The organism is Streptomyces sp. NBC_00388 (assembly GCF_036061255.1).
Taxonomy (GTDB): domain Bacteria; phylum Actinomycetota; class Actinomycetes; order Streptomycetales; family Streptomycetaceae; genus Streptomyces.
This window is the reverse complement of record NZ_CP107948.1, coordinates 6,520,076-6,635,186: the sequence shown is the minus strand read 5'-3', so window position 1 is coordinate 6,635,186 and position 115,111 is coordinate 6,520,076. Positions and strand designations below refer to the sequence as shown.

At 71.4% G+C, this 115,111-nt stretch carries 95 protein-coding genes, 1 tRNA gene and 2 pseudogenes (1 of these 98 only partly in view); 51 read left to right on the top strand and 47 right to left on the bottom strand.

The genetic code is table 11. The features are described 5' to 3' along the window. The 7 genes and pseudogenes from OG917_RS29505 to OG917_RS29475 form a co-directional block, all read right to left on the bottom strand. On the bottom strand, positions 1–75 hold the 5' portion of the coding sequence (locus tag OG917_RS29505) for an amidohydrolase family protein (protein WP_328321342.1). It extends 765 nt beyond the left edge of the window; the window shows 75 of its 840 coding nt (coding positions 1–75); its start codon is at positions 73–75; its stop codon lies beyond the left edge, outside the window. A 6-nt stretch (positions 76–81) separates the two neighbouring features. Beyond that, positions 82–1,038, bottom strand: coding sequence for an aldo/keto reductase (locus tag OG917_RS29500; RefSeq protein WP_328322278.1), 957 nt, complete (start codon positions 1,036–1,038; stop codon positions 82–84). A gap of 19 nt (positions 1,039–1,057) precedes the next feature. Continuing rightward, positions 1,058–2,434 carry a wax ester/triacylglycerol synthase family O-acyltransferase gene (locus OG917_RS29495; protein ID WP_328321340.1) on the bottom strand — a complete coding sequence of 459 codons (1,377 nt, stop codon included), beginning with the start codon at positions 2,432–2,434 and terminating at the stop codon, positions 1,058–1,060. A 131-nt stretch (positions 2,435–2,565) separates the two neighbouring features. Continuing rightward, positions 2,566–4,654: pseudogene (locus OG917_RS29490) on the bottom strand (SpoIIE family protein phosphatase). A 538-nt stretch (positions 4,655–5,192) separates the two neighbouring features. Next, positions 5,193–7,196 (bottom strand): annotated as a pseudogene (locus tag OG917_RS29485) (alpha-L-fucosidase); the annotation flags it as partial. Positions 7,197–7,428: 232 nt separating this feature from the next. Next, positions 7,429–7,629: a hypothetical protein gene (locus OG917_RS29480; RefSeq protein WP_443059037.1), complete on the bottom strand. Its 201-nt coding sequence runs from the start codon at positions 7,627–7,629 to the stop codon at positions 7,429–7,431. Positions 7,630–7,926: 297 nt separating this feature from the next. After that, positions 7,927–9,381: an SDR family NAD(P)-dependent oxidoreductase gene (locus OG917_RS29475; RefSeq protein WP_328321337.1), complete on the bottom strand. Its 1,455-nt coding sequence runs from the start codon at positions 9,379–9,381 to the stop codon at positions 7,927–7,929. Positions 9,382–9,655: 274 nt separating this feature from the next. Between OG917_RS29475 and OG917_RS29470 the strand changes: the two genes are divergently transcribed. Then, entirely contained in the window at positions 9,656–10,075 is a 420-nt protein-coding gene (locus tag OG917_RS29470) for an SH3 domain-containing protein (protein WP_328321335.1), read from the top strand. Positions 10,076–10,125: 50 nt separating this feature from the next. On the opposite strand, the gene OG917_RS29465 is transcribed toward OG917_RS29470, so the two are convergent. Further along, positions 10,126–10,899 (bottom strand): AraC family transcriptional regulator, encoded by a 774-nt coding sequence (locus tag OG917_RS29465; protein ID WP_328321333.1) that lies wholly within the window; start codon positions 10,897–10,899, stop codon positions 10,126–10,128. 73 nt (positions 10,900–10,972) lie between these two features. Between OG917_RS29465 and OG917_RS29460 the strand changes: the two genes are divergently transcribed. Continuing rightward, entirely contained in the window at positions 10,973–12,217 is a 1,245-nt protein-coding gene (locus OG917_RS29460; RefSeq protein WP_328321331.1) for an MFS transporter, read from the top strand. Between the two features lie 8 nt (positions 12,218–12,225). On the opposite strand, the gene OG917_RS29455 is transcribed toward OG917_RS29460, so the two are convergent. The 3 genes from OG917_RS29455 to OG917_RS29445 form a co-directional block, all read right to left on the bottom strand. Then, the gene (locus OG917_RS29455; protein WP_328321329.1) at positions 12,226–14,559 is read right to left on the bottom strand and encodes a GH92 family glycosyl hydrolase; all 2,334 of its coding nucleotides are present in this window, start codon (positions 14,557–14,559) and stop codon (positions 12,226–12,228) included. A gap of 106 nt (positions 14,560–14,665) precedes the next feature. Beyond that, positions 14,666–17,824, bottom strand: coding sequence for a discoidin domain-containing protein (locus OG917_RS29450; RefSeq protein ID WP_443059036.1), 3,159 nt, complete (start codon positions 17,822–17,824; stop codon positions 14,666–14,668). Positions 17,825–17,955: 131 nt separating this feature from the next. After that, positions 17,956–20,526 (bottom strand): PA14 domain-containing protein, encoded by a 2,571-nt coding sequence (locus tag OG917_RS29445; RefSeq protein WP_443059110.1) that lies wholly within the window; start codon positions 20,524–20,526, stop codon positions 17,956–17,958. A 181-nt stretch (positions 20,527–20,707) separates the two neighbouring features. Here OG917_RS29445 and OG917_RS29440 point away from each other — a divergent pair, with 181 nt between their 5' ends. The 6 genes from OG917_RS29440 to OG917_RS29415 all read left to right on the top strand — a co-directional run bounded on the left by OG917_RS29440 (position 20,708) and on the right by OG917_RS29415 (position 27,656). Then, complete coding sequence (locus OG917_RS29440; protein WP_328321325.1) at positions 20,708–21,745, top strand: LacI family DNA-binding transcriptional regulator; 1,038 nt, start codon at positions 20,708–20,710, stop codon at positions 21,743–21,745. A 142-nt stretch (positions 21,746–21,887) separates the two neighbouring features. Continuing rightward, complete coding sequence (locus tag OG917_RS29435; protein ID WP_328321323.1) at positions 21,888–22,988, top strand: ABC transporter substrate-binding protein; 1,101 nt, start codon at positions 21,888–21,890, stop codon at positions 22,986–22,988. Between the two features lie 23 nt (positions 22,989–23,011). Beyond that, positions 23,012–24,523: a sugar ABC transporter ATP-binding protein gene (locus OG917_RS29430; protein ID WP_328322274.1), complete on the top strand. Its 1,512-nt coding sequence runs from the start codon at positions 23,012–23,014 to the stop codon at positions 24,521–24,523. After that, complete coding sequence (locus OG917_RS29425) at positions 24,516–25,478, top strand: ABC transporter permease (protein ID WP_328321321.1); 963 nt, start codon at positions 24,516–24,518, stop codon at positions 25,476–25,478. The genes OG917_RS29430 and OG917_RS29425 overlap by 8 nt, the downstream gene beginning before the upstream one ends. Next, the gene (locus OG917_RS29420; protein ID WP_443059035.1) at positions 25,475–26,494 is read left to right on the top strand and encodes an ABC transporter permease; all 1,020 of its coding nucleotides are present in this window, start codon (positions 25,475–25,477) and stop codon (positions 26,492–26,494) included. The genes OG917_RS29425 and OG917_RS29420 overlap by 4 nt, the downstream gene beginning before the upstream one ends. Before the next feature lie 184 nt (positions 26,495–26,678). Beyond that, complete coding sequence (locus OG917_RS29415) at positions 26,679–27,656, top strand: DMT family transporter (protein WP_328321319.1); 978 nt, start codon at positions 26,679–26,681, stop codon at positions 27,654–27,656. Here OG917_RS29415 and OG917_RS29410 read toward each other — a convergent pair. Then, entirely contained in the window at positions 27,626–28,915 is a 1,290-nt protein-coding gene (locus OG917_RS29410; protein ID WP_328321317.1) for a transglycosylase family protein, read from the bottom strand. The genes OG917_RS29415 and OG917_RS29410 overlap by 31 nt on opposite strands. Before the next feature lie 147 nt (positions 28,916–29,062). Here OG917_RS29410 and OG917_RS29405 point away from each other — a divergent pair, with 147 nt between their 5' ends. Next, positions 29,063–31,522 (top strand): glycoside hydrolase family 3 C-terminal domain-containing protein, encoded by a 2,460-nt coding sequence (locus tag OG917_RS29405; protein WP_328321315.1) that lies wholly within the window; start codon positions 29,063–29,065, stop codon positions 31,520–31,522. Positions 31,523–31,735: 213 nt separating this feature from the next. After that, a complete protein-coding gene (locus OG917_RS29400) occupies positions 31,736–32,515 on the top strand; it encodes an SAM-dependent methyltransferase (protein ID WP_328321313.1) in 780 nt (259 codons plus the stop codon). A 51-nt stretch (positions 32,516–32,566) separates the two neighbouring features. Here OG917_RS29400 and OG917_RS29395 read toward each other — a convergent pair whose 3' ends face one another. Further along, complete coding sequence (locus OG917_RS29395; protein WP_328321311.1) at positions 32,567–33,892, bottom strand: ROK family transcriptional regulator; 1,326 nt, start codon at positions 33,890–33,892, stop codon at positions 32,567–32,569. Between the two features lie 142 nt (positions 33,893–34,034). Here OG917_RS29395 and OG917_RS29390 point away from each other — a divergent pair, with 142 nt between their 5' ends. The 5 genes from OG917_RS29390 (at position 34,035) to gndA (ending at position 40,644) form a co-directional block, all read left to right on the top strand. Then, positions 34,035–35,360 carry an ABC transporter substrate-binding protein gene (locus tag OG917_RS29390; protein WP_328321309.1) on the top strand — a complete coding sequence of 442 codons (1,326 nt, stop codon included), beginning with the start codon at positions 34,035–34,037 and terminating at the stop codon, positions 35,358–35,360. Between the two features lie 13 nt (positions 35,361–35,373). Continuing rightward, on the top strand, positions 35,374–36,435 hold the full coding sequence (locus OG917_RS29385; RefSeq protein ID WP_328321307.1) for a carbohydrate ABC transporter permease: 1,062 nt from the start codon (positions 35,374–35,376) through the stop codon (positions 36,433–36,435). Then, entirely contained in the window at positions 36,428–37,330 is a 903-nt protein-coding gene (locus OG917_RS29380; protein ID WP_328321305.1) for a carbohydrate ABC transporter permease, read from the top strand. The genes OG917_RS29385 and OG917_RS29380 overlap by 8 nt, the downstream gene beginning before the upstream one ends. Before the next feature lie 152 nt (positions 37,331–37,482). Beyond that, positions 37,483–38,838 (top strand): GH1 family beta-glucosidase, encoded by a 1,356-nt coding sequence (locus OG917_RS29375; protein ID WP_328321303.1) that lies wholly within the window; start codon positions 37,483–37,485, stop codon positions 38,836–38,838. A 363-nt stretch (positions 38,839–39,201) separates the two neighbouring features. Beyond that, on the top strand, positions 39,202–40,644 hold the full coding sequence (gene gndA / locus OG917_RS29370; RefSeq protein ID WP_328321301.1) for an NADP-dependent phosphogluconate dehydrogenase: 1,443 nt from the start codon (positions 39,202–39,204) through the stop codon (positions 40,642–40,644). 601 nt (positions 40,645–41,245) lie between these two features. On the opposite strand, the gene panD is transcribed toward gndA, so the two are convergent. Together panD and OG917_RS29360 are read right to left on the bottom strand one after the other, a co-directional pair. Further along, positions 41,246–41,677 (bottom strand): aspartate 1-decarboxylase, encoded by a 432-nt coding sequence (gene panD / locus OG917_RS29365; protein WP_328321299.1) that lies wholly within the window; start codon positions 41,675–41,677, stop codon positions 41,246–41,248. Between the two features lie 184 nt (positions 41,678–41,861). Then, positions 41,862–42,713 carry a LysR substrate-binding domain-containing protein gene (locus OG917_RS29360; RefSeq protein ID WP_328321297.1) on the bottom strand — a complete coding sequence of 284 codons (852 nt, stop codon included), beginning with the start codon at positions 42,711–42,713 and terminating at the stop codon, positions 41,862–41,864. 80 nt (positions 42,714–42,793) lie between these two features. On the opposite strand from OG917_RS29360, the gene OG917_RS29355 reads away from it, so the two are divergent. The 3 genes from OG917_RS29355 (at position 42,794) to OG917_RS29345 (ending at position 46,348) form a co-directional block, all read left to right on the top strand. Next, entirely contained in the window at positions 42,794–43,156 is a 363-nt protein-coding gene (locus OG917_RS29355) for a DoxX family protein (RefSeq protein WP_328321295.1), read from the top strand. Positions 43,157–43,396: 240 nt separating this feature from the next. Further along, positions 43,397–45,496, top strand: coding sequence for an ABC transporter ATP-binding protein (locus OG917_RS29350; RefSeq protein ID WP_328321293.1), 2,100 nt, complete (start codon positions 43,397–43,399; stop codon positions 45,494–45,496). A 252-nt stretch (positions 45,497–45,748) separates the two neighbouring features. Continuing rightward, complete coding sequence (locus OG917_RS29345; RefSeq protein ID WP_328321291.1) at positions 45,749–46,348, top strand: NUDIX hydrolase; 600 nt, start codon at positions 45,749–45,751, stop codon at positions 46,346–46,348. Between the two features lie 46 nt (positions 46,349–46,394). Here OG917_RS29345 and OG917_RS29340 read toward each other — a convergent pair whose 3' ends face one another. Beyond that, complete coding sequence (locus tag OG917_RS29340; protein WP_328321289.1) at positions 46,395–47,339, bottom strand: alpha/beta hydrolase family protein; 945 nt, start codon at positions 47,337–47,339, stop codon at positions 46,395–46,397. 434 nt (positions 47,340–47,773) lie between these two features. Between OG917_RS29340 and OG917_RS29335 the strand changes: the two genes are divergently transcribed. Continuing rightward, the gene (locus OG917_RS29335) at positions 47,774–48,247 is read left to right on the top strand and encodes a carboxymuconolactone decarboxylase family protein (protein ID WP_328321287.1); all 474 of its coding nucleotides are present in this window, start codon (positions 47,774–47,776) and stop codon (positions 48,245–48,247) included. A 216-nt stretch (positions 48,248–48,463) separates the two neighbouring features. On the opposite strand, the gene OG917_RS29330 is transcribed toward OG917_RS29335, so the two are convergent. Further along, on the bottom strand, positions 48,464–48,655 hold the full coding sequence (locus OG917_RS29330; protein ID WP_328321283.1) for a DUF6381 family protein: 192 nt from the start codon (positions 48,653–48,655) through the stop codon (positions 48,464–48,466). A gap of 239 nt (positions 48,656–48,894) precedes the next feature. On the opposite strand from OG917_RS29330, the gene OG917_RS29325 reads away from it, so the two are divergent. The 3 genes from OG917_RS29325 to OG917_RS29315 all read left to right on the top strand — a co-directional run bounded on the left by OG917_RS29325 (position 48,895) and on the right by OG917_RS29315 (position 49,902). After that, the gene (locus OG917_RS29325) at positions 48,895–49,134 is read left to right on the top strand and encodes a DUF6296 family protein (RefSeq protein WP_328321281.1); all 240 of its coding nucleotides are present in this window, start codon (positions 48,895–48,897) and stop codon (positions 49,132–49,134) included. 69 nt (positions 49,135–49,203) lie between these two features. Further along, complete coding sequence (locus OG917_RS29320) at positions 49,204–49,461, top strand: type B 50S ribosomal protein L31 (protein ID WP_328321279.1); 258 nt, start codon at positions 49,204–49,206, stop codon at positions 49,459–49,461. 78 nt (positions 49,462–49,539) lie between these two features. After that, positions 49,540–49,902, top strand: coding sequence for a DUF488 domain-containing protein (locus OG917_RS29315; RefSeq protein WP_328321277.1), 363 nt, complete (start codon positions 49,540–49,542; stop codon positions 49,900–49,902). 127 nt (positions 49,903–50,029) lie between these two features. On the opposite strand, the gene OG917_RS29310 is transcribed toward OG917_RS29315, so the two are convergent. Then, a complete protein-coding gene (locus OG917_RS29310) occupies positions 50,030–50,581 on the bottom strand; it encodes a DoxX family protein (protein ID WP_328321275.1) in 552 nt (183 codons plus the stop codon). A 212-nt stretch (positions 50,582–50,793) separates the two neighbouring features. Between OG917_RS29310 and OG917_RS29305 the strand changes: the two genes are divergently transcribed. Continuing rightward, positions 50,794–51,465, top strand: a complete 672-nt coding sequence (locus OG917_RS29305; RefSeq protein ID WP_328321273.1) for an endonuclease V — start codon at positions 50,794–50,796, stop codon at positions 51,463–51,465. 74 nt (positions 51,466–51,539) lie between these two features. Here the strand turns inward: OG917_RS29305 and OG917_RS29300 are convergent, their stop codons facing one another. Genes OG917_RS29300 through OG917_RS29285 form a run of 4 tightly spaced genes read right to left on the bottom strand, consistent with a single transcriptional unit; the run spans position 51,540 to position 57,303 of the window. After that, positions 51,540–53,561 carry an ABC transporter ATP-binding protein gene (locus tag OG917_RS29300; protein WP_328321271.1) on the bottom strand — a complete coding sequence of 674 codons (2,022 nt, stop codon included), beginning with the start codon at positions 53,559–53,561 and terminating at the stop codon, positions 51,540–51,542. A gap of 48 nt (positions 53,562–53,609) precedes the next feature. Then, positions 53,610–54,509, bottom strand: coding sequence for an ABC transporter permease (locus tag OG917_RS29295; protein ID WP_328321269.1), 900 nt, complete (start codon positions 54,507–54,509; stop codon positions 53,610–53,612). Beyond that, positions 54,506–55,456, bottom strand: coding sequence for an ABC transporter permease (locus OG917_RS29290; protein ID WP_328321267.1), 951 nt, complete (start codon positions 55,454–55,456; stop codon positions 54,506–54,508). Before OG917_RS29290 ends, OG917_RS29295 begins: the two co-directional genes overlap by 4 nt. Beyond that, positions 55,453–57,303 carry a peptide ABC transporter substrate-binding protein gene (locus OG917_RS29285; protein ID WP_328321265.1) on the bottom strand — a complete coding sequence of 617 codons (1,851 nt, stop codon included), beginning with the start codon at positions 57,301–57,303 and terminating at the stop codon, positions 55,453–55,455. The genes OG917_RS29290 and OG917_RS29285 overlap by 4 nt, the downstream gene beginning before the upstream one ends. Positions 57,304–57,671: 368 nt before the next feature. On the opposite strand from OG917_RS29285, the gene OG917_RS29280 reads away from it, so the two are divergent. From OG917_RS29280 to OG917_RS29260, 5 genes are all read left to right on the top strand, one after another. After that, positions 57,672–58,817: an ROK family transcriptional regulator gene (locus tag OG917_RS29280; RefSeq protein ID WP_328321263.1), complete on the top strand. Its 1,146-nt coding sequence runs from the start codon at positions 57,672–57,674 to the stop codon at positions 58,815–58,817. Between the two features lie 83 nt (positions 58,818–58,900). Continuing rightward, positions 58,901–60,478, top strand: a complete 1,578-nt coding sequence (locus OG917_RS29275) for a M81 family metallopeptidase (RefSeq protein ID WP_328321262.1) — start codon at positions 58,901–58,903, stop codon at positions 60,476–60,478. A 142-nt stretch (positions 60,479–60,620) separates the two neighbouring features. Beyond that, complete coding sequence (locus OG917_RS29270) at positions 60,621–61,091, top strand: SRPBCC family protein (protein WP_328321260.1); 471 nt, start codon at positions 60,621–60,623, stop codon at positions 61,089–61,091. A gap of 29 nt (positions 61,092–61,120) precedes the next feature. Next, positions 61,121–61,606 (top strand): NAD(P)-dependent oxidoreductase, encoded by a 486-nt coding sequence (locus OG917_RS29265; protein WP_443059034.1) that lies wholly within the window; start codon positions 61,121–61,123, stop codon positions 61,604–61,606. Beyond that, positions 61,603–63,615 carry a DUF2264 domain-containing protein gene (locus OG917_RS29260; RefSeq protein WP_328321257.1) on the top strand — a complete coding sequence of 671 codons (2,013 nt, stop codon included), beginning with the start codon at positions 61,603–61,605 and terminating at the stop codon, positions 63,613–63,615. The genes OG917_RS29265 and OG917_RS29260 overlap by 4 nt, the downstream gene beginning before the upstream one ends. A gap of 181 nt (positions 63,616–63,796) precedes the next feature. On the opposite strand, the gene OG917_RS29255 is transcribed toward OG917_RS29260, so the two are convergent. Beyond that, positions 63,797–64,627 carry a helix-turn-helix transcriptional regulator gene (locus OG917_RS29255; protein WP_328321256.1) on the bottom strand — a complete coding sequence of 277 codons (831 nt, stop codon included), beginning with the start codon at positions 64,625–64,627 and terminating at the stop codon, positions 63,797–63,799. Positions 64,628–64,796: 169 nt separating this feature from the next. Here OG917_RS29255 and OG917_RS29250 point away from each other — a divergent pair, with 169 nt between their 5' ends. Then, positions 64,797–65,576: an SDR family NAD(P)-dependent oxidoreductase gene (locus OG917_RS29250; RefSeq protein ID WP_328321254.1), complete on the top strand. Its 780-nt coding sequence runs from the start codon at positions 64,797–64,799 to the stop codon at positions 65,574–65,576. Between the two features lie 131 nt (positions 65,577–65,707). Here the strand turns inward: OG917_RS29250 and OG917_RS29245 are convergent, their stop codons facing one another. Next, entirely contained in the window at positions 65,708–66,148 is a 441-nt protein-coding gene (locus OG917_RS29245) for a MarR family winged helix-turn-helix transcriptional regulator (RefSeq protein ID WP_328321252.1), read from the bottom strand. Between the two features lie 48 nt (positions 66,149–66,196). Between OG917_RS29245 and OG917_RS29240 the strand changes: the two genes are divergently transcribed. Together OG917_RS29240 and OG917_RS29235 are read left to right on the top strand one after the other, a co-directional pair. After that, positions 66,197–66,940 carry a dienelactone hydrolase family protein gene (locus tag OG917_RS29240; protein WP_328321251.1) on the top strand — a complete coding sequence of 248 codons (744 nt, stop codon included), beginning with the start codon at positions 66,197–66,199 and terminating at the stop codon, positions 66,938–66,940. A gap of 4 nt (positions 66,941–66,944) precedes the next feature. After that, entirely contained in the window at positions 66,945–67,211 is a 267-nt protein-coding gene (locus tag OG917_RS29235) for a DUF6295 family protein (protein WP_328321248.1), read from the top strand. A 102-nt stretch (positions 67,212–67,313) separates the two neighbouring features. On the opposite strand, the gene OG917_RS29230 is transcribed toward OG917_RS29235, so the two are convergent. The 4 genes from OG917_RS29230 to OG917_RS29215 all read right to left on the bottom strand — a co-directional run bounded on the left by OG917_RS29230 (position 67,314) and on the right by OG917_RS29215 (position 72,365). Continuing rightward, on the bottom strand, positions 67,314–67,796 hold the full coding sequence (locus tag OG917_RS29230; protein ID WP_328321246.1) for a VanZ family protein: 483 nt from the start codon (positions 67,794–67,796) through the stop codon (positions 67,314–67,316). Between the two features lie 117 nt (positions 67,797–67,913). Beyond that, the gene (locus OG917_RS29225) at positions 67,914–68,951 is read right to left on the bottom strand and encodes an enoyl-CoA hydratase/isomerase family protein (RefSeq protein ID WP_328321244.1); all 1,038 of its coding nucleotides are present in this window, start codon (positions 68,949–68,951) and stop codon (positions 67,914–67,916) included. A gap of 162 nt (positions 68,952–69,113) precedes the next feature. Further along, positions 69,114–70,772: an amidohydrolase gene (locus OG917_RS29220; protein WP_328321242.1), complete on the bottom strand. Its 1,659-nt coding sequence runs from the start codon at positions 70,770–70,772 to the stop codon at positions 69,114–69,116. 135 nt (positions 70,773–70,907) lie between these two features. Next, on the bottom strand, positions 70,908–72,365 hold the full coding sequence (locus OG917_RS29215) for a purine-cytosine permease family protein (RefSeq protein ID WP_328321240.1): 1,458 nt from the start codon (positions 72,363–72,365) through the stop codon (positions 70,908–70,910). A gap of 209 nt (positions 72,366–72,574) precedes the next feature. On the opposite strand from OG917_RS29215, the gene OG917_RS29210 reads away from it, so the two are divergent. After that, the gene (locus tag OG917_RS29210; RefSeq protein WP_443059109.1) at positions 72,575–73,165 is read left to right on the top strand and encodes a TetR/AcrR family transcriptional regulator; all 591 of its coding nucleotides are present in this window, start codon (positions 72,575–72,577) and stop codon (positions 73,163–73,165) included. Positions 73,166–73,196: 31 nt separating this feature from the next. Here the strand turns inward: OG917_RS29210 and OG917_RS29205 are convergent, their stop codons facing one another. The 3 genes from OG917_RS29205 to OG917_RS29195 all read right to left on the bottom strand — a co-directional run bounded on the left by OG917_RS29205 (position 73,197) and on the right by OG917_RS29195 (position 76,075). After that, a complete protein-coding gene (locus OG917_RS29205; protein ID WP_328321236.1) occupies positions 73,197–74,099 on the bottom strand; it encodes a DUF3048 domain-containing protein in 903 nt (300 codons plus the stop codon). Between the two features lie 240 nt (positions 74,100–74,339). Continuing rightward, on the bottom strand, positions 74,340–74,780 hold the full coding sequence (locus OG917_RS29200) for a subtilase-type protease inhibitor (RefSeq protein WP_328321234.1): 441 nt from the start codon (positions 74,778–74,780) through the stop codon (positions 74,340–74,342). Between the two features lie 338 nt (positions 74,781–75,118). Further along, complete coding sequence (locus tag OG917_RS29195) at positions 75,119–76,075, bottom strand: zinc-binding dehydrogenase (RefSeq protein ID WP_328321232.1); 957 nt, start codon at positions 76,073–76,075, stop codon at positions 75,119–75,121. Between the two features lie 360 nt (positions 76,076–76,435). Between OG917_RS29195 and OG917_RS29190 the strand changes: the two genes are divergently transcribed. After that, positions 76,436–77,350: a LysR family transcriptional regulator gene (locus OG917_RS29190; RefSeq protein WP_328321230.1), complete on the top strand. Its 915-nt coding sequence runs from the start codon at positions 76,436–76,438 to the stop codon at positions 77,348–77,350. Positions 77,351–77,479: 129 nt separating this feature from the next. On the opposite strand, the gene OG917_RS29185 is transcribed toward OG917_RS29190, so the two are convergent. Further along, positions 77,480–77,553, bottom strand: a tRNA-Pro gene (locus OG917_RS29185). A 113-nt stretch (positions 77,554–77,666) separates the two neighbouring features. Here OG917_RS29185 and OG917_RS29180 point away from each other — a divergent pair. The 5 genes from OG917_RS29180 to OG917_RS29160 all read left to right on the top strand — a co-directional run bounded on the left by OG917_RS29180 (position 77,667) and on the right by OG917_RS29160 (position 82,899). Beyond that, on the top strand, positions 77,667–78,170 hold the full coding sequence (locus OG917_RS29180; RefSeq protein ID WP_328321228.1) for a DUF309 domain-containing protein: 504 nt from the start codon (positions 77,667–77,669) through the stop codon (positions 78,168–78,170). 124 nt (positions 78,171–78,294) lie between these two features. Next, positions 78,295–79,059, top strand: a complete 765-nt coding sequence (gene cobF / locus OG917_RS29175; RefSeq protein WP_328321226.1) for a precorrin-6A synthase (deacetylating) — start codon at positions 78,295–78,297, stop codon at positions 79,057–79,059. 177 nt (positions 79,060–79,236) lie between these two features. Beyond that, on the top strand, positions 79,237–81,258 hold the full coding sequence (locus OG917_RS29170) for an NADPH-dependent 2,4-dienoyl-CoA reductase (RefSeq protein ID WP_328321224.1): 2,022 nt from the start codon (positions 79,237–79,239) through the stop codon (positions 81,256–81,258). A 53-nt stretch (positions 81,259–81,311) separates the two neighbouring features. Further along, positions 81,312–81,842, top strand: a complete 531-nt coding sequence (locus OG917_RS29165) for a PadR family transcriptional regulator (protein WP_328321222.1) — start codon at positions 81,312–81,314, stop codon at positions 81,840–81,842. Positions 81,843–81,978: 136 nt separating this feature from the next. Next, positions 81,979–82,899, top strand: a complete 921-nt coding sequence (locus OG917_RS29160; protein ID WP_328321220.1) for a DUF2510 domain-containing protein — start codon at positions 81,979–81,981, stop codon at positions 82,897–82,899. Positions 82,900–82,959: 60 nt separating this feature from the next. Here the strand turns inward: OG917_RS29160 and OG917_RS29155 are convergent, their stop codons facing one another. Then, a complete protein-coding gene (locus OG917_RS29155) occupies positions 82,960–83,274 on the bottom strand; it encodes a hypothetical protein (protein ID WP_328321218.1) in 315 nt (104 codons plus the stop codon). A 198-nt stretch (positions 83,275–83,472) separates the two neighbouring features. On the opposite strand from OG917_RS29155, the gene OG917_RS29150 reads away from it, so the two are divergent. The 3 genes from OG917_RS29150 to OG917_RS29140 all read left to right on the top strand — a co-directional run bounded on the left by OG917_RS29150 (position 83,473) and on the right by OG917_RS29140 (position 85,500). Then, the gene (locus OG917_RS29150; protein WP_328321216.1) at positions 83,473–83,991 is read left to right on the top strand and encodes a GNAT family N-acetyltransferase; all 519 of its coding nucleotides are present in this window, start codon (positions 83,473–83,475) and stop codon (positions 83,989–83,991) included. A gap of 178 nt (positions 83,992–84,169) precedes the next feature. Continuing rightward, positions 84,170–84,823 carry a GNAT family N-acetyltransferase gene (locus tag OG917_RS29145; RefSeq protein ID WP_328321214.1) on the top strand — a complete coding sequence of 218 codons (654 nt, stop codon included), beginning with the start codon at positions 84,170–84,172 and terminating at the stop codon, positions 84,821–84,823. Then, complete coding sequence (locus tag OG917_RS29140; RefSeq protein ID WP_328321212.1) at positions 84,820–85,500, top strand: GNAT family N-acetyltransferase; 681 nt, start codon at positions 84,820–84,822, stop codon at positions 85,498–85,500. Before OG917_RS29145 ends, OG917_RS29140 begins: the two co-directional genes overlap by 4 nt. Before the next feature lie 115 nt (positions 85,501–85,615). Here OG917_RS29140 and OG917_RS29135 read toward each other — a convergent pair whose 3' ends face one another. The 3 genes from OG917_RS29135 to OG917_RS29125 form a co-directional block, all read right to left on the bottom strand. Further along, positions 85,616–86,500, bottom strand: coding sequence for a sulfite exporter TauE/SafE family protein (locus tag OG917_RS29135; protein WP_328321210.1), 885 nt, complete (start codon positions 86,498–86,500; stop codon positions 85,616–85,618). Positions 86,501–86,610: 110 nt separating this feature from the next. Beyond that, on the bottom strand, positions 86,611–89,280 hold the full coding sequence (locus tag OG917_RS29130; RefSeq protein ID WP_328321208.1) for a glycoside hydrolase family 31 protein: 2,670 nt from the start codon (positions 89,278–89,280) through the stop codon (positions 86,611–86,613). A gap of 575 nt (positions 89,281–89,855) precedes the next feature. Further along, positions 89,856–91,463, bottom strand: a complete 1,608-nt coding sequence (locus OG917_RS29125; protein ID WP_328321206.1) for a glycoside hydrolase family 71 protein — start codon at positions 91,461–91,463, stop codon at positions 89,856–89,858. A 542-nt stretch (positions 91,464–92,005) separates the two neighbouring features. On the opposite strand from OG917_RS29125, the gene OG917_RS29120 reads away from it, so the two are divergent. Continuing rightward, positions 92,006–93,409 carry an exopolysaccharide biosynthesis polyprenyl glycosylphosphotransferase gene (locus tag OG917_RS29120; RefSeq protein WP_328321204.1) on the top strand — a complete coding sequence of 468 codons (1,404 nt, stop codon included), beginning with the start codon at positions 92,006–92,008 and terminating at the stop codon, positions 93,407–93,409. Positions 93,410–93,443: 34 nt separating this feature from the next. Here OG917_RS29120 and OG917_RS29115 read toward each other — a convergent pair whose 3' ends face one another. After that, positions 93,444–94,382: a GDP-L-fucose synthase family protein gene (locus OG917_RS29115; RefSeq protein WP_328321202.1), complete on the bottom strand. Its 939-nt coding sequence runs from the start codon at positions 94,380–94,382 to the stop codon at positions 93,444–93,446. 125 nt (positions 94,383–94,507) lie between these two features. Between OG917_RS29115 and gmd the strand changes: the two genes are divergently transcribed. The 3 genes from gmd (at position 94,508) to OG917_RS29100 (ending at position 99,043) form a co-directional block, all read left to right on the top strand. Then, complete coding sequence (gene gmd, locus OG917_RS29110) at positions 94,508–95,521, top strand: GDP-mannose 4,6-dehydratase (protein ID WP_328321200.1); 1,014 nt, start codon at positions 94,508–94,510, stop codon at positions 95,519–95,521. A gap of 33 nt (positions 95,522–95,554) precedes the next feature. Further along, a complete protein-coding gene (locus OG917_RS29105) occupies positions 95,555–98,278 on the top strand; it encodes a CBM96 family carbohydrate-binding protein (protein ID WP_328321198.1) in 2,724 nt (907 codons plus the stop codon). 84 nt (positions 98,279–98,362) lie between these two features. Beyond that, positions 98,363–99,043, top strand: coding sequence for a hypothetical protein (locus OG917_RS29100; protein WP_328321196.1), 681 nt, complete (start codon positions 98,363–98,365; stop codon positions 99,041–99,043). Here the strand turns inward: OG917_RS29100 and OG917_RS29095 are convergent. Then, positions 99,022–100,200, bottom strand: coding sequence for a glycosyltransferase (locus OG917_RS29095; protein ID WP_328321194.1), 1,179 nt, complete (start codon positions 100,198–100,200; stop codon positions 99,022–99,024). The two genes, OG917_RS29100 and OG917_RS29095, sit on opposite strands and share 22 nt — an antisense overlap. After that, on the bottom strand, positions 100,197–100,733 hold the full coding sequence (locus OG917_RS29090) for a WcaF family extracellular polysaccharide biosynthesis acetyltransferase (RefSeq protein WP_328321192.1): 537 nt from the start codon (positions 100,731–100,733) through the stop codon (positions 100,197–100,199). The genes OG917_RS29095 and OG917_RS29090 overlap by 4 nt, the downstream gene beginning before the upstream one ends. A 145-nt stretch (positions 100,734–100,878) precedes the next feature. Here OG917_RS29090 and OG917_RS29085 point away from each other — a divergent pair, with 145 nt between their 5' ends. Continuing rightward, the gene (locus OG917_RS29085) at positions 100,879–102,408 is read left to right on the top strand and encodes a hypothetical protein (RefSeq protein ID WP_328321190.1); all 1,530 of its coding nucleotides are present in this window, start codon (positions 100,879–100,881) and stop codon (positions 102,406–102,408) included. Here the strand turns inward: OG917_RS29085 and OG917_RS29080 are convergent. Genes OG917_RS29080 through OG917_RS29070 form a run of 3 tightly spaced genes read right to left on the bottom strand, consistent with a single transcriptional unit; the run spans position 102,381 to position 106,545 of the window. After that, complete coding sequence (locus OG917_RS29080) at positions 102,381–103,625, bottom strand: hypothetical protein (protein ID WP_328321188.1); 1,245 nt, start codon at positions 103,623–103,625, stop codon at positions 102,381–102,383. The two genes, OG917_RS29085 and OG917_RS29080, sit on opposite strands and share 28 nt — an antisense overlap. Continuing rightward, on the bottom strand, positions 103,622–105,343 hold the full coding sequence (locus OG917_RS29075) for a lipopolysaccharide biosynthesis protein (RefSeq protein WP_328321186.1): 1,722 nt from the start codon (positions 105,341–105,343) through the stop codon (positions 103,622–103,624). The genes OG917_RS29080 and OG917_RS29075 overlap by 4 nt, the downstream gene beginning before the upstream one ends. Continuing rightward, entirely contained in the window at positions 105,340–106,545 is a 1,206-nt protein-coding gene (locus tag OG917_RS29070) for a glycosyltransferase family 4 protein (RefSeq protein WP_328322270.1), read from the bottom strand. Before OG917_RS29070 ends, OG917_RS29075 begins: the two co-directional genes overlap by 4 nt. 185 nt (positions 106,546–106,730) lie before the next feature. Between OG917_RS29070 and OG917_RS29065 the strand changes: the two genes are divergently transcribed. Beyond that, positions 106,731–107,216 carry an adenylyltransferase/cytidyltransferase family protein gene (locus tag OG917_RS29065; RefSeq protein WP_328321184.1) on the top strand — a complete coding sequence of 162 codons (486 nt, stop codon included), beginning with the start codon at positions 106,731–106,733 and terminating at the stop codon, positions 107,214–107,216. Here the strand turns inward: OG917_RS29065 and OG917_RS29060 are convergent. Together OG917_RS29060 and OG917_RS29055 are read right to left on the bottom strand one after the other, a co-directional pair. Beyond that, positions 107,176–107,895 carry a CDP-alcohol phosphatidyltransferase family protein gene (locus OG917_RS29060; protein ID WP_328321182.1) on the bottom strand — a complete coding sequence of 240 codons (720 nt, stop codon included), beginning with the start codon at positions 107,893–107,895 and terminating at the stop codon, positions 107,176–107,178. The genes OG917_RS29065 and OG917_RS29060 overlap by 41 nt on opposite strands. Before the next feature lie 109 nt (positions 107,896–108,004). After that, positions 108,005–110,041, bottom strand: coding sequence for an ATP-binding protein (locus tag OG917_RS29055; protein ID WP_328321180.1), 2,037 nt, complete (start codon positions 110,039–110,041; stop codon positions 108,005–108,007). Positions 110,042–110,321: 280 nt separating this feature from the next. On the opposite strand from OG917_RS29055, the gene OG917_RS29050 reads away from it, so the two are divergent. The 3 genes from OG917_RS29050 to OG917_RS29040 all read left to right on the top strand — a co-directional run bounded on the left by OG917_RS29050 (position 110,322) and on the right by OG917_RS29040 (position 112,337). Continuing rightward, positions 110,322–111,194: an SGNH/GDSL hydrolase family protein gene (locus OG917_RS29050; RefSeq protein WP_443059033.1), complete on the top strand. Its 873-nt coding sequence runs from the start codon at positions 110,322–110,324 to the stop codon at positions 111,192–111,194. A gap of 69 nt (positions 111,195–111,263) precedes the next feature. Further along, positions 111,264–111,902, top strand: coding sequence for a hypothetical protein (locus tag OG917_RS29045; RefSeq protein WP_328321176.1), 639 nt, complete (start codon positions 111,264–111,266; stop codon positions 111,900–111,902). A gap of 180 nt (positions 111,903–112,082) precedes the next feature. Next, entirely contained in the window at positions 112,083–112,337 is a 255-nt protein-coding gene (locus tag OG917_RS29040) for a hypothetical protein (RefSeq protein WP_328321174.1), read from the top strand. A gap of 209 nt (positions 112,338–112,546) precedes the next feature. On the opposite strand, the gene OG917_RS30680 is transcribed toward OG917_RS29040, so the two are convergent. From OG917_RS30680 to OG917_RS29025, 3 genes are all read right to left on the bottom strand, one after another. Continuing rightward, on the bottom strand, positions 112,547–112,678 hold the full coding sequence (locus tag OG917_RS30680; protein ID WP_443059108.1) for a hypothetical protein: 132 nt from the start codon (positions 112,676–112,678) through the stop codon (positions 112,547–112,549). 40 nt (positions 112,679–112,718) lie between these two features. Next, on the bottom strand, positions 112,719–113,039 hold the full coding sequence (locus OG917_RS29030; RefSeq protein WP_328322268.1) for a hypothetical protein: 321 nt from the start codon (positions 113,037–113,039) through the stop codon (positions 112,719–112,721). Positions 113,040–113,168: 129 nt separating this feature from the next. Further along, complete coding sequence (locus tag OG917_RS29025; protein WP_328322266.1) at positions 113,169–114,368, bottom strand: FAD-dependent oxidoreductase; 1,200 nt, start codon at positions 114,366–114,368, stop codon at positions 113,169–113,171. A 138-nt stretch (positions 114,369–114,506) separates the two neighbouring features. Here OG917_RS29025 and OG917_RS29020 point away from each other — a divergent pair, with 138 nt between their 5' ends. Beyond that, positions 114,507–115,037 (top strand): MarR family winged helix-turn-helix transcriptional regulator, encoded by a 531-nt coding sequence (locus tag OG917_RS29020; RefSeq protein ID WP_328321172.1) that lies wholly within the window; start codon positions 114,507–114,509, stop codon positions 115,035–115,037. Positions 115,038–115,111 lie beyond the last annotated feature (74 nt).

The following is a 115,111-nucleotide window of genomic DNA, read 5'->3' as shown; positions in this document are numbered from 1 at the left end:
TCCGGGGCCCGTGATCCACTCCTGGTCGCGTACGGCGAGGTCCCAGACATGGTGGTGGGCATCGATGATCTGCACCGGCTCTCAGTCCTTCCCGAGCCCGGCGAGCTCGTCCCAGAGCGCCTCCGGCAGGTCGATCCGCAGCATCTCCGCGGCGTCGTGCACCTCGGCGGCCGAGCGGGTGCCGGCGAGCACGCTCGCCACGGCCGGGTGGCGCCGGGGGAACTGCAGGGCGGCGGCCCGCAGCGGCACCCCGTACCGCTCGCAGACCGCCTTCATCCGCAGCGCCCGGTCCAGGACATCCGCGGGCGCGGCGCCGTAGTCGTAGGGAGCATCCAGCCTGGGGTCGGCGAGCAGACCGGAGTTGAAGACGCCGCCCACGACGACGCTCCGGCCACGCGCCTGCGCCTCGGGCAGCAGGGTGTCGAGTGCGGACCGGTCGAGCAGTGTGCAGCGCCCGGCGCAGAGCACCAGGTCGGCATCGGTGTCGCGGAGGAAGCGGGTGAGCATCGCCGTCTGGTTCATCCCGGCGCCGATCGCGCCGATCATCCCCTCGGAGCGCAGTCGCTCCAGCATGGGATAGGCGTGGTGGAAGGCGTCCTCCGCGTGGTCGTCCGGGTCGTGCAGATAAGCGATGTCGATCCGGTCGGTACCGAGCCGGTCCAGGCTGTCCTCGATGCTGCGCCGTACCCCGTCCGCGCTGAAGTCCCAGACCCGGTGATGGGTCGCGGTGACGGCGAATCCGTTGCCGAGGTCGTCGCCCTCACCCGGCCCGGGCTCCAGCAGTCGTCCGACCTTGGTCGAAATCGTATACGCGGAGCGGGGTCGGCCGCGCAGGGCTTCGCCCAACCTCCGCTCGGAGAGGCCGAGTCCGTAGTGCGGAGCGGTGTCGAAGTACCGGACACCCGCCTCCCAGGCAGCATCGACCGCATCTCGGGCCTCGGCCGGGTCCACCGGAGTGAAGAGATTGCCGATCCCGGCTGCCCCGAAGGACAGTTCCGTCACCTCGACTGTGCTTTTCCCGATCTTGTTGCGCCGCATGAGACGAATATTCATCGGATCACTTCAAGGCGTCAACACCCGTGCGGGATCTCTCTTCCGCTGCTTTCAGCAGTTCGGCGAGCTCGTCCGGGAAACACTGCGCGAGCCGGCCTGCATCCGGCACGGCCTTCCCGTCCGCCACCAGGCCGACATGGACCCGCCCGCCGTAGGCGGAGAGCGCGACGGCGAGCGACTGCCCCTGGGCGAGGGGCGCCAGCGGGTAGAGCTCCCGCAGGGGACAGCCGCCGAGGGAGAGCGTCGAGCGCGGCAGGGGCACGCTGGTCACCAGGACGTCGAAGAGCATCCGGGCCGCGCTCCCGGCCAGCTGGGCCCCCACCCGGTGGGCAAGCGGGGGGAGCCGGTCCGCCAGGACGGCCACCGCGCCGGCGCCACGCGTGGGGCCCGCCGCCTTGTTGCGGTCCATGGCGGCGCGGACCCGGCAGAGCCGCAGCCAGGGATCGGGTTCGGCCACCGGCAGGCCGAGCAGATACGCGGACAGCTTGTTGGCGGAACCGTACGGGGCGCCGGGGCGCCGCCGGGACACCGGCACCAGCGCCCGCGGATCGGCTCCGGGCAGCCGCTCACCGCGCTCCAGCATCCAGCTGCGCAGCCCTCCCGCCACCACCGCGAGCAGCACGTCGTTGGAGGTACCGCCCGCCTCCCTGCGGACCCGCAGCACATCGTCCTGGTCGAGGACGGCGGTGGCGAGCCGCCGGGTGCCACTGGAGCTCGCGGCCAGCGCGGAGCCGCCCCCCAGGTCGAGCCGGGTGGCCCGCACGACCGAGGCCCCGATCCCCACGGCCCGGCCCAGCTCCTCGATCCGCTCCCTGGCGAATCCGGCGAACTGCCCGGGTCCCGGCGTCCAGGACCGCGGTGGCACGGCGCGGGCCCGTCCACCGCCGGCGCCGCGCCCGCCGGCGATCTGGTCGAAGATCCCGGCTCCGATCGCCACGGCCCGCATCCCGTCGGCCAGCGCGTGGTGCAGCTTGACGAGAACGGCGAAGGAGCCGTCCGGACCCCCGGTGAGCAGGTACATCTCCCAGGGCGGCCGCCCGCGCTCCAGTGGCTGCTGCATCAGCTCGCCCGCGAGCCGGTTGGCGGCGCCGGTGAAATCGCCGCCGGGCAGGGCGGTGTGCCGCACATGGCGCCGCACGTCGAAGTGCTTGTCCTCGGACCAGGCCGCGCCACCCAGGGGCAGCAGGACGGGGCGTACGCACATCCGCAGCCGGGGGACCGCCGCGGCGCGTTCCGCCAGCAGATCCATGATCTCCTCCGGGGCGGCCCCACCGGCAGGAGCGGACCCGAAGACCGCGAGGGCCCCGAGGTGCATGGGGTGCCCGGCGGATTCGAGGTGCCAGAACGCGAGATCAAGCGGGGCCAGAGGCTCGGAGCTCAACAGATCCTCGATGTCGTCGGGAGCCGGCGCCGCGATGCCGTGGACAGACAGGCGGGATACGCAGTCCGGGCTCCATATGTCAGTTACGGTCAAGTGCGATCTCAATACTGACAGTTACCGTCGGGTATCCATCACATCGACGTCCTGTCCGGCAGCGCGAATTCACTCCAGACGCATTTGCCGCCGCCCCGCGACTCGACGCCCCACCGGTCGGCGAGCAGCTCCACCAGGAGCAGCCCCCGCCCGGAGACCCCCGTCTCCCCGGCGTCCCGGCGGCGCGGCAGCGCACTGGAGCAGTCGCCGACCTCCACCCGCAGCCTGCGGTTCGGCCCGGGGAGCAGCCTGAGGGTGACGTCCGCCCCGCCCTCCGTGTGTGTGAGCGCGTTGGTCAGCAGCTCGTCGGCGGTCAGTTCGATGTCGTCGGCCCGCTCCGCGGCGCCCCAGGCCCGCACGGCCGCCCGGATCATGTGACGCGCGGCGGCGAGTGCTCCCGGGTCGCACTGCGGCACGTCCTGCTGGAGCCTGCCGCCGCCCTGCGGGGTGTCCAGACCCTGCCTGCGCAGCAGGAGGAGCGCGACATCGTCGTCACCGCCCCACTCGCCGACCACCGCGCACAGCTGGTCGGCGAGCAGCTGGAGATCCCGGGGGCCGCTCCTCACCAGGGTGGCGAGCCGCTCCATCCCGTCGTCCAGATCGGCGCCCGGCCGCTCCACCAGCCCGTCGGTGAAGAGCAGCAGCGTATGGCCCGGGTCCAGTTCCAGCGTGGCGACCGGGTAGTCGAGCCGGGCGAACTCGGCCGAGAGCCCCAGCGGCAGACCGCCCTCCACCGGCACCCGGAGACAGCTGCCGTCGGGCGCCCGCACCAGTGGGTCGACATGCCCGGCACGGACGAGCTGGACCACCCCGGTGGCCAGGTCCACCTCCGCGTACAGACAGGTCGCGAAGCGGTCGGTGTCCAGCTCGTGCAGGAAGTCGGACGCCCGCGCCATCACGGTCGCCGGGCTGTGCCCCTCGCCTGCGTACGCGCGCAGCACGATGCGCAGCTGGCCCATCACGGCTGCGGCGTGGGTGTCGTGCCCCTGCACGTCGCCGATGACCGCGCCGAACCTGCCGTTGGGCAGGGGGATCACGTCGTACCAGTCGCCACCGATGTCACGGCCCATCCGGGCGGAGCGGTAGCGGACCGCGAGCTGCCCGCCTGGAACCTCCGGTATCCGCCGCGGCAGCATGGCCTGCTGGAGCCCCTGGGCGAGGTCGTGCTCCTGCTCGAAGAGCATGGCCCGCTGGAGGCTCTGCCCGATGGAGCTGCCGAGCGCGATCAGCAGGTCGCGCTCGTCCGGGCTGAAGCCGACCTTGTCGCGGTAGAGCAGCCCGAGCGCGCCGATCGGCCTGGCCTGTGCGATCAGCGGCAGATAGGCGGCCGATGTGATGCCGAGGCCCTTGATGTGCGGCCACAGCCGGGGGTAGGAGACCGCGAAGTCGTGCGCCGACTCGATGAAACGGGGCGCGAGGGTCCGGATCACCTCACTCATCGGGAACTGCTCGTCCACCCGGGTGTGCCGGGTCCCGGGCACGAAACTTCCCGCCGGGCCGTCCGCGACCAGCAGGATCCGGCCGGCCTCGACGAGCCCCATCACCAGGCTGGTCGCACCGAGGTACTCGAGCCCCCGGGCGTCGTTCAGCACGTCGATGACGTCCTGGACGGTACGGGCGTGGGCCAGGGCCGCGATGGTGTTCGCGACGACGCTGGTCCTGCGTCTGCCCTCGTTGTCCAGGGCGATCCGGACCGAGGCGTCGGCGAGCTCCTGGGCCGCGTGCCGGACGATACCGATGATCCGGTGGGGGCGGCCCGAGACATCGCGGCGGACCACGCCCTGCGTATGGGTCCACCGCAGTGCGCCGTCACGGCTCCGGATGCGGAAGTAGGCGCCGTAGAACGACCGCCCGCCCTTGAGTGCCTGGGTCACCATGATGTCCAGCCGGGCGGACTCCTCGGGCGGCACCCGGCGTGCGAGCGACTCCGGACGTCCGTCGTACTCGTCGGCGTAGAGATCGAACACGTCGAGGGCTGCCTGATCGAGGTGCATCAGCCCGGTGTCGAGATCCCAGTCGAAGCCGCTGCCCACGCGACGGCGCTGGCGCGCCTCCCCATCCGCCGGGGGGGGGGTGGGCGGGCCAGTCCGCCGGTAGGGAGAGGGCGCCCTGTACCCGTTCGACCATGCGGATCACCGCCGTCCGCGGTTTGCCCCGTGCGACGACAGGCCTCACCCCCCGGAACGCGGCGCACGCGCTCCGCACGCCCGGCCCGGGACAGGCCAGGCGAAGACCGGTCCGGACGGGGGCAGGACCGGGGCGGCGAGGGGGCCCGCCGGAAACACCGCGCCGGCGGGCCCCGCACACCTAACCGGCCTGCTCGATCTTGAAGACCCAGGCGTACTCCCCGGTGGAGCGGGCCCCGGGAGGGCATGCCGACGACGAGTCCTGTCCCCACGCGGCGCGCCAGGCGGAGCGGCCGCCGCCGGTACCCGAGCAGCGTCACCCGGTCCCCGCCGCGGATCGGCACCGGCGCCTCGACGGTCAGCGTGGCACCCGGCCGGACCAGCGAGTGGATGTAGAACGCCGCGCCCGGCCGGACCGTGAAGCGCAGATCGTCACCGAGCTGGGGCATCCGTGCCCAGTAGGTGCTGCCATGGATGGCCTCGCCGTTGATTTCGAGCCATTTGCCCGTCTGGCGCAGCCTGGTCTGCATGATCTCCGGGATGGTGCCGTCCGCACGCGGTCCGATGTCGAGCAGGAAGTTGCCGTTCTTGCTCGATGTGTCGATGAGCGTGTGCACGATCTCCTCCGCCGACATGTACATGCTGTCGGGGGTGGCCTGGTTGTAGCCGTAGCTGAACGGATCGAGTCCCCGGCTGGCCTCCCACTTGTCGGTGACGATCGAGTCGTACGTGGCGTACTCGGGTGTCGTGAAGTCGTGCGGCCCGATGCCGGACCGGTTGTTGACGGCGACCTCGATCGGCCGGCCCCGGTCCTTGGCGTTGTTGTAGTACTCGGCCATCACACGGCGGCTGTCGTTCGGTCCCCCGATGTCGCACCAGAGCACCTCGGGGTCGTACCCGTTGATCAGCTCCAGCATCTGCGGGGCCTGGTAGTCCTTGATGTAGTCCTTGCCCGCCGTGTAGCCGGTGTACGGGACGGGTTCATGGGTGTACGGATTGCGCGGCGGATAGAGCTGCCCGCTCCAGGGGTTGTCCGGGTTGAACCACTCGGGCATCGAGAAGTACAGCCCCCGGTGCAGCTCCGGGGCATAGCGGCGGGACGCGTCGAACAGCTCCCTGACCAGATCGCGCTTCGGTCCCATCTTCACGGCGTTGCGGTCGGAGACCTTGGTGTCCCAGAGCGCGAAGCCCTCATGGTGCTTGGAGGTGAGGACGTGGTACTGCGCGCCGGCGTCCCGGAAGAGCTCGACCCAGGAGCGCGGATCGAACTTCTCCGCCGTGAATCGCGGGATGAAGTCGTCGTAGGCGAAATCCTCGCCGTACACGTCGCGGTGGTGGGCGTAGGCGGGGTTGGCCGGGTCCTGCATCTGGTTCCAGTACCACTCGGCGTACTGCTTGCCGACCGGCGCCCAGGCGGGCACGGAGTAGACACCCCAGTGGATGAAGATCCCGAACTTGGCGTCCTGGAACCAGTACGGCGCCTGGTGCGTGGAGAGCGAGGCGTCGGTGGCCTGGAAATCCGGGACTCCGAGGACCAGCCTGCTCGCCGCAGTGGCGGCGTCGGAGCCGCGGCCATGGGCCACGACCCGGCCATCGCGCGCGGTACCCGGCTTCACGCCGGGCTTGCTGCGGATGCCGATCCGCACCCGTGCCTGGTCACCGGGGGCGAGCCGCGGCACACGTGCCGGGACGACGGTGCGGGCGCCCTCGACCTCGACGGAGAGCGTGAGGGCGTCGGAGCCGAGTACCGCGACCGTACCCGCGTTGACGACGGTGGCCTCGACGCTCTGGGCGCCCTGGTCGAGCAGACTCGTGGTGGAGCGGGCGTCGCGCACCGCGAGCGCGCGGCCTTCGGCAGCGGGCTGGAGCGAGAGCGCGAAGACGTGCAGCGCCGGCTTTCCGGCCTCCGCCGGATTCGTCTTCGGCAGGGTGATACCCACCAGCTCCCTGCTGGCGTCCACCGCCACTTCGGAGACCCCGAGGGCAACCTGGTGCTCGTCCTTCCCGCCCGATGGGGTGTAGCGGTAGGGGGCCGAGAGCGGGCCGCCGCCCGCGTACCAGTCGGGGCCGCCGAGCCCTGCGGTGCCGGTGGGGCCGTCCGCGTAGTGCAGGGTCACCTGGCCGGACACCTCGCCGTAGCTGCATGCGACGAGGAACGCCCCGGAGAGATAGCGCCCGGGAGGCAGGTCCAGCCGCTGCCCCAGGGCGACGATGTTGTTACTGGCCCCGGCGGCCGCTCCGGGGAATTCGAACGCGACACCGTTCAACCGCACAGCGCCGGACGGGAGTTCCTCACCGGGAAAGGTGTATCCGGAACCGTCGAAGTCGCCCCCGCGGGCGGCCGCGGTATCGATGCCGTCATTGTCGAACCACTGGTCGAGCGGTACGGGGACCGCGGCCGGGACCGCCCCCCACTCGCTCTTCGGGCTGTCACCGGGATCCGCCGTCGGTGTGCCGGGGGCGTGGGCCCCCTGACTGCCGGTGTCCGCGTCGGCCGTGGCCGGGGCGAGCAGGGCGGCGCCGACAGCCGCCCCCGCCGTCATTCCGAGTACATGGCGTCTTGGAAGTTCGGTCATAAGGTCCGATGATTGGAGCATGACAAGCGGCTGTCAATACACCTCACACCACAGAGCACCGCGCGGGGAAAATAATCCTTCACCAGACATCGGATGCCTTGTCACTGATTCCGCCGCCACTCCCCACTCACTCCGCCAGGAGACAACGCGAACGGCCCGCTCCAGGTGCGGAGCGGGCCGTAGGCCGTGCGTGCAGCGGTCAGTCGATCCCCTGCAGGATGTGGGGCTCGGCGAGGTCGTCCTCGTAGCCCGCCAGCCTGATCGGGGCCGACCTGGCCCAGACGTCGAGATTGAGAAGCTTCTCGGGCCGGACAGTCCCGGTGAGTCCCGCCGGGCGCTGCTCGCGCTTCGTGATGGTCTCTGATGTCACCGCGCACTCCTTTGTGTCGCGTAACCGCATGAACAGGGGCAGTTCGGACGCGGTGGCGCCGGCTTCCTGGCGGGACCGCGGCCCTGATGCGTGCCTGTCCCAGGACGGGACGAGAGATCTGGTGGAACCCCATCGACTGTCCGTCCAGATCAGAGTAACCAAATGAGCGGGGTTCCGCTCGATAGGGACGGCCGTCGGATGGCCAAGTTTTCTTTGCCTTCCGTTCAGCGGGGCGCCCATTCCGCCATAATCTGCCCAAATCGCCCCGAAGGCACCCCGGGAGCGGACAGACCGGTGCCACCGGGCCGGTCCGGGGGCGCGGTGCGGCTACCAGTTCGCGGGGGCGTAGTCCTTGAGGAAGACACTGTGCAGGTCGTCGCCCGCCTCGCCGCGCACGATGGGGTCGTAGACCCGGGCCGCGCCGTCGATCAGGTCCAGAGGGGCATGGAAGCCCTCGTCCGCGAGGCGCATCTTGTCGGGGTGCGGCCGTTCGTCGGTGATCCAGCCGGTGTCCACCGCGGTCATCAGGATGCCGTCCGTCTCGAACATCTCCTGGCCGCTGGTGCGGGTCAGCATGTTCAGAGCGGCCTTCGCCATATTGGTGTGCGGGTGGCCGGCCCCCTTGTAACCACGGCTGAAGACGCCCTCCATCGCGGACACGTTCACCACATAGGTGCGGGGCGCGGCTGCCGCCGCCATCGCCGGGCGCAGCCGGCTGATCAGGATGAACGGCGCCGTCGAGTTGCAGAGCTGGACTTCGAGCAGCTCGACCGCGTCGACCTCCTCGACCGTCTGGATCCAGCTGTTGGTGTCGTGCAGGTCCGGCACGAGTCCGCCCGCGTCGATCGCGGTACCCGCCTCGATCCGGGCGGGGGAGGCGGAGCCGGTGACGAGCGCGAGTTCGGCCACGTCCTGCGCGCTGAGCCCGCCGGGCCTGGCGCTGGGCAGCGAGACCTGTGCACCGCTGCCGTACGCGCCGATGACCTGCGAGGCGGGGAGCTCGCCCGCGGGCAGCGGCGCGCCCTCGGCGGCGATCAGTTCGCTGTACGCCTGCGGGGAGCGGCGCACGGTCTGGGCAGCGTTGTTGATCAGGATGTCGAGCGGCCCCTCGGCCGCGACCGCGTCGGCGAGCGCGACGACCTGCGCGGGGTCGCGGAGGTCGATACCGACGACCTTGAGGCGGTGGATCCACTCGTCGCTGTCCGGCATCGCCTTGAAGCGGCGGACCGCGTCCTTCGGGAAGCGGGTGGTGATGGTGGTGTGCGCCCCGTCGCGCAGCAGTCGCAGCGCGATGTACATGCCGATCTTGGCCCGGCCACCGGTCAGCAGGGCCCGCCGGCCGGTCAGGTCGGTACGGGCGTCACGGCGCGCACGGTTCTCCGCCGCGCAGTCGCGGCAGAGCTGATGGTAGAAGACATCGACCTCGACGTACCGGGTCTTGCAGATGTAGCAGGACCGGGGGCGCTGGAGGACGCCCGCGATCTCGCCCCGGGCGCTCGACGAGGGGAGCACCCCTTGCGTCTCGTCGTCGATCCGCTCGGCGGAGCCCGTGGCGGTGGCTTCGGTGACGGCCTTGTCGTGCGCGGTCTTGGCCGCGCGGCGCTCCTGCCTGCGGCGCTGCTTCACCGTCCGGTAGACGCCGGCGGTGGCCCGGCGTACGGCGATGGCGTCCGGGTGGTCGACGTCGATCGTGTCCAGCTCGTCGAGCACACTGAGGCAGAGAGCCAGCCGCTCCGGGTCGATGCCGGGGCCGAATGCCTGGCTGTCCTCTGTCACCGTCATCGTCGTTCCTCTGTGTTCCGTAGCCCCAGGTCAGCAGTCGGGCCGTCGACCAACTGTCGAAGATATACGGACCCGGGCGGCGATGCCAAAAACGTGGGAGCGCACCCTACCCGCTGACTGGTCTCCACGGTGCCGCGATCGGCCGTACAGGACAGGATCCGGCCTTACACGTTCGGCCCAACACCGCGTTTTCCGCTCATCGTTGGGTATTTTGCGGCGTAATGTCCGACTTGCGCCAATGAGTGTCATTGGCTACAAGCCACAGGAGAACGTTTTGTCCACAACCGCTGTCCTCCGTACCGCCCGCGGCCGGAACATCATCGCGGGTGCAGGCGCGCTCACCACCGCCCTGACTCTCGGCGCTACCCTGATGGCCGCCGCCCCGGCCCAGGCCGACCCGCCGAGGACCCCGTACGGCACGGTCACCTCCCCCACCGGCCTGATCCAGCGCCAGTACCCGAGCACGGACTCGTCCGTGCGGGGATCCCTGCGCTACCGCGAGCAGGTGGGCCTGCGGTGCAAGGTTCGCGCCCAGAACATCGACGGCAACACCATCTGGTACCTGCTCCGTGACAGCAACACGTGGATCTCGGCGCGCTACGTGGACAACCACGGCTACGTGAACTACTGCAAGGACGTCCAGCGCAGCAGCCCCGAGCTGCTCAACTCGGTGCCGAAGGGCGCCAAGGGCTGATCGGCCGCCTGCAGTGAGTGCGGCCGGGGTGCCCAGCGCCCCGGCCGCACTCAGCGCCCCGGGGTGAAGTACCGGGTGGGACTGGTACCGAGCGCGCGGCGGAACATCGCGGTGAAGGCGCTCGGTGTCGCGTATCCCAGCGCGGCGGACACCGACGTGACCGGTACCCCCCTGGCGAGCAGTGTGACCGCGTGAATGAGCCTGGCCTGCTGAACCCAGCGGGCCAGGCTCATTCCGGTTGCTGCCGGGAATCTGCGCTGCAGGGTGCGCGGGCTCAGATGCGCGAAGGCCGCGGCCTCCTCCGTGCGCCAGCCGGCGCCCGGGTCCCGCCGGACCGCGGCGCAGAGCGGGCCGAGCCCCTCGTCGGCCGGGGCCGGGAGGTGGAGCGCGGGGACCGGGTGCGGGGTGAGCTCCAGGAGGAGCAGGTCCATGACCTTGCCGTCGCGGCCCGACGGGTCGTACTCCACGGGCAGCCGCGCCGCCTCCTCGATCAGCTCGCGCAGCAGCGGCGGGACGGAGACGACCGTCGGATCCCGCGGCAGGCCGGGCTGGGGCTCGACGTACAGCGTGCGCATGGCGACCGCTCCCGCACAGCTCATCTCATGAGTGAGGCCGGCCGGGACCCATACCCCGCGGGTGGCCGGGACGACCCAGGCCCCATGGCCGGTGACCACCGTGATGGCCCCGGTCGTGCCGTAGATCAGCTGAGCGCGCCGGTGCCGGTGGGGCGGGATGTGGTGGCCGTCGGAGAGATCCCTGGCCATCGCGGCCAGCGGCCGCGGGACCCGCTGGTAGTCGTCGCGCTGTTCGCTCTTCCCGTACATTGGCGCATTCTCGATAGACAATGGCGTAGCGGAGAAAGTATGCCAGCAGGCACCCGCCCTAACGTCGGCTCATGTGATCGAATCCAACGTTTCCGCAGGCCAGGCAGGAGCGAGCGGTGGAGTGCGGCGGCTGACCCTGCTGCTCACCGCCACCAGCGCCGTCACGGCGGCCAATGTGTATCTCAGCCAGCCGCTGATGGGCGCGGCGGCGGCCTCGCTCCGGGCCGGGCCTGGCGCACTCGCCGCCGTTCCCACGGCCACCCAGGCCGGCTACGCGGCGGGCATCCTGCTGATCGCGCCGGCCGGTGACAGCCACGGCAGGCGGCGGCTGATCCTCGGGCTCTGCGCGGGATCGGCCGTCGCGCTCGCGGGGTGCGCGCTGGCCCCTTCGCTGGGCTGGCTCGTCGTCACGGGGTTCGCCGTCGGTCTGCTGTCGCCGGTCCCGCAGCTGGTCACGCCGCTCGCCGTGGCACTGGCGGGCGACGGCCGCGCCGGGGCGGCCGCGGGCCGGATCGTCGGCACCGTGCAGGGCGGCCTGCTGACCGGCGTGCTCGCCTCGCGCGCCTACTCGGGCTCGCTGGCCGAACTCGCGGGCTGGCGCACCGTGTTCGGATGCTCCTGCCTGCTGACGCTGCTGCTCGCGCTGGTGCTGCGCCGGGCCCTGCCGTCCGTGCCGGCCGCCGCGGGCGCCACCTCCTACCGGGACACCCTCCGCTCGCTGCCGCGGCTGTTCCTGGCGTATCCGCCGGTGCGGCGGGTCACCGTGGCGGGAGCGCTGGTCGGTATCGCGTTCGGGGCCTTCTGGACCACTCTGACCTTCCTGCTGGAGCAGCGGTACGGCATCGGCCCGACCGGGACCGGACTGTTCGGCCTTGTCGCCGCCGCCAGTGCGCTGCTCTCGCCGGCCGCCGGCCGGCTGGCCGACCGGGTCGGCAGGCGGGGCGCGTCGGCGGCGCTGACCGGGCTGGTCGTCGCGGGGTGGCTGGTCCTGCTGCCGGGTGGCACCCGCTTCTGGTGGCTGGCCGCCGGGGTGGTGGTGCTCGATGTGGGGGTCTGGGGCGGTCAGGCCGTCAGCCAGACCGTGCTCTTCACCCTGGACCCCCGTATCCACAACCGTCTCAATACCCTCTACTTCACCTTCCGTTTCCTCGGGATCGCGCTGGGATCTCTGGTGGGTTCGCTGGCCTGGGCGGCCGGCGGCTGGCCCGCCGTGGTGGGTGCCGGGACGGCCGCCGCAGCGGCCGGACTTGTGGTCGGTGTGCTGCCCGCCCGCGACGGCGGACCGCCCGCCCCCGTGTCAGGGAGCGGGCGGCACTGATCAGCCGGTCAGCGGACGGCGGGCGGGGCAGCGGAGGCGCCCGTACCCCAGTCGGACGGCTTGGCTCCGACGCCGAAGGAGAGGGTGCGGCCCGAGCGGATCTCGTCGGTGGTGAGATACGTCTTCGCGTGGGCCGTGCCGTCCACGGCTGCCGACTGGATGTACCGGTCGGTGTCCGAGGCTCCCGGCGCCTTCACCGTGAAGGTGCCGTGCGGGTAGTAGCGGCGGTCGAGCTTCAGATCGACGCGCTGGAAGGCGGGCGTCGACAGGCCCCAGGTATCGGTGCCGGGCTGGACCGGGAAGACACCGATCGAGGACAGGACGTTCCAGGCGGACATGGTGCCCAGGTCGTCATTGCCCGTCATACCGGTCGGGGTGTCCGTGAAGAGCGTCAGCGCGGCGTGCACCACGTCGGTCGTCTTCCACGGCTGGCCGGTGGAGAGATAGGTGTACGGAGCGATCAGGTCGGGCTCGTTCTGCGGGTTGTACTTGTCGGCGTTGTAGTAGTCGTACGGGCCGTTGACCCACACGTCGGTGGCCGTCTTCGCCGGGTCGGCGAGCAGCTGGTCGTAGGCGAAGAAGGAGTCGAGACGCTGGTTGGCCGCGTCCTTTCCGCCGATCAGGCCGACCATTCCGGGGAGGTCCTGCGGAACCATCCACTGGTACTGCCAGGCCGTGCCCTCGTGGAAGCCCTCGCCCTGCGCCGGGTCCGCGGGGCCGGTGAAGTTCCCGTTCTCGTCGCGGGCGCGGAAGAAGCCGGTCGAGGGGTCGAAGATGTTGCGGTAGCTCTGGGCGCGGGCCGCGTAGCGCGCGGCGTCCGCCTTGTGGCCGAGGTCGCCGGCCATCTGACCGAGCATGGCGTCGGAGAGCGCGTACTCCAGGGTGGCCGATGCCCCGTGGTCGAAGTCCGAGTCACCGGGCTTCACATGGGCGCGGTCCTTGATGTACGGCGCGAAACCGTCCTTCAGGTACTGGACGTTGGCTTCCCGGCCGACTGCGGGCGAGTCCGCGGGCGGGGTCCCGTCGGCGTTCTTCTTGAGCGCGCGGTAGGCCTGCTCCTCGTACCCCTTGAGCAGCCCCTGACGGTAGGCGTTGGTGAGGAAGGGAGTGACCGGGTCACCCGTCATGATGTTCGTCTCGACCGTGCCGTAGCCCCACTTGGGGAGCCAGCCGCTCTCCTCGTCGATCTTCAGTACGGAGATCGCCATGTTCCGCTCCTCGCGCGGGGCGAGGAGCGAGAGCAGCTGCGTCTGGGTCCGGTAGGTGTCCCACAGCGACCAGTTCTGGTAGTAGTCGAACCCCTTGGCGCGGTGGATCTTCTGGTCCCAGCCCGTGTAGCGGCCGTCGGTGTCGCTGCCGATGTTGGGGGCGAGGAACGACCGGTAGAGCGAGGAGTAGAAGGTCCGGCGCTGGGTGTCGCTGCCGCCCTGCGCCTGAACGTCCTCCAGCCGGTCCTCCCAGCTCGTCTGCGCGGCACGGTGGACGCGGTCGAAGCTCCTGCCGCCCTCGGCGCGCAGATTGCGGGCCGCGCCCGTCGCGTCGACGTAGCTGATGGCCGTGGTGGCCTCGACCGTGCGGTCCTTGGTGGTGTCGAAACGCACCCAGGCGCCGTTGCCGCCGCTCCCGGCGGACTTCCGGGAGCCCTCGGTGACGGTCCCGTCCTTCCAGGTGCCCGACGTGGTGAAGGGGCGGTCGAAGTGCGTGACCGTATAGAGGGTGTACGGCTTGGTGTCCTGGCAGAAGCCGCTGCCCGTGATGGCGGTCCTGATGGTGCGGGAGTCGAGGACCTCCACCGAGGTGGAGACCGTCTTGTGCAGCGACTGGCCCGCGTTCAGCAGGACGTTGGCCTTGCCGGTGGCAGGGAAGGTGTACCGCTGCACCCCGCTGCGCTTGGTGGCGGTGAGCTCGGCGGTGATGCCGGAGTCGAGCCCCACCTTGTAGTAGCCGGGGCTCGCCTTCTCGGTGTCGTGGCTGAACTTCGCCGCGTACTTGGCGTAGTCGGTCTCGGTCACGTCCCCGGTCGTCGGCAGGGTCGGCAGATCGCCGCCGAGCCCGCAGCCCACCCCGGAGATGTGCACGCTGGAGAAGCCGCGGATCTCGTTCTGCGCGTGGTCGTAGCCGGTGTTGTGCCCGGTGTCCGGCGAGAGCTGCACCATGCCGAAGGGCACGGCGGCCCCGGGATAGGTGTTCCCCTCGTTCTCCGTGCCGATGAACGGGTTGACGAGATCGGTCAGCCGGCCGTGGGCCGCGGCCTCGGCCGTCGGGGCGGCGAGGGCCCCGCCGATGAGCGCGGCTGCGGCTACGGCCGTCCCTGCGCCGCGCAGCCGTTGTGTCCAGTACATGGGTGGAGACCTCCGGAGGGAAGAAGGGAGAACTCGAACAGGTGCGTCCGGGACCGTGGGCGTGCGTGTGGGGGTGTCTTGGGGGCGGGGCCTGTGGGAGCGCGGGTCAGGAGACGCCGAGCGAGATCAGGGTCGCGTCCCCGTGCTGCCAGCCGGGGACTGCGAGCGCGACGTACCGGGCGGAACCGTCCGTGGTCAGCGCGCTGTCGTGACCGCGGCGGACGAGCTCCCCCGCCGCCCGGTAGCCGACGCCGTCGGTGCTGAACTCGGCGCGCGACGCCGGTGCCCGGCCGCCTGTCCACACCGCCCTTACCGCACGCACCCGTTGCACGGAGCCGAGGTCGACGACCATGCGGCCACCGGGGCCCGGCGTCCACGACGTGTGGCGCGCTCCGTCGACCGCGGCCGCCGGGTCCGACATTCCGGGCGGCAGGGGCGCCGTCGGGAAGGTGGTGCGGCCGAGTGCGGCGTCGTCGAGCGGGTACGGGGTGGCGCCGGGGATCCTGACATCGGACGGGCGGCCGGAGCGCAGGGTCACTGCGACGCCGCGCCCGCCAGGAGCGGTGACGACGTACCGGCCGGAAGGCCCGGTGAGCCGTACGGTGCCCGCGTCGCCGACCTCGGCGCGCAGCCCGGCGGGGACCCGAGCGCCCGACGCCGTACGCAGCGTCAGACGCAAGGGGGCCAGCGTCGCGGCGGCGGCGCCGAGTTCGGCCACGGTGTCGGTGCCCGAGCCGGTGACGGTCTGGTCACCCGGGTAGAGGCGTACGGAACGGGTGTCCTGCGGGAGGGTGACGGTGGTGGTGACCGGCTGCCCGGTGAGGTTGAAGAGGCTCAGCCAGCCCTCCGCGTCGCTGACCAGGACCCCCGGGTGCCCGGACGCCGGGACGGCCCGGGCGGCGGCGGCGCGGGTCCTGGCGGCGTCGGCGGAGGGGTATCCCTCCACGAGCAGGGGCTGGGCGGGGCCGTCGCAGAGGACGACCGTGTCGCCGTACACGGCGAGCGGACTCCGGGCGCCGCGGACGACGAGCCCGGCCCGTCCGTCCACACAGAGCCAGCCGCCCGTGCTGGTCAGGTCGGGACGCGGGTAGTGCGCCAGGTCGGTCCACACCTGTCCGTCGGACGAGCCCTGAACGGTGTAGGCACGGCCGGCCGCGGACTCCCAGCGCAGCGTGACACGGTCGAAGCGGCGCTCCGCACCGAGGTCGACGGTGAGCCGGCTGTCCGCGCGGGTCCGGTCCGCGCGGGAGACCGCCCACCGGGTCGTGGTGTCCCCGTCGACCGCGAGGGCGGCCTCCTTGCCGGTGTCCTCCGACGACGCGGTGGCGGTGGCGCCCCGCGCCAGGTCGGCGCCCGAAGCCCCGTCGCGGACCTCCATGGCGTAGAGGGAGTACCCGTAGGCAGGGTCGGGGGTGATCCCCTGCATCCGCACATACCTGAACGCCGTCGCCTCCAGGGCGAGTTCGTCGGTGCGTGCCGACGAAGCCGCCGGCGCGGCACCGTCGCGCGCGGGCACGGTGACCGCTCCCCCGGCGGCCGTGTAGGTGCGGCTGCCGTCGAGCCCGGGGATGCCCGGCATGGTCAGGTTGCGCACCTCCAGGTGTCCCTCGCCCGTGCCGGTACCCGACGTCGCGTAGACCACCGTGCCCGAGGGAAGCGTGGTCAGGCCCGCGAATCCGGTGCCGAGAGTGAGCACGCTCGCGCTTCCGTCGAAACCGTCGCGCAGTGCGCTGTACGTCACCGTGGTGCGGGCCGTCACCGTGCCACCGCTGCTGGGCAGGAACATCGGGGTGTGCCCGCTGAGGGCGAAGAGCCAGTCGTCGTGGGCGGGCTGCCAGGCGAACTTGACGAAGCCGGGTTTGCTGACCGTGGCCGCCCAGGCGCCGGGCGACTGATGGGCGAGCAGCCCCGGCCCGGTACCGAAGTCCTTGGCTCCGCTCGCCTGCGCGAAGAGCTCGCGCTCGCTCAGCGGCCGCACCGGTGAGCCGGTGCGGGCCCGCCACTCGTGCAGCAGATAGCTGATCGCGATCTCCGCGCGGGCCTCGGGCTCGTACTTGGGCTCTCCGGAGAACTTCGCCATCCGGTGTTCCGGCGGATACGCCTGGTAGGCCAGGAGCCGCGCTGCCAGCGCCTCCTCGGCGCGGGCCGCCGCACGGTCGCCCGCGACCTGGGCGAGGAAGGCGAGCGGGATGATGTCACGTCCGTAGAGATGCTCGCGGTCCTCGACCATGGGCATCAGCGGTTCGCCCGCGTCGCTCATCACCATGAGCAGCGTGTCCCAGAGCGGGCCCGCGTTGGGCTGTGCGGTCAGGACCTCGGGCAGCGGCTGCCCCGCGGTGATGAAGTGGGCGGCGTTGCGGCCGGAGGTACGCCAGAGCTCGGCCTGGTAGTGCGGGCCGAAGGAACCGTGGTTCTCGACGATGAAGGTGTCGTACAGGTTGTGGGCGGTGTTGGCGCTGACCGGGACGCCGTCCACCCGCGCCGGGTTGGCGAGGTCGGCGGCGGGGAGGCCGGTCTCGTTGCGGCTCCAGCGGCCGAACGCCGTCCGCCAGTCGCCCTGGTGGCTGTCGTCGGGCGCCCAGGCGATCCCCGGGGCCAGCGACTGGGCGTAGACGCCCATCTCCTCCAGCTTGGTGTCCCCGGTGAAACCGCCGGCGGAGCCGTGCGGCGTCCAGTCGCCCGACGCGGGGTCGTCGGCCGTGCCGAGGCCGGTCGTGTACTGCGCCTGGGCGCGGGCGATGGTGTCGACGTTGCTCCGGGTGTCCTCGTCGAGGCTGCTCCAGAGCAGCCGTGCGGCGAGGATGAAGTACGACTGGAAGGTGGTGTCGAAGAAGAGGGTGCGGCCCCATTCCGTCCCGCCGGTCAGCCGGTTGGAGGCGGCGAAGTGCCGGATCGTGGCGAGGGTCCGCGTGCGCAGGGTCTCCTCGCCGACCCCTGCGGCATCGGCGTCGTAGGTGCCGCGCGTCAGGAGCAGCGCGTTGCCCAGGACGACGGCGAAGCCGAAGTCGGTGGCGGTGTAGTGGCCGAGTTCCGCGTCCCACTGGGTCTCGGACCAGCGGGTGTAGTCGAGCAGGACGCGGTAGTAGGTGCCGGCCACCGCGTCCGGGGGCTGTGTGCTCCCGGGCCGGGTGGTGTGGGCTGTCCGGCCGGGCTCCGCTGCGGCGGGGGCGGCGCCCATGGCGAGCGGTACGGCGGTCAGCGCCGCGGAGAGGCCCAGCAGTTGGGCGAAACGGCGCCTGCTCAGCTCGTACGGGTGAGGGGACAAGCCGCTACGCCTCCTTGGACAACGTTGTCAGAACGCGATCATTGTTGGTTCCTGTCGGGCTCGCGTCAAGAGTTCGAACCGGAATGCTCCGTGTGCTCCGGAGCGCGGGCGTCCGGAGCACACGGGGCCGGTCAGGAGGCCGGGCACCCTGCCGGTACCGCCTGTGACGCGTCGTGGATCAGCGCGTCCTGGGCCGCCTTGACCCGCTTCACGTCGGGCTTGATGATCTTCCGGTCGTAGGTCATCAGCCCGTTCAGCTCGCCCTCGACATCGGAGATCTGGGTGTAGACGGCTCCGTTGCTGCCCTGGCAGGCGAGCTTGCGCACCTCGCCGAGCTTGGTGAGGTAGTCGTCGGTGTAAGCGGCCGGGTCGACGTCGACGTACGACTGCTGCACCGCCCAGGCGTGCCCGGGAACGGCCAGCCCGAGTCCGCCGTACTCACCGCTGACGATCGCGCGTTTCCCGTCGGGCGCCGGCAGGGCCGGGCTCGGGTACCCGTGTTCGTCGATGATGTCGCCGGTGCCTCCGTCGGCTCCCAGGTTGATGCCCGACATGCTGTTGACCAGCCGCGTCGGATCCCATGCCTTGGCCTGGTCGGCGATGCGTGCCATGTCGTACTGGCCCCAGCCCTCGTTGAACGTCACCCACATGACGACCGACGGATGACTGCTGTGCTGGTCGATCATCTGCTTCATCTCGTGCTCGTACTCGGTACGCGCTGCCGGGGACGGATCGGTGCCCGCCTCCATGGCCGGCATGTCCTGCCAGACGAGCAGCCCGAGCTTGTCGGCCCAGTAGAACCAGCGGTCGGGCTCGACCTTGATGTGCTTGCGCACCGAGTTGAAGCCCATCGCCTTGTGCATCTTCAGGTCGTACGCGAGGGCTTCGTCGGTGGGCGCGGTGTACAGACCGTCCGGCCAGAAACCCTGGTCGAGGGTGGCCATCATGAAGACCGGCTTGCCGTTGAGCACGGTACGCGGAGTGCCGTTCACCTTCTCGACCGCGATCGAGCGCATCCCGAAGTAGCTGCCGACCCGGTCGGAGCCGACCGTGACCTTGAGCTGGTAGAGGTGCGGGTCGTCCGCCGACCAGAGGTGCGGTTCGGGCACGGGCACACTCAGGGCCGCGCCGGTACGGCCGGTTGCGGTGCCGACCTTGCGCTTGCCGTCGTACGCGGTGGCGGTGACGGGCACGCCCTTGCGGACTCCCTGCACATCGACGGCGACCTTCTGCGCCGCGATGTCCGGCGTCAGCTTGAGCGAGTCCGCGTGGTCGGCCGCGACCGGCTCCATCCACACGGTCTGCCAGATGCCGGACGACGGGGTGTACCAGATGCCGCTCGGGTCCTCGCGCTGCTTGCCCATCGGCGGGTTCTCGCCGTCCTTGGCGTCGGTGGGGTCGTAGACCCCGACGATCACCTCCTGGGTGCGGCCCGGCTTCAGCGCGTCGGTGATGTCGGCGCTGAACTTGTCGTAGCCGCCCTTGTGTTCGGTGACCTTGGTGCCGTTGACGTACACCTCGGCCTGCCAGTCGACCGCACCGAAGTTGAGCTGGAGCCGCTTGCCGGAGCCGACCTTCCAGCCCTTGGGCACGGTGAACGTACGCCGATACCACATCCGGTCCTCGTGCCGTTCGACTCCGGAGAGCTGAGACTCCACCGGGTACGGGACGAGGATCTTCTCCGCCAGCTTCTTTCCGACCGGCGGCTTCTCCCCCGCCTTGGCGGCGGCGAACTGCCAGCTGCCGTTGAGGTTCTGCCAGTCGTCCCGCGTGAGCTGCGGCCTGGGGTACTCGGGGTGGGCGTTGGAGGGGCTGACATCGTCGGCCCACTTGGTGCGCAGTTCGTACTGGGAGTTGTTGGCGCCGCTCGACCAGAAGGCGCCGACGGTTTTGCCGTCCTGTCCCTTCAGGGCGCCCTGCCCGTCGTAGCGGACGTCGGCGAGGCCGCCGGCGCCGCCGCCCTTCTTGCCGACAACCGGCTTCTTGAGTGCGACGGTGAGACTGTGCGGGTCGGCCGGGTCCGCCTTGACGGTGCCCAGCGGCCATGTCGCGCCACCGATGACGGCGCCGAGGTGGCCCGCGAGGCCGGCGGGCGGGGGTGCGAGTTTCTGCGCGAAGTCCAGCTTGAGGGTGCGGCCGGACTTCTGGACGGTGGCGGCGATGGCACCGTCGTAGTCGTAGCCGTCCGGCAGCAGGAACGCGGACTGCGGGACGGGGGTCTTGGTGCCGCCCGGCGGGGTCCACTTCAGATGGAGGTTGGAACCTCCCTCGTGCTCGAAGTACTCGATCTTGATGTCATAGGCCTTGCCTGCGGTCAACTCGACCGGCTGGGAGGTCTGTTCCTTCTCCCAGTCGTCGACCCAGTGGTCGATGACAGGTTTTCCGTCGATCCAGAGCCGGAAGCCGTTGTCCCCGGTCATCGAGAACGTGTGGGCCCCGGTCTTCGACGGAACGATCTTCCCGGTCCACCGCACGCTGTCGTTGTCCGACTGCCCGGTGGCGGACTGGAGCCGTGACTCCAGGGTGGGGAAGTCGATGTCCGGATCGAAGCCGGTGGCCTTGAGCTGCGCGAAGTCGAAGGCTCCCGGGGCGGATTGGGTGTAGTACTCCCCCTTCAGCCCATGGGCGGTGACGGCGGGAATCGGGCGGGCGGAGTCGGTGGGCGCGGCGGACGCGGCCGGTATGGCGGAGAGCCCTGCCATGCCGGTGACGGCGGCGAGGAGTAGGGCCAGATTTCTTCTGGTGCGCACGGATCCTCCTTTGTTGAGGAAGGGTGGCGGCTCGTTGCAACAGTCTGTACAACGTTGGAAGGAACGGCAGTTGGCATGAGAGCACGACTCCTGCCCGCTGTCCACCGGCATGACCACTCGGAGGGAAGACTCAGTGGGCGTCAGCCTCAAAGACGTCGCCGGACTCGCAGGCGTCTCGATCAAGACCGTCTCGAACGTGGTGAACAACTACCAGCACGTCACTCCCGCGATGCGCGCAAGGGTGCAGGCAGCGATCGACGAACTCGGCTATGTACCGAATCTCACCGCCCGTCACCTGCGGAAAGGCCGTACGGGGATCCTCGCGCTGGCCGTACCCGAACTGGGCAACCCGTACTTCGCGGAGCTCGCGGGGGCCGTGATCGACGTGGCGGCGGAGCACGACTACACCGTGCTGCTCGACCACACCCGCGGCGAGCGCGAACAGGAGATCCTGGTCAGCCAGGGCTTCCGCGGGCGGGTCATCGACGGGCTGATCCTCTCACCGATCGAGCTGGAGGCGGACGACCTGCGCAGCCGGATCCATGACGCGCCCCTGGTGCTGCTCGGGGAGCGCGAGTACGACCTGCCGTACGACCACATCGCGATCGACAACGTCGCGGCCGCGCGTCGGGCGGTGCGGCATCTCATCGGGCTCGGCCGCACCCGCATCGCGTACCTCGGTGCGCGGACCGATCGCATCAACCGCCCCGCCCAGCTGCGGCTCCGCGGCTGGCGCGAGGAGCTGACCGCCGCCGGGCTGCAGGCGCCCGACGCGCTGGTGGCCCCCACCAGCGGCTGGGACCGCGGGGACGGTGCGCAGGCGATGGCCTGGCTGCTGGACTCGGGCCGGCGGCCGGACGCCGTCTTCGCCTACAACGACCTGGTCGCGGTGGGTGCGATGCGGGTGCTCTCGGAACGCGGACTGCGGGTGCCGTGGGACGTGGCGGTGGTGGGGTTCGACGACATCGCGGAGGCCAGATTCGGGGCGGTCACCCTCACCACCATCGCACCCGACAAACAGTCCATCGCGCGGCTCGCGGTGGAGTCGGTCATCGGGGGGCTCCGGGCCCCGGAGAAGAATCCGGGGCCGGTGCCCGGAACGCCTCCCGGACGTGAACTGATCGCGGAATTCCGGCTGGTGGAGCGGGAGAGCACACGAGGACGCCGGTGACGCGGTATCAGTCCTTCGGAACGCGGAGGGTTTACAGGACCCTTCTAACGTTGTAAAAAGTGGCCCGGAACGCTGAGTCGACTCGTACGAGCCCGCCTCCCGTGCCTCGTTGCCACGGGTCTGCGCCAAATCTGGGGACGCCATGAATCCGACCATGCTGCTGCGCCGCACCACCGGCAAAGCTCTTCTCGCCACCGGTCTCGCCGCGAGCCTCGCGCTCGCGTCGGGCTGCGCCAAGTCCGAGGACTCCGGCTCGAAGGACACGTCCGCTTCGTCCGGCAAGGGTGACTCGGGCCAAGTCGTCGCCAGTCCGTCCGCGGGCGACGCCAAGAGCTGCACCATCGACCAGTTCGGTGGCAAGAAGCTCGACATCAAGAACGCGACCATCGGTTTCTCGCAGTCCGAGAAGGAAGCCAACCCCTTCCGGATCGCCGAGACCGCCTCGATGAAGGCCGAGGCCAGGAAGCGCGGACTGAAACTCCTCACGGCCAACGCGCAGTCGCAGTTCTCCAAGCAGATCAGCGACGTCCAGGACCTGATGGCCAAGGGCGCGAACCTGCTGGTCATCGCCCCGCTGAACTCGGACGGCTGGGGACCGGTGCTCCGGACGGCGCGGGCGAAGCACATCCCGATCGTCACCGTGGACCGCAAGATCAACGCCACCGCGTGCAAGGACTATGTGAGCTTCATCGGCTCCGACTTCGTCCAGCAGGGCAAGCGGGCGGCCGACCAGATGATCGCGTCGACGGGAGGCAAGGGGAAACTCGCCATCCTGCTGGGCTCCGCGGGCAACAACGTCACCACCGAGCGCACCAAGGGCTTCAAGGACGAGCTGAAGGCGAAGGCACCGGGTCTCAAGGTGGTCTTCGAGCAGACCGGCGAGTTCGTCCGCGAGAAGGGCCAGCAGGTCACCGAGCAGCTCATCCAGTCCAACCCGGACATCGCCGGCATCTACGCGGAGAACGACGAGATGGGTCTCGGCGCGGTCAACGCGCTGAAGGGAGCGGGCAAGAAGGCCGGTGCGGTGAAGATCGTGACCGTCGACGGAACCCGCAACGGCGTCCAGCAGATCGTGGACGGCTGGATGAGCGGTGACGTGGAGTCCAACCCGCGCTTCGGGCCGCTCGCCTTCGAGACTCTCGACAACTTCACCAAGGGCCAGAAGGTGGCGCAGGACATCATCATCCAGGACAGCGAGTACAGCAAGGACAACGCCAAGGCCGACATCGGCAAGGCGTTCTGACCGTGGGGGCGCCCGAACCGCCGGTGCTCTCCGTCACCGGCCTGACCAAGACGTTCCCGGGTGCCCGCGCGCTCGACGGGGTGGATTTCGCCGTGCGGTCCGGTGAGGTCCACGCCCTGATCGGTGAGAACGGCGCCGGGAAGTCCACCCTCATCAAGGTGCTGACCGGCGTCCACCACCCGGACGAGGGCGAGTTGGCCTTCCGCCAGGAGCCGGTCGCCTTCGCCACCCCGCTCGCCGCGCAGCACGCCGGGATCTCCACGATCTACCAGGAGGTGAACCTGGTCCCGCTGCTGAGCGTGGCCCGCAACCTCTTCCTCGGCCGGGAGCCCCGCAACCGGATCGGTCTGATCGACTTCCGCCGGATGCACCGCGAGGCCGGCGAGGCGCTCCGCTCGCTCGGCGTCCGGATCGACGTCCGCAGGCCGTTGCGCACGCTGGGCGTCGGCACCCAGCAGATGGTGGCACTCGCCCGCGCCGTCTCGGTCGACGCGCGGGTGGTCATCATGGACGAGCCGACGTCCTCGCTCGAACCGGCCGAGGTGCGGACCCTGTTCGGGGTGATCCGGATGCTGCGCGACCGCGGGATCGCGGTCATCTACGTCAGCCATCGCCTCGAAGAGCTGTACGAGGTGTGCGACACGGTGACCGTCCTGCGGGACGGCAAGGTCGTGCACACCGGGCCCATCGCCGAACTGGACCGGCTGCGGCTCGTCTCACTGATGCTCGGCCGCGAGATGGGTGAGGTGCGCAGCGAAGGTCTCACCAAATTCACCGGCGGGCACGCGGAGGACACGGAACCCGTCCTGGAGGCCATGGACTTGACGATACGTCATGTTCTGGACGGGGTGTCGGTCACCATCCGCCCCGGCGAGGTGGTCGGGCTCGGCGGGCTGCTCGGCTCGGGGCGCAGCGAGACCGCCAAGGCCATCGCCGGAGCACTGTCGCCCGACTCTGGCCGGGTACGGGTCGGCGGCGCCCCGGTCCGTACCGGCTCCACCCCCGCCGCCATCCGGGCGGGCATCAGCCTGCTGCCGGAGGACCGCAAGGCCGAGGGCATCGTGCCGGGGCTCTCGGTCCGGGAGAACATCGCGCTCGCCGCGCTGCCGGGGCTCTCGCGTTTCGGCCTGGTCGACGAGAAACGCATCGACAGCATCGTGGAGACCTTCATGGCGCGCCTGCGGATCAAGGCCGCGGGCCCGCACCAGAAGGTGGGTGAACTATCCGGCGGCAACCAGCAGAAGGTACTGCTCGCCCGCTGGCTCGCCATGCAGCCCCGGGTGCTGCTGCTGGACGAGCCGACCCGGGGCATCGACGTCGGCGCCAAGGCCGAGGTGCAGAAACTCATCGACGAACTGGCCGAGGACGGGCTGGGAGTGCTCCTGATCTCCTCCGACACCGAGGAGCTGATCGAGGGCTCCGACCGGGTGGTCGTCCTGCGGGACGGCGCCGTCATAGCCGAGCTGTCCGGCGACGGCGTCACCGGGGAACAGCTGCTGCGGGCCATCGCCGCGAAGGACGGGGACCATGACTGACCTGGCGCTCAGGCGCACTTCTCTCGACCGGGACCGGCTGCTGAGGCTGCTCCAGGAGTACGGCGTGTACGCCGGCGTGGCCGTGCTCATCCTGGCCAACGTCGCCTTCACGCCCCACTTCCTGTCCGCGGAGAACTTCCGCACCCAGGCCGTCCAGGTCGCTCCGGTCCTCATCGTGGCGCTCGGGATGGCTCTGGCGATCGGCAGCGAGGGCGTCGACCTCTCCGTGGGCTCGGTGATGGCCCTCTCCACGTCGCTGGTCTCGCTCTATCTGGGCTACGGGGTGTGGGTCGCGCTGATCACGGCCGTCATCGGCGGAGTCGTGGTGGGCGTGGCCAACGGCTCCCTGATCGCGTTCATCGGCGTCCAGCCCATCGTCGCGACGCTGGCGCTGATGGTGGCGGGGCGCGGGATCGCCCTGGTGCTGCTCCCGCAGCTCAAGGACATCCACGACCCTGCCATGGCGTCGCTCGGCTCCGGGGATGTGCTCGGCATCCCGTATCTGGCGCTGATCGCGGTGGCGCTGGCGGTGGTCGTGGCGTTCACCGTGCGGCGCACGACCTTCGGCAGGCAGCTGCTCGCCATCGGTGACAGCCGCCCTGCCGCACAGCTGGCGGGCCTTCCGGTCCGGCGGGTGCTGATCCTGGTCTACGTCTGCTCGGGGGTGCTGGCCGCCGTCGCCGGTGTGCTCGCCTCCGCGCGTCTGCAGGCCAGCGACCCGACCTCGCTCGGCAATCTGATGGAACTCTCCGCGATCACCGCGGTGGTCGTCGGCGGTACGCCGCTGAGCGGCGGCCGCATCAGGATCGGCGGCACCGTGGCGGGGGCCGTCCTCATCCAGCTTCTCACCGCCACGCTCATCAAGCACGATCTGCCTCCGTCCTGGACGCAGATCGCCCAGGCCGTGGTGATCGTGCTCGCGGTGTACGCGGCACGGGGACGGGGGAAGCGGTGACCGCCGTGCAGACCATCGGGACCGGACATTCGGCCGGAGGGGACGAGCCGGCCGGCTCGACCCGCGGGGAGCGGATCAGCGCACTCGCCCAGCAGCACGGCGCTCTGGTGACGCTGATCGTCGCCGTGATCGCCGCATCGCTCAGCTTCGACACCTTCCTGACTACCGACAACCTCGGCAACATGGCCGTCTCCTCGGCCTTCCTCGCCGTCGTGGCCCTCGGGATGACCTTCGTGATCATCACGGGCGGCATCGACCTCTCGGTGGGTTCGCTCTTCGCACTGGGAGGTGTGCTGGGGGCCTGGGGCTCGCGGTACGGGACCCTGGTGGCCCTGCTTCTCCCGCTGACGGTGTGCGGACTGATCGGGCTGGTCAACGGCCTGCTGATCGCGAGGGCCAGACTGGCGCCGTTCATCGTGACGCTCGCGTCCCTGCTCGCCGCTCGCGGCATCCTGCTGGCGATCACGAACGAGGGGGCGACGACCTACCTGGTCGACGACACGTCGTTCTTCGCCCGCCTCGGCCAGGACAAGCTGCTCGGTGTCGGGGTGCCGGTCTGGATCACCGTGGCGCTCTTCGTCCTGGGGGCCGTGGTGCTGCGCCGCACCCGCTTCGGCCAGTACGTGTACGCGGTCGGCGGGAACGAGGACGCGGCCGCGCTGATGGGCGCGCCCGTCGCCCGCACGAAAACCACCGTGTACGCGCTCTCCGGCGTCTGCGCGGGGCTCGCGGGCGCCCTCAACGCCGCCTGGCTGGTCTCGGGGGTCACCATCCTCGGCTCGGGTATGGAGCTGGAGGCGATCTCGGCCGTCGTCATCGGGGGCACCCTGCTGACCGGCGGATTCGGCTTCATCAGCGGCTCGCTCGTGGGTGTGCTGCTGTTGAAGGTCATCCAGAACGTCATCAATCAGATCGGCTCGCTGGACTCCGCGTACCAGCAGGTGGTCAGCGGCGCCTTCCTCGCGGCCGTGGTGATCGCACAGACGTGGCTGGGCAGACGCCGCAGGATGCTGTGAGGCCCCGGTCCGCCTGCCCGGCCGGGCCGGGGCGGCGGGTGCCGGGGCCCAGGGCCGGTCACGGCCTCCGGCACGACCGCCGCGAGGACTACATACCGGGGGGCCGTGTACTGCTCTGGTAGTACGGAGGATTCGGTGCCTGGGGACGACGACTTTCCGGCCGAAAGGAGAGATCGTTGAGAGCATGAGTGCCCTCGCGCTGTCCGTGCTGCTGTCGCTGGTCTCCGCAGTCGCGTATGCGGCCGGGGCCATCGTTCAGGAACGCGTTGCCGTGGCCACGCCCGGCAGCCCCTACGCCCCCCTGCGTCACGGCGGCTGGTGGGCCGCCATGGCGCTCAACGGCCTCGGTGCCGGACTGCACGTCGTGGCCCTGGCCTACGGGCCGCTGAGTCTTGTGCAGCCGCTCGGCGCGCTGACCATCGTCTTCGCGCTGCCGATGGCCGCGGTCTTCGTACGGCGACGGGCGGGCGCCGCCGCCTGGCGCGGCGCCATCATGGCCACCGTGGGCCTGGCCGGCCTGCTGGCGCTGACCGGCGGCGCGGACAACGACTCCCTGCCGGGCGGCGAGCGGACCGTGCTGGCCCTGGCGACCTTCGGGGGGATCGCGCTGCTCTTCGTGGTCGCCCGGCGCATGCACAAGCCGGTCGTGCGGAGCATCGTGCTGGCGACGGCGGCCGGTGTGGCCTTCGGCGCCGCATCCGTCTTCACCAAGACCGTCGCGGTGGACTGGACCTCCCACGCTCCGACCGCCGAGTGGCTGAGCCTGCTGGCGATCGCCGGGTTCGCGGGGACCGGCGTGCTGCTCTCGCAGGCGTCGTACCGGGGAGCCGGGCTCGCGGCGCCGCTGGCGACCGTCACCGTCGTCAACCCGGTCCTGGCCGCGGCGATCGGGGTCACGCTCTTCGGCGAGGAGTTCCGCTACGGGGTGGCCGGGACGGTCCTGGCGCTCGGCTGCGGTGTCCTGGCGGCGGGCGGGCTCATCCTGCTGACCACGGAGCGGCTCTCCGCCTCCCGGCCCGGTTCCGGGGCGCCGCGCGAGTCACAGGACCGGCCGGCGTCAGCCCCGGTCCCGCCACCGGGTGGACCCGCGCCGCGGCTCGTCGCGGCACGGACCCGGTCCAAGAAGGACGGTCAGACGGTGACGCCGCCCGCCCTGAGGTAGGCCAGCGGATCGGTGTCGCTGCCGTACTCCGGGCCGGTCCGCGCCTCGAAGTGCAGGTGCGGGCCGGTGGCGTTCCCGGTCGAACCCGAGCGGGCGATGCGCTGCCCCTGCTGGACGTTCTGGCCCATCCGGGCCGTCAGTGCGGACAGATGGGCGTACTGCGTGTACGTGCCGTTCGCATGCCGGATGACCACCTGATAGCCGTAGGCGCCGCCCCAGCCCGCTGCGACTACCCGGCCCGCGGCGACCGCCTTCACCGGCGTACCGGTCGCGACCGGGAAGTCGATGCCGGTGTGGTGGCCGCTGGACCAGGACCCGCCGGACGCGCGGTAGGGCGTGGTGTGGTGGCCCGGGACGGGCGCGATCAGGGCAGTCGATGCCGCGTTCGCGTGATGCGGAGCGGCCGGCGCCGTCCTGCGGGGGTTCGCGGGCGCCGCCGTGGTCCGTGTCGCACGGGGCTTCGCCGGCCGGGCCTTCGCTCCGCCTGCCGGGCGAGGCGCGGTGGTCTTCTGGCGTTGCGCCCCGTCGAGGCTCAGGCGCTGACCGGGGTGGATCAGGTCCGGGTCGGACCCGACCACCGTGCGGTTCCCTTCGTACAGCTGGTGCCAGCCACCGGTGACGTCCTCGGCCTCGGCGATCCGGGAGAGCGAGTCGCCGCTGACCACCGTGTAGGCGGCGCCGGGCGCGGTGGACGCCGCCGGTCCCGCATGGTCCACCTGCCCGGAGGCGGACCGCGGCTCACTCCCGGACTTCGCGGACGCGGTGCGCTCCGGCTTCCGGGGCCGGGTCTCCGGAGACGCCGTGCGCTCCGGCTCGCTCCGGGTCTCCGGAACCGCCGCCTTCCGCGCGGTCGTCCGTACGACGGCCTTCGGGGCCGCGTCACCCCTGCTGAGCCCGGCCCGCACCGAGCAGACCGGCCATGCCGTGGGTCCCTGCGCCCTGAGGACCTTCTCCGCGACCGCGATCTGCTGCCGCTCGGTCGCCAGGTCCGCGCGCGCGGCGTAGGCGCCGCCTCCGTATGCCTGCCAGGTGGACTGGCTGAACTGGAGCCCGCCGTAGTAGCCGTTGCCCGTGTTGATCTGCCAGTTGCCGGTGGACTCGCAGCCGGCCACCTTGTTCCATACGTCCACCGGCGCGGCCCCGGCCGATCCGGCGGTGAGCAGCGGCAGCGCGAGCCCGGCACCGCCCGCGGTGACGGCGAGCGAGGCACGGTTGATCCGGCTCGGCTCGTAACGGCGATGACGACCGGTTGCGGCCATTCTCGGCTCCCCCACTCGCGTGTCGGACACGTCGCAGGGCGCAAAAGTAAGGCCGCTGTGGAGGGAATGACAAGAGCGCGTGTTCACCGTACCCTTGCAGCCGATACGGGAGAGCGCTCTCCGACCGGTGGGCGCGGAGGGGTCTTCATGACGGACGAAGAGCTGGACACCCTGGTCGGTGCGTTGAGCCAGGCGGCCAAGGTGCGCCTGCTGACCGGAGCGACCGGCTGGCGGACCCACGCCGAACCGGCTGTCGGTCTGCGGGCGCTGGTCACATCCGACGGGCCGGTGGGCGTACGCGGGGAGTCGTGGGACGAGCGGGAGACCTCACTGGTCCTACCCTCCCCCACCGCGGTCGCGGCGGCCTGGGACGAGGAACTCGCCGCCGAACTGGGCGGGTTGCTCGCGGCCGAGGCCCGGTACAAGGGCGTCGACGTGCTGCTGGCGCCGACCCTGAATCTGCACCGGACTCCGCTGGGCGGCCGGCACTTCGAGTGCTACTCCGAGGATCCGCTGCTCACCGCCCGCACCGGCGCCGCGGTGATCCGCGGGGTGCAGGCGGGCGGAGTCGCCGCCACGGCCAAGCACTTCGTGGCCAACGACGCGGAGACCGACCGGCTGACGGTCGATGTGCGGGTCGGCGAGAGGGCGCTGCGCGAGGTCTACCTGGCACCGTTCGAAGCCGCCGTCGAGGCCGGGGTGTGGGTGGTGATGTCGGCGTACAACCGGGTCAACGGCGTCACCATGTCGGCGAGTCCGCTGCTGGCCGAACCGCTGAAGGGCGAGTGGGGCTTCGACGGCCTGGTGGTCTCGGACTGGGGCGCGGTGCGCACCACGGTGGAGACCGCGCGGGCCGCCCAGGACCTCGCCATGCCGGGGCCGGAAGGAGCCTGGGGTGACGCCCTGCTGGCGGCCCTGCGGACCGGGGCGGTGGCACAGTCGGCGGTGGACGACAAGGTGCGCAGACTCCTGCGGCTGGCCGGACGGGTGGGCGCGCTCGGCGCCCCGGCGCCGGTGTGGCGCCCCGTGGTCCCGGAGGCCGGGCGGCGCGCGCTGCTGCGGCGGGCCGCGGTGGCCGGCACGGTGCTGGTGCGCAACGCCGGGCAGGTACTCCCGCTGGACCCCCGGCGGCTGCGGACCGTCGCCGTGATCGGGCCGCGGGCCGCGGGACCGAGGATCCAGGGCGGCGGGAGCGCGGAGGTCTTCCCCGCTTCCGCGGTGTCTCCGCTGGAGGGGATCCGGGCGGCGCTCGGGCCCGGCACGCGGTTGCTCCATGCGCCCGGGGTACCGCCCGAGCGCAGGCCCACACCGCTCACCGGGGAGGCGGCCCGCAACCCGGACACCGGCGAACCGGGCGTACTGGTAAGCCTGTTGGGCGCCGACGGGGCCGTGCTGCACTCGGAGCACCGGCTGTCGGGGCGGATCGTGGAGCCGGCCAGGGTGGCCGGAGCGGCCACCGTGGAGATCCGCACCCTGCTGCGGCCGGGGACGACCGGCGAGTGGACGCTGGCGGTCGGCGGGTTCGGTCAGGTCTCCCTGACGGCGGGCGGACGGACCGTCGTGGACGGCGTGTTCGCCCGGGACACCGACGATCCGACCCACATCCATGTGTCGCCCCCGTATCGCTCGGGCCGGATCACCCTCACCGCGGGCGAGGAGACCGAACTCGTCGCGCGGCGCGAGCTGGCGCCGGACACCGGCATCGCCGCGATCCTCGCCGCCGCGCCACCGCCCGCAGCCACCGCCGCCGCGCGGGCCGAGGCGGTCGCGGCGGCCCGCGCGGCCGATGCCGTCGTGGTCGTCGTCGGAACCACGGAGGAGAGCGAGTCGGAGGGCAGCGACCGGGTCTCGCTGGCACTGCCCGGCGGACAGGACGAGCTGGTGAGGGCTGTGGCCCGCGCCCGCCCCGACGCGGTGGTCCTCGTGAACGCGGGCGGCCCGGTCGCCCTGCCCTGGCGTGACGAGGTGGCGGCGGTCCTCATCGGCTGGTTCCCGGGGCAGGAGGCGGGCCACGCGGCGGCGGACATCCTGTTCGGCGGAGCGGAGCCGGGCGGGCGGCTGCCCACCACCTGGCCGGCCGCGCAGGACGACGTACCGGTGCTCGACACCGCCCCCCTGGACGGGGCACTCCGGTACACCGAGGGCCTGCACATCGGCTACCGGGCCTGGCTGCGCGGGCCGGTCGCGCCCGCGTACTGGTTCGGGCACGGCCTCGGGTACACCAGCTGGGAGTACGAGGGGATCGAAGCCCCGGCAGCGGTGTCGGGGGACGGTTCCTTCGACGTACGGGTACGGGTCCGCAACACGGGCGGCCGCGCGGGCCGTGAGGTCGTACAGCTCTATCTGGCCCGCCGGGACTCGGCGGTGGAGCGCCCGGTCCGGTGGCTCGCGGGCCACACCGCCGTGCGCGCCCGGCCGGGCGAGGCGGCGGAGGCGGTCGTCCGGGTGCCGGCGAGGGCCTTGCGGCACTGGTCCGCGGCGGAGCGGTGCTGGCGCATCGAGCCGGGCGGGTTCACGGTGTACGCGGGGCGGTCGGCCGGGGATCTGCCGCTCGTCACGGAGGTGTCCGTCCCCGTCCCCGCACCACTGGCGGGTGCGGCGCGCTGACCGGCCCGCGAGCGCCGCTGCGGGGCGCGGCCGGGTGCCGCGCCCCGGCCTCCCGCCCGGGCCGCGACCCGGTCCCGGGGCACCTCCCGGCGCGCACCGGCGGGGGAGTGACAGACTTCGTAGTGGGGACACACGGCCGGGCCGGGTACACACGTCCTGGCACGCCGTCCCCACCTGTTTCCCCGCCCTGTTCGGACCGCAACGGAGCACTCCATGACGGACAGCCCCAAGCACCAGATCGACACCAGCAAGCCGCACCCCGCGCGCGTCTACGACTATCTGCTGGGGGGCAAGGACCACTATCTGGTCGACCGCGAGCTGGGCGAGAAACTGGATGACTTCATCCGGGTCGGAGCGGAACAGAACCGCGCGTTCATGCGCCGTTCCGTCGCCTGGGCCGCGCGTCAGGGCATCGACCAGTACCTGGACATCGGCACCGGGATCCCGACCGAGCCGAATCTCCACCAGATCGTCCAGGAGATCATTCCGGCGGCCCGGATCGTCTACGCGGACAACGACCCCATTGTGCTGCGCCACGCCGAGGCTCTGCTGGTCAGCACCCCGGAGGGCACCACGCACTACCTCCAGGCCGACGTCCGCGAGCCGGGGCTGATCCTCGAACAGGCGCAGACGTTCCTGGACTTCAGCAGGCCCGTCGCCCTGTCACTCGTCGCGCTCATGCACTTCATCCTCGACGAGGAGGACCCCTACGCGATCGTGCGGGAGCTGGTCGGCCGGCTGTCGCCGGGAAGCTGCCTCATTCTCGCGCAGGCCAGTCTGGACGCGTTTCCCGAGGCGGAGGAGCATGTGGCCAGCACCTACTCCAGCCGCATCCCGTTCAAGCCCAGGTCGCGCGCCGAGATCGCGCGGTTCTTCGACGGCCTCGATCTGGTGGCGCCCGGTGTGGTGACAGGGCCCGAGTGGTTCCAGGACACCCCCGCGCCGGAGCTCACCCCGTACCCGGGCTTCGTGGGCGTGGCCCTCGTCCCGTAGGGCTCCCGCCCGGAGCGCGGGCCGTGCGCCGTCCTGGTCCGGACGGCGCCGTCAGCGGCGCTCGACCACGACGGGCCGCCAGTCCCCCTGCCGCAGCAGGGCGGCCGGGTCCGCTGCCGGGTCCGGGACGTCGTACCTGCGGTGCCTGCCGCCGCGGGCGAAGAAGTCCGCGAGGGGCAGGGTGGCCGCCCCCAGCGTCACCGCGTCGGCGCCGAGCGTGCCCAGGTCGATGGTGACCCGCTCGGCCGGGTGGTGCATCGCGTACTCCTTCGCGTACCGGCGCACGGCGGGCAGCAGCGCCGGGCCGAGCAGCAGCCCGGCCCAGCCGCCCACCAGAATCCGTTCGGGGCGGAAGAGGTTGATCAGATCGGCGATACCCGCTCCCAGGTACTCGGCGGTCTCGTCCAGGAGTCCGGCCGCCGCGGGGTCGCCCGTGAGCCCCCCGGCAGCGGGCAGGGCGGCGGCGAGCAGGGTGGCGAGCGCCGTCTCCTCGTCGGCCGCCTCGGCCGCCGGGGCGCCCGATTCCAGCCACCGCTCCCGGATGGCCTCCGCGCCCACATACGCCTCAAGGCAGCCGGGCGCACCGCAGCGGCAGCGCCGCCCGCCGACCCGCATGGTGGTGTGACCCCACTCGACGGCCCTGCTGTCCGCGCCGCCGTAGAGCTCGCCGTCGACCACGATGCACGCGCTGACCCCGGAGCCGAACAGCACCACGACGGCGTCGCTCGTGCCGCGCCCGCCGCCGAACCACATCTCCGCCTGGCCGAGGGTCTTGGCTCCGTTGTCGATGAAGAACGGTACCCAGGAGGGGAGTTCGGCCGACTCGCGGAGCATGGCCTCCAGCGGGACCGCGTCCCAGCCGACGGTCTGGCCGTGCACGACGACCCCGTCGGGCCCGTCCCGGTCGATGATTCCCGGTACGCCCACGCCGACGCCGACGAGCTGTGCCGCGCTGACGTCCGCCTCCCGCAGCACATCGGCCACGGCTTCGCGGATATGGCCGACGATCCGGCCGACGTCATAGCCATGGTGCGCCAACGGGCGCTCGGCGCGGGCCAGTTCACCGAGGGAGAGGTCGAAGAGCTCGACCCGGACGCGGGTCTCCCCCACATCGATCCCGATCAGATGACCGCTGGCAGGGGCGACGCGCAGCAGTGTGCGCGGCCGGCCGCCCTCCGAATCGACCACTCCGGCTTCTTCGAGCAGCCCGTCCGCGGCCAGTTCGGCGACCACATTGCTGATGGAACCCGAACTCAGGCCGGTGGCCGATGCGAGCTCCTGGCGGCTGAGCGGTCCGTCGAAATACAACCGTTGCAATACCTCGGCGCGGTTGCCCCGCCGCAGGTCACGCACAGTTCGCCTGCTCTGTTCAGCCATGTGGCTCCTTCCCGGTAGGCAACATACCCCTGTGAAAGCTCTTGACGCGACCTTCTCTCACTACTTAACTCACGATCTGAATTAAGTCGTGAAGGCCGTTCGAATCCTGAACGCAGCCCTCCCCGGGAAGGGGCCTACGCACATGCGCAGTATCAGAGCCGCAGCAGCAGTCGTCATCACCATCTCCACCCTCGCCGGTGCCACGGCGTGCGGCGGGGGCAGTGACTCCAGCGGCGGGGGCAGCAACGCCTCGCCCAAGACGCTCACCTACTGGGCGTCCAACCAGGGACCGAACATCCCCGCCGACAAGAAGATCCTCACGCCCGAACTGAAGAAGTTCGAGCAGCAGACCGGGATCAAGGTCAACCTGGAGGTCGTGCCCTGGGCCGACCTGCTGAAGCGGGTCCTCGCCGCGACGACGTCGGGCCAGGGCCCCGATGTGCTCAACATCGGCAACACCTGGTCGGCCTCGCTGCAGGCCACCGGCGCTCTGCTGCCGTGGAACAAGGCCAACTTCGACGCGATCGGCGGCCGCGACCGGTTCGTCGAGGCGGCGGTGGCCTCGGCGGGCGCCGCGAAGCAGGACCCGGCGGCCGTTCCGCTGTACTCGCTGTCGTACGCGCTCTACTACAACAAGAAGATGTTCGCCGACGCGGGCATAGCCAAGCCCCCGGCCACCTGGGACGAGCTGATCGCCGACGGCCGGAAGATCTCCAAGAACGGCACCAGCGGCAAGTGGGGCCTCGGCGCCGAGGGCGGCAACCTCTCCGAGAACATCCACCAGGCGTTCGTACTCAGCAAGCAGCACGGGGCCGACTTCTTCGACGCGTCGGGCAAGCCGACCTTCACCTCTCCGGGTGCCGTCGCCGCCGTGAAGCAGTACGTCGACCTCATGGGCAAGGACAAGATCATCGCTCCGGGCAACGCGGAGTACAGCCAGAACCAGTCGCTGAGCGACTTCTCCAAGGGCAAGACGGCCATGGTGCTCTGGCAGGCGGCCGCGTCCACCTTCGCCTCGCAGGGGATGAAGCCGGAGGACTGGGGGGCTGCGCCGGCGCCGGTCGTCTCCGGCGCCCCCGGGCAGGGCAAGAACGTCAACTCCATGGTCGCGGGCATCAACATGGCCGTCTTCAAGAACACCAAGAACACCAAGGGCGCGCTGAAGTTCGTGAAGTTCATGACCAGCGACGACGAGCAGAAGATCCTCAACAAGGCCTACGGCGCGGTGCCGCCCGTCACGGCCGCCCAGGCCGACCCGGCGTTCAACGTGCCCGGCGTGAAGGTCCTCAAGGACACGCTGACCACGAGCGCGGCGCCGCTGCCGCAGGTGGCCTCGGAGTCGCAGTTCGAGACGACCGTCGGAACCGCCATCAAGGAGCTGTGGGCCGACGCCGCCGCCGGGAAGACCATCACGACGGCCTCGGTCAAGGACAAGCTCACCAAGGCGCAGCAGCAGATGACCCAGTGAGGCACTGACTCCGATGACCTCCCACCCGTCGCCCGACCCCCACCCCCTCACGAGAGGCTCCGCCGCGCCTCTCGTGCGGGAGCCCTCTTCCCGGATCCCGCCGGCGGCCGGCGATGACGTCCTGAAGTCCGGGGGTGCGCGGTCGCGTCTGCCGCGCATCCCCGACCGGATCCGCCGCGGCGGCCTGCCGTATCTGCTGCTGCTGCCCGCGCTCGTGCTCGAACTGCTCATCCACATCGTGCCGATGGCCATCGGCATCGTGATGAGCTTCCGCGGCCTCACCCAGTTCTTCATCCGCAACTGGGGTCAGGCCCCCTGGACGGGTCTGCACAACTTCAAGGTCGCTGTCGACTTCGACGCCCCGATCGGCAAGGCCCTCCTCCACTCCTTCTACGTCACCTGCGGGTTCACCGTGCTCGCCGTCGGCCTCTCCTGGCTGATCGGCACGGGGGTCGCGATCCTGCTCCAGGAGAACTTCCGCGGCCGCGGCCTGCTGCGGACCGTCTTCCTCATCCCGTACGCCCTGCCGGCCTACGCCGCGATCATCACCTGGGCGTTCATGTTCCAGCGGGACAACGGTCTGGTGAACCACGTCCTCCACGACCAGCTGGGCATCACCGACAAGCCGTCCTTCTGGCTGATCGGCGACAACAGCTTCTACGCGCTGGTCATCGTCGCCGTCTGGAAGTCCTGGCCGTTCGCCTTCCTGATGGTGATGGCGGCGCTCCAGAACATCCCGCGTGAGCTCTACGAGGCGGCCTCGATCGACGGGGCCGGGATGTGGCAGCAGATCCGCAAGATCACCCTGCCGTCGCTCCGCTCCGTCAACCAGGTCCTGGTCCTCGTGCTGTTCCTGTGGACCTTCAACGACTTCAACACGCCCTACGTCCTGTTCGGCAGATCCGCCCCGGAAGCCGCCGACCTGGTCTCCGTCCACATCTACCAATCGTCGTTCGACACCTGGAACTTCGGCAGCGGCTCGGCCATGTCCGTGCTGCTCCTGCTCTTCCTGCTGCTGGTGACGGCCGTGTACCTGATCTGCACATCGCGCGGGAGGAAGAGCACCGATGTCTAGTACCAGCACTGCCCCGCGCTCCCCCGCGCCACCGCGCCCGGCCCGCCGCTCCCCCACCGCACCACCGCAGTCGTTCATATGGACCCGGCGCGTGGCACTCACCCTGGTGGCGCTCTTCACGCTGGTGCCCGTGTACGTGATGATCAGCAGCTCGCTGAAGCCGCTGGGTGACGTGTCGGGCAAGTTCTCCTGGATTCCGACCGGGTTCACCATCCGCCCGTACATCGATATCTGGAGCACCATCCCGCTCGCCAAATACTTCATGAACTCGCTGATCGTGGCGGGCACGGCGAGTGTCTGCTCGGTGGTGGTCGCGATCTTCTCCGCGTACGCGGTGAGCCGCTACCGCTTCCGCGGCAAGCGGGTCTTCACGATCACCGTGCTCTCCACCCAGATGTTCCCCGGCATCCTGTTCCTGCTCCCGCTGTTCCTGATCTTCGTGAACATCGGGAACTCGACCGGCGTCGACCTCTACGGGTCGCGCGGTGGTCTGATCCTCACGTATCTGACGTTCTCACTGCCGTTCTCGATCTGGATGCTCATCGGGTACTTCGACTCCATCCCGAAGGACCTGGACGAGGCGGCGATGGTGGACGGCTGCGGCCCGCTCGGAGCGCTCTTCAGGGTCGTCGTCCCCGCGGCGATCCCGGGCATCGTGGCCGTCACCCTGTACGCGTTCATGACCGCTTGGGGCGAGGTGCTCTTCGCGTCGGTGATGACCAACGACTCGACACGGACGCTCGCGGTGGGGCTCCAGGGCTACTCGACGCAGAACGACGTGTACTGGAATCAGATCATGGCCGCCTCGCTCGTCGTCAGCGTGCCGGTCGTCGCGGGCTTCCTCCTGCTCCAGCGGTACCTGGTCGCCGGTCTGACCGCCGGCGCGGTCAAGTGAGCGCCCGGCCCCTCCCACCGGCCGGCCCCCTGCCGTCCGGCACCACCGCAGAACCCCTCACCACCGCTCGGCACACCTGAGCACACGCAACACCGCTCAGTACACCTGAGCGCCCTCGCAGCTCTGAGCACCCCTCAGCAGAAAGGCAGCCCGTGAACGAGTACAACTCCCTTCCCGCAGACTTCACCTGGGGAGTGGCCACGGCGGCGTACCAGATCGAGGGAGCCGTGGCCGAAGACGGCCGTTCGCCTTCCATCTGGGACACGTTCTCGCACCTTCCCGGAAAGATCGACAACAACGACAACGGCGATGTGGCCTGCGACCACTACCACCGCTGGCGCGAGGACATCGGGCTGATGAAGCAGCTCGGCGTGGACGCCTACCGCTTCTCGGTCGCCTGGCCGCGCGTCGTACCCGGCGGCGACGGCCCGGTCAACGAGAAGGGGCTCGCCTTCTACGACCGGCTGGTCGACGGCCTCCTGGAGGCCGGCATCACACCCTTCCCGACCCTGTACCACTGGGACCTCCCGCAGGTCATGCAGGACCGCGGCGGCTGGCCCGCCCGGGAGACGGCCGAGCACTTCGCGGAGTACGCGAGCGTGGTGGCCCGGCGGCTGGGTGACCGGGTGAAGGACTGGACGACGCTGAACGAGCCGCTCTGCTCGTCGTGGATCGGCCACCTGGAGGGCAGGATGGCCCCCGGCCTCACGGACATCACCGCCGCCGTCCGCACCTCGTACCACCTCCACCTGGGCCACGGTCTGGCCACACAGGCGATCCGGGCGGCCGTGCCGGGCGCCCGCGTCGGCATCGTCAACAACCTCAGCCCCTGCGAGGCGGCCACCGAACGCGAGGAGGACCGGGCAGCGGCGGTGCGCGCCGACGGCCACACCAACCGCTGGTGGCTCGACCCGATCCACGGGCGCGGCTACCCGCAGGACATGGTCGATCTCTACGGTGTCGACCTGCCCGTCCGCGCCGGTGACCTCGACACCATCGCCACCCCGCTCGACTGGCTGGGTGTGAACTACTACTTCCGCAATGTCGTCACCGACGACCCGACGGGTCCGCTGCCGCACGCCAAACAGGTCTTTCTGCCCGGCGTCCGCCACACGGCGATGGACTGGGAGGTGAACGCCGACGGGCTGGAGAACATCCTGCTGCGGCTGGCCGACGAGTACGGCGCGCAGAAGATCTACGTCACGGAGAACGGCTCCGCCTACCCCGACGTGCTCCGCGCCGACGGCTCGGTCGACGACCCGGAGCGGGTCCGGTATCTCGACGAGCACCTGGCCGCCTGCGCCCGCGCCGCCCGCAAGGGCGTCCCGCTGGCCGGTTACTTCGCCTGGTCGCTGCTGGACAACTTCGAGTGGGCCTACGGCTACGACAAGCGCTTCGGTCTGGTGCACGTCGACTACGCGAGCCAGCGGCGCACCGTCAAGAGCAGCGGCCACCGGTACGCGGACATCGTCCGCTCCGCACGCGGCCGGGGGCGCAGGGCGGCATGAACCGGCTGACCGTCTGACCGTCTGACCGTCTGAACAGCAGGATCCGCGTGGCGAAGGGGTTCCGGTACCGCCGGGGCCCCTTCGGCGTGCCCGGGTGCCGCGGCCCCGGCGGGGCCGGGGACAGCGCGGCCGGAATCCGGAGAGCGCTCTCCCGCGCGGTCACCGTCGCACTGCGCCACCGCACAGGCGTCAAGGCCCGCCGAACGGGGATACGGCCCAGTGGAGTTGAGCGGCGCCCCGGGCGGATCCCGGGATCCAGTACGCCGCCCGGCCCACAGATCCCGGCAGGATCGCGGCGCCGGACGTACGGTCCAGATGTACGCCCAGGCGCGGCATCCCGCACGATCCCGAGGAGCACGACCAATGAGTGGAACAGCCCAGATCGGCGTCACCGGCCTCGCGGTCATGGGCCGCAACCTCGCCCGCAACTTCGCGCGCAACGGGTTCACCGTCGCCCTGCACAACCGCACCGCCGCCAGGACGCACGAGCTGGTCGACGAGTTCGGCGACGAGGGCACCTTCGTGCTCACGGAGGGCCCGGAGGAGTTCGTGGCCGCTCTGGAGCGACCGCGCCGTCTGGTGATCATGGTCAAGGCAGGCGACCCCACCGACGCCGTGATCCAGGAGTTCGCACCGCTCCTGGAGGAGGGCGACGTCATCATCGACGGCGGCAACGCGCATTTCGAGGACACCCGGCGGCGCGAGAAGGAGCTGCGCGAGCGGGGCATCCACTTCGTCGGCACCGGCATCTCGGGCGGCGAGGAAGGCGCTCTGCACGGGCCGAGCATCATGCCCGGCGGTTCCGCCGAGTCCTACGAGTCGCTCGGCCCGCTGCTGGAGAGGATCGCCGCGAAGGCCGCCGACGGCTCGCCCTGCACCACGCACATCGGCCCCGACGGGGCGGGGCACTTCGTGAAGATGGTGCACAACGGCATCGAGTACGCCGACATGCAGCTGATCGCGGAGGCCTACCATCTGCTGCGCGAGGTCGCGGGCTACTCCCCCGAGCGGATCGCCGAGACCTTCCGCTCCTGGAACACCGGCCGGCTCGACTCGTACCTGATCGAGATCACGGCGGAGGTGCTCGCGCACAAGGACGCCGCCACCGGGCGGCCCTTCGTGGACATCGTCGCCGACGAGGCCGAGCAGAAGGGCACCGGGCGCTGGACGGTGCAGATCGCACTCGACCTCGGGGTACCGGTGTCGGGCATCGCGGAGGCCGTCTTCGCCCGCTCCCTCTCCGGGCACGGCGCCCTGCGCAAGGCGTCACGCGAGCTGCCGGGTCCCGTTCCGGAGCCGCTGGACGAGGCGGCGGCCGCGGACTTCGCCGACCAGGTGGAGCAGGCGCTGTACGCGTCGAAGATCGTCTCGTACACCCAGGGCTTCCACCAGATCACCGCCGGCAGCGAGACGTACGACTGGGACATCGACCTGGGCGCGGTCGCCGCGATCTGGCGTGCGGGGTGCATCATCCGGGCCGCGTTCCTCGACCGGATCCGTTCGGCCTTCGACGCCCGGCCCGACCTGCCGAGTCTGCTCTCGGACGAGAAGTTCGCGGAGGAGATCGGCGGTGCCCAGGACGACTGGCGCGCGGTGGTCGCCACCGCCGCACGCCAGGGCGTCCCCACACCGGGCTTCTCCGCCGCGCTCGCCTACTACGACGCGCTGCGCTCCGAGCGGCTGCCTGCGGCGCTCACCCAGGGCCAGCGCGACTTCTTCGGTGCGCACACGTACCGCAGGTCGGACCGCGAGGGCTCGTTCCACACGCTCTGGGGCGGTGACCGCTCCGAGGTGAGCACCACCTGAGCGGTGGCCGCGCCCGGCCCGGCGGTACTTACACGGGGCCGGGCTGCGGCTGCGGTTCCGGGTCGGGCACCGGGCCGGGGCCAGGCCCGGGCGCCGGGGTCGGCTCGGGGCCGGGAGGCTGCGGCACGGGGTCGGGCAGCGGGTCCGGCAGCGGCGGCGGCACCGGAGCGGGGCCGGGGCCCGGCGGCGGGGTCGGCACAGGCGGCACGGGATCCGGACCGCCCGGATTCGGCGGCACAGGGCCGGGATAAGGATGCGTCACGGTGGACCTCCCACAGTACGGCTGTATGTCCTGACCAATGTCTCCCGCTCCGCCTGCCCACGCGCGCCGGGTCGAACCGGCCCGGCCGCCGCACACCGCCGGGAGACCGGGTTTCCGGCTCCGGCGCCGGCCTGCCGGTGCGGGCCGCAGCGTCCTCGCGGGACACCGGGGCCCGGGCCCGCCCGGATCGGCGCCCCGCGTCGCGTCATCGGCGCGGGCGACAGCCGCAGAACCGGAGCATTCGCCGCACCGCCGCCGCGAACCACACCCTGACGCCTTCCGCCAAGAGGGGGACCGGCCGGGAACGCTCCGGTCCCCGCCCGGGAGACGGTCCGCCCGTCAGGCCCCCGCGACCGCCGGCCGGGCATGGGGGGCGCGCAGCTGGTCGGTGCCCGGTACGGGCGCGGACGCGTCGGCGCCGAGGGCGACGATCCGGTTGTCCGCGTCGACATGGACGACGCTCGGCCGGAGCGCGCGTGCCTCGGCGTCGTCGACCTGGGCGTAGCTGATGAGGATCACCAGGTCGCCGGGGTGGACGAGATGGGCGGCGGCGCCGTTGATACCGATCACGCCCGAGCCGCGCTCGCCCTCGATGACGTAGGTCTCCAGGCGGGCCCCGTTGTCGATGTCGACGATGTGCACGAGCTCGCCGGGCAGCAGGTCGGCGGCTTCCATCAGAGCGGCGTCGACGGTGACCGACCCGACATAGTGCAGGTCGGCCTGGGTCACGGTGGCACGGTGGATCTTGGACTTGAACATGGTGCGCATCATCGATGTACTCCCGGAGTGAGGCTCCCTGCCTGCGTTTATGCAGGTCAAGTGCGCTGCGCTCAGTTTACAACGATTCGCTTCCCGGCCAGTTCCCGGTCCGGGTTCCGAGAGCCGGCACCGGCCCGCCGACGGCTCTCCCGATGCGATCCCGCGCCGGCTCCTCGCCCGTGGGCCGACCAGGTGCTCAGTGGCGGTACGCGGCCGTCGCGATCTCGGTGAGGGACCGGATCAGCGGGTTGGTGTCACCGTCGTTCCACACCGCGACCACCCGGCTCGGTGCCATGTCGGCCAGCGGGACCACGGCCAGGCCCTCGGGAAGGTCGTGCCCGAGTGGGGCCAGGCCGACCGTGCTGTTCCAGAGCACGGCCTGCAGGCACTCCTGGACGACGCGCACGACCGGCCCCTCGCGCGGCCTGCCGCCGTTCCAGTACGACTGCCAGACCGGGTCGGTCCCTTCCGGGAAGTGGAACCACTGGCGGTCTGCCAGGTCGGCCAGCACCAGGTGCTCGCGGCGGGCCAGCGGATCGTCGGCGCGCAGTACCGCACCGACCGGATCCGCGCGCAGCTCACGCACCGTCAGGGCGGTGTCGTCGAACGGTGCACGGGTCAGGGCCACGTCGATCAGCCCCGCGCGCAGCCCGCAGGTCGGGTCGGTCAGGTCGGTGTCGCGGATACGGATGCGGACACCGGGGTGGCTCCGGCGGAAGGCGGCGGCCAGCCTGGTGGCGCCGGGGTCGGTGCCGTCGCCCAGGATGCCGATGGTGATCGTCGCGGCGCCGGCCGCCGCGGCGACCCGGACGCGGACGCGGTCGGCCTGCGCGAGCAGGGCCCGCGCCTCGTCGAGCAGTACCGTCCCCACCGGGGTGAGCGTGACGCCGGCGGGCGAGCGGCAGAACAGCGGGGCGCCGGCCTCCGTCTCCAGCCGCTTGACCGCCCGGCTCAGCGGCGGCTGGCTCATGTGCAGCCGGGCGGCGGCCCTGCCGAAGTGCAGCTCCTCGGCGACTGCCACGAAGTAGCGCAGGGTACGTAGCTCCACGCTGCAACGATACCCACCAGGTATGGGCCTGTCCGAACAGGTCTTGGACACGGGCGGCGCCCCGGCGGTGAACTCGGAGCATGGACATCGCCTACTGGGTCATTGCCGGACTGCTCGCCTGCTTCTACCTCTACGCGGGGGTGGTGAAGCTGATCCGCAGCCCCGATCTGCTCCGCCCGATGATGGCCTGGGTGGACCGCGTTCCCCTGCCCGCGGTCAGGGCACTGGGAGGGATCGAAGTGCTGGGCGCCGCCGGCCTCCTGCTCCCGCCGGCGACCGGTGTCGCTCCCTGGCTGGCACTGGCCGCGGCCATCGGTTTCATGCTGCTGCAGATCGGCGCGATCGCCGTGCACCTGACCGGCGACGACCGCCGGATCGGGCTCAACGCGGGGCTCATCGCCACGACGGCCGTGACGGTCTGGCTGGCCGCCGGCCGGCTCTGATCCGGCGGGCCACGGCAACCAGGTCCCCGCGGCCACTCGGATCCGGCGCGAGGGGCGTCAGCGGTGTTTCGGCCAACACCCGCCCGTACGGGACCTCTTGTGGCACAAGGGCCCATGCACCCCGCATCTTTCGGCAACCGCCCGGAACCGGGGTCGGGACTCGGCCGAAAGACATGTGTTCGAAAGCTCGATGAGGTCGTTGACCCGACGATGCCGCCACGATCGTCAGGAGGAGCGACGTTGACACGCACCGGTTCACGCCGCGACACCCCGCAGGACGCGAAGAGCACACCGGCCAAGGACACGATCTCGGACGCGGAGCGCGAGCTGTACGGCGGCCGGCTGCGTTACGACCAGTCGTATGTCCGTCACGCGGGCCCGCTGACCCGGCTCTCCTTCCGGCACATGGCCGCCGCGCTGCCGCGCATGGTCGCCCTGGTCCTCCGTACCGGCCGGCAGACGGACCGGCGGGCGATGTCGGGTGTGGTGGCCGCCCAGATCGGCCAGGGAGTGACCGCGGCCTGGGGCCTGGTCGCGGTCAACAGTGTCCTCACCAACCTGTTCGCGGAAGGCCCGACGGCGGACAAGCTGCGCGAAGCCCTGCCGTCACTGACAGCACTGGCGGCGATCGCGGTGGTCGCCGCCCTGCTGACGGCGTGGTCGACGGCGATGTCCGGCCGGCTGGAGCCCCAGGTCGAGCGGGCCGTGTCGGCGCGCTACTACACGGCCGTCACCCGCGTCGAACTGGAGGCGACGGAACGCCCCGAGGTGCAACGGGTCCTGGAGGCGGGCCGGTTCGGCACGGACTCGGCCCGCAGCATGCTGATGCTGTCGGTCGGGGTCGGCAACGTCCTCATCTCGATGGTCGCGGCCGCCGCCGTCCTGGCGTCGCTGCACTGGATGCTGCTGCCGATGCTTCTGGTGATCGCCCTGCCGAAGGGGTGGGGCGCGGTCAGCTCCGCACGCCGCGAGTACGTCTCGAAGCTGCACTGGATCGACCACCGCCGGGCCATCGCCTCGCTCCTGGGCTTCCTGACCCGCCCCCACGCGCAGGGCGAGATCCGCGTACACGCCGCCGGGACGAAGCTGCTCAAGAGCTATGAGGAGATGTCCCACCAGACCGAGGCGGAGCAGCGGCGCCTGGCCCGGGCGCAGGCCTCGACGGACCTGATCGCAGGCGGGTTCGCGGGCATCGCATCGCTGGGCTGCTACGGAGTTCTGTGGTGGCTGCTGGCCGACGGTTCGCTGCCACTCGCCGTAGGCGGCACCGCTGTCCTCGCGATCCGTGCATCGACCGCCAGGCTGTCGTCGCTGGTCCAGCAGGTGAACCGGCTCTACGAGGAACTGCTGTTCCTCACCGACACCGAGGATGCCATCGCCCTGGCCACCGAGAACGCCATCCCCACCACCGGCGCGCGGCTGCCTGCCCACGTCCACCAGGTACGCGTGGACAACGTGTCGTACACCTATCCCGGGGCCGACTCCCCTGCGCTGCAAGGCGTCAGCCTGCGGGTCCGTCGCGGCGAGGTGACCGCGTTGGTGGGCGCGAACGGCTCAGGCAAGACCACCCTCACCAAGGTGCTGTCCGGACTGCTGCTGCCGACGGACGGAAACGTGTGGTGGCAGGATGCCGAGGGCAGTGACCGGGTCGAACTCAGGGGTGCCCGCCGGGCCGAGATCTTCGCCCTGGTGGGGCTGCTGGCACAGGACTTCCCCCGCTGGGAGATGACCGCTGCGGCGAACGTGGCGATCGGCGACGGCGACCGGGTACGCGACATGGCCGGGGTGAAGTCGGCTGCTCTGTCCGCCGGTGTCCTCAAGCTGATCGAGAGCCTGCGCCACGGCTGGAACTCCATCGTCTACAAGGGCTACGAACGGGGTGTCCAGCTCTCGGGCGGGCAGTGGCAGAAACTCGGCACGGCACGAAGCCTGTACCGGGGCGCCCCCTTCCTCCTGGTCGACGAGCCGACCTCGGCGCTCGACCCGCACGCGGAGATCGCCGCGTTCGACGGCCTCTGGTCCCTCGCGGAGGAGGGCCACGCGGTCGTTCTCGTGACCCACCGCCTCGCGGCCACGGCCAACGCCGACCGCATCTACGTCCTCGACCGGGGCCGGGTCGCCGAAGAAGGCACGCACGAGGAGCTCATGGCCCGGCCCGACGGCATCTACCGGGGCATGTTCACGGCCCAGGCCGCCCAGTACGGGGCCGGGTCCCCGGCGGTACCCGCGCAGACCGGGCGCGCTCCGGCGCCGGGCCCGGTGAAGGACAGCACGGTCAAGGACGACGCGGTCAAGGACAGCCCCGCGAAGGACAGCGCGGTCAAGGACGACGCGCAGTGAGCGTCTCCGGCCGGGCAGCCGTCATGACGGCATGCGGATTCCGGAGGGCCGGACCAGGCAGGCCGACACCGACACCGATACCGGTCCCGGGACCACCGCCACCGGTCTCCCGCCTCGCCGCCACGGCCCCCGGCCCCGCGAGTGGGGCGGCCCGCGGCGTCACGTACCGCGACCCGGTGCCGTTGAGCAGGTCCGGCGAGCTCCGGCCCGGCTGCGCGCCCTTCGCACAACCCGCTTGCAGATGAGGTCCTGATGAATCGTGACACGACCCCCGTCGCCACGGTGTGGCCACCGACCGCTTCCGGGCGGCCGGAGAGCCGCGCGGCCACGCCCACCGGCGCGGTGCGCGGCAGTGCCTGGATGCCCCCCGAGCAGTACGCCGAGATGGTCCTCAAGGCGACCGCCTGGGCGTGTGTCTACTTCACCGACGAGGCTGACCGGCCACTGCAGTTGCACTCCGTCTACTCCCCCGGGCACCCGTGGCAGCTGGTCGGCGGAACGATGGATCCGGGTGAGCGGCCCTGGCAGACGGCCGTTCGCGAGTGCCACGAGGAGACCGGCATCACGCCGGCCGGACCGCCGCGGCTCCTGGCCACCGTGTACGGCCTGCCGGGCGCCGGCTGGCCGTACAGCACGTTCGGCTGCGTCTTCGACGGCGGCAGGCTCACCGACGCGCAGATCCGTGCTGTCGCCCTGAGCCCTGAGGAGCACGACGAGATCCGCGTCCTCCCCCTGGCCGAGTGGGAGGCGCTGATGCCGCCTCGGGACTTCATGCGCTTGACGGCAGTGGCGGACGCCCGCCGCACCGGCGTGGCCGCCTACGTCGACAACTGGGACTGGGGGAACGGGTGAGCAGCGACATGTGCTCGGTGAGCCCTCCGCCCGGCTCGTCATGGGCCTACTTGGACTCCGCCCGCCCGATCGCGCCGGGTCCCGTCGTCAGTGCGTCACGCTCGGTCTGCCAGGCGTGGTCGTCGAGTTGGAACTGCGTACGCAGGTAGGCCGCAGCGAGGCGGCCGAGGGCCGACACGCGCTCGGGGGCCTCGTCGGTGGTCTCACCGGCGTCGTATCCGGCGATCCCGCCGAGGCCGTGTTCGGCGTCGAAGAGGGTGAGCAGGGTTTTCGGGGCGGGGGCGAGCTCGTAGGGGTCGGCATGCCAGGCGGGACCGACGGCGGTGAAGTGCCGTGAGTCGTCCTTGTCGCCGACGACGACCAGGGCGGGGGTGGTCATGGTGGAGAAGTCGGTGGTAGCGAGGAACGGGACCTGCGGGGCCATGAATCCGGTGAGGATGTCGCCACCGCGCCCGGGCGCGGCCAGCAGGACCCCCGCGGTGATACGGGGCTCCCGCAGGTCCACCTCCTCACCCGTGCCGGGGTCGGTGATCCGGGCCCCCAGCAGGAGCGCGGCGGTGTGCCCGCCCAGGGAGTGCCCGGCGACGGCGATCCTGTCGTGGCCGATCCGGCCGGCCAGCTGCGGGACGGTGTTCTCGATCTCGTCGAGCCGGTCGAGGATGTGTGACATGTCCTCGGCGCGCGAGCGCCAGAAGAGCGGTGCGCCCGGCAGGTCACCGACCTGGCCGCTCAGCGTCCTGGAGCTGAGGTGGGTGGGCTGGATGACGGTGAACCCGGCCGCCGCCCAGAGGTTGGCGATCGGCGCGTAGCCGTACAGCGACGAGAGGAAGTTGGAGGCGCCGTGCCCGTGGGAGAGCAGGATGACGGGGAGGTTCGTTCCGGCCGCGGGTGCGGTGACCCGGACCTGGAGGTCCGTGGGCCGCCCCGGCACGGACAGCACCACCGGACTGAAGGACGAGACGGGCGTGGGGGTGGCGGTGCGTGCGCTCATGGTGCGCGGCTCCTTGTGCGAGTGGTGGCCCGGGGTCGGCCGAGACCGGCCTGAGCCGAGGTGGGCAGCGCGAGTCCGCTTCGGCCGACCCGAAAGCGGAACATCGCTCCGTTTCATATTCGGAGCAACGTTCCGCTTTGTCAAACGTCAGGGCCCGGTCCGTGGAGGGCCCGTCGAACACCGGCGGGTCGTCCCGGCCCGCCTCCCCGGCCCGCGGCCGCCGGCCCGTCACGCAGATCATCCAGGCCCCGCACCGTGAGGCCGTACGCCGTCCTGCCTGAGAGGTCCCGGACCGAACCGCTCCCGCGCGAGGAGGCTCCCCCTCTTCTTCGCACGGGGAGGCCCTCTCCGCACGGGGATGTCACATCGCGCCGAGCTCGTCCGTCCTGAGTGTGTAGCTGCAAGAAAGACGCCAGACGACACAGGAGCACATCATGGAAGCCCGCTTGAACCCGCTCGGCAGTCCGGCCGCGGCCAAGGCCGTCAAGCACATCATCGCCGCGAGCAAAGCACTCGCGGAATCGACGGTGCCGATCGCCACACAGGAGCTGATGAGGCTGCGGGCCAGCCAGATCAACGGCTGCGCAGGATGCGTCGACATGCACACCAAGGAAGCCGCACACGCCGGGGAGACCTCGGTGCGCCTCAACCTGGTCGCGGCGTGGCGTGAGGCCACGGTGTTCACCGACGCCGAGCGCGCCGCGCTGGCGCTGACGGAGGAAGGCACCCGTATCGCCGACGCGGCGGGTGGCGTCCCCGACGAGGTCTGGGCCGACGCGGCCAAACACTACGACGAGGACCAGCTCGCCGTTCTGGTGTGCGTCATCGCCACCATCAACACCTTCAACCGCCTGAACGTCATCACCCAGCAGCCCGCCGGCGACTACCAGCCCGGCCAGCTCGGGTGACCGGAGGCCGTACGGCAGGGGCACGGCGGCCCCTGTCGTACGGCCGCCCCCGCACCAGGGGCCGAACGCACGGGCGGGCGGGCCCGGCCGCCCGCCCGCAGCACGTGTCGCCACCCGCCTCGGCGCGCCCGGCCGGCGGCCGGACGGGCAACGACCGAGCCGCGCACTTCCTTGTCCGCATGCTGATCTGCCGCACACCGGACGGTGCGGGAGGTGTCACTCGGCGGGATAGATGTCCCCGGCGGCCATGTCGCTCTCCTGCTCGCTCTGCCGGTCCAGCCGGCGCGCCTTGTCCTTGAGCCGGCGCTGCTCCGCCGGGTCGGTGGTCCGCTCGGCTGCCTGCTTCAGATCCTGCGCCTTGGCCCGCATCTGCTGGACCCGGCTGCCGCTCTCGCCCGCACTGCTCATCACAGCTCCTGGTGCTCTGGAAGGGGTCTCCTCAGCGAACCAGCTCCCTCTGACCACCGCATCCCAGCCGGTCACGCAGCGCACGGACAGGGGGCGATCCCTCACGCTCCGTACGGTTCGGCATGCGAGAGGGGACGAAACACGGCATCGTGGTGCGTACGGGATTCCGGTCGACGCGCCGGTCAAGTACTGGGGCGTACTCGGGAAGGCGCCGCTCAACCGGGAAGCGTGAAGCAACCATGGACACACGGGATTTTCCGGAAAGCTACGAGCTCGTGTTCGGCAGGGCCGGCGAGGAGAGCGACACCGTCCTCGTCCGGCGTACCGCGACGGCGGGCGCGGGCGGCTCTCCGGTCTACGCCGACGGAACAGGCATCGTACGCGCGGAGATCAGTGCCGCCGGAGAGGTACGGATGCTGGCGACAGGCGGTCATCAGGCGCACGCGGCGCCCCTGGAGGCGCGGCCCCGCACATCCTGATGCCACCACCGCGAATCTCCCGGCACACCCGGGCAGGCGGGTCCGCGATCGATCGGCAAGGAGCAGCAGATGAAAGAGGACAAGCACCCTTCGTACGGGCCGGTCGTCTTCCGCGACCGCACCGCCGGATACGCGTTTCTCACCCGGTCCACCGCGTCGAGCGGCGACACGATCGTCTGGGACGACGGACAGACCTACCCGGTGATCGATGTGGAGATCTCCGCGGAGAGCCACCCCTTCTACACCGGCAAGGCGCGCGTGGTCGACTCGGAGGGCCAGGTCGCCAAATTCGAGCGGCGGTTCGGGGACGGCGAGCAGCAGGGTTAGGCGTACACCGCCCCCGAGGTGGACCCCTTCGGTTCCGGGAGCGCCGACAGTCAGGCCGACACGCAGGAGGCAACACCCATGACGGCCCGTCCGACAGTGCAGGTGCGACGGGTCTACGAGGACGCGTCGCCCCGGGACGGGGCACGGGTGCTGGTCGACGGCATCTGGCCGCGGGGCCTCTCCAAGGAGAAGGCCCACCTCGACGAATGGTGCAAGTCCGTTGCTCCCTCACGTGACTTGCGCACGTGGTACGCCCACGACCCCGACCGGTTCGAGGAGTTCGGGCGCCGGTACCGGAGCGAGCTGAAGGACAGCGAGCGCGCCGAGGCACTGGCTCACCTGCGCGACCTCGCGAAGAAGGGCAAGCTGACGCTTCTGACAGCGACGAAGCGCGCGGACATCAGTCAGGCCACGGTCATCGCCGGCCTGCTGCAGGCGTAGATCCGCCACCGGGCCCCGCAGGCCGGGCCGTCGAGGACATCCGGCCCTGGTGCGGCGGCCCGGGAGCGGGAGAAGGCGGCGACCCGGGTACCCGGGCCGCCGCCTTCTCCCGCTCCGCACGGACCGGCTACGCCCCCGCTCCCGGCACCGCGCCGGCCTCGGCCTTCGCCCTGGCGGCCTGTTCCCGGTTCCTCCTGCTGACGACCACGGCGCTCGCCGCGGCGCTCCCGGCGAAGGCCAGCGCCAGCATCCAGGGCCGGTCGAGGCGGCGGCCGGTGGCGTGGTCGAGGGAGTAACGCCCCGCTCCCGCGACACCGATGGCAGCCGCGGTGAACCCGAGGAACGCCGGGTACTCGTAGCCGCCCGACTGCGCGAAGAATCCGGCGGGCGCGTGGACGGCCACCGCGCCGGCCATGGTGCCCGCGACAGCGGCCCCGGCGACCGGTGTGCCCAGGCCCAGCGCCAGCATCGCGCCGCCGCCCGCCTCCCCGAGGCCCGCGGCGACAGCGTTGTGGCGCCCCGGCAGGAACCCCATGTGCTCCATCCCCGCAGCCGTGCCCGCGAGCCCGCCGCCGCCGAACCAGCCGAACAGCTTCTGCGCACCGTGCGCGACGAGCACCGCCCCGGTACCGGTCCGCAGGGCGAGCAGTCCGAGGTCACGTCGGTTGATGCAGGTCATCGGAGTCTCCAGATCTGTGGCAGCGGATTCTGCGGCGACGTCCGGTCGCGGGGCCGGTCCCGGCCTGCCCCGGCGGCGGACGTACACACCCACTCTCCCCGCCCGGCGGGACCCGCCCGCAACGGGGTTGGGCCATCCGGGTGACGCCGCAGGTCACCGCGGCTCATCCGGCGCAGGCCCGTGGCTTCGCACCGCCCTCGTAGGCTGAGTCCATGGAGACACCCGCCGACGAGACGGCAGCCCGCGCGGTCCAGGACGAACTACGCACCCGGGTGGTGCTGGACGAGCCGGGGCCGGCCCCGGGGACCGGACTGATCACCGGTGTCGACGTGGCGTACGACGACGAGCGGGACGTGGTCGCCGCCGCCGCCGTGGTGCTGGACGCCGCGACGCTGGACGTGGTCGACGAAGCCACCGCTGTCGGCCGGGTGACGTTTCCGTACGTCCCCGGGCTGCTCGCCTTCCGGGAGATACCGACCGTACTGGCGGCGCTCGAAGCCCTCTCCGCCGATCCCGGTCTCGTCGTCTGCGACGGATACGGGCTGGCCCATCCACGGCGGTTCGGACTCGCCAGCCATCTCGGGGTGCTCACCGGTCTGCCGGTGATCGGTGTGGCGCAGAACCCGTTCACCTTCTCGTACGAGCAGCCGGGGCCCCGGCGCGGCGCCGAGGCTCCCCTGCTGGCCGACGGGGGCGAGGAGGTGGGCCGGGCGCTGCGGACGCAGGACGGCGTCAAACCCGTCTTCGTCTCCGTCGGGCACCGGGTCGGGATCGACAACGCCTGTGCCCACACTCTGCGGCTCTCCCCCGGCTACCGGCTCCCGGAGTCCACCCGGCGTGCCGACGCGCTCTGCCGGCGGGCGCTCCGTGCGGCCGTGGCGTAACGGGGCGCCGCAGCCCCGGGGAGCCCGGCGGCCTGGACCGACGGGCACCTCCGGGGGGGGGTGGGCCGCCCTCCTCAGGCCGTCTTCTCGCGTATGAGCGGGAAGTGGCAGGCCACCTGGTGGTGTGCGCCCTCGGGGGTACTGGCCGGCGGTTCGGCCTCGGCGCAGATGTCCTGGGCTATGGGGCAGCGGGTGCGGAACCGGCAGCCCGACGGCGGGTTCGCCGCGGAGGGCGTCTCGCCGCCGAGCGGGGCGCGTCCCGCGCCCGCCGTCTCCGGGTCCGGGACGTTGACGGTGTCGAGGAGCCCGCGGGTGTACGGGTGGAGGGGGTTCGCGTACACCTCATCGGCCGGGCCCGACTCGACCAGCTTCCCGAGGTACATCACCCCGACCGTGTCGGCCAGGTAGCGGACCACCGCAAGGTCGTGCGAGATGAAGAGGTACGTCAGCCCGCGGTCCCGCTGCAGTTCGCGCATCAGGTTGAGGATCTGGGCCTGTACGGAGACGTCGAGCGCGGAGACCGGCTCGTCGGCGACGATCAGGTCCGGCGAGAGCGTCAGCGCGCGGGCGAGCCCGAGCCGCTGCCGCTGGCCGCCGGAGAACTCGTGCGGGTACCGGTCGACGGCGCCGCGCGGCAGTCCGACCGCGTCGAGGAGTTCACCGACGATGCGGTCCTGCTCGGCCCGGTCGCCGACGCCCTGGATGACCAGGGGTTCGCGCAGGATGGTGCCGATCCTCATGCGCGGGTCCATGGCCGCCGCGGAGTCCTGGAACATCAGCTGGATCCGGCGGCGGTGGGCACGCCGCTGTCCGCGGTCCATGGTGGCGAGGTCCTGGCCCTCGAAGACGATCGATCCCGCTGTGGGGTCCTCCAGGCCGGCGATCATGCGGCCGATGGTGGTCTTGCCGCAGCCGGACTCGCCGACCATGCCGAAGGTCTCGCCCTTGCGCACCGTCAGTGAGACGCCGCCGACGGCACTGACCGTGCCGCGCTTGCGCGAGAACGGCCCCCCGGTGAGCGGGAAGTCCTTGCGGAGGTCCACCACTTCCAGCAGGGTCGCGGCTTCCGGCACCACGGCGGCGGCCTTCCGTTCGCCGGAGTGCGCGGCCCCGAGGTTCGGCTCGCCCTCCTCCGCCACTGGGTGGAAGCAGGCGAACCGGTGGTCGCCCCCGGTCAGCTGCGGCTCATCGGTGCGGCAGACATCGGTGGCGAACGCGCAGCGGGCGGCGAACCGGCAGCCCTGCTGGGCGGTGGCGAGGTTGGGCGGCAGACCGGGGATGGTGCGCAGTTCGGTCTCTCCCTCGACGGCCTTCTCGGGGAGCGCCGCGAAGAGTGCCTGGGTGTAGCGGTGCCGGGGGCGGGCGAACAGGTCGCGTACGCCGGAGGTCTCGGCGACCTTGCCCGCGTACATCACGGCGACCCGGTCGACCCGGTTGGCGATGACGCCGAGGTCGTGGGTGACCAGGATCATCGCCATGCCGAGCCGCGAGCGCAGCCCGTCGATGAGCTCCAGGATCTGGTGCTGGGTGGTGACGTCGAGGGCGGTGGTCGGCTCGTCGGCGATGAGGAGCTTGGGCTCGCAGACGAGCGCCATCGCGATGGCGACGCGCTGGCGCATACCGCCCGACAGCTGGTGCGGATACGCCTTCATCCGCTCGGACGGCTGGGGCATCCCGACCAGGCCGAGCATCTCCTCGGCCCGCTCCCACGCCTCCTGCTTGCTGATGGGGCGGTGCAGCAGCAGCGGTTCGGCGACCTGGGCGCCGATGGTCATGGTGGGGTTGAGGGAGGTCAGCGGGTCCTGGAAGACCATGCCGATGGTGTTGCCCCGGACGTCGCGCAGCACCGGTTCGCCGGCGGACGCCAGGTCGTGGCCGTCGAAGAGCACGCGCCCCGACGCTACGGCGCCGCCGGGCGGGAGCAGCCCGAGGACGCTGAGCGCGGTCATCGTCTTGCCGCAGCCGGACTCGCCGACCACGCCGAGGGCCTCGCCCGGGGCGAGGTCCAGGCTGACGCCGTCGAGGGCGTGGACGGTGCGGTTGCGGGACGCTATGTCGACATGGAGATCGTCGATCCGCAGCAGCGGCTCGGTCATGGGAGTGTCCTCCGGGCAGTGCAGGCAGGAAAGCAGGCGGGGGTGTGGCTACTTCTTCTGGAGCCGTACTTCGAAGGCGTCCCGGAGGCCGTCGCCCACGAAGTTGAACGCGCCGACGACGAGCACGATGGCGACGCCCGGCGGGAAGATCAGCCACCAGTAGCCGTTCTGGGTGTAGGTGATGCCCGAGGAGAGCATCGAACCCCAGTCGGTGGCGGGCGGCGGGATGCTGAGGCCGAGGAACGCCAGATAGCTGACGTAGAGGATGGCGTCGGCGATCTGGAAGGTGCAGTTGACGATGACGGTGCCGATGGCGTTGGGCACGATGTGCCGGAACACCGCGCGGGCCCCGCCGCCGCCCATCATCCGCATGGCCTGGACGTACTCGCGGTCGCGCAGGGAGAGCGCCTCGCCGCGGACGAGCCGGGCCGGGGACAGCCAGGCGACCGCCGCGATGATCACGATCAGCACGCTCTTGCTGGGCGTGATGATCGCCGCGACGACCACAAGGAGGAACATCGCGGGGATGGCGAGCGCGGCGTCCGTGACCCGCATCATCACGGCGTCGGTCCAGCCGCCGAAGTACCCGGAGACCGCGCCCCAGAGCGTCCCGAAAAGGGTGGCGAGGAGACCGGCGGCGAGGCCGACTTCGAGCGAGGACTGACCGGCCAGCATCAGCCGGCCGAGCAGGTCGTAGCCGAGGTCGGTGGTGCCCAGGACGTGTCCGGGGCTGCCGGGTGCCAGGTTGGCCTGTGCCAGGTCGGTGTGGACCTGGTCGGTGGAGTGGATCAGCGGGCCGAGGTAGCAGAACGCGAGCAGCAGCACGAGCACGATCACCCCGGTGAGGGCGAGCTTGTTGCCGGTGAAGACCTGCAGCGTGCGGCGGGCCAGCGACGGGGTGGCGAGGTCGGCGTCCTCGTGACCGGGGGCTATGACGGCGGTGCTCATGAGACGCTCCGGATCCGGGGGTCGAGGACGGCGTAGACGATGTCGGTGAGCAGCGATCCGACGACGGTGGCGACGCCCACGACCAGCGTCACACCGAGCAGTACGGGGAAGTCGGAGCCCTGAGCGGCGTTCCAGAACAGGAGTCCCATACCGGGGTAGTTGAACATCGCCTCGACGACCAGGGCGCCGCTGAACAGCGTCGGCAGATACAGGCCGAGGAGGGTGGCGAGCGGGATGAGCGCGTTGCGCATCACGTGCCGGGCGAGGATCCGCCGGCTGGACTGGCCCTTGGCCATCGCCGTGCGGACGTACTCCTCGGTGAGGTTGTCCAGCGTCGCGGAGCGCATGTACCGGCTGAACATCGCGATGACGCCGAGCGCCATGGTGACGATGGGCAGCACCATGCCGGAGAACCCGCTGAAGATACTGGACAGCGACTCGCCCTGCGGTGCCTCCGACGGGAAGACCGGAATCGTCTGGCAGAAGACGATGATCAGGATGAGGCCGAGGAAGAAGACGGGTGTCGCGTAGGCGAGGAAGGCGGCCCCGGTCAGCAGGTAGTCGGTGATCTTCCCGCGGCGGACGGCCTGCAGAAGGCCGAGCGGGATCGCGATGATCACTGCCAGGAGCGTGGAGAGCGCTGTCAGCAGGAGCGTCTTGGGGAGCCGCTGCATGAGCAGGTCGGAGACCGGCTGGTTCAGCTTGTACGACACCCCCAGGTCGCCGGTGAGCAGCCGCTTCAGGTACTCGACGTACTGGAAGGGCAGCGAACGGTCGTAGCCCTGGGCGTGGTTGAAGTGCTCGATCTGCTGCGGTGTGCCCTTGGGCCCGAGGATGGCACGGGCCGGTCCGCCGGGAAGCATGTGCAGAAGGACGAAGACGATGACCGACACCAGGAAGAGAACGACCACCGCCTGGAGGAGGCGCTTGAGGAGAAAGCCGGTCACTGGTCGGCCCCCTTCTTGACGTAGTACCAGTCCTGCGGGGCGAGGGTCACGGTGGGGTTCTGGTCGACTCCGCGCAGGTCGTTGCGGATCACCGACACCTGGTAGGCGGGGTTCGGCATCCACATCACGGGGAGGTGCTGCGAGAGGTACTGGCCGTACGCGTGGATGGCGTTCGGGTCACTGGAGTACTGGACGGCGCGGATCAGCTTGTCGGCCGCAGGGTCCGAGTAGTTGCCGAAGTTGGCCGATGCGCCGGTCGAGAAGAGCTGCTCACCACTGGGGTTGAGCGGGTAGTACCAGCTGCCGGCCGTGCCGAAGAACGACATGTCCCAGTCGCAGCCCGGCTGTCCCGACTTGCAGGGCACCGAGTTGCCGAGTACCGAGTTGAGCGGCTGCTGGCGGACCTTGAGGTCGATCCCGGCCTTGCTCAGCGAGGACTTGAGCTCCTGCATCATGTTGGTGGACTCGGTGGAGCCCGACTGCGAGAGCAGGGTCAGATCGAGCGGGGCGTTCTTCGCGATGCCGGCCCCGCACTGGTCGGCGCCCGTGCCGGGGCGGGTGCAGCGGGCCTTGCCGTCGCGGACGGTCCACCCGTGGCCGGTGAGGAGCGTACGGGCCGCCTTCACCGAGTACGGGTACTGGTTCTTCTGCATCTCAGGGGTGGTGTACTGCGTCTTCGGCGTGACGGGGACCGGGCCCAGCGTGGGGGCGGCGCTGCCCTGCCAGATGACCTTGCTCATCGACTTCTGGTCGACCAGGTGCTGCATGGCCTGGCGTATGTAGAGCTGGCGCATGGCGGCCCCGCCGTGCGACGAGTTGAAGTTGTAGACGATGTAGGTGGCCGCCCAGCCCTCCCACGGGTCGACGCGGTAGCCGCGGCTCTCGAACTTCTTCTTCTGCGCGAGCACCGACGGTGCTATGTAGCCGTAGTCGACGCCGCCGGAGCGCAGCACGTTGAACTCGGAGTCGGCGGTGGTGAAGGGCTTGAGGACGACCTTGTCCAGGTGCGCCTTGTCGGGGCCGGTGTACTTCGGGTTCCGTACGAGGGTGACCTGGCCTGTGTTCTGCCATTCGGCGATCTTCCAGGGCCCGTTGACGGTCTTCCAGAGCGGGTCCCTGGAGTAGGCGCCGAGACTCTTGGAGTGGGCGGTCAGCCGGGCGAAGACCGCCTTGGCACCCGCGGTGCTCCGGTCCCAGGAGCCGATGGGGCCGCCGTCCTTCGTGGCGTCCCAGGCGGCCTGCGGGAGGGCACGCATCAGGGTGAGCTGGTTGGCGGTGAACCAGTCGGGGTTGTACGCGCGGTTGAGGTGCAGCCGGACGGTGTGGGCGTCGACGGTCTCGAAGCTCTTGACGTTGTCGGGCATGGTGCCGACCGAGTAGCTGCCCCACTCCGCCTTGTTGGCCTTGACCATGTTGAACCAGAACTCGATGTCACGCGCCGTCACCGGCTTGCCGTCGGACCAGGTGATGCCCTTGCGGAGCGGCACGGTGACGGTCTTGTTGCCGTCGCTGTAGACGGGCTTCTGCCCCAGCGTGTTGGGCCCGGTGGTGGTGAGCGCGCCGTCCTTCTTCACCGCGTCGTAGACCGGCATGTAGAGCAGCGACTGGATGGCGTAGTTGTACGTCGCGCCGTACCCCGGGGCTCCGATGGGGAAGATCCAGTTGGGGGTGGCGGCGGGCGGCAGGGCCATCGTGGCGGTGCCGCCCTCGACGGGGGTGCCGCCCGTGGGCCCCATGTTGATCTTCCCGCCGTCCTGCGAACAGGCCGAGAGGGCCACGACGAGCGCCGCCCCGGTGACCGCTGCGGCGAGCGCGCGACGCCGCGCGGATGAGCGCCTTGGGCGCATGGGTGGGCCTCCATCGGGTTCCAGCAGCGAGCCGACGTGAACATCGGCTGGAGAATGTTTGAAAGTTAGGACGGCCTTCGAAACTAAGTCAAGGGTCAATATGCGACTTAGGGCATCCTTCCTGCTGCTTTTGTTGCTGTATGTCCCTTATTGCGATGACGAATTACCGAAAACTTTCCCGACACCCCTGGCGAAAGAAGGCATGGGATCGCTAACTTTCACCGAGACAGCACGAACTTGCTTTGATAGGTCGAAGTAACTCGCGTGCTTCAGTGACCAGGCCATGAGGGAGCGCTGCAACAGGCAGCGGCCCGGCACCACTCGGAGCCGGTCGGACCAGTTCGGGGAGCACGATGACGGGGAGACCAATGACGGACAGCGCATCGAACCAGCAGATTCTGCGCATGGTCACGTCCGGCACCGCGTCCTCGCGGGCCGATCTGGTCAGGGAGCTGGGTCTTGCCGCCTCCACGGTCTCGCTCCGGGTGCAGGAGCTGGTGGCGGCGGGCCTCCTCACGGAGTCCGGCGAGGGTGCCTCCCGCGGCGGCCGCCGCCCCCGGCTGCTGCGGATCCCGCAGCAGGGCGGCGTGGCCCTGACCGCCGACCTCGGCTCGCACCACGGGAGGCTGGCCGCCGTCTCAGCCGACGGCACGGTGCGGGACGCGGCCGACCACAGCCACGACCTCACGGCCGGCCCCGAGCAGGCCGCCGACTGGCTGGTGGAGCGGCTGACCGCGCTCGGCGACCGCCAGCGCGCGGCGGGCCGCACCGTACGCAGCGTCGGCATCGCCTTCCCCGGTCCGGTCGACGTCCCGGCCGGCCGGGTGCTCACCCCCTCCCGGATGCCCGGCTGGCACAACTTCCCGCTCCGCGACGTCCTGGCCGACCGGCTCGGGCTGCCGGTGACCGTGGACAACGACGCCACCCTGATGGCCGTCGGCGAGCACCAGTCGGCGAGGCCGGAGCTCCAGCACCTCGTCGTCGTCAAGGCGGGCCGGGGCATCGGCTGCGGCGTGATCTCCGCGGGCCGCCCGCACCGCGGGGCCAACGGCTGCGCGGGCGACATCAGTCACGTCCGGGTCGAGGCCGCAGAGGACCGCCCGTGCAGCTGCGGGAACATCGGCTGTCTTGAGACGGTCGCCAGCGGGGCGGCCGTGCTGCGCGAACTCGCCCGCAGGGGTACCCCGGTGGAGGGCACGGCGGAACTGCTGCGGCTGGTCACCGACGGGGACCCGCAGGCGACCACCCTCGTCAGGGCGGCCGGCCGCCACATCGGCACGGTCCTCAGTGTCGTCGTCAACTTCTTCAACCCGCAGGCCGTCGTACTCGGCGGCGCGCTGGCCTCGGCGGAGCCCCTGGTGGCCGCGGTCCGCGGCGTCCTGTACGAGCGCTGCCTGCCGATGGCCACGGCGGGACTCGAAATCACCACCACCGTCTCGGGGCGTGACGCGGGCCTGCTGGGCGCGGGGCTGACGGCCCTGGGCGCCGGCACACCGCGCGCCGAGATGCTCTGAGCCCGCTCCCGCCGCACCCGGACACCCCCGCCGGCCCGGCCCCCTACCCCCGACCCCACCCGCAACCCGGAGAGCAGCGCCACATGACCACCGCCACCCCCGCCCGCCGTCTGCGCATCGCCATCGGCGGTATCGGCATCGAGTCGTCCACCTTCTGTCCGCACCGCTCCACCGTGGACGACTTCCGCCAGACCCGCGGGCAGGAACTCCTCGACCGCTACACCTGGACGCAGCCCGCCTCGGACCTCGACGCACTCGTCGAGTGGGTCCCGCTGCTGCACGCCACCGCCCTGCCCGGCGGCCCCGTCGAGCCGGAGTCGTATCTGCTGCTCAAGGACGAACTGGTCACCAGGGTCCGGGCTGCGGGCCCGCTCGACGGCATGGTCTACGACCTGCACGGCGCGATGAGCGTCATCGGCCTCACCGACGCCGAGGGCGATCTCACCGAGGCCGTGCGCGCCGCACTGGACTCGGTGGGTACCCCGGAGGACCCGGCGTCCGGGCGCCCCATGATGTCCGCGGCGATGGACCTGCACGGAAACGTCTCGCGCCGCTTCGCCGAGCCGATCGAGCTGCTCACGGCCCACCGGCTCGCCCCGCACGAGGACGCGTGGGACACCCGCGAGCGCGCGGCCCGCAAGCTCGTCGAGCGGCTGCGGCTGCCCGCCGCGGACCGCCGCCCGTACCGCGCCTGGGTGCAGGTGCCCGTCCTGCTGCCCGGCGAGAAGACCAGCACCCGGCTGGAGCCGGCCAAGGGACTGTACGGACGTCTCGCCGGCATCGAGGCGAAGCCCGGCATCGTGGACGCCGCGATCTGGGTCGGGTACGCCTGGGCCGACGAGCCGCGCTGCAAGGCGGCCATCGTCGTCACCGGTGATGACGCCGCGCTCGCCACCGCCGAGGCCGAGTCACTGGCCCGCCAGTACTGGGACGTCCGCCGCGACTTCGAGTTCGTCGGCCCGACCGGCACGGCGGAGGAGTGCGTCGCCGCGGCGGTGGCCTCCGACCGCCGCCCGTTCCTGATCAGCGACTCCGGGGACAACCCGACGGCCGGCGGCGCGGGCGACCTCGCGTACATGCTCGGCAAGCTCCTGGAGAACGAGGAGATCTCCTCCGGCAGGGTGACCGCCGTCCACCCCGGCATCACCGACCCGGCCGCCGTCCGTGCCTGCTTCGCTGCCGGGATCGGCGCCACCGTCACCGTGGGCGTCGGCGGCAAGGTCGACACCAGCCAGGGCGGCCCGTGCGAGATCACCGGCACGGTGACGGGGCTGCAGCGCGCCGCCGACAAGACCGACCGGGCCGAGGGCGGCGCGTACGACCGCGGCTGCGACCTCGCGGCGATCACGGTCGGCGGACTCACGGTCGTCGTCACCGGGCAGCGCAAGCCGTTCCACACGGTCGCCGACTTCACAGGACCGGCGCAGGGCGGGCTGGGCATCGACCCCCGCACCTTCGACCTGGTCGTCGTGAAGATCGGCTACCTGGAGCCCGAGCTGCACGACATGGCGGCGGACTGGCTGCTCGCGCTCACTCCCGGCGGCGTCGACCAGGACCTGCTGCGCCTGGGCCACCACCGGGTGGAGCGTCCGCTGTACCCCTTCGACGAGAACGCGTACGAGAGCGAGGGCGGCCCGGACCTGACACCGGTCCTGCTCTGACCCGGCAGGCGGCGCGGCCCGGGGCGGCGGACGGGCGGCCGTCCGCCGCCCCGGGCCGCTTCCTCTCGCGGCAGCTCCCACCCCCGTCCGTTTCCGTGCCCGGCCTCCCGGCCGGGCCGCGGCGCACCGTACGGTGGCGGGCATGACGACAGAACGCTTCGAAGTCCAGCGGGAGATCGCAGCGGCCCCCGCCACGGTGTTCGCGCTGCTGTGCGACCCGCAGGGCCATGTGGCCATCGACAGTTCCGGAATGCTCCAGTCCGCGGAGGGCGGTCCCGTCCGGAAGGCGGACGACACCTTCGTCGTCCACATGGACCGCGAGTCGCTCAACGACATCCCGATGGGCAAGTACGACGTCACGGTCATCATCACCCGTTTCGAGCAGGACGCTCTGATCGAGTGGACCATCTCCGGGACGGTCCAGCCGCCCATCGAGCACCTCTACGGGTACCGGCTCGCCCCCAGCCCGACCGGGACGCTCGTCACCTCGTACTACGACTGGAGCCGGATCGAGGAGCGCTACCGCGAGAAGGGCATCTTCCCGGTCATCCCCGAAGCCGGACTGCGCGCCACACTCGGCATTCTCGCCCGGAACGTGGAGCGGGCGGGGTAGTACCCCGGCGGCGGCCCCCGCCGGTCGCGGTGTCATCGCTGTGCCGCGACCGCGAACGCTCAGGAACCCGTTCGAACGAACAGTGCGCGCCGGTGGAGCTGCGCTGCTGCGGACGCGGTGAACTCTTCGCCCTGAGCGACGTGGTGAGCGTCCGCGCCCCGCAGCCGGCGGCCACCCGGGGGCTCGTCAGTGCTGAACTGCCGGCCTCCATGCGGCAGGGCAGCGTACTGATCAACACCTCGCGCTACGCCGTCGTCGGCCAGGAGGCGCTGACCCGGGTGCTCAAGGAGGGCAGGGTCCACGCCGTCCCCGGTGTCACCGGTCCGGAAGTCCTGCCGCCGCGTCGCCCGCTGTGGGACTGCGACAACGCCCTGATCACCCCGCGTCCGGCGGGTTCGCAGGGCGACGAGTGGCGCCGGCCGGCCGATCCGGCGGCCGGCGGGGTCGCCCGGTGGGCCGCGGGTGGCTCCTTCGCCCACCCCGTGCCGTACGAAAGGCTGGAATTCCTCGCATGAACTCTCCGCCGACCGCGTCGCCCGCCTCCCTGCCCGCCCCTTCGCACGGGCTGCCGGGCGCCGGGACCTGTGCGCTCCGACTACCCCGCGAGAACCGGCTGTTGAGCCCGCACACCGGCTTGACCCGGGCGCACTGGGAGGCGGCGGCCGACGGTCTCCTCGACGCCGCCTGGAAGTGGGCCACCCCCGGCCGCGCCCTGCTCGACCTGCCGGGGCGGCCGTCCGTATCGGGGGTACGCTCCGACGGCCTCGAAGGGTACGCGCGCACGTTCATCGCCGCCGCGTTCCGTGTGGCCGGGGCCGGTGGCGATGACCCGCACGACTGGCTCGGCCGGTACGCGGACGGGCTGGCGGCCGGCACCCTGACACCGGGCCGGGACGACATCGAGTCGTGGCCGCTCATCCAGGACCACACCGTGTTCGGCCAGCCGATGGTCGAGTCCGCTTCCGTCGCTCTCGGACTGCGGCTGACCCGTCCCTGGCTGTGGGACCGGCTGGACGCCGGGGTGCAGGACCGCACCGAGGCATGGCTGCGGGATGCCCTGGACCATACGCCGGCCCCCAACAACTGGTACCTGTTCCCGTACACGGTGGCCGCCTTCCTGGAGTCGGTCGGGCGCGGCGACACCCGGACGGCCCGTGCCAGGGAGCGGGCCCTGGACCTGATGGAGGGCTGGTACCGGGGACAGGGCTGGTACTCCGACGGCGACGGCCGGGCCTTCGACCACTACAACGGCTGGGCGCTGCACCTCTATCCGGTGCTGGACGCGTACCTGTCCGGCGACGCGGAGCTCTCCGCACGGTACGGCACCCGGCTCGGGGAGCATCTGGAGGGCTTCTCACTGCTGTTCGGGTCGGACGGCGCCCCGCTCCACTTCGGCCGCTCGCTGACGTACCGCTTCGCCGCGGGGTCCGCGGTGGCGCTGGGCGCGGTCACCGGGCACACCCCGCTGACGCCCGGCACCTCACGCCGGCTGATCAGCGGGGCACTCAGGTACTTCCTCGACCGGGGCGCCACCGGTCCGGACGGGCTGCTCAGTACCGGCTGGCACGGACCGCACGAAGCGACGCTCCAGCCCTACTCGGGCCCCGCCTCCCCCTACTGGGCGTCCAAGGCGTTCGTCTCGCTGCTGGCCCCGGCGGACCACCCGCTGTGGACCGCGACCGAGGAGGCCGCACCGAGCGAGGGCCCCGACCGGGTGCTGGCGCTCCCGGCGCCCGGTCTGCTGGTGCAGTCCACCCGGGCGGACGGCATCGTACGGCTGCACAACCACGGCAGCGATCACCTCCGGCCGCACGAAGGGGAGGCGGGGGCGGCCGACGATCCCCTCTACCACCGGCACTCCTACTCCACGGTGACCGGTCCCACGGCCAGGGAGAACGCCCCGGACAACCATCTGGCGGTGGTCGTCGCGGGCGCCCGCAGCAGCCGCCGCGCCATCCGGCCGCTCGGCGCGGGCCACGGCGACGGGTGGGGCTGGGCGGCATCCTGGCACCGCCCCGTCTTCGCCTCGGGCGCCCCGATGGTCCCGGGGCTGCGGGTGGAGAGCGTCACCGTGGTGCACGGCAGGTACGAGCTCCGGGTGCACCGGGTGCTCGGCGCCCCGCCGGGAGCCCGGGTGGAACACACCGGCTGGGCGACCGGCACGGACGGCGCGGTGCGCTCCGGGCTGCTCGGGGTGTACGGCTGGGAGGCCCAGGACGTGGTACGGGCCCCGCAGGGCACGGCGTTCACCCGGTGGGCGGTCGTCCCCCGGCTGACCGCCGGGACGGGGAGGGCGGCCCCGGAGGGTGCCGGGGCCGGTGGCGCGACCGTCCTGGTGGCGCTGGCCACCCTGACCGCCGAGCCGGACACCGCCCCGCTCACCGCGGCGCTGTCCCGGGTGAGTGTGGAGGGCGGCGCGGTGGAGGCCGTCTGGGCCGGCGACGGATCGTCGACCCGGATCGCGTTCGAGCCGGTGACGGTCCGCCACGACCGCGGCAAGCAAGGGGAGGCAGAGGCCCAGTAGACCCCGGCCCTCATACGTACTCCCCTCGCGCACGGTGACGGCCCCTCCCCTCCGCCGTACCCGGCCGCGTCCGGCAGCGGCGCCGGGCGGTACGGCGGAGGGGAGGGGGACGATATACGCGTCGCGCAGGTGGTGATCGGACAGCTCGTGCCGATCCCGTGACCGGCCGGCGGACCGGACGCTATCCACTGAGTGCCTGGATCCCCACGACGGCGAGGAGCGCGAGACGTTCGGCGTCCTGAGTACCGGGCCCGGCGGTGTAGACCATGATCCGCACGTCGCTGCCGGTGACGCTGAGCACGTCGCAGTCCAGCGTGAGCGCGCCGACATGCGGATGGTCGATGGTCTTGCGTGCGGACTCGTGCGGGCCGACCGCACCGGATTCCCACAGTTCCGCGAACGTGGCGCTTTTGGAACGCAGCTGGGAGACAAGGTGCTGCAGGCTCTCATCTGCGGGATAGCGGCTCGCCGTTCTGCGCAGATCGGCGGCCTGCTGGGCCCGGAGTGCGCCACGGGATTCGGGCGTGTGCCGTACGCGGCTCCCCGCTCCGAGGAAGTTGCGCCACACCGCGTTGAGGTCGTCGCCGTGCCATTGCCCCATCAGCGCCGTGTAGAGGGGGTTGGCGAGCAGCTGGGTCCAGGCGGCGTCGAAGACCGCGACGGGAGTGCCGGTGAGCCGGTCCAGCATCCGCTGGATACCCGGCGTGATGTACGCCGGGACCGTGTCCGGGCCCGGGGAGGCGAGTCCGGCGAGGTGGAAGAGGTGGGCGCGTGCGTCCGCTGAGAGCCGCAGGGCGCGGGCGAGGGCTTCGACGACCTGGGCGGAGGGGTTGGCAGCCCGGCCCTGCTCCAGGCGGGTGACGTAGTCGACGGAGATCCCCGCCAGCTGGGCCAGTTCCTCTCGGCGCAGACCTGCGGCACGGCGGTGGCCGCCGGTGGGCAGCCCCACCGCACCGGGCGAGACCTGGTCGCGCCGGCGTCGCAGGGCCGCGCCGAGTTCTGTCGTTGCCATGCCGGACAGTGTGGCTTATCGGCAGGAAGGTGTGCCTGGTACTGGTAGTCCTATGAAGGCGGGTCTCCTGCCTGTTGTGCTGTTTTCGATCCATTGTGGAGGCATGACACGGCTCCACGGGAGCCTTACTCCGGCCACCCGCGCCGGACCACGAAAGGAACTCCCCGCCATGAGCAAGCTGGCTCTCGTCACCGGAGCGACCTCCGGTATCGGCAAGGCATTCGCCGAGCGTTTCGCCGCGGACGGATACGACCTGATCATCGTCGGCCGCCGCCGGGAACGGCTTGAGGAGTTCGTCTCCGGCCACCCCCGGATCACGGTGCGCGCGGTGACCGCGGACCTGTCGACCGAGGAGGGCATCAGCACCGTCGCCGCGTACTGCGCCGGCGAACCCCTGGACGTACTGGTCAACAATGCCGGTGTCTCCCACTACATGCCGCTGGCCGAACTGCCCGCCGAGAAGGCCCGGGAGCTGGTCAACGTCAAGGTCCTCGCCCCCACCCAGCTGATGCGCGCCGCTGTCGGCGGTATGCAGGAGCGCGGCAGGGGCTCGGTCATCAATGTGGCCGGCATGATCGCCTTCAGCGGGCCCGCGGACAGCTCCGTCATGCCGCGCCGTGCTGTCTACGCGGGCACCCTCGCCCACCTCGTGGCCATGTCCCAGACCCTCAGCGCCGAACTGGAGGGCACGGGCGTGCGGGTCCACGTGGTGTGTCCCGGCGTGGTGGCCACCGAGTTCCACTCCTCGCAGGGCCTCGATCTGAGCGCCGTGCCCCGCATGAGCGCCGAGGACCTCGTCACCGGCGCACTGCGCGGCCTGGAGCTCGGCGAGGTGGTCAGCGCCCCCGGCGTCGAGGACTATCAGCTCCTCGACAACGTCTTCCGGGCCGACCTCGCCGCCTTCGGCGGTCAGAGCCCCGAACTCGCCACCCGCTACCGGACCGGCTGACCACAGCGAGCGAACCGCCTCCGGGCCCCGGCCGGACACCGGGCCCCGAGCCGCTCCGCCGGTCTGCTCGCACCGGGCCTTCCCGCCGCCCCCGCTCGCGTCCGTCCCAGGCACGAGGGAGGCAGGCCGGTTCAGAGCCGGTGCACGACCCGGGCCAACAGCGGCAGGGCCGCGCCCAGTTGCGACCGTTCTCCGGCGGTGAGCTCCTCCTCGATGGCCCGGGTCAGCCGGCGCGCCCGCTCCCGCCGGGCCCCGTGCAGCCCCTCGACGCCCGCCGCGGTGAGTGACACGAGGACCCGGCGGCCGTCGTCCGGGTCCGGGGTGCGGACCACCAGACCGCGCTCCTGGAGGGCACTGACGATCGTGCACATCGACTGGGCGCGGATGCCCTCGGCATCGGCCAGCCGGCCGGGCGCAGCCGGCCCCTCACGGTCGAGCCGTACCAGCACGGAGGTCTGCGACAGCGTGAGTTCGCCGTCCGGCTGCACCTGTCTGAGTCTGCGGACCAGCGGGCCGAGGCAGGCCCGCAGGTCCGCCGCCATCCGCGCCGGGTCATCGTCGCTCTTCGCCATGGTCCTCAGCATAAACTGATGAGTTCAGGCTTATGGTATAGCTGAGACATGAGTGACTCACTTACCGCGGAAACCATCAGGCTCGCCGGGCACGACGGCGATGAGATCGAGGCGTACCTGGCCCGCCCGCAGGGCGGAGCCCCGCGCGGCGGCGTCGTGGTCATCCACCACATGCCCGGTTACGACCGGGGCAGCAAGGAGATCGTCCGCAGGTTCGCCGAGATGGGCTACGACGCGATCTGCCCGAATCTCTTCTTCCGTGACGCACCCGGCGCGGCTCCTGACGACGCGGCAGCCGCCAACCGCGCGGCCGGCGGGGTGCCGGACGACCGGCTCGCGGGTGATGTGGCCGGGGCTACGGCATATCTGCGCGCGCTGCCCACCTCCAACGGCAAGGTGGGCACGATCGGTTACTGCTCCGGCGGACGCCAGAGCGTGCTCGCCGCCTGCCGGATCGATCTCGACGCGGCGGTGGACTGCTACGGCGCGTTCGTCACCGGGACTCCACCCGAGGGCTTCCCGCTGCAGGTCAGCAACCTGGTCGGCGAGCTGCCCCGGCTGCGCGCCCCGCTGCTCGGCCTCTTCGGGGCCGAGGACAGCTTCCCGGGCCCCGACCAGGTCGCCGAGCTGGAGCAGATCCTCACCGACAACGGCAAGGACTTCGAGTTCCACACGTACGAGGGCGCCGGGCACGCGTTCTTCTCCACCGACCGGCCCTCGTACAACGTGGCTGCCGCCAACGACGGCTGGGAGCGGGTCGAGACCTTCTTCGCCAAGCACCTGGGGGCCTGAGAACATGTGCACCTATACGACGATCAAGGACACCGTGGACGGCAGCGCCAAGGGGCCCAACGGCTCCTGGTTCCACGTGTCGGACGTGACCGTGTACTTCGACCACCCGGTGCACGCCATGGCCGAGCACACCCTCAACATCGACTTCACCGACCCCTCGAAGGGGCCGTCGGCCCGCGTCGCCCTGGAGCTGTCGGCCGAGTCCGCCCGCACCCTGGTCGCCGCGATCCAGGAGGCGCTGGCGGCGGTTCCGCCCGCCCTCACCGTCTGACACCGCAGCCGGACGACCACCGGGTCACGGGGTCCGGCGCGCTCCCCGCTCGCGTACCGGGCCCGGCCCGTACGCGAGCGGGGCCGTGACCGCGTGCCCGGGTCAGTCCAGAGCGGCACCGGCCTGCCGGGAGCCGTCGCGCCTCCGGCCTGCCAGCCACCCCAGGAGCGCGCCGGCCGCGATCCCGAGGGTGTTGTTCGCCCAGTCGACCGGCTGGCAGGACCGTACCGGGTCGAGTGTCTGCAGCAGCTCGACCACCACCCACGCCGCCGATCCGGCGAGCGTCACGGCGACCGGCCGCCGCGAGACCAGCGCGCCCAGCAGTCCCATGGGTATCCACAGCACCACATTGACGGCGTTGTGCACGAAGCCGCCCGTGAGCGTACGGACCGAGTCACCGGCCAGGCATGCCCCGAGCCTTCCGCCCGCCCCACCGGCGATCTGATCGGGCAGCGTGATCCCCAGACATACCGCCACAGCAAGCAGCACACCCAGCGTCACCCGCCTCCGCCAGCGCGTTCTCCGCGCGAGCGGCCGGTACGCCACCACCGCGGCTGCGGCGAGGATCAGTGTGAGTGCCGCCATCACGGCACTGTGTGTGGAGGGGGCCATGAGCGAAACCTACGCCCCGTCTGACACATCGTGCCAGCCCTGCATGACATGACGTACGGCCGCACCGTGACCCGGCCTCAGGGCCCGGCTTCAGGGAAGAGAGAGCTCCGCGGCGCCGAGCGGTGCGAAGAACCCGGCCACGCGCTCCCCGGTGACCCCGGCGAGCTCCGCGGGCGACCAGCGCGGGTTCCGGTCCTTGTCGATGACCTGGGCCCGGATCCCCTCCGTGAAGTCCGGTGAGGTCAGTGCGGCACAGGAGACCCGGAACTCCTGCTCCAGGACCCGCTCCAGCGTGCCGAGTTCACGGGCCCGCCGGACTGCTGCCAGCGTGACCTTCACCGCGGTGGGCGATCTGCTGAGCAGAGTACCGGCGGTCTCCTTGGCATCCGGGACGCCGACGGCCGACAGCCGCTCGATGATCTCCTCGGCGGTGCGCGCCGCGTAACAGTGGTCGATCCACTCCCGCTGCGCGGCCAGCACCCCGGCCGGTGCCTGTGCCGTGTGTGCCCGCAGCGCATCGGCCACCGGCTGCCGGGCCAGGTCCGCGACGAGTCCGGGCAGCCGGTCCGACGGTACGAAATGGTCGGCGAGCCCGCACAGCAGGGCGTCGGCCGCGCCCACCGCGGTTCCGGTCAGGGCGAGATGCAGACCGAGTTCACCGGGCGCCCGCCCGAGCAGATGGGTGCCTCCGACGTCGGGGACGAATCCGATGGCCGTCTCGGGCATGGCCACCCTGGAGCGCTCGGTGACGACGCGGACACCGCCGTGAGCCGATACCCCGACCCCGCCCCCCATCACGATGCCGTCCATGAGGGCGATGTACGGCTTGGGGTAGCGGGCGATCCGGGCGTTCAGCCGGTACTCGTCCCGCCAGAACCCCTCCGATGCGGTCCCCCCGGCGCGCACGTCCTCGTAGATCATCCGGATGTCGCCGCCCGCGCAGAGGCCGCGGTCCCCCGCCCCCGTGAGGACGACGCTCTCGACCGCGGGGTCGTGCTCCCAGTCGGTGAGCGCCGCGTCGATGCGGTTCACCATGGCGCGGTTCAGCGCGTTCAGCGCCTTCGGCCGGTCGAGGGTGAGACGGCCGGTCCTGCCCTCGGTCCACGCCCGCACACAGTCGTCGCTCATCGCGGGTCCCCATGCCTGTCCTTGTACCGGTGGAGCGCCCGCACGATCACGACGGCCCCCGCCCGGGATCCGGTGGACCCGGAGGTCCCTGCAGGTCATCACGATGCCGTACGCGACCGGGGCGGCGGCCGCCGGGGGGCGGGCCGCCGTCCCGGCCCGGTGTCAGACCCCGGTCCCCGCGACCACCTCGCCGCCGACGACGACCAGCTCGGCCGTCGTCCCGGGGATGTCCTCCGGCAGGATCCGCAGGATGTCCCGGGACAGCACGGTGAAGTCGGCCAGCTTGCCGACGCTCAGCGAACCACGCTCGTTCTCAAGGAAGTTGGCGTAGGCGGAGCCCATGGTGTAGCCGTGGACCGCCGTCTCGACATCCACCGTCTCAGCCGGCTGCCAGGGCTCGCCGCCTCCGAGCGGGCGGCGGGTGACCGCGGTGTAGATGCCGGTCATCGGGTCCATCTCGGCGACGTTCCAGTCACTGGAGAAGGCCAGCACGGCGCCGGCCTCGTGCAGGCTGCGCATCGGCCAGGCCTTGTGCCAGCGGTCCGAGCCGATGTTCTCCGCCCAGTCCCGGCCCGGTCCGGCGATCTCGGGGGCGCAGTGCCTCGGCTGCATGCAGGCCACGACGCCGAGCTCCGCGAATCGCGCGGTGTCCTGCGGGTCGAGGCACTCGACGTGGACGACCTGATGGCGCGCGTCGCGCCTGCCGTTGACCGCGGCGGCGTGCTCGACGGCGTCCAGCACGGTGCGGATGCCCCGGTCGCCGGTGGCGTGCACGAAGCACTGGAAGCCCCGGGCGTCCAGCTTGGCCAGCAGCTCGGCGAACTCCTCCGCAGGGTAGAACGTGTCGCCGCGGTGCCTGCCGCAGCCGGTGTACGGCTCCAGCAGAGCGGCGGTGCGCGGCTCGACCACGTCGTCGATGTAGAGCTTGAGCGGGCCGACCCGCAGCCGGTCGTCGTCGAACCGTGCGGCCGTCGCGGCGAAGTCGTCCAGGTCCGCGTCGGTGGTGCCGCGCGGGTGGAAGAGCGCCGCGACGAGACGGGAGCGGAGCCGCCCCTCGGTGCGGGCGCGGGTGAACAGTTCGAGATCGTCCAGGGAGTTCTGCGGTTCGACCACGGTGGTGATCCCGAATCCGATGGCATCGTCCAGGCTCTTGACGAGCCGGCCGTACTGTCGGTCGGGAGCCGCCCACGGCACACCCAGTTCGCGCAGCGCCCGGTGTCCGGCGCGGGACAGCCCCCTGACCGCGAAGTCCTTGATGAATCCGGTGGGTTCGCCGGTGGCCGGGTCGGTCTCCGCGCGCCCGAACGGCAGCGAGGTCGACTCCCTGGTGACGCCGAGGCGCCGCAGCGCGGCCGTGTTCAGCCAGGCGGTGTGGACGTCGTAACTGAGGACGAAGGCCGGTGTGTCGCCGGTGACCCGGTCGAGGTCGGCCGCGTTCGGCATCCGGCCGTCCGGGATCGCGGAGTAGTCGAAAGCCTCGGCCTCGATCCACTCGGCGTCGGGATGTGCGGCGCTCCAGGCGGTGATCCGGTGGTGGATCTCGGTGAGCGTACGGGCTCCGGCGAGCTGGACACAGGCGTCGTCGGAGCCGAGGCGTACGTGGTTGTGCGCGTCGATGAAGCCCGGCAGCACCAGCCGGCCTGCGCCGTCGATGAGCAGGGTGTCCTCCCCCATCCAGACCGCCGCGTCCGCGTCGGCGCCGAGCCAGACGATACGGCCGTCGCGTACGGCGAGGGCCTCGGCGGCCGGGAGCCGCGGGTCGACGGTGTGGATGCGGGCGTTGTGCAGAACAAGATCGGCGGGGGCTGTGGTGCGGGTCATGAGGGAGTGACTCCTGGAGATGGCCGGGGCGGGGCGTAGTGCGGGTGGCGCGGCGAACGGCGGTGCCGGCGCCGGGCGCCGGGCGGGGCCTGGCGGCGCCCGGCAGGCGTGCCGGGCGGCGGCGGGCGGTGGCCTTCAACTGTCGGCGGGGGCGGCGACCAGCGCGCGGCGGGCGAGCACCCAGTAGACGAGTGCGGAGACGACCGAACCGAGCAGCGTGAGGTCGCCACCGCCGAGCGGGGCGACCAGCGGCCCGGTCCATAGCTCGGAGTCGCAGGTCAGCGCGGCGAAGGCCATACCGGCGGCGAGGGCTGTCATCCCTGCCGGGTGGAATCCGCCGCGGTACCAGTACGCGCCGCCGCGTCCGGCGTGCAGTGACCGGGTGTCGTAACGGCAGCGGCGTATCAGCATGTCCGCGAGGAACACCCCGCCCCACGGGGCGAAGACGATGATCAGCAGGGAGAGGAAGCTGAGCAGCGACTCGGTGAAGTCCACCAGGAACAGCGCCGCGAGTGAACCGAGCGCGGTCACGGCGACGCTGACGATGATCGCCCGCGCACGGCTCCAGGGGATTCCGAGCACCTGGAGGTTCAGGCTGGAGGAGTAGAGGGTCAGGATGGAGTTGGTGACCGAGCCGCCGAGCACGAGCAGCAGGAAGACCGGCCGGAACCAGCCGGGCAGCAGCTTCTCCACGCCCGCGACGGCGTCCGTCATGTCGGCCTGGGTGGCGGCCGCGACACCTGCGACGCCGAGCGCGAGGGACGAGATGAGGCCGCCGAGCGCGCCGCTCCAGGTGATGGAGCGCAGCGAGGTGTCACGGGGCAGGTAGCGGGTGTAGTCGGCGGGCATGGGCAGATACGAGAAGGGCCCCGCCAGCATCACGACGAAGGCGAGCGTCCAGCCGGAGAACCCGGCGCTCCCGCCGGAGGCGGCGCCCGTGTCGGCGCCGGGCAGCAGGAAGACCAGCAGCACACCGAACCCGGCGGCCAGCACGTACGCCATCCAGCGTTCGGCGAACTGCACGGTGGCGTGGCCCCACATGGCGACAGCGAACGTCACGGCCAGAGTGATCACGAGCGCGAGCGCCCTGGCGGTGTCACCTCCGCCGCGCAGGCCGAGGTCCGCGAGGAGCGCTTCGAGCGCGAGGGTGCCCACCACGGTGTTGACGATGGTGTAGCCGATGGAGACCACCCAGTTGAGCAGCCCCGCAGGGAAGTTCCCCAGCACCCCGAAGGAGGCCCGGGAGATCACCAGGGTCGCGGTGCCGGTGCGGATGCCGCTCAGTCCGGCGGCGCTGATGACGAAGAAGGTCAGCCCGCCGATCACGACGGTGGTGGTGGCCTGCCAGAAGGAGAGCCCGAAGCCGACGGCGAGGGCGCCGTTGATGACGTACGTGAAGGTCAGGTTGGAGCCGAACCAGAGCCAGAACAGGTCCTTGGCGCTGCCGTGCCGGTCCTCGTCGGGGATCGGGTCGATGCCGTGCGTCTCGACCTGGAAGACCTCGTCACTGCTGACCCCGGTGCCCCCGTGGGCCGGCGGCGCGGCGCCCGGCGGGCCGCTCCGGTCCGTGACGTCCGTCGGTTGTCGCGCCATGCGAGGCCTCCGTATTCCGCATCCATACTTTGAATGCCGTTCTAAGAGTTAGAACGGCATTCAAGATGCGCCCCGCACCGGCGGCACGTCAAGACCTCCGGCAGGACCGGGTTCCTCCCGGGGATAGGCTCGGCGGGGTCGGGAGCAGACCAGCGTGAGCGGGGCGGAAAGTGGCACATCGCAAGGACGGGCAGGTCGCACGGGACCGGATGCTCGAAGAAGCCATGACGGCCATCGCCGAGAACGGGCTCGCCGCGCTGACCATGTCCGCACTCGCCGAGCGCCTGGGAACCAGCGGCGGCCACATCCTGTACTACTTCGGCAGCAAGGACCGGTTGCTGCTCGAAGCGCTGCGCTGGAGCGAGGACGCCCTCACCGCGGAGCGCCGGGCCCTGCTCGCGGGCCGGACGGCCACGGCGGGCCGGCTCGACCGCTTCCTCCGGATGTACCTGCCCAAGGGCGCACGGGACCCGCGCTGGATGCTCTGGATCGAACTGTGGGCGCGCGCCGGGTCGAACGAACAGCTGCGGGCCGCCCAGGAGGAGCTGGACCGCGGCTGGCAGGAGGACCTCGAAGCGGTGCTGTCCGAGGGCGCGGCGCAGCAGCACTTCGCGATCGAAGACGTACCCGGCCGCGCCGGTGAACTGCTGGCCCTGCTGGACGGGTTGAGCACCCGGGTGGCGCTGGGCCAGCGGGGCGCGGACCGGCGGGCCGCCCTGGCGTCCGCCCGGTCGGCCGCTGCGCTGTTGCTCGGCGCCGCCGGTCCGCAGGACGTGCGCACACCCCGGCCGGGCCCCTGACCGCGCACCCCGGGTCCGCCGCCCGCCGCCGTCAGGCGGGAGCGAGCACGATCCAGGTCCTGCCCGGCCGCAGCGGCAGGGTCCGTCCCTGGTGGGTGTACGTCGTCCCGGCGTCCGCCGCGGGCCTGCTCCAGCGCACCGCGTACGAACGCCCGTCACGCAGCACCACGCCGGAACCGCTGCCGACCGTCCCGGAGAACGGGACGAACCCGGTACGGCTGTGGAAACGTGACTCCCTGACCTCCACCCGCTGGATGATCACGTTGTCGGCGGTCCAGGGGGATGCCGAGCCGTCCATGGCGACCCGGTACCTGGACGTGTCCCAGGTGAAGGTGAACCGGGCGGAGGGCATCGAGGACGAGGTGACGGTCACCGCGCTCCCGCCGCCCGGCACCCCGGCGGCGAAGCGCAGGCCGATGTCCCTGGCGGCCCCCGCGCCGTCGGCGAGCCCCTTCGTGTGCACGTACTCGTTGTGCGGGGCCGGCCGGTCAGGGGCACGGAAGAACGCGCCGGTGCCGGTCCTCATGATGATGGGCGAGCGCTTGAGCACCGGCAGCAGCCTGCTCTGGGCGCCGGAGAAGGCGAGCGCGGGCCTGTCGTACGCGGCGAGCAGCTGGAGGTCCGTCTCACGGGCGCTGCGGACGGGCCCGACCGTCGCGGGCAGATGACTGCTGTCGTATACGGCCATGAGCCGCGAGAGCCCGCCCTCGACCTCGATGGCGTACACCAGGTCCGCGTCGTTGAGCCCGGTCTGCGGCCGTGCGGCGCGGACGTTGTCCACCTTCACGGCGAGCACGCGTCCGGCCGCGCCCTTCTCCCCCGTGAGGACGGAACGGGTACTGCCGCCGGGCTTCTCCTGCGACGAGCAGCCCACGGCAAGACTCACGGCCAGGACTGCCGCCGCGCCCGCCCGGAGTGCTTTCGATCCGCCCATCCGCGCTCCTCACGTCCGTACCCGCCACAGCCCGCGACCGGAGGCCGGGCGCCGTCATCATGACCGTCATATCATTTCGTGACGGGCGATAACGGGACAGAATTGCCCATCGATCCCACGACCTCCCCCTCACGGCCCTGGGGCGGCCCCCACGGCAAAGACCTCCGGCCGGTGGAGCGGCGCCGCCCGCAACCGCTCCACCGGCCAGAGGGCCCTCACGTCTCACCCGGGCGTCATGGGTCAGAAGTTGAAGACCGAGCTCTCGGAGAGAGCAGCGTCCATCTGACAGGCATTGCCGTACGTGGCCCGCCAGGAGATCCGACGCCCCTGCCAGACGCCGTCGGCGGTGACCGTCACGGGAGCCCACAGGAAGGAACACTGAGGCTCGACCGGGCTGGTGGCGGTGGTGGTACCGATGAGGCTCAAGTCACCGTCCACAGCCTTGAGTTCGGCGCACGCCGCCGCACTGTCCGGGTGGGTTCCCTGCGGGCGGGGCGCGCAGTTCAGCGTGACGGCACGGACGACCGTCGACGCCGCCTCATCTCCGCGGCCGATAGTGAGCACCAGGGCCGTCGGCGCGTAGATGCTTGCCGTTCCGGCGTGGGCCGTACCGGCGATGCCCGTCACGCAGGCCGCCGCCGCCAGTGCCGCCGCGCCGAGGGTTCTGAGACTGTGCCGCATTTCGACTCTCCTGTCGAAGGGGGGATTGATTGCGGACAGGAGTCTGGCCGGTGCGGAGAGTTGCTGCACGCGGTCGATCGATTTTCGGACGCAGGCGTCCGCTCACCGCAACAGGATGAGCGATTCAGGCAGTTCAGGACCCCCGCAGACCCCGGGAAGACCATGTCCAGCATGTGGACGAACTAAATTGGTCTCATGATAAACTGCACGCTGACCAGCGGTGATGAGATTCTGGTTCGTATTTCAAGCGCACACTTTCGGCGCGAAACACCTGCGTTTTTGGGTGCTGCGCGACGTCTGCCGGTGGTCACTCCTCGTCCGACAGCGCGCAGAAGCGGTCATCCCACGGTCAGAATCGCGTTGCCGCGTACCTGTCGGTTGCGGAGTTCGGCAATGACATCGGCGGTGCGCGACCAGTCCCGGACCGTGCCGATCTCCGGGTGCAGTCGCCCCGCGGAGACCAGCCGGACCAGCGTGGCGAGGTCGTCCCCGTACGAGGCGTCGGACAAGGTGTAGTCGAAATGCGCGATCCTGGCCTGCCGGGGGCCCTTGAAGAAGTCGAAGAAGTCGAGAGTGACCGGGGCCCCGCCGGCCTGACCGAACCACACCAGCAGCCCGCCCGGGGCGAGTCGGGTCAGGGCGGTCCGCAGCGAGGTCCCGCCGACGGATTCCAGCACCACGTCGTACGGGCCCGTGGCCTGCTCGACGGACGTCACCAGCTCGACCGCCCCGAGTTCCAGCAGCCGCGCGCCGCGTTCCGCGCTCGCGCTGACCGCAGTCACCGCCGCACCGGAGGACGCCGCGAGCTCCGTCACGTAATGGCCGACTCCCCCGCTCGCGCCGGTGAGCAGCAGGCGCCGGCCGGCGACGGGACCCGCCGCCCGCAGCAGGCGCAGAGCGGTGATCCCGGCCAGCGGGAGCGCCGCGGCGGTCACCACGTCGATGGAGTCCGGCAGTTCGGCGGTGTGCGTGGTGGGCACGGCGACCCGCTCGGCCCAGCCGGAGGCGGGCGGGTGGGCGACCACGCGGGCACCGACGGCGGGCCCCGTCCCGTCGGCGGCGGCCCGGATCACCGTCCCCGCGACGTCCTTGCCCGGCCTCCACCCCGGCCAGGGGCGGTCGAGCCGCCCGTCGAGCTGGAACGTCTCACCGCGGTTGACGGAGTAGGCCTCGACAGCCAGCACCAACTCGTCGTCGTGGGGCTCGGGTTCGGGAGTATCACCGAGGACGACCGGGGCTTCGGGGACGTCGGGGGCGCGAACAGCGGTCGGCGATACGGGCAGCAGGGCCTTCATGGCGGTGGGTTCCTTCCGGCGGAGGATTCGGCGACCAGTCAGCCGGCCGCTGGGTCGGGGCCCGAGTCGGGCCAGGGGTGGGCACGCACGGGGCAGCACGCAGGCGACACGGCGCAGGCGGCAGGGAACGCGGCAGGGGACAAGGGGCAGAGTTCAGGCGAAGACGGCCTGGTGGGCGTGGAGGGTGGTGGGGTGCTCCTCGATGTTCATGCCCGAATCCCGTTCCTGCTGTCCGTGGCGTCTGTCTCCCGATGCCCGAACTGTAGGAAGGAGCGGCCCCCCGAGGGAAAGACCTGTCTTCGATCAGCTCAGATCCAATCGGCATCACCGCAGTTCAGGGTCACGACGTACGCTGCTCGCATGTCTGAACTGCGTCGCCTGCGCTACTTCCTCGCGGTTGCCGCCGAGCGGAACTTCACCAGGGCAGCCGAGCGGGTGCACATAGCCCAGCCGGCCCTGAGCCGCCAGATCCGTCAGCTGGAACAGGAGCTGGGCGTGGAACTCCTCGCGCGCACCACTCACTCGGTCGAACTCACCGAGGCGGGGCGGCTGCTCATGGAGCGGGGAACGGTGCTGTGCGACGAGGCGGACCGGTTGTGGCGGGACGTGCGCGGATTCTCCGCGGGGGCGGCCGGCTCACTCACCTTCGGGTACAGCACCAGCACGAGTTACGACACAGCCCCCGCCCTGCTGGCAGCGCTGGCCGTCGCGCACCCCGGCGTCACGGCGACCACCCGGCTGATGACGACGGCCGGGATACTCGCGGGGGTCGCGGACGGCACGCTCGACGCCGGACTGCTGCGCTGCCCGCCACCCACACCGGAGTTGGTGAGCACGCGCGTACGACTGGAACCGCAGGGCGTCCTCATGCCCGCCGGACACCCGCTCGCAGGCTCCCTGCGGGTCGAGACTGAACTGCTGGCCCGTGAGACCGTCCTGATCCACCCCAGGGACGCCAACCCCGGTCACTACGACGCGATCACGGGCATCTTCACACGCGCCGGAATCGCCCCCCGGCTCCTGCTCCGCACCATCGCCTTCGACGCCGCGCACACGCTGGTCGCGGAGGGCGCCGCGATCTCGGTCACCGGCGCCTCATCGGTGTCCGGCCTGCCGGCCGGCCTGGTGTGGCGACCGCTGACGCCCGTCGCGACCACTGAGATCCATCTGCTGACCCGCGGGCTCACCGGCCGCCCCGTCGTCGCACGGTTGCTGCGCACCGCGACCGACACGGCACGCGCCCGGCACTGGCTCAGCTCCCCCGACGTCGCCTGACGCCCTCTTACGCACGGGACCACGGCCGGGTTCCCGTACGGGCCCCTGGCCGGGCGGCGGCGGCCGGAACGCATCAAGGGCCCTGTCTCACCGAAGTGAAACAAGGCCCTGACCTGCGACTCTTTCGAGTCGGGACGACAGGATTTGAACCTGCGACCCCTTGACCCCCAGTCAAGTGCGCTACCAAGCTGCGCCACGTCCCGATGCCCGTCTGACCTGGCGTTTCCCCTGGCCTGACCTGCATGAGAACCATACCGCACTCCAGCCGCCGGACCGACTCCGCCATGAAGGACCGCGGCCGGGGGACAATCGGCGGATGGACGAGAAGCGCGACGGCGCCCGCGACACCACGAGAGATCGCGACGCGGAGGGCCGTGCGCGCAACGCCCGCCCCCGGGACGGGCTCGGCCGCCCGCTCCCGTACGGCGCCGAGGGTGTGGAGCGGCAGCCCGAAGGCGTGACCCGCACCCCGGCGGAGACCGTGCGGGAGGCGCAGCGGCTGCTCGACGCGGGGATGCCCTTCCACGCGCACGAGGTGTTCGAAGACGCGTGGAAGACGGGGCCCGACGCGGAGCGCGGCCTCTGGCGGGGGCTGGCACAGCTGGCCGTGGGACTGACACACGCGGCGCGTGGCAACACCGGGGGCGGGGCGCGTCTGCTGCTCAGGGGTGCGGCCGGGCTGGCCGCGTATCCGGAGACCGTGCCCTACGGGATCGACACCGGCGGGCTGACCGCCTGGGCGGAGCGCCTCGCGGGCGGGCTCGACGGCCCGGTGGACGCGAAGGAATCGGCCCCGCGCCTGACCGTGGGCGCACCGTGAAGGACTCGCCCCGCACCTGACCGGCGGGCACACCCGGCCGGGACGGGACGGGGCAGCGCGGCCGGGGCCGGCCCGCGCCCGGCCGCCGCCTCCGCGCCGCGGGGTGATGCGTCAGACTCGACAGGTGAGAAAGATCTATGTGATCGGCATCGGTGCCGGAAACCCGGACCATCTGACGCTTCAGGCGGTCAAAGCCCTCAACGAGACGGACGTCTTCTTCCTCCTCGGCAAGGGGGCGGAGAAGTCCGATCTGATCCGGCTGCGCCACGACATCCTGCAGGAGCACATCGCGCACGGCCGCGGCTACCGGCTCGTCGAGGCGCGTGATCCCGAGCGGGACCGCGAGGCCGCGGGTCCCGGTTATGCCGCGGCCGTCGACGACTGGCGGCGGGCCAGGGCAGGCATCTGCGAACGGATGCTGGCGGAGGACCTCGGCGAGGACGAGTGCGGCGCGTTCCTGGTGTGGGGCGACCCCTCTCTGTACGACTCCACGCTCGCCGTCCTCGAAGAGGTCCTGGAGCGGGGCACGGTCGCCTTCGAGCACGAGGTGATCCCCGGCATCAGCAGCGTGTCGGCGCTGGCCGCACGGCACCGCACCGGACTGAACAGAGTCGGACGGCCCGTGCAGATCACCACCGGGAGGCGGCTCGCCGAGGGGTGGCCGGACGGTGTGGACGATGTCGTCGTCATGCTCGACGCGCAGCAGGCCTTCCGCCACCACACCGGCGAGGACCCGGTGATCCACTGGGGCGCCTATCTGGGCACCGACGACGAGATCCTGGTCTCCGGGCGGCTGTCGGAGGTGGCAGAACGCATCGGGGAACTGCGGTCCGAGGCACGGGCCCGGAAGGGCTGGATCATGGACACCTATCTCCTGCGCAGGGACTGACGACGGCGCACGGCGCACGGAGCCCGGCGCCGCGGCGCGCGCGGGCCCGGGAGGGGAAGCGGGTCAGGACGGCGCGCGGGGTCCGGGCAGTGACACACTCCATTATGCAACTTGTTGCACAACCAGGGGCCGCTGGTCTACAAAGAGCTGACCACCACTGCGCACCGGAGGCCTCGGATGAGCCCGTACCCCCACTTGCTGAGCCCCCTCGACCTCGGCTTCATGACGCTGCCCAACCGCGTCGTGATGGGATCGATGCACCTCGGACTCGAAGAGGCACCGGACGGCTTCGAGCGGATGGCCGAGTTCTACGCGGCCCGCGCCCGCGCCGGTGCCGGGCTCATCGTGACGGGCGGGATCTCCCCCAACGAGCAGGGCAGGCCGCTCGACGGCGGCGCCAAGCTGACCACCGCGGCCGAGGCCGCCCAGCACGCGACCGTGACGGCGGCCGTCCACCGGGCGGGCGGCCGGATCGCCATGCAGATCCTGCACTTCGGCCGGTACGCCTACCACCCCGGCCTGGGGGCGCCGAGCGCCGTCCAGGCGCCGATCAGCCCGTTCGTGCCGCACGCCCTCACCGACGACGAGGTCGAGCAGACCATCGAGGACTTCGTCCGCGCCGCCGGGCTGGCCCGCGAGGCCGGGTACGACGGTGTCGAGATCATGGGGTCCGAGGGCTATCTGATCAACGAGTTCATCGCGGCGCAGACCAACCACCGCGAGGACCGCTGGGGCGGATCGTACGAAAATCGCATCCGCTTCCCCCTGGAGATCGTCCGCCGGGTGCGCGAACGGGTGGGGCCCGACTTCATCCTCATCTACCGGCTCTCCATGCTCGACCTTGTCCCCGGCGGCTCCTCGCAGGAGGAAGTGATCGCGCTCGCCCGGCAGATCGAGGCAGCGGGGGCCACCCTCATCAACACCGGGATCGGCTGGCACGAAGCCCGGATCCCGACCATCGTGACCTCGGTGCCCCGTGGCGCCTACACCTGGGTGACGAAGAAGGTCATGGGGGCGGTCACCATCCCCGTGATCACCAGCAACCGCATCAACACCCCGGAACTCGCTGAGGAGTTGCTGGCCGGGGGCTGTGCGGACATGGTGTCGCTGGCCCGGCCCTTCCTGGCCGATCCGGAGTTCGTCGCCAAGGCGGGGCAGGGCCGCGCCGACACCATCAACACCTGCATCGGCTGCAACCAGGCCTGCCTCGACCACACTTTCAGCGGCCTGATCACCTCCTGTCTGGTCAACCCGCGCGCCTGCCGGGAGACCGAGCTGGTCCTCTCCCCGACCCGCCGCCGCAAGCGCATCGGCGTGGTCGGTGCCGGTCCCGCCGGACTCGCCTTCGCCGTTTCGGCTGCCGAACGCGGCCATGCGGTGACCCTCTTCGACGCCGCGGACGAGATCGGCGGGCAGCTGAACGTGGCGCGCCGGATCCCGGGCAAGGAGGAGTTCGACGAGACCCTGCGCTACTTCCGCGTGCAGCTCGAACTGCGCGGCGTCGACGTGCGGTTGAAGACCCGCGCCACCGTGGAGACCCTCACCGCCGGGGGGTTCGACGAGATCGTGCTCGCCACCGGGGTCGTCCCGCGCACCCCGGACATCCCCGGGCTCGACCACCCCAGTGTCGTCGGCTACCTCGAAGTGCTGCGGGACAGCGTGCGGGTGGGACAGCGTGTCGCGGTCATCGGCGCCGGCGGGATCGGCTTCGACGTGGCGGAGTTCCTCACCGACAGCGGCGAGTCGGCGAGCCAGGACCCGGCGGTCTTCTTCCGTCAGTGGGGTGTCGACACCGAACACCGCGCGCCCGGCGGCCTGTGCGCGCCGGTCCGCGCGGCCTCACCGCGGACCGTGCATCTGCTCCAGCGCAGGACGGGCAAGGTCGGTGCGGGGCTCGGGAAGACCACGGGCTGGATCCACCGCGCCGAACTGAAGCACCGCGGCGTCACGATGGTCGCGGGCGTGACGTACGAACGGATCGACGACGAGGGCCTGCACATCACCGTCGACGGCGTCGGCCAGGTGATCCCCGTCGACACCGTCGTGCTCTGCACCGGCCAGGAGCCGCGCCGCGAACTGTACGAGGCGCTGCACGCCGCGGGGCATCCGGTCCACGTGATCGGAGGCGCCGACGTGGCGTCCGAGCTGGACGCCAAGCGGGCCGTACGCCAGGGGACCGAGCTGGCCGCCCGGGTCTGACCCACCGCGCCGGGAGCGCCGGCACCCGGCCGGGACCTCTCTAGGATGCCCGCATGTCCCTTCCGCACGCCATCCTCACCGCCCTGCTCGAAAAGCCGTCGTCGGGGCTTGAGCTGACCCGGAGATTCGACAGATCGATCGGGTACTTCTGGCCGGCGACGCATCAGCAGATCTACCGGGAGCTGGCCAAACTGGAGCAGTCCGGTTTCATCCGCCCGCTGCCGCAGCAGCCGTCGCGGGGCCAGAAGCGGGAGTACGAGGTCCTGCCTGAGGGGCGTGCCGAACTGACGGCCTGGGTGGCCAGGGCGGAGGACCCCAGAGCGGTACGCGACCCCCTGCTGCTGCGGTTGCGGGCGGCGGCCGTGGTGGGGACGCAGGGGCTCGGCGACGAGCTGGAGCGCCACCTGCGTCTGCACGAGCGGCAGTTGGCGGAGTACCTGGCCATCGAGGAACGTGACTTCGCGCCCCCGGTCAGGTCGGCGGAGGCCCGTCTCCAGCACCTGGTGCTGCGCGGCGGCATCGATCTGGAGAGGTACTGGATCGCCTGGCTCACCGAGGCCCTGCCGGAGTTCACCGACCGCTGACGCCGGGGCCGGACGGCCACGGACGTCACGGATCCCCCCGCGTCAGCACCGGGTCCGGTAATGCCCCCGCGTCGGGCCCCCTCCGCTCCCGACCCGTTTCATGTGATTTTCACGCAGCCCGGCTACGGTGGCGGCTGTGACCCAGATGAGCCCTCCCGGCTGGCACACAGACCCCGGGTATACAGGAATAGGCCCTGTCCAGGAACGCTGGTGGGACGGTGCCCAGTGGACCGACCACCTGCGCGTACCGCCTGCGGCGACCCGGCGCCGCCGGGTGCGGACCGGCGCCGCGGTGACGGCCGCCGTCGTGGTCCTGGCGGCTGTCGGAGGCGGTGTCTATCTGCTGACCCGCGGCTCGGACTCCGGGCACACACCGGACGCCGCGACCGCGCCCTCCGGCGCTCCCAGCCGCCCCGGTATGCCCGGCGGTGGCAGCGGAGGTGAAGGCGGCGGCAGCGACAGCGGCGGCGGCGGGGACCAGCCCGGCCGGCAGGCACCGCCCACGGAGGACGGCTACGCCACCGACGCGGCCAGTGGCATCAGCATTCCCGTGCCGAAGGGCTGGACCGGCCAGTCGGGGACCGTCGGCGCCGGGGTGACCATCGGCAAGTACACCTGTCCGGGCGGAACCGGGGACGACGGCAAGCCCGCGCAGTGCGTACGCGGCGGGGTGTTCTCCGAGCCTGCCATCGCGCTGAAGATCTCGGCGACCGACCCGGAGGCCGCCGCGAAGAAGGACATCGCGGGAAACGCCAAGGAGTCGTACGGGGACAGTTCGTCGGGCATCACCTCGCACCGGATACTGAAGTCCGCAGCCGTCACCGTCGCCGGTCAGAAGGGCTACCTGGTGCGCTGGAAGGTGGTGACGAAGAAGGGCGACGACGGGTACGTGCAGTCACTCGCCTTCCCGTCCCCGCAGGCCCAGGGCGCGCTGATCGTCGTACGCTCCGGCTTCGACATCAATGCCAAGGCCCCCTCGCTCTCCGTCATGGACGAGATCACCAAGGGCATCAAGGCGGCCTCCGCTTCGGGGACCGGATCGGGCCAGGGCACCTGACCCGGGACCGCCGCGCGGCGGGCGCCCGGGGCCGCAGGGCAGGGCGCGCGCCGGCGAGCGTCAGGGCAGTACGAGCCAGTCGGCGGCGACCGCGGCCACCAGCCCCACGGCGAGCAGCCAGCTCGCGAGCCTGGTACGGCCGCTGCGGCTGAGCTCGATGACCACACCGCAGAGGATCAGTGCCATGCCGTAGTCGGCGACCACCAGCAGGGACGACCGGCTGGTGATCCGCTCCGCGAGCACCAGCGCGACCGCGGCCATCATGACGGAGGCCACCGCTATCCGTATCCGCCGGGCCTGACGAGGTGTCAGGCCCGGTTTCGCGGGGTCGGTCAGGTCCGTGTCCACCGCTTCGCTCTGGTCAGGAGTGCTCATGAGCCGGAATCGTAACGGAGGGGACGCGGTCGGCGCCGACGAGTCCGGCCGGTTCCTCGCGGGGGCCCGCGGCACCCCGGCCGGACGGGTTCCCCCGGTGCGGAAATCATCCGCGGGTACGGCGGCCGGGAGATACTGTCCGGGCTGTGTTCACGGAGGCGCCGGTCTCCGCTCCCCGTAACGAGGTGGACCGACGCCATGACCCTGCGCTACTTCCGAGAGAACGGTCTGCTCGTCCTGGAGACGGAGCGGCTGACCCTGCGTGAGCAGTCGCCCGCAGCGGCCGCCGTGCTCGCCGAGGGCTCCCCCGCCGGGCTGGACTGGCTCGACGCGTCTCCGGGCAGCGGGACGCAGATCGCCGGGAAGATGGTGGCGATGGCCGCCGAAGCCGGCGCGTACCTGCCCGGGTGGGGGCTGTTCGCGATCCAGCGGGCCACCGACGGCGTCACGCTGGGCGGGATCGGGTTCCACGGGCCGCCGTCCGACGGCAGGGTGGAGATCGGCTACGACCTCACCGAATCGGCCCGGGGTGCGGGCTGGGCCACCGACGCGGTGACCGCACTCTCCGGCTGGACGCTGCAACTGCCCTCCGTGCACACGGTGCTGGCCACCACCGACCCGGGCAATCTCCCCTCCCAGCAGGTGCTGCGCCGGGCCGGGTTCACCCGGATCGCCGACCTCGACGGGCTGTGGGCGTACGAGCTGACCGCCGGGTGACCCGGCGTGCGGGGGCAGGCCGTGAGCGCCCGCACGCCGCACACCGGACGGTCGCGCGCCGGGGCACCGGATGCACTCCGGACACCCGTCCGGCCCCTCCCCCGCCGCCCCGCCGCCCGTCCGCGCTCCGCCGCAATCCGCTTGTGGGAGCGCTCCCCCGTCGCCCATAGTGGCTGCTGTGACTCCTCAGCCCTTCGTGCGCCCCTACCGCCCCGCGGACCGGGCGGCGCTCTACGAGATCTGCATACGGACCGGTGAAGAGGGCGGCGACGCACGGTACTTGTACGCGGATCACGCACTGCTGCCCAGCGTCTTCGCCGGGCCCTACGCGGAGCTCGAACCCGGTCTCACCTTCGTCGTCGACGACGGCGGCGGCCTGGCCGTCGGGTACATCGTCGGCACCGCCGACACCGCCCTCTTCGCCGAACGGTTCCGTGAGGAGTGGCTGCCCACGGTCGCCGGCCGGTACCCCGATCCGGCCCGGCCGCTCCGGACACCGGCCGATCAGATGGCCGCCCTGCTGCACAGCCCCGAGCGCATGGTGCTGCCCGAACTGGGCGCGTACCCCGCCCATCTGCACATCGATCTGCTGCCCGGCCATCAGCGTGCCGGGTTCGGGCGCGCCCTGATGACACGGTTCCTCGGTGCGCTGGCCGCACAGGGCGTGCGCGCCGTGCATCTGGGCATGGTCACGGCCAACACCCCGGCGCGGGCGTTCTACGACAGACTCGGGTTCCACGAGATCCCGGTGCACGACGCGGGCCCCCTGACCTATCTCGGCCGCAGTACCGGAGACCGTACTTCCGCTTCCCCGCCTACGCTGGCAGGATGACAGCCGAGCCCACCACGCCCCGGACCCCCGGCGGCCCCCCGAAGTCCGTCCGCGTACGGCCGTACCAGCCCTTCGACCTGCCGGGCATGTACCGGGTGTGCCTGCTGACCGGGGACTCCGGCAGGGACGCCGGCGCGCTCTACCACGATCCCGATCTGCTGGGCCATGTGTACGCGGGCCCCTACCCGGCAGCCGATCCGGGCCTGACCTTCGTGGCCGCCGACGCCTCCGGGGTCCTCGGTTACGTCGTGGCGACAGCGGACTCCGCCGCGTACGAGAGGTGGCGGGAGGACCACTGGTACGCGCCGCTGCGTCTGCGCCACCCGGAGTCCCTGGCGGTCGATCCGGGCGACGGGAGCAGGGACTGGCAGCGGGTGGCCCAGCTCCACGGCACACCGCTGCGGGGCGACGACCCCCTGTACGAGACCCACCCCGCACATCTGCACATCGACATCCTCCCGCGCGGCCAGGGGGCCGGACTCGGCCGCCGTCTGATGTCGGCCCTGCTGGAGGAGTTGCGGGAGCGCGGGGTGCGGGGGCTGCACCTCGGTGTCGGCAGCGGGAACCCCGGGGCGCGCGCCTTCTATCTCGCGCTCGGTTTCGCCGAGGCCGAACGCCGGGAGTGGGGTTCGGTGATGGTGATGGATCTCCGTGAGCGGGGCGGCTCGGGCCGGTAGCAGACCCCGCGGCAGCAGCCCAGGGCAGTGACAGCCCGGGACAGCGACAACTCGGGGCAGTGGCAGCTCGGGGCAGTGGCAGCTCAGTGCAGGAGCAGCTCAGTGCAGGAGCAGCTCAGTGCAGGAGCAGCTCGGCGCCGCCCAGTACGGTCGCGCCGATCACCAGCCGCTCGAAGAGCCGCTGGTTGATCCGGTGCACACAGGCCCGGCCGATGAAGGCGCCGGGTACGACGAAGACCAGCAGCACGGCGTCCAGCAGCAGCGATCTGGCGTCGATCAGGCCCAGGCCCACACTGAAGGGCACCTTGGCGGTGTTGACGATCAGGAAGAACCAGGCCGACGTGCCGAGGAAGCCCAGCTTCTGGAAGCCCGCCGAGATCAGATAGAGCGACATGACAGGTCCGCCCGCGTTGGCGACCATCGTGGTGAACCCGCCGAGTACCCCGTAAGCGCGGGCCATGATCCGCCCGCCGCGCACGGGCGCCGCGGCGTCCTTGCCCGTGACGGCGCCCGCCGGAGCGCCGCTGCCCCCGGAACCACCGGCCTCGGCAGCGCCCTCCCCCGTCAAGCCGCCGCCCGCTCGCGGGTCCTGCGGGCCGCCGGCGGCGGGGCGGGCCGCTTCCGTGGTGCGCCGGCGCCACAGGGTGACGCCCGCCATGAACAGCAGGATCGCGCCGATCGAGGTGCGGACCACCGCGTCGTCGGCCCAGAACAGGAACCCGGTGCCGATCAGTACCCCCACGGCCACGGCCGGGAACAGCCGCAGGAGCGTCGGCCAGTGGGCGTGCTTGCGGTAGGTGAGGACCGCGAACACGTCTCCGGCGATCAGCACGGGCAGGAGCACCCCGGTCGACTCCCTGGCGGGCAGGAGCGCGGCGAACACCGCGAGGCTGATGGTGTTGGCGCCGCTGACCGCGGTCTTGGAGAATCCGACCAGCATGGCTGCCGCCGCGAGGGCGGCCATGCCCCATATGTCTCCGGTGACGTTCATCGTGTCCATAGAGCTGGGGATGGTATCGCCTCCCCTCGGCCGGCCGTCCGCCGACGGCCCCGGGCGCAGGTCAGGGGCCGTCGCCGGACGGCCCCTGACCTCTCACCACTCCGGTTCCGCTACCTCCGCAGCGCGACCGAGAAGCCGTGGCCGGTGGAGAGCGACGGGGTCTTGATCCGGGTGTTCCCGGTACCGGGATCCGTGTACCAGCCGGACCCGGCCGCCGCGAACTCCTTCGCGGTGCCCAGCCGGTGCAGCTTCCCGCCGGCCAGGACCACCTGGGACGGCGCGTCCTTGGCGTGCACCGTGAAGGTGTACGAGCGGGCTGCGGGCTTGCCCGTGTAACGGCCCACACTGGCACCGACCTTGATGGTGGTGGCGCCCTTTCCGTGGGCGGGGGCCTTCACCTGGACGTGCTGGGTGGCCGACGAGCCCCCGGCGAACTTCCGCGTCACGCCGTCGTCCTCGTAGAGCGTGTAGTCCGTGGTGCCCTTCGGGTAGATGTCGTAGTCCAGCTCGCTCTTGTCCCGCGTCTCCCAGGACGTCGTGCCCTTGGGCCACATCGGCACGATCGAGCCGCCCTTGACGAACAGCGGAAGCGTGTCGAGGGGCGCCTTGTAACCGTTGATGGTGGTCGGGCCCTGGTAGGTCTTGCCCGTCCAGTAGTCGGTCCACGTGCCCTTCGGCAGGTAGATGCCGTTGCGCACGTCGGTGTCGCTGTAGACGGGAGCGACCAGGAAGTCCGAGCCGGACATGAACTCGTACTTGGCGTCCGCCCCGAGCGTCGCCGGGTCGTCCGGGTACTCAAGCGAGAGCGGTCGCACGGACCCGACGCCGGTCTTCGTGGCGTCCTTGGACAGCGTGTACATGTACGGCAGCAGCCGCTCCTTCAGCTGCAGGTACTTCCGGTTGATGGAGGTGTACGGCTCCCCGTCGAGCCACGGCTGCTGATCGTGCGGCTTCTTGGTGGTGAGGTCGCTGGCCCAGCCGTCCATCGTCATGATGGCCGGCAGGAACGCCTTCCACTGGAGGTCCCGGGCGTACATCTTGGGGTCGTGGCCGTAGATCGAGCCGACGTCACCCGTGTTGTACGCGATGCCGGACAGCGTCGCACCCGCGTAGGTCGGGATCTGCCAGCGGAGGTAGTCCCAGGACAGTTTCTGGTCACCGCTCCAGAGCACCCCGCAGCGCTGGGCGCCGGCCCAGGAGACCGGCAGCCAGACGAATCCGCGGGCGTCGCTGTTGTCCTCGATGCCGGCCTTGGCCTCGTCGCAGGCGTCGAGCGCCATGCCGTAGCCGTTGCCGACCCAGGCGACGTCCAGTTTGCGGACGCGCACCCCGGCCTTGGCCTCCTCGGCCTGGTTCGGCAGACCGTCCTGGGTCCACAGTCCGAGCTGGGCGTGGCTCTTGTTCAGACCGGTGCCGGTCTGCGGCAGGTCCTCGTAGCCGCATCCATAGCCGTCGTTGACCAGCATCCAGCCGAGCGGCATCTGGTTCTGGGTGTAGCCGTCCGCGATCTTCAGCGAGTCCAGCGTGTGGCGCTCACCCCGGTTGGCGTTGTGCAGGTAACAGTCGGAGTCGCCCGGTTCGAGCCCGTACACCGGCGGCATGAACGGCTTGCCGACCAGCGAGGTGTACTCGCCGATGACCTTCTTGGTGTCACCGGTGAAGTAGTAGGCGTCCAGACGCCGTTCCTGCTGGCCGGTGCGGACCGGCGAGCCGAAGTCGTACACGCCGGGCGTCATGGTGTTGCGGAAGACGCCGTATCCGGCGGTGGAGATGTAGAACGGCTGGGAGTTGTTGTAGCCGCCCTCGTCCCAGTTGGTGTTGTTGCCGACGTTCATGACCTGGTCGCGGTGGGAGAAGCTGCCGTTCTGCTCACCGCCGCCGAAGAACTGCTCCTTGGACCCGCGCTTCAGGCTCTGCCGCATCCCGCCCGTCGTCCAGCGCAGCGGGTCGGCCTCCGCCCAGATGACCGTACGGTTGTCCGCCTTGTACAGGGCGAAGGTGAGCGGTTTCTTGTAGACGCGCAGCACGACACCCTTCGACCGGATCCCGTAGTAGGAACCGGCGTTGAAGGTGGAGGTGCGCGACTGGACCGCCGGCTGCTTCTGGATCATGTGGCTGCCCGCGGGACCTGAGAGGTCGCCGTCGGGGGAGGCCTGGAGCCGCATGGTCTCGTCGGTGAAGAACGAGGCACGCGTCCTGAGGTCACCGGCCGCGATGTCGTAGGTGCCGTGGGAGCCGCTGAAACCGGTGAGGTTCCCCGCGTCGGTGGACTCGGGAAGGTACGCCTTGCCGGTGAAGGAGTTGTCGTGGACGGTGTACGGGACGACCACCACGTGGTACGTACCCGAGGCCTTGGGAATGACCGTCGCCTCGGGGTCGGCGGTACCGGCGCTCGACGCGACCTGCTTGTTGTCCTTGTCGTAGATGTACATGTCGAAGTCGTCGGTGGGTGTCTGCCACTGGATGGAGACGGGGACGCCGCCCTCCGGATTGTCGTCCCACTCACCTGCCGGCGGGTTCACGGTCAGATCGAAGCGGGCGCACTTGGCCTGGTCCGGATCGTCGGCCGCCGTACCGCACTTGTCGGGTCCGTCCACGGTCCCCTTGGCGTAGACGGGGCTCTGCCAGGTGACGCTCTTCGTCCCGCTGTCGAGGGTCCCGGACGGCGCCGCGGCTGCCTGCGCCTGCGACGACGGGACGGTCAGGGTGGTGAGGGCGAGTACCAGCACCGACACCGCGGCGGCCGCACCCTGCCGGGGGCGGCTTCTGAGGATTCGCAAGGAGTGTTCTCCGTTCGTACTGAACAGTAAAATGTGCAATGCCTGCGCAGACATGCTTGGAACACTTGAATTTCGAGCATCACAATTCACCTTCCGGTCAGTACATGTCAACGTTTCGGAGCGGTCCGCACCCCTCATCCAGGCCGGGCACCGACCGGTGACCCCCTTGTCCACGGGAATGACGGGAACGCCCGCCCGGCCTTCAACGACGGCTTTATGCAACAGAGTTGGAAAATCTTCGGTCCACGCGACCGTTTTTCGCACAACTCTTGACGTGGCGCACCCCCGGAGTGGGGACCCGGCCCATCAGAGAGCGCTCCCTCACTCCATTGCTCTTCACTTCTTGAAGACTCATCGTCGACCCATCAAACGCAGATTTCCCCCATGCTCGCCGCCGCCCCCTCGACGTCACGGCCCGCAGATCCGCCCGGTGCTCGTCTCGCCCCCGTGAACAGCCGGACCGCCGGCCGCGCCCGCCCCGCCCGGCGCCGGACACACCGGAGGCCCGTTACCCCTCTCCTCGCAAGGGGTAACGGGCCTCCTGGCATGCCCGGGTCAGTTCGGTCCTGTCACGTTCAGGGGGTGTCCGGACGGCCGCTGGTCGCGGCGTAGTACTGGAGGTCCTGCACCTCGACCCGGCTCCGCACCGGATGGCGCGAGGTCACCTCCGCCACCGTCCGGCCGTCCCTGCGCACCGTGGCCGCGCTCCATCCCGTGTGCAGCGGAACCAGGGTGGGCCGGACCCCGGCGGGTACCGGATGGCTCTGCCGGTCCGTCCCCACCACCGTGTCCAGAACGGCGGGCGCGGTCAGGAACGTCAGCGCCTCCACCATGTCGCGGGGCGGGGCCGTCCCCGCGCGGGGACTCATCAGCTCCTGCTGCGCCCCGGGCGCCGGCTGCGTCCCGGCGAACTGGACCCGCGAGGTGAGATAGACCGTGTCCCGCACGATCTTCGGCCACTGTCCCGTCTTGAAACGGGTGAGGTAGTACGACGAGAGATCGAGGTAGACATAGCCGTTGTGCAGCGAGGGCGCGAACTGGCTGCCCTCGGAGTAGTCGTTCCAGGTGGTGAGCTGGACCCAGTCGGCGCCGTCGTCGATCGCGTGGCCCCAGCCGGCCCGCAGTGTCGAGGTGTTGCCCGCCTCGTCGTACACCCCCTGGTTGGGCCTGGCGTCCTGCACCGAGACCGGCTGCATCCAGGTCCTGCCCAGCCGGTGGGCCAGAGCGACATCGGCTTCGGCGCCGGCCTGGGCGTTGTAGCTGCGGTTGCCCCACTCCGAGAAGCCGTAGCTGATCGGCGCGAACCGCTCGGCGTTCGCCGGGAAGTTCAGGAACAGCGGGACCAGGGCCGTACGGATGCCGTGACGTGCCCGCAGCCGCGTGGTCAGCTGCGTCCACCAGCCGGGGTCCTGCGCCTCGGCCTTGAAGGGCGAGACCACCAGACGTCCGTCCCCGAGCCGGTGGGCGGCCGGTGACGCCGCCAGCCCCGCCAGGGCGTCCGCCAGCGTCGTGGGGTCGGTGTGCAGCGAGGTCATGTCCGGCATCAGCATGATCCGGAAGCCGGGCGCGGCAGTGGCGGCAGCCTTCAGGAGGAGGTTGACCCGCTCCCAGTTCGGCCCGGTCAGCGAGAGGATGTCGACACTGAAGCCGTCGACGCCCGCGGCCCTGGCCGTGCGGACCTCCTGCTGGAGGTTGGCCAGTTGCCAGTCACCGCTCCGCGGCGCGACCGGCAGCGGACGGTCGCGCAGCAGGCCGCCGTACGGGGCGTGCTTGCCGTTCTCGCCCTGCGCGGTCAGGTAGTTGCGGCTGTAGTAGTCCTGACCTGACGGCTCGTTGTCCAGCGACAGCGGATACGGCGTGAAGTAGTGCGCGAACACCAGGTGGTGGCCGCCGCGCAGCGTCGCGGGCGCCGGGAGGTCGAAGGGGAGCTCCTTGCCGGTGACGCGCTGCGGCCGGGGGGCGGGGACCGCCGCGCGTTCCGCCGGGGCCTGCCCGGAGGGTGCGGCGGCCGGCGTTCCCGCGGTCGGCCTGCCGTCGGCCCCGAAGGGCGACCATGCCATTCCGCTTCCGGCCAGCAGACAGATCAGCAACAGGCCGAGCCCGGCGGCCGGCAACAGGATGCGCCGCCGAGCGGATCTGCGGCGGTGGTGGTGCGCCAACGGTCTTACCGGCGCTTCGGCCATCGTCGTTCCTTCCCGAAAGGCCGCCCGCACTGCGGGGGTTGGGCAGTAGTAGAGCCGAAATGCGGCTTCGCGACAACAGGCGCCGGGCTGCGGCGGGCGGGTCAGTTCCTTTCCCGCGCCCGCCACGGTGTGCGCTGTCACCCTGGTGACCAGCGGCGCAGCCCCTGAGGCGGCGGTTCCGTATCGCGTACGACGGAATGCGCAGGCCCCGGCGCGGCTGCGCCCGCACGTGCGTTCCCGGTGGCGTCGAAGGAATGATCGAAGGGGTGGTCGCCGGGCCGGAGGGCACGAGGTCAACACGTATTCGTCACACCGTCTCCCGATGGATGCCGGGCCAATCGGTCGCAACGTTTACGTAAACGGCATTGTGCGACCTCAAGTTTGTCGTACTGTTCCCTGTTGCGACTCCTGTTCGTCGATCGGGGAATCGACAAACGGGACGCATCAGTCAACACGTGCCGGGGGGGTACATGTGGCATGTCCGAACGCCTGAGACAAGTGCGTCCGACATCAGCACTTCACCAGGCGCGATCCCGCATGGGATGCGCCTGAAAGCACCGTGGTACCTGCCGGCAGCCCTGTTCGCGGACACCGCGGCGACAGCACTGCCGGTGGCTCTCGTGTTCCGTGCCCAGGGGCAGCCCTACGCCCTCCGTTCGGCCGCTGTGACGGCGGTCGCCTGGCTCGGGGTGCGGGCCTTCCGGCACCGCTACACCAAGCGCGCCCTCGGCGAGTCCAGGGGCGCGCTGCCCGTGCTGCACGACTGGCTCATCCTGCTGGGTGTGCTGGCCGTGATCCGCAGCGCGGCCGAACTGCACCACCCGCCGCTGCTCTGCCTGCTGGTGCTCCTCCCGTCGCTGCTGTGCACGCTCGTCTGCCGCAGGGTGACCTACCGGCATCTGGCGGCGGCCCGCCGCAAGGCCCAGGTCGTCACGCGCGTGCTGGTCGTCGGCGAACCGGTGGCGGCCGACGACGTGGCAGGACATCTGGCAGGCCGCACCGACCATCCGTACGTCGTGGTCGGGATCGTGGCGGTCGGCGCCGGCGCGGTGGGCAGCGGCTCGCGGCTGGCGGGCAGGCTGGCCCCGCAGGCCCCGGCGGCCACCGCCGACGACACCGTGCCGCTGCTCGGCGCCGCCAGGGACCTGGCGGCCGATGTGGTGCTGGTCGCACCCGGCGCGGGGATGTCGGGCGAGCGGCTGCGGCGGCTGTCCTGGGCGCTGCACGACGCCGGGGTGGAACTGGCCCTGGCTCCCGGCCTTGTGGAGATCTCCGTCAAGCGGATGGTGCCCTCGTCGGCTGCGGGGCTGGCGCTGCTGCGCATCGTGCCGCCGGTGCGGCGCGGGGCCCAGCCGGTGCTGAAGTCCGTCATGGACCGGACGGGCGCGGGCCTGGGACTGCTGCTGCTCGCGCCGCTGTTCCTGGCGATCGCCCTCGCGGTCGGGCTGAGTTCCGCCGGTCCGGTCTTCTACCGGCAGCAGCGGATAGGCCAGGGGGGCGCCCCCTTCGTCATGTGGAAGTTCCGCACGATGCGGCTGGACGCGGACGCCCGCAAGGCCGAACTGGCCTCGGCGAACGAGACCGACGGACCGATGTTCAAGATCCGGCGGGACCCGAGGGTCACCCGGGCCGGCCGGCTGCTGCGCCGGACGTCCCTCGACGAACTTCCCCAGCTGATCAACGTGTTGCTCGGTGTCATGTCCCTGGTCGGCCCGCGTCCGCCGCTGCCCGAGGAGGCCGCCCTCTACAACGAGACGGAGGCCCGGCGGCTGGCCGTGCGGCCGGGGATGACCGGCCTCTGGCAGGTCAGCGGCCGGTCCGACCTCTCCTGGGACGAGACCGTCCAGCTCGATCTCCAGTACGTCGACAACTGGTCGTTCACCAGTGATGTCGACGTGATGGCCCGTACGCTCCGCGCCGTTGTCGACGGCCGCGGTGCGTACTGACCGGCCGCCGTCCGTGCCGGCCCCGACCCCGGTGTCAGCCGTGCTGCCACGCGTCGTAGGTGGCAGCGATCCCGTCGCGCAGCGCGATGCCCGGCTTCCATCCGAGCGAGCTCAGCCGGGTGATGTCGAGCAGCTTGCGCGGCGTCCCGTCGGGCTTGGAGGTGTCCCAGCCGATGCGGCCCCCGAAGCCGGTCACATCCGCCACCGTGGCGGCCAGTTCACGGATCGTCAGGTCGGAGCCGCACCCGACGTTGACCGGCTCGTCGCCGTCGTACGAGCGGAGCAGCAGCGCGCAGGCAGCGGCGAGGTCGTCGACATGGAGGAACTCCCGGCGCGGGGTGCCGGAGCCCCAGAGGACCACCTCGTCCCGGCCGGCCGCTCGGGCCTCGTGGAAGCGGCGGATCAGTGCGGGCAGGACGTGCGAGGTCTCCAGGTCGAAGTTGTCGCCCGGCCCGTAGAGGTTGGTCGGCATCGCGGAGATGTAGGCCGCGCCGTACTGCTGACGGTAGGACTGGATCTGTACGATTCCGGCGATCTTGGCCAGGGCGTAGGCCTGGTTGGTGGGCTCCAGCGCCCCGGTCAGCAGCGAGTCCTCGCTGATCGGCTGGGGGGCCAGCTTCGGGTAGATGCAGGACGAGCCGAGGAAGAGCAGCCTGCCGACCCCTGCCCGGTGCGCCCCGGCGATGACGCTCAGCTGGATCTGCAGGTTCTCCTCGATGAACTGGACCGGGTAGGTGCTGTTCGCCATGATGCCGCCGACCTTGGCCGCGGCCAGGACGACCGCGTCGGGTCGCATGTCGGCGAGGTGGCGCGCGGTGCTCGCGGCATCGCGCAGGTCCAGCTCGGTACGGGTGCGGGTGAGGACGTCGTATCCGTCGGCGGTGAGCCTGCGGGCCACCGCCGATCCGACGAGTCCACGGTGGCCGGCGACGAATATGCGGGCGCCTGCCGGCAGGAACAGCGAATCAGTCATGAGCCGGATCATGCCAGGACGAAGCCCGTCACCGGGGGCAAGATGCTGACTTATTTCCCGAACCACAACATATCCGCGGCCCCCGGACCCCTCCGGGACCGGTCCGCCAGAGAGGGACAATCCACATGAGCAAGTCCGCACTGATCACCGGAGTCACCGGTCAGGACGGTTCCTATCTGGCGGAGCTGCTGCTCTCCAAGGGGTACACGGTCCACGGACTCGTCCGGCGGTCGTCCAGCTTCAACACCGAGCGCGTCGACCACATCTACCAGGACCCTCAGCAGCCGGACCGGTCCTTCGTCCTCCACCACGCGGACCTCTCCGACGGAGTGGCGCTGGTGAATCTGCTGCGCGAGCTCAGACCTGACGAGGTCTACAACCTCGGGGCCCAGTCGCATGTCAGGGTCTCCTTCGACGCCCCGCTGTACACGGGCGACGTGACGGGCCTGGGCGCCCTGCGCCTCCTTGAGGCCATCCGGGCGAGCGGCATCGAGACCCGTTACTACCAGGCGTCGTCCTCCGAGATGTTCGGCGCGACGCCGCCCCCGCAGCACGAGGGGACGCCCTTCCACCCGCGGAGCCCGTACGGCGCCGCCAAGGTCTTCGGGTACTGGACCACGGTCAACTACCGCGAGGCGTACGGCATGTACGCGGTGAACGGCATCCTCTTCAACCACGAGTCGCCGCGCCGGGGCGAGACCTTCGTGACCCGCAAGGTGACCCGCGCCGTGGCACGCATCAAGGCGGGGCTCCAGGACCGTCTCTACCTGGGCAATCTGGACGCCGTACGCGACTGGGGCTACGCCCCGGAGTACGTGGACGCGATGTGGCGGATGCTCCAGCACGACGAGCCGACCGACTTCGTGGTGGCCACCGGAGTGGCGGCGACGGTGAGGGAGTTCGTGGAGACGGCGTTCGCACACGCGGGCCTGGACTGGAACGAGTACGTCCGTTACGACCCGAAGTACGAGCGTCCCAGCGAGGTGGACGCCCTGATCGGCGATCCGGCCAAGGCGAACGAACTTCTCGGCTGGAAGCCGGAGGTGCTGGTGGAGGAACTGGCCCGGATCATGGTGGACGCCGATGTGCGCCAGGTCACGGACCAACTGGCCGGTGCGAACGTCCGCATCGACCGCTGACAAGGCACGACTTCATACCTGGGGGGTATGTACATGCATAGATCCAGAGGGCTTTCGGCCGCCCTCGTCCTCACTGTCACAGCAGGTCTCGGGGTGACAGCGGCAGCGACGCCGGCCTCGGCCGTCACACCTCCGGTGGCGTTCACCGCCGACGACCTGCCGACCTGGCAGACCAACGGCATTGTCTGGGCGCTGGCCGAAGCACAGGACACCGTCTTCGTCGGCGGTACGTTCTCGCAGGTCCGACCGCCGGACGGGGCAAGCGGGACACCGCAGGACGCCGTCAACTTCGTGGCGATGAACGCCGCGACCGGGGCGCCCACGTCCTGCAAGCTGTCGTTCACCGTGAGCAGCGGAACGGCGACCGTGCGCACGCTCGCGGTCTCGCCCGACAAGAAGACCCTGTACGCGGGCGGCTACTTCGGCGCCGTCAACGGCGTACAGGAGAGCAGCCTCGCGGCGATCGACATCGCCACCTGCGCGCCGAAGCCGGACTTCCACCCCAGCTTCCCGGCCACGGTGCGGGCCCTCGCCGTCACCGACGACACGGTGTACGCGGCCGGCGACTTCGGGACCGTCGCCGGTGAGACGCGCCAGCGGTTCGCCGCGGTGGACAGCGGTACCGGAGCGCTGCGGCCGTTCCGCGCGGACACCGACCTGCCGGGCCGGGCCGTCGCGGTCACCCCCGACGGTCACGACGTCCTGCTCGGCGGTGACTTCTTCACCGTCAACGGCGCCCAGTCGCACGCACTCGCCGTGGTCGACGCCACGACGGGCGACAACGTGAAGACCTACCCCGGCTTCATCGAGACCAACTCGGTCGTCAAGACGATCAGCACCGACGCGACCGGCTTCTACACCGGCGACGAGGGCACGGGCGGTGGTGTCTTCGACGGCCGCATGGCGCTGAACCTCAGCGACTTCGGCCAGCGCTGGCGCGACACCTGCCTGGGCGCGACCCAGGCCGTGCTGTCGTACGAGAACGTGCTCTACAGTGCGTCGCACGCGCACGACTGCTCCAGCGTGGGCGAGTTCCCGGACGGCCCGCGCAACCACCTGCTGGCCCAGCCGACCACCAGCGTGGGCAAGCTCGGCTGGTTCCCCAACACCAACGACGGCCTGGGCGAGGGCATCGGCCCGCGCGCACTGACGGTCGCGGAGACCTCGTCCAACAAGTACCTCTGGGTCGGCGGGGAGTTCACCACGGTCAACGCCGCGCCCGCCCAGGGTCTGACCCGGTTCGCCGCGAGCCCCGACACCGGTGTGCCCGGTGTTCCGCAGGCCAGTGCGTCCAGCATCAAACCCGGCGAGGTGCAGGTGCGCTGGCGTTCAAGCACCGACCTGGACGACAGCAGACTGACGTACAAGGTCTACCGCAACGGCTCGTCCGCCCCTGTGTACACGGTGGACGGCGACTCCCTTCCGTGGTCGCGGCCACAGATGTCCTTCCGGGACACCGGCGTGACCGCGGGCCAGACCTACACCTACCGGGTGACGGCGTCAGACGCGGCAGGCAACACCAGCGGGCTCTCGCCCACCACGACGGTCACGGTCCCCTCGTCCGCCGAGGCATACCCCTCGGCCGTCCTGAACGACGGTGCCACGCAGTACTGGCGCTACGACGAGGCCGGCTCCCCCTTCACCGGCGACTCGTCCGCGTCCGACAGCAGCGGCATCCAGCTCAACGGGCCGTCGCTCCGGCAGACCCCCGCCGCGGTCAACGGCCCCAGCACGGCGATGGGCTTCGACGGCACCGACCAGGCGGTGTACAGCGACCGCAGGACGACCGTGGACGGTGACTACTCCATCGAGACCTGGTTCAGGACGACCACCCACCGCGGCGGCAAGCTCGTCGGATTCGGGAACAACACGACGCAGACCAGCAGCAGCTACGACAAGCACATCTATCTGACCGACGACGGCCATCTGGTCTTCGGCGTGTACCCGGGTGGCGTCCGCACCGTGTCCAGCCCGGGTACCTACAACAACGGCGCCTGGCACCATGTGGTCGCCACCCAGGACGCGTCCCGGATCGCGCTCTACGTCGACGGTTCGCTCAAGGCCTCGGCGAACGTGTCGGGCAACCAGGCGTACTCCGGCTACTGGCACGTCGGCGGTGACCAGCTCAGCGGCTGGCCGCAGCAGCCCACGAGCAACTTCTTCGCGGGCCAGATCGACGAGACCGCCATCTACCCCTCGGCGCTCAGCCCTCAGCAGATCGCCGGCCACTACAAGCTGGCGAGCGCCCCCGCTGACACCGTCTCCACGGTCCCCGCCGCGGAGGACAGCTACGTCAACGCGGGCGCGCCGGGCACGAACTACGGCACATCGAGTTCGCTGGCCGTGCGGGGCACGTCGGCGTACGCGACGTATCTGCGCTTCACCCTGCCACAAGCCCCGGCGGGCACCGTACTGAAGAGTGCCAGGCTGTCGGTGAAGACCTCGACCCAGACCGGCGCGGGCTCGGCGGACAGCCAGTCCGTCGTGCCGGTCACCGGGGCCTGGACGGAGTCGGGCCTGACCTACAACAACCGGCCCGCCGCCGGGTCCGGCACACTCGGCACGCTGAGCGGCGCCACCGACGGGTCCACCGTCTACTCGGCCCCGCTCGACACGGCCGCGCTCACCTCCGCTCTGGGCAGCTCCTACGCCCTCGCGCTGACGAGCACGGGCACGGACCCGCTCTGGCTCTGGTCCCGCGAGGCCACGGCATCCGAGTCGACCCCTCAGCTCGTGCTGACCTTCGGCGCACCGTGATCCACCGCTGACGCCACCGCAATGACAGCGTGCGGGGCCCGGTCCTCCCGGGCCCCGCACCACGCGCACCACAGGAGCCTTCTCATGCGTCCACTCCACCGGCGGGCGGCGGCCGCCGCAGCCGCGCTGGCCGCCCTCGTCGCCGTCTCCGCCTGCGGCTCGTCCGGTACCCCGCACGACGGGAAGAGCGAGGCCGGCGCCGCGCACAGCCCGGCCCCGGCGACGGGCATCCCGGACCCGCAGACCGGGGACGGCCCCTCGCCTTCCCCCTCGGCCAGCGACCCGGTGCTGCCGGACTCCCGGCTCAAGCCCGTCACCGGTTCGTTCAGCAAGAAGGACAAGACGTACCTGAGCGGGCGGGTGCCGCAGAACATGGACCCGTCCGCCGTCCTGCAGACGGGTCAGGAGAGCTGCCAGCGGGTGGCCAGGACTGCCGCGCACGACAAGGACGCGGCGGTGGGCGCGGTCATCGCGGGCGACATCCCCGACGCGAAGGCCGCCATCACAATGCTCTGCCCCGGCCAGAAGGCGGTGCTCAGGGCCGCGGACGCGGGCTTCCCCGACGGCACCCGGAAGAACCCGGTGGCCGGTACCTACCGCGCCCTGACGGCCGGCGCCGGCTGCACCTGGCGGGTCTCGGGCCACGGCGGCAAGCTGCTCGCGTCCGGGCCCGGGACGGGCGCGAAGGGGGCGGTGAAGGCCCGGATCCCCGCAGGTGCCGCCGAGTTCACCTCGTCCGGCTGCTACGCGTGGGTCCCGGCGTAGGGCCTTCCGTACACCCCCAGGAGGGTGTCGAGTACGGCGTCCATCGAGAACGCCTCCGCTGCCAGCTTCCGGGCGGCCGCGGAGGCCTCGTCCCGGGCGGCGGGCTCCAGCAGCTCCAGCACGGCGGCCGCCAGACCGGGCGCGCCGTCGACGACCCGTCCGGCGCCGGCGGCGGCGATGTCCCGGGCCAGCCCGTTGGAGCGTGTGACCACCGCGGGCGTCCCGGCCGCGAGTGCCTCCAGGACCGACATCGGGAACGGCTCGTCCACCGACGGCAGCATATAGACATGGGCGTGCCGGAGCTCGGCGAGCATCTCGCCGGCCGAGAGCGCGCCTGGGCAGTGCACCCGGTCGCCGACTCCGAGCCGGGCGATGAGCGCCTGTACGGAGGCGAGTTCGCCCTCGTCGGGCCCGGCCACCACGAACTCGGCCTCCGGATACCGGCGCAGGATCTCCGGCACGGCGGCGACGAAGTCCTGCGGCCGCTTGCGGCCCTGCAGCCTGGCGGCGTACAGGATCCGCGGCGGCCCCGGCGGCGCGGGCCGCGCCTCCTGGGCGGGCACGCCGTTCACGAGGCGGACGAGCCGGAGGGGCTGCCCCGGGCCGCCGCCCGGCCCGGCCGCGGGCCCCCGTACACCGCCCGGCGCGGCCGGGCCGGCCACCGCTTCGAGACCCCTGCGCTCGTGGTCCGTCAGATACAGCACGGCCGAGGCCCCGCGGAGCACCCTGCGGACGGCCAGCGCGTCGAGCACCTTCGCGAGGAGCCGGTCGCTCGGGTCGACCATGCCGTGGGTCTGGAGCACGAGCGGCGTGCCCGCGCGCAGCGCGGCAAGGGCGACCGGCAGGGTCACCAGGTCGCGGGCGAGGTGCACATGGACGATGTCGGCGTCCCGGGCCATGCGCCCGGCGGCGGCGACCAGAGCGGGTGAGGTGATGCCGCTGAAGCCGAGCGGCAGCATCCTGCGGGCCGGGTAGAGCCGGGCCGGGACATCCTCCACCTCGGTGGGCAGCGGGCCCGCGAAGCCGTCGCCGAGGGCGAGCAGCCGCGCCTCGTGACCGCGCTCGCGCAACCCCCGGGAGAGGTTGAGCGCGACCCGGACGGGCCCGCCGAAGGCGTGCGTCGGACTGTGCAGTGTGACGGCGTGCAGGACTCTCATACGGGCTCCTCCACGGGCCGCCGGCCGTCGGCCGTGTGCAGCGTGAGGTCCGGGAGATCCCGGTGGACGACCGTGCCGGCCGCGACGACGGCGTGCGCGCCGATGGTGACACCCGCGAGCACCGTGGCGCGGGTGGCGACCCACGCGCCGTCCTTCACCACGATCGGCGCGTTGCGGTAGCGGAAGTCCGCAGCGCGGTGGTCGTGGCTGCCGGTGCAGAGCAACGCCTCCTGGGAGAGGCAGACATGCGCCCCCAGGGTGACCGGCTCCAGGTTGAGCAGCCAGGCGCCCTCGCCGATCCAGGTGTGGTCACCGACCGTCAGTTTCCACGGCCACAGGATCCGTACCCGGTGCCGTATCAGGACCCCTTCGCCGATCGTCGCACCGAAGGCGCGCAGCAGCGCGACGCGCAGCCGGGCCGGGCAGAACCACGCCATGAAGACGGTATTCATCACCGCGAACCACAGGGCCTGGGTGAGTCTTCCCCGGCCCTTGTCGTATCCGGCCAGCGTGAACGCCGGTAGATTACGCATCAATTCACCCCCACTGGCGCCTCCCCAGACGCCTGAGCGCTCAGCCTAGTGCGTGACGCCGGGCGCAGGCGCGCCGTCGGTAGACTGCCGTCGGGGAACCGCGGGCAACCGCACCGGGGCGTTCAACAGGGGGCGGGGGCCATCCATGGCGACGGACACGAGCGAGGGGTCCCGGCCGGAGCCCCCGGCGGCCGCCGGGCGCGCCCCCGGGGCCAGGGGTGCCGTGCCCGCCGCGCGCTTCGCGCCTGCGGTCTCACCGCGCACACTGCTCTCCCGCGCTCTGTCGGTGCCGCTCGCCCTCGGGCTCTCCCTCGTACTGCCGCTGCTGGTCGCCGTCCAGCCGGGTGACGGGGTCCATGACGCGGCGTACTGGCTCCAGCTGACCCTGACCGTGTATGCGGGGGCCAGGCTGTCCGGGATGGTGCTGACCAGCCACCGCAAGCTGCTCCAGGGGTCGTTCTGGCTCTTCGTCTACATGGCCATGGGGGTGGCACCGCTGGCCCAGGCCGTGCTCGGCAAGGTCCCCACGCCCGTGGTGGGACCGCGTTCGGACCTGACGGAGGCGGTGGCGCTCGTCCTCATCGGCTGCGCGGCCTTCGACGTGGGCGCGCTGCTCGCCCGGCACCGGCCGGGCGGCAAGGGGCGTGGCGGGACCCGGCCCGCGCTGGTGCACCGCAGGCGGCTGTACCTGCTGGTCGTGGTCGCCTTCGTGTGCAGTGCGGCGCTCATCGTCAAACTGGGCGGACCGGCGGTCTTCTTCAGCAGCCGCCAGGAGATCATCGCCGGTATCGAGGAGGCGGGCATCTCGCAGGCCGACTCGCAGGCCGGGCAGGCCCTGCTGCGCGGCTTCGGAACGGTCCCCGCGCTGTTCGCGCTGCTCGCCTACACCCGCTGGCTCGTGACGTCGCGACGGGCCCGCAGATCCCCCGCGGTGATCGCCGTCTGGATCTCGCTGGCCGCGCTGAACACGGTGGTCAACAACCCGATATCCAACCCGCGTTACTGGTTCCTCACGGTCCTGCTCGCGCTGCTCTTCACGCTCTTCCCGGTCAGCGCGGCCATGTACCGCTCGGCGCTGAGCCTGGGGGTGGTGGTGGCATTGGTGATCTTCCCGTTCGCCGACCGCTTCCGCTACGACGAGCAGAACTACCACCCGGTGGAGACTACTTCGGTGCTCGAACCGCTGGCCCTCAAGGACTACGACCAGATCGGGATGTTCGCCAACACCATCACCTTCGAACGGTCCGGAGTGGGGCATCTCTACGGCAGACAGCTGGCCGGATCGGTGCTGTTCGCGGTCCCCCGCTCGGTATGGCCCGGCAAACCGCACGACACGGGTGTGATGGTCGGTGAGTGGATGGACGCGGTCAACACCAACCTCTCCTCGCCGGTGTGGGCGGAGCTGTGGATCGACTTCGGCCCTGCCGGGATGACGCTGGGGCTGCTCGCGATGGGGTACGCCGCCGCCCGGGTGGACCGGAGGTACGCCCGCCGAGCGGTCCGGCGCACGCCCCCGGGCAGCCTGATCTCACTCGTGGTGCCGCTGGTCGCGGGCTACTCCTTCATCCTGCTGCGCGGCCCGCTGCTCCAGGCGTCCGGGCGGGTGGCCATCGCCGTCATCTGTATCGCGATGGTCACCACCTACCGTCAGGACAGGGGCGCGGCGCTCCGCTGACCGTCCACATCGGTGACCGGCTCCGCGACGGGGCCCAGGCGGACCACCCGGGCCCAGGCGGCGACAGCCTTGAGCGCGGAACCAGCGGCGAGCCCCCAGGCCGCGCCGATGGCCCCGCCGAGCGGATAGCCGCCCAGCATCAGCGCCACGGACAGCAGGGAGAAGACCACCTGGAGCGAGAGGGTGGCACGCGGGCTCAGCACCCGGAGGGTGACCAGCGCGCAGGTCCCCAGCGCCATCACCGCGTACTGGCTGCCGGTCGCGGGCAGCAGCGCGGACGCCGACTGCCAGGTGGCACCGAGGAGTTCCCTGCCCACCCGGTCGGGCAGGGCGTACAGGACCGCGGCCCAGCCGAAGCCCACCGCGGCCAGGACACAGCCGAGGGCGGCGGCGGCACGCGCGGTGGCCCGACGGCCGCCGAGCCTGCCCAGGACCGGCGGGCCGAAGGCGTTGACCGAGTTGAACAGCACGTTGAGCGGGCCGAAGAGTGTCGTGGCGCCGCGCAGCGCGCCGACCGCCAGCGGGCTGGCGAACAGCCCGAGCCCGAGGACGGCCAGCTGGCTTGAGGCGTTGCCGACGGCGAACTCGACGACGAACCGCATCCCGAGGTGGCCGCGCCGCAGATAGCGGCGTATGTCGGTGGCGGCCCCGCGGACCAGGGGTCTGAACAGCAGTAGTCCGGTGAGCAGCGCGGGGAGTGCGGAGAGGCCCCAGACCGCCACCAGCCGGGCGGGGCCCGCGTGGTGGGGCGTGAGCAGGAGGGCGGGCACCACGCAGAGCAGCCGCAGAACATCGGCGGCGAGTGCGCGGTGCGGCTGTTGCAGCGCGGAGAAGGAGTAGCGCAGGCCGTCCTGGAGCAGCACGAGGGGCAGGACGAGCCCCAGAGCCAGGACCGCGTGCCCCAGCCGGCCGCCGACGGCCGCGCCGCCCGCCGCCAGCACCGCGCCCCCTGCGAGCGAGGCACAGGCGGTGAAGGCGGCGGCCGAGCGGCAGGCCGACGCGAGCGCCGTGCGATCACCGCGCTCCAGCACGACGGCCTGTCCGACGTACGACATGTTGAGGCCGAGCAGGACCGTGAACGTCAGGTAGACCATGGAGAACGCGGCGAACCCGCTGGTGGTGGAGACCCGGGCCGCCATCACCAGCACCAGGATGTTGGTCAGGCTGGAAGCCGCCTGGTCCAGCACCGATGCGGCGACGACGGCCGAGCGTCTCACCGGTCTCCCGCGCGGATGGTACGCAGGGCGACGGTGTCGGAGCCGTCCCCCGCGGGGACGGGCGGCGCCGCGGGGGCCGGAGCCGGGAGTTCCGGCGGCGCCGCACCCGGCGGCACCGGTCTGCCCGATGCCCTGCTGCCCCCGCCCCGGTGGCCGGACTTGGGGGTGTTGCGCCGGCCGGCCCTGCGGGGCGCCGAGTGGGTGACAGCCCCCAGGACGGTGCCGCCGGCGCCGGTGATCAGCTCCCTGATGCGTACGAGGTCGGCCCGGTGCACCGCACGCGGGTCGCAGACGATCAGGACACCGTCCACCCGGTCGACCAGCGCCAGGGCGTCGGCGTAGGCGAGGACTGGCGGGGCGAGCACGACGACCGTCGCGTTCGGCGAGTCGGCCTCCTCGATCAGCCGGGTCACCCGGGCCGATGTGAGAGCGCGCGCCACGTTCCGTACGCGCTCCCCCGGGATCAGGTCGAAGGCGCCCGACTCGCCCGCGTCGACCTGGAGTTGCCGCGGCCCCGGCCAGCCGGATTCGTCGAAGTCCGGCGGCAGGCTCCAGCCCGGACGGCTGGGTGCGCCGGCCCGCAGCCGCTGGCTGAGGGACGGGGTACGCAGGTCGGCCTCGACGAGCAGGACGTCCTTGCCCGTCTCCGCGAACGACGCCGCCAGATTGGCCGCGACGGCCGCCGCCGCCTCGCTGTTGCCGCCCCGGGGGGCCGCGACGAGCAGTCGTCTGCGGTCGGCGAACCGCTGGTCGTAGGCGAGCCGGAAGGCCACCGAGCGGTACTCCTCGGCGAGACGCGAGTCCGACTGGTCGACCGCGAGCAGGGGGCCGCCCTCACCGGTGCGCGGCAGGGAGCCGAGTACGGGAGCCCGCACGGCACGGGCGACATCGCCCGCGGAGCGGGGCGACGGGTCGAAGACCAGCCGGACCCAGGCCGCGAGGAGCCCGAGCGCGATACCGACGGCGCCGCCCACACCGAGCGAGACGACCAGCCCGAGTCCGCTGGAGCCGGCCGGCGGCACGGCTCTGACGATCACGGTGCCGGCGGTCATGTCGAGCGCCTTGAGGCTGGCTATCTGGCTGTTCAGGGTGCCGACCTTGCTGAGCAGGTCGTCGTTGCGGGCCCGGGAGGAGTCCGGGGCCCCGCTGCCCTCGGCCGTCAACTGCTTGGCCAGGTCGTTCTGTTCCTTGGCGATCGGGTCCAGCTGGTTCTGGGACTTCTTGACCATGCTGTCCCGGAGCTCGCCCCACTGCTTCTTCCGCAGGTCGAGGTAGGCCTTGGTGACGGCGTTGGCGCGGCGGGCCGCCTCCTCGGGCGATGTCGTCGTGTAGGTGAAGTGGAGCACCATGGTCTGCGGCGGGTTGGTCACCTGGAGCCCGCGCTGGAAGGAGGCCAGCTGCCCCCCGGGCAGGCCGAGCGCCTCGATGGCGACCTCCGCGACGCTGCTGCTGACCGCGGTCTGCCGCTCCGTGCCCATGTTGATGGTCTTGTCCACCGAGAGGGCGGGGTCGAAGGGGTCGTTGGTGGGCGCGCGCAGCCGGATGTCGCTGGCCGCCGCGTAACTCTCGGCGGAGGACACCCCCAGCCAGGCGCCGCCGAGCAGTCCGACCCCGATACCCAGGCCGATGAGACGGCGGTAGCGCAGCAGTTGCCGGAACTGGTCCCTCAGCAGGTCCGGTTCGTCGTCCCTCGCCGCGGAAGCGTGCGTGTCCGTCACGTGCGTGGACCCCCCAAGGCCTCATCGATCAGTGCGTCGATCCGCGCCAGCCCCTCGTCCCTCGACAAGTGGGACGCCACATGGCGCGGCCCCTCTGCCCCCAGAGCATCCGCGGTCACCGGATCTGCCGCGAGTCTACGCACCGCGGCCAGCAGGGCATCCGGATCCTCCGGGGAAACAAGCACCCCCGCCCCCGAGCGGAGGACCTCCTGGGCGGTGCCCCCCTCGGCGGCGACGGAGGCGACCACAGGCCGTCCGGACGCGAAGTACGAGGTCAGCTTGGAGGGGACGCTCATATCGAGCACGGAGGCCCGCTGGGTGACCGCCAGGACGTCCGCCGCCGCGAGAATGTCCGGGAACTCACCGTCCGCGGCGGGCGGCAGGAACACCAGGTTGGGTACGCCGGCGGCGAGCCCGGCCAGTGTCTCGCGCTGGTTCCCGTCCCCCATCAGGACCACACGCAGCGCCGGATCGCGTCTCGCCGCCTCGACCAGGACGTCGAGTCCCTGCTTGAGCCCCATGTTGCCGGAGTGCAGGACGACGGTCTCGCCCTTGCGCCAGCCGAGCCGGGCGCGGCTCTCCTCGCGCGGGCGCGACGGGCCCGGTATGTGGTTCCAGTTGGGTACGAGCCGGATCCGGCCGGGGTCGACGCCCATGGCCCGGACCTTCTCGACGAAGGTCTCGTGGATGACGCCCACCAGGGTCGCGCGGCGCAGCGCGTACCCCTCGGCGCGCTCGGCCAGGGCGGCGGCGCGGTCTCCGCCGCGTATCCCGCTCTGCGCGGCCGCCGCCCCCATCAGGTCCTGCACGACGGGGACGTACGGGACCTTCCAGCGCGCCGCGAGGCGGGCCCCGAGCACACCCCCGGCGAGGCTGGGCATCTGCGCGAGCACCGCGTCCGGCCGCCCCGACCTGGGCGGCGCCGCCAGGCCGTGGAGCAGGATCGTGCCCTCGAAGAGCGCCCGTCTGACGGCGGTCTGCCGGGGCGGCACGGTGTGCCGCCTGCGGTGCACCCGTACCCCGCCCCGCTCCTCGGAGCGGCGCCAGACACCGGCGTACGCCGGGTCCGTCGACCAGGAAGGGTAGTGCGGCATCCCGGTCAGCACATGCGTCTCGTGCCCGCTGCGCGCCCAGTGCTCGGCTATCTGCGTCGCATACGGCCCGATCCCCGCGTGCTCCGGGGCGTAGTTGGTGGAAACCAGCAGCAGCCGGCGCCGCTCGGCGGTCTGTTCGTCGTTTCGTCGCGTCCGTGTCACGCGGCGGTCCCTTCCCCCAGAGGTGAACCCATGAGCCACCCCGATCGTTCACTCATCCTGAACGGAATGTGCACGCTATCGTCAGTACCTTCCACCACACCGGGGGGTGTGGTTCGCTGGGGGGTTGAGTCATGACGGCAGACAAACCGTACCGGGTCGGATACGCACCCGGTGCATACGATCTCTTCCACATCGGGCACCTCAATATCCTTCGTCACGCGCGCAGTCGGTGCGACTACCTGGTCGCCGGAGTGGTCTCGGACGAGATGGCCGAGCGGGCCAAGGGACGGCGGCCGATGATCCCGCTGGTGGAGCGGCTGGAGATCGTCCGCAGCGTCAAGTACGTGGATGCGGCCTTCGTGGAGACCGTCGCCGACAAGGTCGAGACCTGGCGGCAGGTCCGCTTCGACGTCCTGTTCAAGGGTGACGACTGGCGGGGCACCGCGAAGGGCGAGAGGCTGGAGCGCGATTTCGCCGCGGTGGGCGTGGACATCGTCTACTTCCCGTACACGGTGCACACGTCGAGCACGCAGCTGCGGCGCGCCCTCGACGTACTGGCCCAGCCCGAGCCGCAGTTCAGCGCCGAACTGCGCTCAGTTCCCGGAACCACTTCGTGAGGAAGGCAGCCAGGAACAGCGCGCTGACCGCGCCCAGCGCGGTGTAGGCCCAGCGGAAACCCGGCCCGGCGCCCAGCAGCAGGAAGACCAGGCAGAAGATCCCGTGGTCGACCGGGAGCAGCGCGACCGCCCGCAGCCGCGAGGGCGCGGACGGGGCGCCGGGCGCCGGCCGGGGCGTGAGTTTCTCGGTGAGCAGCCCGCCGAAGAAGGTGACGACGGCGGCGAACTGGAAGCCGAGCGGAACGAGCAGCCAGGCGTCGTCCGTCACCCCGAAGTGGCCGGGGTGACGGTAGAAGGCGATGAGGACGGCGGCGTGCAGTGCGGTGATCTTCGCGCAGTCCACGACATGGTCCAGCCACTCCCCCGCCGCGCTGCCGCTGCCGCGCAGCCTGGCCAGCTGTCCGTCGGCCGAGTCGAAGGCGAATCCGGCGGCGAGACCGGCCCACACCGCCACACCCTGCCACCAGGAAGGCTCGCCCAGCGCCACACCGGCCACTGCGGCGAAGCTGAACACCGCGCTCACCAGGGTCACCTGATTGGGTGTCAGCCCCACGGCATGCGATCCGGCTGCCAGGTAGCGGCCCACCGGGCGGTTCACATAGCGGGAGTAGAGCGACACCCCCTTGGCCGACTTCTGCGCCGTCCGCAGTTCGAGCAGCGCGGTACCCACGGATCCCATGGCCCCCCCAGGTCATCTGTGCATAAAGTGTGAACATCATCGCAGGTGTGCGGCCACCTTCAAGACCACCCCGCCCGCGCGGGCGCCCCGCCGCCGGGGCCGCGCCCCCTCAGGGCAGGGCCAACTGCCGGTCGAGCGCACGGGCGAGGCCGGGAGCCGTCCGTACGGAGGCCCCCCGCAGGAAGGCCGCTTCGTACTCCTCGTCCCCGATCGCGGCCCGGGCGCTGCGCTCGCACTCCTCGCGTACGGGGCCCAGCTCCGGGGTGCCGCGCTGCGGGTGTCCGACCGTGTTCCAGTACGCCTGGCTCGTTCCGAAGGCGACGGCGGCCCGTTCCCCGTCCCCCTGCGCCGCCAGGGCGGCGGCGAGAACGTCCAGGCCGAGCGCGATCCCGAAGGCGTCACCGATGTACCGCTTGCCCATCAGCATCGACCGCGCGTGGGCCACGGCGTCGCCGGGGCGGTCCTGGAAGAGCGCGACCAGGGCGAGCTGGTACTCCGTGTACGAGCGGGTCCACCAGTCACCGGTCTCCACGCAGGCCTCCCGCAGCTCCGCGGCGAGGCTGTGGGCCTCGGCGAGCCGGCCGAGACCGGTGAGGGCGAACACCTCGACGAGCCGGCACTTGCGGCGGGCTGCCGAGTCCTGCGTCATGTCCGCGCTGCCCGGCATCCGGACGGCCACGGTGTGGGCGGCCAGCGGCCGGCCGGCCATCAGGTGGCTGAGCCCGAGGAGGTACCCGGCGGCGAGGGACGCCTCGGTGTCGCTCGCGTACCGGGCCTCGTCGTCGCACTGGAGCCCGAGGCCGTGGGCCAGGTCGTGCTCACCCTGGAGCAGCGCGTTCACACCGAGCACCCACTGGGCCCGGGTACGGACCTGGCCGCGCACCGGGTGGAGGGCGAGGGCGCGTTCCACGAAGCTGCGCAGTTCGTGCAGGTGGCCGCAGCAGCTCCAGTAGAACCCGACGAGGCCGATCAGTTCGAGCGCGCGCCCGGGATCGGTGGCCAGCAGCCGGTCCATCGCGGTGCAGATGTCGATGTGCGCGTCGGCGACCCGCCGGTACCAGTCGCTCTGCTCCGGGGTCCGCCATCCCGCGTCGGCGGCGCGCGCGACGGCCAGGCAGTGCCCGGCATGGCGCTCGGCCAGCGCGTCGCCCTCGCCCAGTTCCCCGATCCACATCCGGCCGTACTCGCGGAGGGTGTCGAGCATCCGGTACCGGACGCCGTCCCAGCCGACGACGGACTTCTCGGTGAGTCCGCACAGCACCCGGCCGACCTCTCCGGCGGAGAGCGGGCCGCCGGAACAGACGGCGCGCGCGGACTCCAGGTCGAAGGGGCCGCGGAAGACGGACAGGCGCGCCCACAGCAGCCGTTCCAGCGGCTCGCACAGTTCGTGGCTCCAGCCGATCGCCGTACGCAGGGTCCGGTGCCGCAGCGCCCCTGCCCGCTCGGTCAGCACCAGTGTCTCGAAGCGCGAGTCGAGCCTCTCGGCCACCTTTTCCACCGGGCAGTCCCGCAGTTGGGCCACGGCGAGTTCCAGGGCCAGCGGGATGCCTTCGAGCCGCCTGCAGATGTCGGCCGCCGCGTCCGCCGCGGCCGGATCCGCCAGCGAGAGACCAGGGACGGCCCGCTCGGCCCGCTCGGTGAAGAGGGCCAGAGCCGTCCGGTCGCCCCCGACGGCAAGGGGTTCGATCTCGACCAGGTACTCGCCCCCCACCCCCAGTGCCTGCCTGCTGGTGGCCAGCACCGTGAGGCCGGGCGCAGCGGTGAGGAGGTCTCCCACCAGGCTGCGGCAGGCCGCGACCAGGTGTTCGCAGGAGTCGAGCACCAGCAGCCCCTGCTTGTCGGCGAGCCATGCGCAGAGCGCGTCGGCCTGGCTGCGTGTCGTGTGGTCGGAGAGTCCCACGGCGTCACAGACGACGGGCAGCAGCAGCCGCTCGCCGGAGGCCGGTGAGAGGTCCGCCCACCACACCCCGTCCGGACAGCCGGGTGCCGCACTGCCCGCGGCGCGCAGCGCGACACGCGTCTTGCCCACCCCGCCGATACCGGTCAGCGTGATCAGCCGGTGCCCCGCGAGAGCGTCCCGCAGATGACCCAGTTCGTTCTCTCGTCCCACGAGACTTGTGGCCTCGCGGGGAAGGTAGCCCGCCACCGCACCAGTCTCGCCTACTCCACGGACTCCGGGCACCGCGGGGACCCTTCCGCCCCGTGCGGGCGAACGCCGTTTCCCCCGGGTGGCGTTGACCGCTCGCTGCGCCGCGTCGGTGCTCGACAACGCCCGCCGGGTGACGGAAGTTGTGGTGGACGGTGCCGCCCGCTGCGAGGCGGCCCCCCGCCGCACCGCGTCACCGCACAGCCAGGAGCCAGGAGCCCCCGTGAATTCAGCACGCCGCAAAGGCACTTGCCGTGGAGTACGACGGCTGATCCGCGCCGTGGTGGCCACAGCCGCGATCACCGTCTCGGCCACGGCGGCCTGCCTGGTCCCCGCGACCGCGGACAACGGGCCCGCGACGGGCGGCGTGCGTCACCCGGTGTACGTGGCGCTGGGCGACTCGATGGCCGCGGGACCGTTCGTCCCGCGCCGCACCGGCCCGCTCGCCTGCGGACGCTCGACGCACAACTACGCGCACCGGCTGGCCGCCCGGCTCGGGGCCCGTGACTTCCGTGACGTCACCTGCAGCGGCGCGGAGACGGGCGACCTGACCGCGCCCCAGCGGCTGACCGTACTCGGAGCGCACGCGGGCGCCGCGCCGCCGCAGATCGACGCACTGACCCCCGGCACCACACTGGTGACCCTGACCATCGGAGGCAACGACGCCGGCCTGGTCGGTGTCGCGGGCAGTTGCGTCCGGCTCAGCCCGGTCTCGGGGTACTGCCAGGACACCTTCCTCAGGGACGGGACGGACCAGGAGGCGGCCCGTATCGACGGCCTGGGCCCGAAGCTCGGCGCCGCCCTGGACGCCATCCACCGGCGCTCCCCCGCGGCCAGGGTGCTGGTCACCGGGTACGGGGACTACCTGAGGGCGGGAGGCTGCTGGCCGGCCGTCCCGCTGCTCGGCAGCGACGCGGACTGGCTGCAGGGCAGCATCGACCGGATGAACGGCGTGATCGCGGCGGCGGCGGCCACGCACGGCGCCGAGTATGTCGACGTCCGCACCCCGAGCGAGGGGCATGACGCCTGCCGGGCTCCCGGCGCCAAGTGGGTGGAGGGCTTCGTACCCACCGCGCCGGCGGCCCCGCTGCACCCCAACGCGCGGGGCGAGCAGGCGTATGCGGAGGTCATCCTGGCCAGGATGGCGCAGTGACGTGTCCCGCGCGGGCGGGAGCCGGCAGCCACTGGCTGTCGCACAGGTCCATCGTCCATACTGCCCACCGTGGAACAGCACATAGGTCCGAAGAGCCCGCCTCCCGTGCAAGCCGCCGCGACCGATCCGGCGTACGTCCCCGGCCTCATGCCGCCGCGTCCCGGCCCGCAGGCCGACGGGGCACCGGACGCGGGCGGGGAGACGCCCGGGCCCGCGGAGGTGTCCGCCGGCGCGGCGGCTGCCGGCGAGGTCCCTGAGACCGGCGTGCGGGAGGCCCCTGCACCGCAGGACACCACGTCGCGCGACGCCGCACCGCAGGACGCCGCACCGCAGGACGCCGCACCGCTGGACACCGCGGAGCCGGCGCCGGAGGACGGCACCGGTGAGCACGGGCCCTCCGCGGCGGCGGACGCCGGCGGAGAGGACGGGAGCGATCCGGCCTTCGAGGTGGCCGACCGCCGTTCGGTGATCATCGCGAACCGCGCGGGCGTGGTACTCCGGCTGGACGACCAGGAAGCCGAGTTCGACTGGAACGAGATCGGCGCCGTCGAGTTCCAGACCTCCAAGTACGGACGGCGTCTGACCATCTTCGTGCACCTGCCCAACCGCCACACCTACCAGGCGGACGTCACGGCGTCCGGCCGGGACGAACTCCGGCAGTGGTCGGCCCGGCTCGACACGGTCCTGGACACCTACTTCGAGGAGTGACCCGGGCCCCCGGGTACGAGCCTCTCGCCGGCACGCGCGGGAACGGCCCCCGTGCCGTCTCCCGGCCCTCTCCCGTACGAGTGCGTCCGTTCGGCTGGAGCCTGGCGGGGCGGCTTCCAGAAGCACGTCCTAACCGATATGCATGAGCTTGCCCATGTACTCGTCGATTTAGGAGTCTTCATGCGTCTTCGCAGCATGCTCGTCGCCAGTGCTTTCGCCGCCTCCGCAGTGCTGGGTGGCGCCGCGTCCGCCTCGGCCCTTGACTACGGCCACGGCCACGGTCACCACCACCACCACGGCATCGCCGCCGCAGGCAGCTTCCACAAGCAGTCCGAGGGCGTCTACTACCACAACCTCGGCGGCCCGGCGGGCATCACCCACGCCGGCGCCTACAAGAACTCCAGCGAGGGCTGGTTCGGGTTCCTGGCTCACTGATCCGGACGGTCTGCCGCCCCTGGCGCCGCGCAGTGCGCGGCGCCGGGGGCGGCAGTCTGTCCGGCCTCGGCAGGCCGGCCCTCCGCGGGCCGGCTTCTTCTTCAGCAGGGTGCGGGACGAGTCGTACGGGGCGAGCCTGCCGCCCTCCCGGAGGATCGCGACCCGGTCGCCCTTCCTCACGGCCTCGTCGATGTCATGGCTCACGAGGATCACGGTCTTGCGGATGCGTTCGCGCAGCGCCGGGAACTCGTCCCGGACGTGCTCGCGTGTGATGGGTCGAGCGCGCCGAACGGCTCGTCCACCGGCATGACCGGTGGATCGGCTGCGAGAGCGCGGGCGATGCCGACGCGCTGGCGCTGTCCGCCGGAGAGCGGGTGCGCCCTAAGCGCGCCCTGGCCCGTCGAGGAACCGGAGCAGCACAGCCGCCTCCGTGCGGAGCAGCCCGGCCCGGCCGGCGTGTGCGGGAGCGGTCAACTCCGCTGCGGCCAGAAGCCGTTCATCCACCTCGGAGCGCACGATGTCCGCCGCCTCCCGCTCGCTCAACTCCCGCCGGGCCGCCTCGGTGGCACCCGCGCCGAGCGGCGAGGCCTCCAGCGCTGCGGCCTGCGGAGCCGCCGTGCCCGCCGGTACGGCCCCGGCGTTGTCCAGTGCGGCGATCGCCGAACGCAGGGCGCTCACGGCCGTCTTGTCGCGGGCGCGCATCGCTTCCGGCAGGGCCTGACGCAGTCGGGTGTGCAGAGACATGCGGGTGACCCTAGCCCCGGACCACCCGGATCCCGCAATGGGATATCCGCGGGCGCACCGGGCGCCGCACCCGCCGGAGGCGGCCGGCTACCCGGCATGCCCGTAGTCGGGCAGCTCCAGGGCGGTGCTCGCCGTGCGTCCCTGCCGCTCCGAATCGAGCGTGGTGCGGGTGCGCAGCACGGCGTTGCGCGCGTCGAGTTGCTGCCTGGTGCGCGGGGCGACCGTGGCACTGCCCTCCAGGGCGAGCGCCTGGTTCAGCTCCACGAACTCACGGACCGTCGCTTCGTACGCGGCGAAGGCGGTGGCGTGGTCGGGGCGGGTGGCGAGCTCCCCGGCCAGGACATAGGCACCCACCAGGGAGACGCTCGACCCCTGGCCGGACATGAACGACGTCGCGTACGCGGCGTCGCCGACGAGGGCGGTGCGGCCGGCGGACCAGGCGGGCATATGGATCTGGCTCACGACGTCGAAGAAGAGGTCGTCGGCGCTCTTCATGGCCGCCACCAGCCGGGGGATCTCCCACTGGGCGTCGGGGAACTGCGCGGCGACCAGCTCACGCTGGGCCCGCGGGTCACGGAATGCGCCCAGGGGTGGCTCCTCCCGGGCGAACGTCAGGAAGCCGTGCAGATCCTCGCCGGGGTCGTGCGCGTAGAGGGTCCCGGCCCTGCCCGGGACGTTCCACATACGGGCCTCGTGGTCCAGGCCGAGGTCGTTGGGGAGCGTGAAGCCGGCGAAGCAGTACCCGAGGTAGCGGTGGAACGCCTCCTCCGGGCCGAAGGCGAGGCGCCGGGTGTTCGAGTGCAGCCCGTCGGCGCCGATCACCAGACCGAAGGTGCGCCGGACACCGCTCTCGAAGGTGACCTCGACATCGTCCGCGCGATCGGACAGCGTCGCTATGGAATCGCCGAAGAGGAACTCGACCCGGCCACCGATCAGGCCGTGCAGGCAGTCGGCCAGGTCCCCCCGCCGCACTTCGATGTCGAGACCCTCCGCGCCGCCGGTGACGGCCTCGGGGCGCACTGCGGCCACGACCGTTCCGTCGGCGTCCAGGAAGGAGATCTTCCGGGTGTCGACATGCGCCTTCCTGAGTTGCGGCAACAGACCCATCCGGTCGGCGACGTCCCGGGCGGTGCCGCGGATGTCGATCGCGTACCCCCCTCCGCGCAGCGCGGGCGCCTTCTCCACCACGGTGACCTCGAAGCCGTATCTGTCCAGCCAGTACGCGAGGGCCGGGCCGGCGATGCTGGCACCGGAGATGAGAATCCTGCGGTCGGCCGTGCGGTTCATCATGGTTCCTCCCTGTCGGGACACACCGAATCAGTAGATACCTGCTTTAGGTATCCTTATTTCGAAGGCAAGTCCCTCGCGGGCGCCGTCGACCACCACCATATAGATACCTGTTTTATGTATGCAACTGGAGTCAGGATGGACACGTCACCACTCGGTGGACCGAAGCACGCCGACGGCCAGGACGGCGTCCTGGCCGTGATGCCCCGCCTGGCACAGCTGAGCAACGCCGTCAGCCGTGGCCGTCTGGTCCAGCACGCGATGGACGCCGCGGGCGTCACGGTGGAGCGCCCGGCCTTCTCCGTGCTCCTCACTCTCCACTTCGCGGGCAAGCCGCTGCGCGTCAAGGAGATCGCGGAGAAGGTGCAGGTCGTCCAGCCCCACGCCACACGGCAGGTCCAGCAGCTGGAGCGGCGCGGCCTGGTCCGCCGGATCGGCGATCCGGACGACGGACGCGTCAGCCTCATCGAGCCGACGGACGACGGCGCGCGAGCGGCCGACCGTTACGCGCACACCCTCATCGGATGGTTCACGGGAGTCGTCGCCCACTGGCCGGAGCAGGACCGCGACGACCTCGGCCGCCTGCTGACACGCCTCGCGGACGATGTCACGGCCCAGCTCGCCCACCTCGACGACGACACGGCGGCTCCCCCGGCCGGGGGAGCCTGAGCGGCACGGCGCCTGCCCGGCCGCTCCTGACCACGGCCCGGAACATGAACGCTGTGTCAGGGCAGCGCTTCCAC

Bases quoted from the DNA above. Each gene is read 5' to 3' on its own strand.
- OG917_RS29500 (WP_328322278.1), bottom strand. From the start codon at position 1,038: ATGCGGCGCAACAAGATCGGGAAAAGCACAGTCGAGGTGACGGAACTG.
- OG917_RS29480 (WP_443059037.1), bottom strand. From the start codon at position 7,629: ATGCGGTTACGCGACACAAAGGAGTGCGCGGTGACATCAGAGACCATC.
- OG917_RS29475 (WP_328321337.1), bottom strand. From the start codon at position 9,381: ATGACGGTGACAGAGGACAGCCAGGCATTCGGCCCCGGCATCGACCCG.
- OG917_RS29465 (WP_328321333.1), bottom strand. From the start codon at position 10,899: ATGTACGGGAAGAGCGAACAGCGCGACGACTACCAGCGGGTCCCGCGG.
- OG917_RS29455 (WP_328321329.1), bottom strand. From the start codon at position 14,559: ATGTACTGGACACAACGGCTGCGCGGCGCAGGGACGGCCGTAGCCGCA.
- OG917_RS29445 (WP_443059110.1), bottom strand. From the start codon at position 20,526: ATGGCAGGGCTCTCCGCCATACCGGCCGCGTCCGCCGCGCCCACCGAC.
- OG917_RS29435 (WP_328321323.1), top strand. From the start codon at position 21,888: ATGAATCCGACCATGCTGCTGCGCCGCACCACCGGCAAAGCTCTTCTC.
- OG917_RS29425 (WP_328321321.1), top strand. From the start codon at position 24,516: ATGACTGACCTGGCGCTCAGGCGCACTTCTCTCGACCGGGACCGGCTG.
- OG917_RS29415 (WP_328321319.1), top strand. From the start codon at position 26,679: ATGAGTGCCCTCGCGCTGTCCGTGCTGCTGTCGCTGGTCTCCGCAGTC.
- OG917_RS29410 (WP_328321317.1), bottom strand. From the start codon at position 28,915: ATGGCCGCAACCGGTCGTCATCGCCGTTACGAGCCGAGCCGGATCAAC.
- OG917_RS29405 (WP_328321315.1), top strand. From the start codon at position 29,063: ATGACGGACGAAGAGCTGGACACCCTGGTCGGTGCGTTGAGCCAGGCG.
- OG917_RS29400 (WP_328321313.1), top strand. From the start codon at position 31,736: ATGACGGACAGCCCCAAGCACCAGATCGACACCAGCAAGCCGCACCCC.
- OG917_RS29395 (WP_328321311.1), bottom strand. From the start codon at position 33,892: ATGGCTGAACAGAGCAGGCGAACTGTGCGTGACCTGCGGCGGGGCAAC.
- OG917_RS29390 (WP_328321309.1), top strand. From the start codon at position 34,035: ATGCGCAGTATCAGAGCCGCAGCAGCAGTCGTCATCACCATCTCCACC.
- OG917_RS29385 (WP_328321307.1), top strand. From the start codon at position 35,374: ATGACCTCCCACCCGTCGCCCGACCCCCACCCCCTCACGAGAGGCTCC.
- OG917_RS29380 (WP_328321305.1), top strand. From the start codon at position 36,428: ATGTCTAGTACCAGCACTGCCCCGCGCTCCCCCGCGCCACCGCGCCCG.
- gndA (WP_328321301.1), top strand. From the start codon at position 39,202: ATGAGTGGAACAGCCCAGATCGGCGTCACCGGCCTCGCGGTCATGGGC.
- panD (WP_328321299.1), bottom strand. From the start codon at position 41,677: ATGATGCGCACCATGTTCAAGTCCAAGATCCACCGTGCCACCGTGACC.
- OG917_RS29355 (WP_328321295.1), top strand. From the start codon at position 42,794: ATGGACATCGCCTACTGGGTCATTGCCGGACTGCTCGCCTGCTTCTAC.
- OG917_RS29345 (WP_328321291.1), top strand. From the start codon at position 45,749: ATGAATCGTGACACGACCCCCGTCGCCACGGTGTGGCCACCGACCGCT.
- OG917_RS29340 (WP_328321289.1), bottom strand. From the start codon at position 47,339: ATGAGCGCACGCACCGCCACCCCCACGCCCGTCTCGTCCTTCAGTCCG.
- OG917_RS29335 (WP_328321287.1), top strand. From the start codon at position 47,774: ATGGAAGCCCGCTTGAACCCGCTCGGCAGTCCGGCCGCGGCCAAGGCC.
- OG917_RS29330 (WP_328321283.1), bottom strand. From the start codon at position 48,655: ATGAGCAGTGCGGGCGAGAGCGGCAGCCGGGTCCAGCAGATGCGGGCC.
- OG917_RS29325 (WP_328321281.1), top strand. From the start codon at position 48,895: ATGGACACACGGGATTTTCCGGAAAGCTACGAGCTCGTGTTCGGCAGG.
- OG917_RS29320 (WP_328321279.1), top strand. From the start codon at position 49,204: ATGAAAGAGGACAAGCACCCTTCGTACGGGCCGGTCGTCTTCCGCGAC.
- OG917_RS29315 (WP_328321277.1), top strand. From the start codon at position 49,540: ATGACGGCCCGTCCGACAGTGCAGGTGCGACGGGTCTACGAGGACGCG.
- OG917_RS29310 (WP_328321275.1), bottom strand. From the start codon at position 50,581: ATGACCTGCATCAACCGACGTGACCTCGGACTGCTCGCCCTGCGGACC.
- OG917_RS29305 (WP_328321273.1), top strand. From the start codon at position 50,794: ATGGAGACACCCGCCGACGAGACGGCAGCCCGCGCGGTCCAGGACGAA.
- OG917_RS29300 (WP_328321271.1), bottom strand. From the start codon at position 53,561: ATGACCGAGCCGCTGCTGCGGATCGACGATCTCCATGTCGACATAGCG.
- OG917_RS29295 (WP_328321269.1), bottom strand. From the start codon at position 54,509: ATGAGCACCGCCGTCATAGCCCCCGGTCACGAGGACGCCGACCTCGCC.
- OG917_RS29285 (WP_328321265.1), bottom strand. From the start codon at position 57,303: ATGCGCCCAAGGCGCTCATCCGCGCGGCGTCGCGCGCTCGCCGCAGCG.
- OG917_RS29280 (WP_328321263.1), top strand. From the start codon at position 57,672: ATGACGGACAGCGCATCGAACCAGCAGATTCTGCGCATGGTCACGTCC.
- OG917_RS29275 (WP_328321262.1), top strand. From the start codon at position 58,901: ATGACCACCGCCACCCCCGCCCGCCGTCTGCGCATCGCCATCGGCGGT.
- OG917_RS29270 (WP_328321260.1), top strand. From the start codon at position 60,621: ATGACGACAGAACGCTTCGAAGTCCAGCGGGAGATCGCAGCGGCCCCC.
- OG917_RS29260 (WP_328321257.1), top strand. From the start codon at position 61,603: ATGAACTCTCCGCCGACCGCGTCGCCCGCCTCCCTGCCCGCCCCTTCG.
- OG917_RS29255 (WP_328321256.1), bottom strand. From the start codon at position 64,627: ATGGCAACGACAGAACTCGGCGCGGCCCTGCGACGCCGGCGCGACCAG.
- OG917_RS29250 (WP_328321254.1), top strand. From the start codon at position 64,797: ATGAGCAAGCTGGCTCTCGTCACCGGAGCGACCTCCGGTATCGGCAAG.
- OG917_RS29245 (WP_328321252.1), bottom strand. From the start codon at position 66,148: ATGGCGAAGAGCGACGATGACCCGGCGCGGATGGCGGCGGACCTGCGG.
- OG917_RS29240 (WP_328321251.1), top strand. From the start codon at position 66,197: ATGAGTGACTCACTTACCGCGGAAACCATCAGGCTCGCCGGGCACGAC.
- OG917_RS29235 (WP_328321248.1), top strand. From the start codon at position 66,945: ATGTGCACCTATACGACGATCAAGGACACCGTGGACGGCAGCGCCAAG.
- OG917_RS29230 (WP_328321246.1), bottom strand. From the start codon at position 67,796: ATGGCGGCACTCACACTGATCCTCGCCGCAGCCGCGGTGGTGGCGTAC.
- OG917_RS29225 (WP_328321244.1), bottom strand. From the start codon at position 68,951: ATGAGCGACGACTGTGTGCGGGCGTGGACCGAGGGCAGGACCGGCCGT.
- OG917_RS29220 (WP_328321242.1), bottom strand. From the start codon at position 70,772: ATGACCCGCACCACAGCCCCCGCCGATCTTGTTCTGCACAACGCCCGC.
- OG917_RS29215 (WP_328321240.1), bottom strand. From the start codon at position 72,365: ATGGCGCGACAACCGACGGACGTCACGGACCGGAGCGGCCCGCCGGGC.
- OG917_RS29210 (WP_443059109.1), top strand. From the start codon at position 72,575: ATGCTCGAAGAAGCCATGACGGCCATCGCCGAGAACGGGCTCGCCGCG.
- OG917_RS29205 (WP_328321236.1), bottom strand. From the start codon at position 74,099: ATGGGCGGATCGAAAGCACTCCGGGCGGGCGCGGCGGCAGTCCTGGCC.
- OG917_RS29200 (WP_328321234.1), bottom strand. From the start codon at position 74,780: ATGCGGCACAGTCTCAGAACCCTCGGCGCGGCGGCACTGGCGGCGGCG.
- OG917_RS29195 (WP_328321232.1), bottom strand. From the start codon at position 76,075: ATGAAGGCCCTGCTGCCCGTATCGCCGACCGCTGTTCGCGCCCCCGAC.
- OG917_RS29190 (WP_328321230.1), top strand. From the start codon at position 76,436: ATGTCTGAACTGCGTCGCCTGCGCTACTTCCTCGCGGTTGCCGCCGAG.
- OG917_RS29180 (WP_328321228.1), top strand. From the start codon at position 77,667: ATGGACGAGAAGCGCGACGGCGCCCGCGACACCACGAGAGATCGCGAC.
- OG917_RS29170 (WP_328321224.1), top strand. From the start codon at position 79,237: ATGAGCCCGTACCCCCACTTGCTGAGCCCCCTCGACCTCGGCTTCATG.
- OG917_RS29165 (WP_328321222.1), top strand. From the start codon at position 81,312: ATGTCCCTTCCGCACGCCATCCTCACCGCCCTGCTCGAAAAGCCGTCG.
- OG917_RS29155 (WP_328321218.1), bottom strand. From the start codon at position 83,274: ATGAGCACTCCTGACCAGAGCGAAGCGGTGGACACGGACCTGACCGAC.
- OG917_RS29150 (WP_328321216.1), top strand. From the start codon at position 83,473: ATGACCCTGCGCTACTTCCGAGAGAACGGTCTGCTCGTCCTGGAGACG.
- OG917_RS29140 (WP_328321212.1), top strand. From the start codon at position 84,820: ATGACAGCCGAGCCCACCACGCCCCGGACCCCCGGCGGCCCCCCGAAG.
- OG917_RS29135 (WP_328321210.1), bottom strand. From the start codon at position 86,500: ATGGACACGATGAACGTCACCGGAGACATATGGGGCATGGCCGCCCTC.
- OG917_RS29125 (WP_328321206.1), bottom strand. From the start codon at position 91,463: ATGGCCGAAGCGCCGGTAAGACCGTTGGCGCACCACCACCGCCGCAGA.
- OG917_RS29120 (WP_328321204.1), top strand. From the start codon at position 92,006: ATGCGCCTGAAAGCACCGTGGTACCTGCCGGCAGCCCTGTTCGCGGAC.
- OG917_RS29115 (WP_328321202.1), bottom strand. From the start codon at position 94,382: ATGACTGATTCGCTGTTCCTGCCGGCAGGCGCCCGCATATTCGTCGCC.
- gmd (WP_328321200.1), top strand. From the start codon at position 94,508: ATGAGCAAGTCCGCACTGATCACCGGAGTCACCGGTCAGGACGGTTCC.
- OG917_RS29105 (WP_328321198.1), top strand. From the start codon at position 95,555: ATGCATAGATCCAGAGGGCTTTCGGCCGCCCTCGTCCTCACTGTCACA.
- OG917_RS29100 (WP_328321196.1), top strand. From the start codon at position 98,363: ATGCGTCCACTCCACCGGCGGGCGGCGGCCGCCGCAGCCGCGCTGGCC.
- OG917_RS29095 (WP_328321194.1), bottom strand. From the start codon at position 100,200: ATGAGAGTCCTGCACGCCGTCACACTGCACAGTCCGACGCACGCCTTC.
- OG917_RS29090 (WP_328321192.1), bottom strand. From the start codon at position 100,733: ATGCGTAATCTACCGGCGTTCACGCTGGCCGGATACGACAAGGGCCGG.
- OG917_RS29085 (WP_328321190.1), top strand. From the start codon at position 100,879: ATGGCGACGGACACGAGCGAGGGGTCCCGGCCGGAGCCCCCGGCGGCC.
- OG917_RS29065 (WP_328321184.1), top strand. From the start codon at position 106,731: ATGACGGCAGACAAACCGTACCGGGTCGGATACGCACCCGGTGCATAC.
- OG917_RS29060 (WP_328321182.1), bottom strand. From the start codon at position 107,895: ATGGGATCCGTGGGTACCGCGCTGCTCGAACTGCGGACGGCGCAGAAG.
- OG917_RS29040 (WP_328321174.1), top strand. From the start codon at position 112,083: ATGCGTCTTCGCAGCATGCTCGTCGCCAGTGCTTTCGCCGCCTCCGCA.
- OG917_RS29030 (WP_328322268.1), bottom strand. From the start codon at position 113,039: ATGCGCGCCCGCGACAAGACGGCCGTGAGCGCCCTGCGTTCGGCGATC.
- OG917_RS29025 (WP_328322266.1), bottom strand. From the start codon at position 114,368: ATGAACCGCACGGCCGACCGCAGGATTCTCATCTCCGGTGCCAGCATC.
- OG917_RS29020 (WP_328321172.1), top strand. From the start codon at position 114,507: ATGGACACGTCACCACTCGGTGGACCGAAGCACGCCGACGGCCAGGAC.